Below are 114,249 nucleotides of genomic sequence, written 5' to 3'. Positions count from 1 at the left end.
AATCGAGCTGGAACTCAGCTCGACCTTCACGCCCTGGCTCTGCACCGCCTCGGGCAGCTGAGAAAGAGCGCCTTGCACCCGGTTATTGACGTTGATGGTGTTGATATCGCCATCCGAGCCGATGGCGAAGGAGACATTCAACGACATGGCGCCCTGACTGGAGCTGGTCGAGGTCATGTAGAGCATGTCCTCGACCCCGTTGATGGCCTCGGCCAGCGGCGCCGCCACCGTCTGAGAGACGGTCTCGGCATCGGCGCCCGGATAGCTGGCCTGAACCGACACCGTGGGCGGTACCACACTCGGATACTGCTCGATGGGCAGCACCCGCATGCTCATCAGGCCGACAATGGTCAGGATAATGGCCAGGACAGTGGCAAAGATCGGACGCTTGATGAAGAAGCTGGAGAAACTCATTGCCCACCCTCTTCAGCCGGCGCAGACCCCTGTTCTCCGGATCTCGCCTGGCCCTCGCCAGAGGTGGCGTCAGCTTGAGCCGACTGTCCTTGAGCACCAGCCCGTGACGACTCCGGCTCTTCCATCAGGGCCTCAGCATCGCCATCGAAAGGCTGAGGGTCGATGGACGTGCCGGGCTGCAGGCCGGCCGGGTCACCCACCACCACTCGATCACCCGGCTCGATGCCATCGCGCAGGATTTGCCAGGGTCCGGCGAGCTCGCCCAGCTGAACGGTACGCGACCGCGCCACATTGTCGTCGTCGAGCACGAACACCTGGGGGCCCATGAGGCCCTGGGTCACGGCGATTTCCGGCACCGCCAGAACATCGAAGCGTTTGACCCCCTCCAGGCTGACCCGGGCAAACTGCCCCGGCAGGGCGGTACCGTCAGGGTTGGCGAAGCTGGCCTCAGCCTGAACGGTCCCCGTGTCCTCGCCGACGCGGGTACCGAGAAAGCTCAGGCGACCCTTCAGTGTCTGCTCCGATGTCCCGGTCGGCAGCGACAGCGAAGCCCCAATATCCTTCAGGGACTGGTCGGAGACTTGTTGACGCAGGGCATGGGCATCCGCCTGAGGCATCTGGAAGCGCACTTCCAGCGGGTCCAGCGGAGTAATGGTCGCCAACTCGGTACCGGGACTGACCAGGTTGCCCAGATTGATCTGACTGAGGCCGATCTGGCCACTCACCGGCGCGGTCACATCGGCGTAGTTCAGGTCGAGCTGAGCACTGCTCAGGGCGGCCTCGGCCTGTGCCACACTGGCGCGCGCCACGTTACGGTCAGCCAACGCCTGGTCGTACTGTTGACGGCTCACCGAATTCTGGCTGAGCAACTGCTCATAACGTCGGGCATCGCTCTGGGCGCGAGCCAATTCGGCTCGGGCGCTTTCCAGGTCGGCCCGACGCTGTGCCACCGTGGCCTGGTAAAGGTCCGGCTCGATGGCGTAAAGGCTTTCCCCTTTTTCGACCATCTCGCCGGGCTCGAACCGACGCTCCTCGAGAAAGCCGGTGACCCGGGCCACCAGCGTGACCTCTTCACCACTTCGCAATTTGGAAGGGTAGGATTTATCCAGCGGGAGATCCTGCCGCGCCATCTGCTGGACCGGCATGGGCCTGGGGGGTGCCTCGGCGGCGGCGTTCTGCTGAGATGACTGAGCCGTCTCCTCCCCCTGACCGCAGGCTACCAGCAACAGGCCCGAAGCGAGCCCCAGGAGTCCCGCTCGCGCCCTGTGAATCATCGTTTTCATGCCTAGCTATCCCGTTTAGCCATTCGAAAGTCGACGCCAACTATACACTGGCGAAGGCAAAATATACATTCGTGTTTGTATGTAAAAGCGACCACCTGCTTCAGCCCTGTGGCCGAGGCGCTTCACCGATGTCCAGTGCCTGCTCGTAACGCCCCTCCTCGGGCAGCGTGAAGCTCACACTGCGACTCTCGTCCAGCCAGCCGTTGACCTCTTCGATGGCGCTGACATCGAGCGTTCCCGACTGCTGGCGCAGGTTCAACAGGTTGATGACGTAGTCGTAACGTGCTTCGGCATGGTTGGCGATGGCATCATAGAGGCTCTGTTCGGCATTGAGCACATCGACAATATTGCGGGTGCCGACCTCATAGCCGGCACGCGTAGCTTCCAGGGCGCTGCGGTTGGACACGATGGCCTGCGAACGAGCTTCCACCGTCGCCACATTGTTACTGACCTGGGTAAAGAGCGAGCGCACCTGCTGCACCGTATTCCGACGCTGGGCCTCGAAATTGTACTGGCTGGACTCTAGCTCATAGGTGCTCCGACGAATCGCGGCGCTGGTACGCCCCCCCGTGTAGAGCGGCATGCTGAGATTGACGCCGACCTGCGCAGAGGAGTCCTGGCCATCCAGGGCATCATTGTCGCTGTCCGCCAGCTGATAATTGGCAAAGGCCTCCACGACCGGCAGACGCTGGGCCTGCGAGACATCCACCGTGCTGCGCGCCACCGCCACACCGGCCTCTTGCGCCAGGACGCGCGGATTGTTCTCCAGAGCCCGCTCGACCCAGGCATCCCGCACGGCCGGCTGAGGCGGTGTCACCGACATACTCTCGCCCAGCGACTCGATGCTCTGGTAGCGCTGTCCGGTCAGGCGCTCCAGCGCCTCGAAGGCCACCTGCAGGTCACTTTCGGCGGCAATCCGTTCGGCACGCGACTGATCATAACTGGCCTGCGCCTCCTCGACTTCGGTGATGGCAATCAGGCCGACATCGAACTGCTCTCGCGCTTGTTCGAGCTGGCGGCCGATGGCGCGCTCTTGTGCCCGACGGGCCTCGAGAATCTCGTGGGCTCGCAGAATGTCGAAATAGGCGGAGGCGACATCGATGAGCACCTGTTGCTCGGTCGCCGCCAGCTGATAGGTCTGCTGATCAACCTGCCGCTCAGCCCGTTCCACCTCGGCACTGTTGACGGCGTCAAACAGGGCCTGGGTCGCATCAAGCGACAGACGGGCACTGTTGAAACGGTCGTCTCCGGCCGAGGTGCCACCCGGCTGACCAGCCGTTTGAGAGTCGAACTGTTCGTTGTGGGTCACCTGGCCGGAGGCGTTGACCTGAGGCAGCAGATCCGCCTGCTGCACATCCTGTCCCGCTTCCACCGCCTGGGTGTCGGCGCGTGCCGCGGAGAGGTCAGCATTGTTGTCCAGCGCATCACGAGTGATGGTCAGCAGGTCGGCGGCGTACGCCGGGCCAGCCATCAGGGAGGCGACCACCATGGACAGCAGGGTCCGTCGCGCCGGACGAGCAACACGGCACGCCAGCTTCACGGGACGAGAAGGCATCATCGGCAGGGTCCTTTGGCAATTCATAAAAAGATTTACATACATTGTCGCATGTTTCCGCCGCGACTTCATGACAGGCTAAACAGGCCGAGTGAAGATTTTGCGATTCAGGCGCGGATTTCATCGAATATCCCGGAGGGGCCATGCCCACCCTCCGCCGCTTGACCACAGGACTTCCGGTAAGCGCGTGGTTGTGGATCACGCAGGCGGCAGCTGGACCCACCACTATGATCCGCGCATCGGTGAGCAGTTCATCCATGATACGCCCCGCGACATGTGGCAGGTCTGGGAATCGCTGCGCTGCCCGGTGATGGTGGTGCGCGGCGCGTCATCGACACTGCTCAGCGCTGAGAGTATAGACAAGATGCGCCAGCTTCGCCCCGGCCTGGTCAGCCTCGAAGCCCCGGAAGGCGGCCATGCACACATGCTCGATCGGCCGAGTCACGTGGATCCGGTCCGGGCCTTCCTGACGAAACCCGCCGAGGAAATCGACGCACCGCCCTACCGCTTCCGCAAGCGCCTGTCCTGGTGGAAACGCTGGCTACGCTTCGGCCGGTCATTGCGTTGACAAGCTGCAGACGTCCTGCGGGAAATGTCCGGTACCGAGAACTAGGGTGCTGGCTGCTCCACGCGAACCAGCGCCCGCTCCACGCCGCGGCGATAGGCGCCACCGAACAGCAGCAGATGGTTGAGCAGAGGGTAGAGCTGGAATAGCGCTTCGCGGCGCGGCCAGTCGTCCGGCTCGCGGCCGTCCCAATAGGAGCTGAAGAAGGCCTTTCCGGGGGCGCCGAACAGGGTCAGCATGGCCAGATCGACCTCGGGGTAATGCCGATAGACCGCCGGGTCGATGATCGCCGGGCCACGCGCGGTGAAGAGCACATTGCCCGACCACAGGTCGCCATGCACCAGGCTGGGCGGCGACGGCGGCAACCAGGTGTCCAGATCCCGGGCCACGCCTTCCAGTCGCGCCCTCAGCTTGCCATCCAGCAGTCCCCTATCATGACAGGCCTGCGCCAGCGGCAGCAGGCGTCGCTCACGCTGAAAGGCACGGCCGTCCGTCAGCGGCTGGTTGGGCTGGGGCGTCAAGCCGCAGGCATTGTCGCGATGCCAGCCATGGGCGGCACCGCTCGACGCATGCAGGTCGCGCAGCCCCTCCCCCAGGGCGGCCTCGTCACGCTGCCCGGCACCTGCCTGCTCCAGCGCCTCCATGATCAGCCAGCCCTCGCCTTCACCGAGCACCTCGGGCACCACCAGCCGGGTTGCCGACTCGCGCAGCGCCCGCAGTCCCTCGGCTTCGCCGGACAAACGCTCGGCATCATCGCGCTTGATGATCACCGGCCCCTGGCGGGTATCCAGCCAGGCCACCGAGGCGCTGTCGCCTCCACCCAGCGGGTGCGGCTCGCCTCGCGGCACCAGTGCCAGGGATGCCAGCATCTCGCGTAACGGGGTTTTCATGATCTCACTCCTTGGCGTCTGGTGGGAAAACGGGATGACAGTCGCCACGGCGACATCCGACAATCAGAGCCAGCCATCGAATCCACGACACACGAGAGGTGAAGCTGCCATGTACAAGCTGGCGTTTTTTGTCCCCCGGGAGGATGCCGAAGGGGTCAAGGAAGCGGTATTCGCCACCGGCGCCGGGCGCATCGGCGACTACGAGGCCTGCTGCTTCGAGACACCCGGTAGTGGACAGTTTCGGCCACTGTCCGGCGCCGACCCGCACATCGGCCGGGTCGGCGACCTGGAGACCGTCAGCGAACTCAAGGTCGAACTGGTGTGTGATGATGCCCTGATCCATGATGCCGTGGCGGCGCTGCGTCAGGCTCACCCTTACGAGGAGCCCGCCTTCGATGTGTGGCGCCTGGAAGCGATCTAGGCGCCCGCGCCCCGGTGGTCATGCCGAGCCGAAGTAACGCTCGCGATCCTCGGGAGTGATATCGCTCTGGTGCAGGGGAAACCCCTGGTCCGCGTGGCGATCCATGTAGAAGTGGCGCAGCGTGCGCTCGATCGTCGGGAAGGCCAGTTCATCCCAGGGGATCTCGTGTTCCTCGAACAGCGCAACCTCGAGGCTTTCCGCTCCGGCAGCGAAGCCGCCCGCGAGATCGGCCAGGAAGATCATGTAGACCTGGTTGATGTGCGGCAGGTCAATCAGGGTATAAAGTCCCTGCAGAGACACGTCCGCACAGGCCTCCTCCTGGGTTTCCCGGGCCGCCGCCTGCTGGGTGGTCTCGGCGTTCTCCATGAAGCCCGCCGGCAGGGTCCAGTAGCCCTTGCGGGGCGCGATGGCACGTCGGCACAGGAGGATCTGCGAGCCACGCACCGGCAGGGTGCCAGCAATGATGCGTGGGTTCTGATAATGAATACTGCCACAGGCATCGCACAGATAGCGCGGTCGGTCATCGCCTTCAGGGACCGCTAAGCGGACCGGCTGGCCACAATGGCTACAAAAATTCATGGTACTCCCTGACGAGCCGTTCGCTAGGCGTCGGCCCGAACTTGACGCCGCCTTGGACGGCTGGGTAAAAGGGATCAAACTCGACGGAAAGCCCATGTTAGAGAAACTTCGCGAGCGCCTGCAAGCGCAGCCTCCCCGACGCCTGGGACTCGACCTGCCGCAGGCTGCCGTACTGATACCGCTGGTGACTCGCGCTCAACCGACACTGCTGTTCACGCGCCGCGCCGCCCACCTCGCCACCCACAGCGGCCAGGTCGCCTTCCCCGGCGGCAAGCGTGAACCCGGTGATACCAACCTGCTGGCCACCGCGCTGCGCGAATCCCGCGAGGAGATCGGCCTGGCCAGTGACCGGGTCGAGATTCTGGGCCGGCTCTCAGACGTCATTTCGCTGCATGGCATCCTGGTCACCCCCTATGTGGGAGCCATTCCGCCCGACCTGCCGCTGACTGCGGACCCCGCCGAGCTGGATGCCATCTTCGAAGTGCCGCTGCGGCACTTCCTCGAGGATCGCCGGACCCATACCGATGTCATCCCTGTCGACGGGCGTGATCATTACGTGCCCAGCTACCGCCAGGGCGAGCACACCATCTGGGGGCTGTCCTCGATAATGCTAGTCGACCTGCTGGCCAGGGGCTTCAACATGTCGATCAGCCTCTTCCAGCAACCGGCGGGGCCACTGCAACATCACACGCTGCGCCGAGAACCCATGGCATGACAGGTCCCTGTTCCTCGGGCCAGCCGCCGCTGGCCCATGAGCGCGTGGACGAGCTAATCGACGGTCTGGTCGAGAAAGGCTGGTATGTCGGCCGCGATTTTCTACCGGATGCCCTGTGCCAATCGCTGCTCGCCGAACTCGACGACAAGACCCGGCGTGATGCGCTGGTGGCCGCCGGGATCGGACGCGGCGACCAGCACCATCTGCGCCGCGATGTCCGCGGCGACGCCATCTACTGGCTGGACCGCGAGAGTCAGGCACAGCGGCGCTATCTGGAGACCATGGCAGAGCTGCAGCAAGCCCTGAATCAGGCGCTGTTTCTGGGCCTCTTCGAGTACGAGGCGCATTTCGCACGCTATCCACCGGGCAGCTTCTATCGGCGTCACCTGGACAGCTTTCAGGGGCGCGCCAACCGCATCGTGTCCACCGTCGGCTACCTGACGCCTGACTGGCCGTCGGATGGCGGTGGCGAGATGGTGATCTACTCGCCCAATGATGACCGCGAAGTGGCCCGCGTCCTGCCGGAAGCCGGCACCCTGGTATGCTTCATGGCCGAGACGATTCCCCACGAAGTCCTGCCCACGTACCGGCCACGCGCCAGCATCGCCGGCTGGTTTCGCCGCAACGCCTCCCTGGGTGGCCTGGTGGACCCGGCACGCTGATTCGGGTCAGGGGTCGCGGCGCATCACGGACAGCACATCGCCGACCCGCAGGGCAGCATCCACACCGGCCAGCGGGATGGCATTCTGACCGAAGAAGGCCCCCTTCCAGCCCGGCTGCGTATCCATCTCGGCGAGCGTCTTCAGGGGCTCCTTGGGTGACGGCGCCTCACCGCTACGCTGGTCTTGGGTGATGATCTTGCAGCGCTTGCAGGGCTTGCGCAGGCCCAGTCGAACACCGCTTGCCTGCAGCTGGATATCATCCCACTGGCGTTCGTCGAAGGCCGTGCCGCCGGCGACCACGATGTTGGGACGAAAGCGGCTCATGGGCACGGGCCCTTCGCCCTTCTCGGCCAGCCGGGTATTCAGAGCACTCAGCGAGGCGTCGGACGTGACCAATACGGCATAGCCATCGGCGAAGCCGGTATGGGCCTTTTCTCCGCGCAGATAGTCGGGCTCGATGGCGCGTCTGGCCTCATCCGGGAAACGCACCAGGCGCAGTCCACTGCTGCCGAGCGGACCCAGCACCCGGGTCAGCCAGCGCGCCGCCTCGGGGCCTTCATCGATGGCCTCACACTGATCCTTGAAGATGCGCACCTCGAGTCGCGGCGCCGACGCCTCGGGTTCGAGGGCCACCGACAGCGGCTCCTCGACGGCATCATGCTCCAGTACCAGGGCATCCGGCGTGAGGCGAACCCTCACCTGGGCCATGGCAGCGAGTTCGCGCTGGGTCACGAAGCGGTTGTCATCGTCGACGATCATCCACTGCCGATCGAAGGCCAGGCCTCGCTCGGTCAGGATGGCCTGGTCCAGCGCAATGCCCCGCAGGGACTTGACCGGGTAGATATGGAGTTGCGTGATCTGCACCTTACCTCCTTGCGGTGGCGCATTACGGAAAGTCCACAGAGATACGGGGCAGCGGCGGCCGGACCGCGGCGTCGTGGAATGGCATTACCCTGGCCGACTGAAGGGGGGGGGGAACGAGTGAGCCACGCCCGCAGGATGCAACAGCCGACGACATCAGAACGACGGTTTGCGCTTTTCCACGAAGGCCGTCATGCCTTCGGTCTGCTCTTCACCGGCAAAGCACAGCGCGAACAGGCTGTTTTCGAGCGAAAGGGCTGTGTCCTGATCCTGGTCCATGCCCTCGTGAACGGACTGCTTGGCGCTGCGGACTGCCTGGGGACCATTACCGCCCAACTGGCTGGTCAGCTCCACGGCATAATCCTCGAGCTCACCCTGGGGCATGACGCGATTAACCAGGCCGATGCGCAGGGCTTCCGCAGCATCGATCTTGCGGCCGGTGGTCACCAGATCGAGTGCCATGGCCGGCCCGACCCGCCGCGGCAGCCGCTGAGTACCGCCGAAGCCGGGAATCACACCGAGCTGCACCTCCGGCTGGCCGAACACAGCATTGTCACTGGCCACCGCCCAGTCACAGGCCAGCGCCAGTTCACAGCCACCGCCCAGGCAGAAACCGTTGACCAGCGCGACCACCGGAACCGGCAGCGATTCGAGGCGCTTGATGGTGGCCTGGGCCCCGGCGGCGAACTCACGCGCCTGCTGGGGCGTCTTGTCGCGCATCTCGGTGATGTCCGCGCCGGCCACGAAGGCCTTGTCCCCCGCTCCGGTGATCAGCACCGCGCGCAAATGAGAACGGGACTCGAGGTCCACCAGGACCCGTTCCAGTTCGGCGATCAAGTCACTGTTCAAAGCATTGAGGGCCCGGGGACGGGAGAGAGTCAGGCGCACCACGCCATCATGGTCCTGGACCTCGATAAGGGTATCGCTCATGTTGCTTCCTCAGGTTGTCGGAGGCCGCCGTGAAGGGCCTGTTGGAAAGCCGCCCTACCTACCCTAGCGAAGGCCTGGTCGGACGGCAATCGCCGTGTGCCAGCTGCCGGCCAGGACTCAACGGGCGCTGGAGTCCTGGCTCAGGGCATCCAGCCCGGCGTCGATAACCGCACGCTGAGCCCGCCCCAGGGGTAGCCAATGGCGCAGCGCAAAATCCGCCGCCGCCAGCTTGGCGGTATAGAAGGCATCCTGGCTGCCGTCCTGCAGGGCGGCATCGGCCACCAAAGCGGCCTGCCCCATCTGCCAGCCACACAGCACATGCCCCGATAGCGACAGGAAGGGCGTCGCCAGGGCCTGGATGGCATCCTCGCCGTGGGCGGTATCACGCCCGGCATCCAGCACGGCACGCATCGCCGTCCGCAGGTCCTGGGCACCGGCCGCGAGACTCTCGCCCAGGGCCGAGAGCCGTGCATGAGCCATCAGCGCCGCGGCCGTGGCGTCCACTTCATCGATAAAAGACGCCAGGGTCGCGCCGTCATCACGCGACAGCTTGCGCCCAGCCAGATCCAGCGCCTGAATGCCATTGGTGCCTTCATAAATGGCCGCGATGCGCACATCACGCCATGGCTGGGCCGCCCCGGTCTCCTCGATGTAGCCCATGCCGCCATGCACCTGAATGCCCAGGGAGGCAATATCCACGGCCTGGTCGGTGGAAAAAGCCTTGACCACCGGAATCAAAACATCGACCCGCGCCTGGGCCTGCTGGCGGGTTGCTCCATCCACGCCGTGGCGGGCGTTATCCATTTCCGCGGCACAGACCAACGCCAGGGCACGCAGGGCATCCGTGCGCGAGCGCATCGACATCAGCATGCGCCTGACGTCGTAATGCTCGGCAATCACGCAGTCCTGGCCGCCGCGGCGCCCCTGACGGCGCTCCGAGGCATGTGCCAGCGCTTGCTGACAGGCCCGTTCGGCCACGCCGATGCCCTGGATGCCAACCTTGTGACGTGCCGCATTCATCATGGTGAACATCTGGTTCAGGCCACGCCCCGGCTCGCCCACCAGATAGCCGATGGCACCGCCGTGCTCGCCGAAGCTGAGCGAACAGGTCGGTGAACCATGGATGCCCATCTTGTGCTCCAGCCCGGTGCAGGTGACATCATTGAGCTCGCCGGGGTTGCCCTGCTCGTCGACCAAGCGTCGGGGGACCAGAAAGAGCGAGATGCCCTTGTTGCCCCGGGGCGCGTCGGGCAGACGCGCCAGCACCAGATGCAGAATATTCTCGGCCAGCTCGTGCTCGCCCCAGGTGATGTAGATCTTCTGGCCGATGAGCCGATACTCGCCTGCCACTTCCCCCGGCACGGCGCGAGTACGCACCTGTGACAGATCGGAGCCGGCCTGGGGTTCGGTCAGGTTCATGGTACCGGTCCAGCGGCCCTCGACCAGGGGTGGAAGATAGCGGGCACATAGCGCGTCGTCGCCATGCTGGATCAGCGCCTCAATGGCGCCGGCGGTCAGCATCGGGCACAGCGCCAGAGCCATGTTGGCGCCATGCAACATCTCCTGGACGGCGCTGGCCACCACCTCGGGGAGGCCCTGGCCGTCATGGGCCTGGTCGACACCGATGCCGTTCCAGCCACCCTCGGCATAGGCCTGATACGCCTCGGCGAACCCCTCAGGCACGCTCACCCTGCCATCCGCATCCCGTCGACAGCCTTGGTGGTCGCCCGGGGCATTGAGCGGCGCCCAGACATCGCTTGCCAGGCGCCCGGCTTCCTCGAGCACGGACTCGACTAGGTCGGCGTCGACTTCCTCGAAGCCGGGTAGCGATAACACCTGGTGCTCCAGCACTTCATGCAGAATAAACCGATGGTCACGCAGAGGCGGCGTATAGGGGGTCATGCAGACTCCTTGGCGGATAGATGGTGCCCCGAGCTTAGGGTCACGACAGCCACGCGACCATTAGGCCTAGGTCGCACCGGCCATCGGCGGCTCATCCAAATAGACAATGTGCACCTCATGGCGCGGTGGTGGCCCGACCCGCTGACCGGCGCGCTAACCGACAGACGGTCGATCAACGCTTCTGCATCAGCACCACATCGGCATCGACCAGCTCGACGTTGAGGCCGAAGCGTTGCCCGAGCCACGCGAAAGTGGCATCAGCGAAAAAAGCCACATGGGTCGGGTCGCGGATATAATGCCAGGAGGCAAAGGCCTCTCGGGAGCGCACGCGCTTGGTCATCACCCCCAGCCAGCCACCGGCATCGAGGTGCGCGACCAGACGTTCGATCTCGGCGCCCGGGTGCGCGAGGTGTTCGAAGACTTCGGTGGCCGTGATGACGTCGTACTGACACTGCCAGACCGCGTCGTCCGTGGCGTAGAAGGGGTCATAGAGCGCCATTCGATGCCCCGCTTCCTCGAGCATCAGCGACAGGGTCGGCCCCGGCCCGCAGCCGAAATCCAGCCCCCGAGCCGACGCCGGCAGGCGCTCCCGCAGCGGCGTGCATAGCCGGTCGAGAAAGCGCCGATACCCAGAATCCGCGTCATGATTGTCATGGAGGTCATAGACGGCCTTCTCCTCGGCCGCCGAAAGGTGTTGCCATGCCGGCACGAACACCAGCGAACATTGTCCACAGACCAGATAATCGCGTTGTTTATCACGATGATAGCCGCTGGTATCGGGAGAAGCGCATAGCGGACACGTCTGCATCATCGTATTCTCTGGTCAGGGACAACACTCAAGGAGACTTTCATGCTGTCAGGTCTGGATCATCTGGTCATCACCGTGACCGATATTTCACGAGCCGTGGACTTCTACACGCGCGTCTTGGGACTCGATGTGCGCTACCGGGACCAGGAACGTGTCGACCTGATGCTGGGCAACATGGCACTTCGGCTGCACTGGACTGCCACCGATATCGAGCCGCGGGCGGCCACCCCGACCCCCGGCAGCCTCGACCTCTGCCTGCGCAGCCGCCTGCCGCTGCAGGAAGTCCAGCATCACCTGCATGCCCTGTCGGTGGACATAGAGCTGGGGCCCGTCACGCGCCAGGGCGCCACCGGCGAGATCGAGTCCCTCTACCTGCGCGACCCGGATGGCAACCTGCTAGAAATCTGCCGACCGGCACGCTGAAGGCCCGGGTGACGCGACTGGCATCACTGGAGCTGGCAGGTATCATGGTCAAACATTTTCCCATTCACTCCCCTTCAAGGATGACGCATGAACGACAACAGTGCTCAGGACCCCACGGTCATTGAAGATTCACCCAAGCCCGACACCACTATCACCATGGTGATCTATGCGCTGCTGCTGGCGGGCATCGTCACCGGCGGGCTGACCGCGCTGGTCGGCGTGGTCATGGCCTATGTCTATCGTGGCCAGGGGCCGCAATGGCTCGACGAACATTACCGTTATCAGATCCGCACTTTCTGGATGGGCCTGGTGTATTTCGCCGTTTCGGGCCTGCTGACCTTCATTCTGATCGGCTTTCTGACCTGGCTGCTGGCCGTCATCTGGCTGGTCATTCGTTGCGTCAAGGGCTTCAAAGGACTCCAGGAAGAACGTAAGCCGGACAACGTGGATACCTGGCTGGTGTGATGCATGGCTGATCCCAGACCTTCCCACGACTCGGCCCCCCGTCATGACTGGCAGAGCCGCGCCATCGCCACGCTGTGGCAGGGCCTGTCCGGCTGGCGCCCTGCCTCACTGTGGCGCCTGGCCCGCCTGACCGGGCCCTTGGTGGAGCGCCTGAGCAAGCGCGAACGCCGAGTTACCCGCATCAACCTCGCCCAGGCCTATCCCGACCTGAGTCAGTCAGCGTACCAACGGCTGTCCCGGGACAGCCTGACCCATTCCAGCGCGACCATGCTCGAACTGGGCTTCGCCTGGCGCGGCGCGCCGGAGCGGGTCGCCTCCTCGATTCAGGAGGTACACGGCCGTGAACTGCTGGACGAGGCGCGCCGGCAAGGGCGAGGCGTCATCGTGCTGGCTCCGCACTTCGGCAACTGGGAAATCCTCAATTTCTGGCTGTCCAGCCACTTTCCCTTCACCGCCATGTACGCCCCCCCCAAGCTGGCCGCCCTCGACCCCATCATCCGCCAGGGACGCGAGCGTCAGGGCGCCAGCCTGGTGCCCACCAATCCTCGCGGCGTGGCGGCCCTGCTCAAGGCGCTGAAGCGCAGCGAGGCGGTGGGGATCCTGCCCGACCAGGAACCCAACTGGGGCAGCGGTGTCTTTGCGCCTTTCTTCGGTCGACAGGCCTATACCGCCACCCTGCTGCCCAAGCTGGTGGCGCGTACCGATGCCAGGGTGGTGACCGGGGTAGCGCGACGCCTGCCCGGTCGCGGTTTCGCCATCCACTTCCTGGCCACCGACGAGCGTGTTCAGGACAGCGACGAAAGCCGCTCGGCCGCCGGCGTCAATGCCAGTGTCGAGGCAGCCATTGCGCTGGACCCGGCTCAGTACCAATGGGAATACAAGCGCTATCGCAAGACCCCGGAAGAGGAACAGCAGTTGCCGGAGTGGCGACAGTTCCGCCTGTACCGCTGAAGCCCCCGCCAAGGGGATGCAGTCAGGACGTGGAACCTTTGTGCGATATTGTCGACAAAGGTGACGAGATATTGGATCCTCACGATCATTCCTGCGCAACATAGCCGCTCCTGGCCCGACAGGCGCGCCATGGTCGGCGTGGTGCAGGACCCGACATAGTGTAGAGCCGGGGACATCACAACAACGCTCCGGCATGCTCACCACCTCCTGGACCGGCTTGCGCGGGGAAGTGCCGGCGGGACCCCATGGAGATGCGCAACATGCAGTTGCCCAAGCAGATCCTGGCCATGGCGCTGGGAAGCCTGGTGGCGCTGGACGCCGCCGCCTCATCGCACAGCGAGCTGTTCGACCGCGTTGCCAAGCGAGCAGAGACACTGGCCAGCGAGCCCTATGAAGACGCCGGATCGGAAATTCCGGAAGCGCTGTCCGAGCTGAATTACGATCAGTATCGACAGATACGCTTTCGCCAGGAGCACGCCATCTGGCGCGATCAGGGGCTGTTCGAGGTGCAGTTGTTCCACCCCGGTTTTCTCTATGAGAAACCGGTCGACATTCATCTGGTCGAACCCGACGGCGAGGCGCGACCATTGCCCTTCGATACGTCACGTTTTCGCTATGACGAAGCTGTCGAGCACCTGGCCGAGCGGGACTTCGACGACCTAGGCCATGCCGGCTTTCGGCTTCACTACCCACTGAACAGCGGCGAATACCACGACGAGTTCATGGTCTTCCTGGGCGCCTCCTACTTCCGCATGATCGGCCGCGGCCAGGGCTATGGACTGTCCACGCGCGGCCTGGCCATCGACACCGCGGAACCCCAGGGCGAGGAGTTTCCTGCCTTTCGCGAATTCTGGCTGGTCAAGCCCGAGCCCGACGCCACCCGGATGACCGTCATGGCCCTGCTCGACAGTCCCTCGGTGACCGGCGCCTACCGCTTCGACATCGAGCCCGGCCGTCAGACGATCGTCGACACGCACGCCAGGCTGTTCGCCCGCGAGGATGTCAACAAGCTCGGCATGGCGCCACTGACCAGCATGTTCATGTATGGTGGTCTGGGCGGCTATCCGGCCGACGATTACCGCCTGCGCGTGCATGACTCCAGCGGTCTGGCCTTACACTCCGGCCAGGGCGAGCGCATCTGGCGGCCCTTGAGCAACCCCGAAAAACTGCATATCTCGAGTTTTCAGGATACCTCGCCCCAGGGCTTCGGGCTGGTGCAGCGACCGCGCCACTTCGAGGGCTACCTGGATGCCGAGGCACGCTACGAAAAACGCCCCAGTCAGTGGGTCACACCACTGAGTGACTGGGGCGAGGGCCAGGTCGAGCTGGTCGAGATTCCCTCGGACAGTGAAGCCAACGACAACATCACCGCCTACTGGGTGCCGCAGGAACCGTTCGAAGCCGGCGAATCGCGCAGCTATCGTTATCGGCTGCAAACCTTCGGCGCCACGCTACCCGACCAACAGCTCGGCCACGTCATTCGCAGCCGTCAGGGCTGGGCGGCACTACCGGGACAGGACGACCCGCCGCCGCCCAGCCAGCGGCTCTTCATCGTCGATTTCCGGGGCCCCGCCCTGGAGGGACTCGAGGCCGACCAGCCGGTCGAGTCACAGCTGACCACCTCGAATGGCGAGATCATTCAGCAGTGGGTACAGCAATTGCCCGATGGAAAGACCTGGCGCGCCAGCTTCCGGCTCGCCCCGGAGGAAGGCACGCCGGCCGACATGCGACTGAAGCTGACGCTGCGCGGCCAGCCGCTGACCGAAACCTGGAATTATGTCTGGTATCCCGATGAGCGCCGCTGAGTCCCGGGCCATGGTGGCTCCTGTCCCCTTCCGGCGCACCCGGCGGCTGATTTTCGCGCTGCTGGTGGCCGCCACCACGATGCTTGGCCTGTGGACCATGTTCCGCATTCTCCATGTCGGCGGCCTGACGCCACTCGAACTGGCGGTGATGGCGTTGTTCACGGTGACCTTCGGCTGGATTGCGGTCGCCTTCTGGAGTGGCCTTATCGGTTTTGCGCTGTCGATCATGCACCGCGACCCACTCAGCCTGGCCCGGGCCGGCGAACCCCAACCGCCGGACACGGCCCACTCGGTCACGGCCCTGGTCATGCCGATCCACAACGAGGATGTCGAACGCGTGGCGGCGGGCCTTGAGGCCACCTGCCGTGACCTGCCGCCTCAGACCGCCGCGCGACGCATCGAGGCCTTCGTGCTCAGCGACAGCACCGATGCCGACTGCATCGCCCGCGAGCAGGCAGCCATGGCAGCCTTGCAACAGCGACTGGCCGACCACTGCCGGCTGCATTACCGCCACCGCGACAGCAATGCCGGACGCAAGGCAGGCAACCTCGGGGACTTCTGCGAGCGCTGGGGCGCCCATTACGACTTCATGCTGGTACTCGATGCCGACAGCCTGATGAGCGGCGACACCATTCACCAGATGATAGCGCAGATGGAAGCCAACCCGAACCTAGGCATACTGCAGACCGTGCCCATCCCGGTTCGCCAGGACAGCCTGTTCGGGCGCGCCAACCAGTTCGCCGCCGCCGTCTACTCGCCCATGCTGGCCACCGGTCTAAGTTTCTGGCAATCCGATGCCGCCAACTACTTCGGTCATAACGCCATCCTGCGCGTCGCGGCCTTCACCGCCCATTGCGGCCTGCCCGAATTGCCCGGCCGGCCTCCGCTGGGCGGCGATATCCTAAGCCACGACTTCGTCGAGGCCGCCCTGCTGCGCCGCGCGGGCTGGGAGGTGCGCATGCGCACCGACCTGGGCGGCAGCTTCGAGGAGATGCCGAGCCATATCCTCGACTACGCGAAGCGCGATCGCCGCTGGGTCCAGGGCAACCTGCAGCATCTGCGACTGCTGGGCGGCAGCGGCTTGCACATGGTCAGCCGGGTGCATTTCCTGTGCGGTGCCCTGGCCTACCTGTCATCCCTGGTATGGCTGGCGATACTCGTCGTCAGCACCGCCGATGCGCTGCTGCATGCACTGATCGATCCCAACTTCTTCACCTCCGACGCCCAGCTGTTTCCGGACTGGCCGATCTCTCCGCCCAATCTCATCATGCCCTTGCTGGGCGGCACCCTGGCGATGCTGCTGATGCCCAAGGTGCTCGGCGTGGCCCTGGTCTGGCGACAGTCGGCGGCAGCGTTCGGCGGGCGCGCCCGACTGCTCGCCAGCGCCCTCCTGGAAGCCCTGTTCGCCATCCTGATCGCGCCCCTGATGATGGTCTTTCACAGCCGTTTCGTGGTGGAGGTGCTGTGCGGCCGCACTGTGGCCTGGAATGCCCAGCCCCGCGAGGGGCGCGCCCTGCCCTGGCGGGACGCCATTCGCTACACCTGGCCCGGCACTCTGGTGGGCACCATCTGGGCAGGCGTGACCTGGTGGTACACCCCCGGCTTCTTCTGGTGGTTGACGCCCATCTGGCTGGGCCTGCTGCTCGCCGCACCCCTGGTACGCTTCAGCAGCAGCCTGACCATCGGCCAACGCCTGCGCCGACGCGGCCTTCTGCTGGTGCCCAGCGAGACCTCGATCCCCGCCGTGCTGAGCCACCTGGCCGGTCAGGCTCCGTTGGAGGACGCGGCCGAGCTAACGCCGCCGCCCGCGGAATACCGCCGCGCCATGCCGTTGCAATCCTTTGCCGGCGACTGGTCTCTGGCACCGGGTGAAAAGAAGGAGTCCGCCACTGGCCCCTGACCCCCTGTTCAAGCCTCGACGAGGTGTTAGAGTAGAGGCTCTCGCTTGACGGGGTGCCGGTTACACCGGCTGAGATGACGCTCGCCCTCAGGGGCACAGCGTTGATCCCGTGGAACCTGATCCGGGTGGCGGCGACCCATGGTCGCCCGTAAACCGGCGTAGGGAATCAAGCGCAGCGCCCGGTGCCGCTGATACCGGTCGTCCTGCCCGCTCGTTTCGCTGCGCCCACATGCCGGATCCCGACACCGGAGACATGATGGGTTACCAATTTCACGATCTGACCGACGCCTGCCAGACAGACTGGCGCGCCTACATCGAGCACGACTTCGTGCGTTCGCTGGGCGATGGCAACCTGGCCCCCGAGGCCTTTCGTCACTACCTGCAACAAGACTACCTGTTCCTGGTTCACTTCTCGCGCGCCTATGCCCTGGCGGCCTACAAGAGCCACGACCTGGCCGAACTGCGCCACGCCTTCGAGGGCCTCAAGACCATTCTCGACGTCGAGCTCGATCTGCATGTAGGTTTTTGCCGCGAATGGGGCATCAGCGAGGAGGACCTGGCCAGACTCCCCGAAGCCCGAGCTACCCTGGCCTACACGCGCTATGTGCTGGACACCGGCAGCCGCGGCGACCTGCTCGACCTGCACGTGGCGCTGGCGCCCTGCCTGGTGGGGTACGGCGAGATTGCCAACTGGTTGAACGCGCGACCGAGCACCCTGCGGGGAGACGCCAATCCCTTCGAGGCCTGGATCGCCATGTACGCGAGTGATGACTTCCAAGCCGCCATGCGCGACGAGATCGCCTGGCTCGACGCCCGCCTGGCCGAGGTGACGCCGGCGCGTTTCGCTCGGCTGGCGGAGATCTTCCGCGACGCCACCCGCCTGGAAATCGACTTCTGGCAGATGGGCCTCGACCAGACCACTTGAAGCTTCGGAGGCTAAGGTCACCACTCTCGGACACCAGCGTTGGTGGGAGCCGGATGCCATCCACCCTGTAGGCTGGCATGCTATCTGCATGAGATGTTCCGGTTCCTGACGCGAGAGTGGCGGCCATGATGCCCAGATCACATTCCACACCGATCCGTGCGGCGCATTTTCGGCGCCGCACCCACCAGCATCTGGAGATGCTGTATGGCCCGCGGGCCGATGAAGTCCTGCGCCGCCCGGAAACCCTGCTGACTCACCAGGCCCCGGCCAGATCGACGCCGGACACAGTCCCGGTGCCCCTGTGGAGCCAGCGTGACCAGTAGCTGATCAGCTACGGCGACAGCCTGGTCGCCGATGACATGCCGCCCCTGCAGGTGCTCGAGGACTTCCTGAACCGCCACCTGGGCGACACCCTGAGCGGCGTGCATATCCTGCTCTTCTTCCCCTGGAGCAGCGATGACGGTTTCTGGTCATTCACTATCGCGAGGTGAATGCCGAGCTCGGTGACTGGGATGACATCCAACGCCTGGGCCGGCGCTTCGATCTGGGGGTCGACCTGGTGCTCAATCATGTCTCGCGGGAGTCGCTGTGGTTGACCGACTACCTGGCCGGCAGCCAGCCGGGCCGCGACTACTTCATCGAGATGGACCCGGATACCGACCTCTCGGCGGTCGTGCGCCCGCGCAGCTCGCCATTGCTGGTCAAGGTGCCGACCCGGCGCGGAGTGCGCCACCTGTGGGCGACCTTCTCGGAAGACCAGATCGACCTGAATTTCGCCAACCCGGATGTGCTGCTGGAGTTCATCGGCATCCTGCTGTTCTATCTCGACCAGGGCGCCAGGGTGATTCGCCTGGATGCCATCGCCTATCTTTGGAAACAGGTGGTTACGTCCTGCATTCATTTGCCCCAGACCCACGAGGTGGTGCGCCTGCTGCGCACCATCATCGACCATGTCGCCCCCGATGCCCTGCTGCTGACCGAGACCAATGTGCCCCACGAGGAAAGCATCAGCTATTTCGGCCTCGATCGGCTGGCGGCCCCCGGCGCGGGGATGCATCGTGTCAACACGATCATCGAGTCGATCCGCCTCATCTGGCGGCCACCGGCGCGGGGATGCATCCCCCGACGAGGCGCATCTGGTCTATCAGTTTCCCCTGCCGCCCCTGCTGCTGCACACCCTGACCTGTGGCGAGGCCGGCACCCTGGCGGCCTGGCTACGCCAGCCTGCCCGAAATGCCCCCGGGCTGCAGCTTCCTGAACTTCACGGCAAGCCACGACGGCATCGGCGTTCGCCCCCTGGAAGGCTGGCTGCCACAGCACGACATCGATGCCCTGGTCGAACTGATGCACCGCTTCGGCGGCTACGCCAGCATGCGCACCCGCGACGACGGGGAGGATGCCCCCTACGAGCTCAACATCACCTGGTTCGACGCCATGAAGGGCAACCGTCGCGGGCCGGATGCCTGGCAGACGCCCCGCTTCCTGTGCAGCCAGCAACTGATGCTCGGCCTGCGCGGCATTCCGGCGATCTACCTGCACGTGCTGACGGGGACCCTCAACGACCTGGAAGGCGTGGAACGCAGCGGGCGCCTGCGCTCGATCAATCGCCGCCGCTGGCAGCGAAACGAGCTCGAATGGCTGCTCGAAACGCCTGCCACCCCGACCCGGGAAGTCTTCAAGTCGCTGACCCGGATGCTGGATGCGCGGCGTCAAGAGCCCTGCTTCCACCCCGATGCACCGCAGCGGGTGCTGGACACGCCACCCAGCCTGATCGCCCTGCAACGCGGCCCGACCGCTGAAGGCCGCCGCCTAATCGCCGTGCACAACGTCACCGACCGGCCCCAGCCACTCGAACTCCAGGAACTGGCCCACGGCCAGTGGCACGACCTGCTCGCCCAGGCCCCCTGGAACCACGAAGCAACACTCGCCCCCTACCGGAGTCTGTGGCTGGTCAGCGAAGGGTCAGGGTGAAGCGAATAAGGAAGAAGGAATAAGGAAGAATGCTATCTGCTATGCCCCCGATTTTGTAGACACATCCCTTTACACTACGAGGAGAGGTGTCATGATTCTTCGTACACGTCGGCGTTATACGCCCGAATTCAAGCGGCATGTGGTTCAGTGCTCCTTGGAAACGGCCGACTCACAGGCCGCTATCGCAGCCAAGTTCGACGTACCTGCCAGTGTCCTGGAGCGATGGAGGAGAGAACACGTGTCAACCACCAAGCCAGATAAGAAGCTTGTCTCCAATCAGGGGCCTTCGAAGAGCCAAAAAGACCTGGAGCGAGAGAACCGTAAGCTCCGTAAACAGCTGGAACGCAAGGAGCTGGAGGTCGAGATCCTAAAAAAGGGTTCTTCGTCACATCATGTGGATTTGGTCTGATCGAGCAGGCGCCCCACGGGACTGCCGATCAGATAGATCATCGCGATGAAGTTGACCTCGTTCCGGTAGCCGCGTGCACGTGGCCGGGCTGCTTGGAATAAGCCATTCATACCTTCCAGGCGCGCGTTGGTCAGCCCCGTTATCCAGCGCCTCACGACCTGCTCGGTATGCCGTTCAAGCGTGGTCAGGGCCTTCCCCATGGGCTTCAGCAGTGGCTGATCGGTGATCGCCTCCCGCACACCTTGAGGTAGTTCGTAATACGCCAGCGGGCAGCACGCGGTGTCGAGGCCTGCTGGATCCACCGAAGCTTCTCCTTCATCAACCAGGCATCAGCAGTTGCACCCCGATCGGCCACCAGTTCTTGCAGGGCGGCTAGCCCGGAAATTGCACCAGACATAAAAAAGGCGGCTGAAAATCGGTTAAAATTCAAGAGCCTAACCAAGAATCTACCGAAACAGCCGCCATGACAAAATGTACCACGTCCACCACCTCTTTTCCACGCTGCAAGGGCCGTGAGATCACTGCCAGTTTCGACGGCGGTGAGATCACCTCCGATGGCGGCGCCTTGCTGCTCCGCCAACTGGATCGCGAGATGGGCCTGACTCGCGCCATTGCACGCCGACTGGATGATGCTCGCGCCTCTCGCCGTTGTCAGCACCGGGCCGAGACCATGCTTCGGCAGCGGATTTTCGGCCTGGCGCTGGGCTACGAAGATCTCAACGATCATCATGCCCTGCGCCGTGATATCGCCCTACAGACGGCGGTCGATACCGAGGGTGTGCTGGCCAGCCAATCGACGCTATGTCGTTTCGAACAGCAGGCCAGTCGCCAATGGGCGGTGGCCATTCAGGAGGAGATCGTTGAGCAGTTCATCCGCTCCTTTCGACGGCCGCCGAAGAAGCGCCTGATCCTGGACGTCGACGCCACCGACGCCCCCTGCATGGCGAGCAACTCGGCCGGCATTTCTCCGGCTTCTACGACGGGTACTGCTTTCTTCCTCTCTACGTCTTCTGTGGCCAGCAGCTGCTGGTCAGCTACCTGCGCCCGATCTATCGCGATGCGACCTACCATGCCGGCGCCATCCTCGCCCTGCTGGTCCGGCGCCTGCGTCAGGCCTGGCCCGAGGTGAAGGTCGTCTTCCGTGGCGACAGTGGCTTCTGTCGGCCGATGATCCCCAACTGGTGTGAGCGACATGGCGTCGAGTATATCGTCGGCCTGGCCACCAACAGCCGCCTCGAGAAGCTGTCACTCGATATTCACTATGAATCGGCCATCCGCTGGGAGGCCGAGCGGACCAAGCAGCGCCACTTTGGGCGCATCCACTATGCTGCTCACAGCTGGAAGCGCCCGCGACGCAAGGTGGTGGTCAAGGCCGAGACCAGCCACCGGGGCTTCAACACCCGCTACGTAGTGACCAACCTGCATGGTAGCCCGCAGTACGACCATCGCTACTGCCCGCGCGGCGACATGGAGAACCGCATCAAGGAACAGCAGTGGTTGTTTTCGGATCGCACCAGCTGCCATGACGGGTGGCCCAACCAGTACCGGCTGCTGCTGGCCGGCCTGGCCTATCTGCTGCTGGAACGGCTGCGCCGGGTGTATCTGAAGCGCACCGCCTACGCCACGGCCCAGGTCACCACCCTGCGCCTGAAGTTGCTGAAGATCGGTGGCGTGGTAATCCGCAATACCCGTCTCGTCCGCCTGATGCTGAGCAGTCACTACCCCGATCAGGACCTATTCCGTATGCTCGCTTGCAAGCTGGTGCCGAGATGACCGGTGCGGTGCTGTCCGCGGCACGGTATAAACACTGTGGGTAGGGAGCAGTGCGCCTTGTTGCCGGGACATCGATCAAAAAATGATCAATATTCGCTAAAACTGGCGTGACGAGCTGGCCGGGTCACTCAGCAGACCAACGTCGCAGCGCTGGTGCAATATCCGGGCTAGGGGCAAAACGTGAATATCCCCCGCCTTCTATCAACCTCGAGATGGCGGGGGATCCCATTTTGCTTTCCACGGGTGGCATCAAAGGCTTGCCAAGTCGAAATAGATACAAGCCAGTACCAACAGCAGCAGGAAAAGGGTCTCCGATACCATCAGGATCACCGGCTTCCACCCCACCACGGCCAGCTTCTGAAAGGAGGTCTTGATACCCAGCGCGGCAATGGCCGTCACCAGGCACCAGCGTGACAGATCGGTAAACCCCTCGGTGATAGTCGGTGGAATCCAGCCAAGGCTGTTGATGACCACCAGGCCGACGAAGGCCATCAGGAAGCCTGGCAACATCGGCACCTTGCCACTGTCCTCTTCATGGCGGTGACGTCGAAACAGGAACATGAAGACCATCACCGCCGGGACCAGCATCGCCACCCGTAACAGTTTGACGAAGGTCGAGACATCACCGGTACCCTCGGAGATCATATAGCCCGCACCAACGACCTGAGCCACATCGTGGATGGTGCCACCAAGGAAGATGCCCGCCTCGGTGTCATCCAGACCCAGCAGACCGACGATCAATGGATAGGTCACCATGGCCATGGTGGACAGAGTGGTAACACCCACCACGGTCATTATGGTGTTGCGCTCATGGGTAGCATGACGCGGCATCACCGCCGACAATGCTAACGCTGCCGAAGCCCCGCAGATCGCCACCGAGCCGCCGGTCAACAACCCCATATCCCTGTCGAGGCCCATCAGTCGCGCCAGTATGGCCCCGAGAGCAATGGTCAGCATGACACCACAGACCACGGTCAACACCGGTCCGATGCCAAGCTCGGCAACCTGCTCGATGGTAATACGCACTCCCAGCAGCGCAACTCCGAGACGCAGTACCCGCTTGGCAGCGAATTCTACTCCGGCCAGACAGCGTCCCTCCTCCGAAAGAAAATGCAGGGTCATGCCGAACAGCAAGGCATAAAGCAATGTAGGGCCGCCGTAGTGGTCGGCAATGAACGTGGTTGCCAGAGCAATGGTGATGCAGATCATTAGCCCCGGCATGATGCTCTGCAGGAGCGCCAGGCTCCGGGGCAAGCTCCGCTTGTGCGGGAGGGTCGACATATCGGTTGCGCGATCAGCGTCTCGACGAGTCATATCGCCACCTTACAAGTCACGGGACGCCCTTCCGCACTTTCACTGATACGGAGCGCCCCTTATTGATGAGAAAATGAACGCATGAGAGGGAAATTCGGCGTGACATCAATCCCGGGCAGTACCAGCCGTCACGAGCACCATGCTGCCTGGGTTTCACAAGAGAGATTAGGGCCAGTTTCCGGATAGCCTTGAGGCCAGCCAGCCCCTCTATCAGGAGGCACGCGCATGCGATGAATGAGCTGCCTTGATCATATCGGCGGCTTTCTCGGCAATCATGATGGTGGGGGCATTGGTATTGCCGGACACAATCACCGGCATGATCGATGCATCCACCACACGCAACCCATCAAGCCCGTGCACACGCAACCTGTCATCTACTACCGCCATGGCATCCTGGCCCATCTTGCAGGTGCCTACGGGGTGGTAGATGGTCTGGCTATGCTGACGAGCCGCCTCGAGCAAGGGGTCGTCACTCTGATAATGAGCTCCGGGAACATATTCCTCTGTGATGACCGATACCAAAGGCGCTTGCCCAGCGATACGTCTCGCGACATTGATGTCATCCACGGCGACTCTGCAGTCTTCTTCGGTGCTGAGATAGTTGGCACGAATCGAAGGGTAGACACTGGGATCAGGGCTGGTGATACGGCTGGGAGGCCGAGCGGACCAAGCAGCGCCACTTTGGCCGCATCCACTATGCTGCTCACAGCTGGAAGCGCCCGCGACGCAAGGTGGTGGTCAAGGCCGAGACCAGCCATCGGGGCTTCAACACCCGCTACGTAGTGACCAACCTGCATGGTAGCCCGCAGTACGACCATCGCTACTGCCCGCGCGGCGACATGGAGAACCGCATCAAGGAACAGCAGTGGTTGTTTTCGGATCGCACCAGCTGCCATGACGGGTGGCCCAACCAGTACCGGCTGCTGCTGGCCGGCCTGGCCTATCTGCTGCTGGAACGGCTGCGCCGGGTGTATCTGAAGCGCACCGCCTACGCCACGGCCCAGGTCACCACCCTGCGCCTGAAGTTGCTGAAGATCGGTGGCGCGGTAATCCGCAATACCCGTCTCGTCCGCCTGATGCTGAGCAGTCACTACCCCGATCAGGACCTATTCCGTATGCTCGCTTGCAAGCTGGTGCCGGGATGACCGGTGCGGTGCTGTCCGCAGCACGGTATAAACACTGTGGGTAGGGAGCAGTGCGCCTTGTTGCCGGGACATCGATCAAAAAATGATCAATATTCGCTAAAACTGGCGTGACGAGCTGGCCGGGTCACTCAGCAGACCAACGTCGCAGCGCTGGTGCAATATCCGGGCTACCCTGGTGCCATTGAATACCTTGAACTGGCACTATCCCTCCCGGATCAACCAATTCTAGGGTGTATTTGAAAAATGCTGAAAGCATCCACACAGAAAAATGCAAGAGACGAAGCTTGGGCCACGGCCAACCAACGATAAATAAAAAGAGGAGCAGGTAAAGTGCTTCACACTATCCTCGACAGACTGACTCATAGAGCGGCCGGGGTCATGGGCATCATCGGTTCCATAATGATTCTCTACTGCATGACTTTTGGCGTCACCGATGTCTTTCTGAGATACGCCTTGAACTCCGCCTCACAGTGGATTTCCCCTACCATTCAGGCCGCCATGGTACTTCTTGCCTGTGCGGGAGGAGCTTATTCCCTTAAGCACGGCTCCTTCATCAAGCTAGACCTTTTCTACGCCAATTTCTCTCCCCGAAAAAAGGCGCTTTGCGATATTCTGACATCTATTCTCACCTTCGCCTTCCTTGGTGTCCTCATATGGAAGGGAATAGATGCAGCGATCATGTCTTACAAGTTCAAACAGACTACTCCCACAGCAATTCCGATCCCTATCTACCCGATAAAAGCCATTATTCCACTGTCTGCCATCATCGTGCTTCTGATTGCATCGCAGCAACTTCTGGAGGATTTAAAAACGGTATTCAAAAGTTCCCGAGAACAATAACCCCGCAGGCCTACCGGCCCCGAACAGAAAATCGAGAAAACGAAGAAGGATAGACGACATGACAATGACAAAACGCACCATCTTCACCATGACCATGATCAGTGCCGGAATCATGACAGCCAACCAGGCCCTGGCCCAGTCCGATGGACCACCCGATGAAGTGACGACATGGGTATTGCAGCCTGCTTTCGACTCCTCCGATGCCGGCTGGGACAATGGCCTGATTCCCTGGATCGAAGCCGTCGAGGAAGCCACCGAAGGCACGGTCAAGATCGAGTTGCGGCCGGCCGGCTCTCTGACCAGTGGTGACGAAGCCTTGATGGCCGCCGCTTCCGGCATGACCGATGGCTACGCCGGCTGGGCAACGGTCTATGGTGGTGACCTGCCGGAAGGCATGCTGGCCTTCGGTCTTCCCATGGGAGCCGAAAGTCCCGAGGAAGCCTGGGAAGTCATGTGGGGCGAGGACTATCGCGTTGGTGATCTGGTCCAAGAGGCCGCCCATGAGAGCGGACTCCATTGGGTCGGCTGGACCGACCAGGGCACGAACGCCATGTTCACCAACTTCCGCGTCGAGAAACTCGAGGACCTGAAAGGCAAGAAGATGCGTGCCGGCGGACCTCAGGCCCTGTTCCACGAAGCACTGGGTGGCACGGCCGTCTCGATGGGGGCCGGTGACATCTACACGGCAATTCGCCTGGGAACGATCGACGGAACCTACTGGGATACCGGTGGCATCGATGACATGTCCTTCAACGAGGTCGTCGACTATGCCATTCAGCCGGGATGGAACCCCGCCCAGCACCAGGAGACATTCGTCAATCTCGAAGCCTGGAATGCACTGACCGACTGGCAGCGTGAACAGATCAATAGTGTCTTCAAGGAGACCTACTTCGAGACCAGCAAGATGCATGCTGAGCAGGTCGATATCGCACTGCAGTCCCTGCGGGATGAAGGTGGTGAGGTCATCAACTTCAGCGATGAAGAAATCGATCGTATGCGTGAGTTCTCCATCGAGGAAGTCTGGCCGGAAATCGCCGCGATGTCAGAGCGCAATGCGGAAGGCGTGGAGATCTTCAAGCGTTTCATGAAGGACAAGGGTAAGCTCTGACCGAGCACTCGCCCGGTCAACAGGGCTTATACGCCTGCCCCGTCACTCGCGGGGCAGGCGTACCTGTCACGCTTCCGAACCGCTTCACAAGCCAGGATCTCAGATACTTGACCACCTCACCCACCGAAGGCATGGATTTCCGTTTCTGGACAAGAAGCCATGTCATAGACCTTTTCGTGTCAACGACTGATATGGACTTGGTTGCTCAATAACTTTCACCAGGAAGGTCACTGAATGAGTCTGGAAATCATCACGCTCCTCTACTTCGCGTGCCTCTTTGGCGCCATGTTCCTGGGGCTGCCCGTTGCCTTCGCGCTCGGTGGCACCGCGGTGGTATTCGCTGCCATGGTCGAGCCACGTGCCCTGCTGGCCATACCGAGCGCCTTCTACTCCACCCCCTGGAACCCCGTGCTGGTCACGGTGCCGTTATTCTTGTTCATGGGCAGCCTGATTCGTTACTCGGGCATAGCCGATGCGGCCTATGATGCCGTCTACAAGCTGATCGGCCATATCCCGGGCGGCCTGGCCATCGGCACGGTGAAGGTCAGTACTATCTTCGCCGCTGTCACCGGCATCACCCCACCGGCAACGATCACCATGGGACAGATCGCCTACCCTTCGATGATGAAGTACTCGTATAGTCGAAAGATCGCCATCGGTTCCATCGGTGCCGGCGGCGCATTGGGGGCATTGATTCCCCCCAGCGTGCCCTTCATCTTCTACGGACTCCTGGCCAACGCCTCCATCGGCAAACTGTTTCTGGCCGGTCTATTGCCGGGCTTGATGCTGGCCACTTTCTACGCAATCTACATTGGCGTTCGCTGCAAGCTGCAACCGGAAATGGGCCCGGCACTACCTGCCGACAAGAAGTTTTCCCGACGTGAAAAGGCCCAGTCTCTGTTGGGTATCTGGCCCTTCATACTGCTGATTCTCATCGTGCTGGGTACCATCTGGGGCGGCATCGCCACACCTCCCGAAGCCGCCGCTTTCGGTGCTACCAGTGCCCTGGTGATCAACCTGTTTAATGGCCGCCTGACCAGGCAAGTGTTCAAGGACTCGTTGAGCACGACCGTGAAGCTGACCGGCATGGGGCTCTGGATCCTGATCGGGGCCAATATCTTCCTGAATATCTTCAACACCCTGGGCAGCCAGGAGTTGATTACCAACATGGTCCTGGCGATGCCGGGGGGCACGACCGGCATCCTGCTGCTGATGATGTTTATCATCCTGCTGCTGGGGATGGTGATGGACGACTGGGCCATCATCATGCTGTGCACGCCGCTGTTCCTGCCGATCATCGAGTTGCTGGGCGTCGACAAGATCTGGTTCGGTGTCCTGTTCATCGTCAATATCCAGATTGCCTATCTGACGCCGCCCTTCGGTTTCGTGCTGTTCTGGTTGAAAAGCATCTTGCCCGGTGATGTCGGATGGGGGGATGTCTATGGATCCGTGGGGCCCTTCGTGCTGCTGCAGCTACTCGGCCTGGGCCTGATCTTTGTGTTCCCCGAGATAGCCACCTGGCTGCCACAATTCTTCGACTGACGGCCCTCCGTCCTGGCACAGGGGCGGCGAGTTACGGCATGACTCGCTGCCCTTCATGATGACCGTGGAGGGGCCCGACAAGGACCTCCCGGCATGGCGTCGACACGGCGCATGGAGCTCGAGCACATGTCGCATTATGATCGCCCCGACATCCCGCCGAGAATCTCTCATCGACACCTGTCGCAGGGATTGGCAGTTATTACGCTGGTTCTGGTGCTGACAGTGACTCTGCAGGTAAACGATTTCCTCGGCAAACGACCGGGCCTGCCCTGGCTGCAACTGGTCGCCATGATCGGCAGCCTTCTGTTGATGACACCGTTGCTTTTCAGCCTCACCAAACGCAGCTCGCTGTCGGCCAGCCCACCCTTTTGGTTCGCCGCACACGTCCTGGCCAGTATGGCCGGCTTCGTGTTCGTCAGCCTGCATGTCGCCGCGGGACGTCTCCTCAGCATGCCGGGCATCCTCTATGTGCTGCTGTTGTTCCTGATCTATCAGGGCATCGTGGCTCGGGTCTTCCTGTCTCGGCAATTCTCGCGTCAGTTCGGATCGAGAGAAGCCAGCTTCACGCTCACGACGACGACGACACGACACGAGCTGGCCGGCATCATCGCGGCCAAGACCCATCTTCTGAAGAGTCTGGATCCACAAGCCGATGAAGCCCTGTTCTCGCCGAACCTGAAGCATGCGGCGGCTCACCCATTGCTGACGCTGAATTATGCACGCCTGGCCGCCCGGGAGTCGCGACTCGTGGGCGCACGCCGCCGAGCCGGTCGAGCTCTGTCGCTGTGGCGTCGCCTGCATATTCTCGTCGCTCTGCTGTTCGTCTTCGGCATCGTCGTCCACGTCCTGACAGTTATCTTTTTCGCCGGCTATGTCGCCGGCGACGACGCTATCTACTGGTGGCACCTGGCCACCTGGGGAGGGCATACATGAGCCAGCTCTGCTTGAGCATCGACTTGGAACGCTGCACCGGCTGCAAGAGCTGCGAGGCGGCCTGCAAGCAGGTCAACGGCCTGGGTCCAGACGAATACCGCAACAAGGTCATGTGGCTGGGCGATCCCTCATTGCCCGAGCTGGACTTCCTCACCGTGACTTGCCAGCAATGCGAGCGACCGGCCTGCCTGAGAGCCTGCCCCGTGGTTCCCAAGGCACTGAGCAAGGACCCGGACACCGGGGTGGTCAGCGTCGACGAGTCGCTGTGCACCGGCTGCGGAGAGTGCGTCCTGGCCTGCCCCTATGGCGCCATGGGTTATGATCCGGTGGACAACCATGCCGTGAAATGCGACCTCTGCGCACCGCGCCGGGCCCACGGTGAAATGCCGGCGTGTGCCAGTGTTTGCCCGACGCGTGCCATCACTTTCGGCGAGCGGGAGGAACTGCTGGAACTGGCTCATGAAGCCGACAAACCCGTGCGAGATAACGACCATTTCCTGCAGGGCCCCGCCACCCTCTATCTGGATCGACACAAGAAATCCGAGGAGACAACGCCGAAGGACCCCCTGGCCGACAAGCACCCGCCCGCTGTTCAGGTCACGGCGCCGTCGAATCCATCCCCTACGTCGAAGTGGGTGCAAATCCCTTACCGCAAGCTCGACGATCAGCAGCCCGACAACATCAAGCCGGGAGGCTGCCATATCTGCTTCAACGGCTGCACCCTCAAGTTCGGCATGAAAGACGGCGAGGTCGTGCAAATTCTCGGCAATGACGAGGACCCCGTCTTCCAGGGACGCATCTGTCCGAAATCGCAGATGACGCTTCAACTCTACCGCAACCCGAGCCGCCTGACGCATCCCCTCAAGCGTCGTGGTCCTCCCGGCAACGAGACGTTCGAGCGGGTCAGCTGGGATGAAGCCCTGGATGATATCGCCGAACGCCTCAAGAAAATTCGCGAACGTGATGGCAGCGAATCGCTGGCGATCCATATGGGAACCCGGACCGGTGTGCTCAATATCATGGGCTATGTCCCCATGTTCACCCAGATGTGGGGAACACCTAACTTCCTGACGACCGAACCCTTCTGCGATGCGGGCAAGGTCATGGCTCTGGAACTGACCCTTGGCTCCACCTGCCAGCCCAACATCTATACACCGGAGGATATCGGCAGTGCGGCGCTGCACGTGTATTTCGGCGACAACCAGGCCGAAACTCGCCCGGTCAACTTCGGCATGGTCAATGACTGGCGGCTCCGCCGTGGGGCCGGAATGATCGTCATCGACCCACGCCTGACAGCCACCGCCAGTAAGGCCGATCACTGGCTGGCGATACGCCCCGGCACCGACATGGCCCTGGCGCTGGGGCTCATTCACGAGATATTTCGCCACGACTGGCATGACCTCGCGTTCTGCCGGCAATGGGTACAGGGGTGGGAAACCTGGCGCGACTTCATCCGCCGGCAGGACTACAGCATCGAATGGGTCAGTGATATCACCGGCCTCGACATCGAACGTATCCGCGACCTGGCCCGAAACATCGCCCATGCCGACGGCTGCATGATCTTTGCCAGTCGCGGCATCAACCAGCACAGCAATGGCGTGCAGGCCAATCGAACCCTCATGTTCCTGGCGGCCATAACGGGTAACTGGGGGCGTCGCGGGGGAGGCTTCTTCAATGTGGCATCGGAACCCGACTGGGGGCGCATCCCGGTCCCGGACGAGCACAAGGCTTCCATCGATCGACCCGCGCTGGGCAATAGTCCACGCCAATGGCTGGATGCCATGCTGGAGGACAAGCCCTATGCCGTACGCGGTTTGATCACCGGCAACAACCCCGCCGCCCAGTGGCCGAACCGGCACAAGGTCCAGGAGGCCTTTCAGTCACTGGACTTGCTGGTCCACATAGATCTGTTCTTCAACGAGACCTCGGCACTGGCGGATTATGTCCTGCCCGCCGCTACCGGTGTCGAGAAGGGGGGCATCAGCCGCCTGGCGGAAGATCGGCGAGTTGTCTGGAACGAGCGTCTCATGGACCCACCCGGCGAGGCTCGCTCGGACCACTGGTTCTGGGTCGAGCTCGGCAAGCGACTGGGGTTCCAGTCGGTCCTCCAGGATCGCTACAAGGACCCGGCGGTGTTCTGGGACGAGGTCTTCCGGCAGGCCACCCCGACACTGCGAGGCGTCACCATGCAACGCCTGACGTCGACCCCTTATCGCTGGATTCGCATCCCCGTGGCCGACGAGAATACCCCCGAGCCGGACACCCTCTACCTGGAAGGTACCACCGCCTTCGGCAGCGAACCGGGCAAGCGCTTCCCCACACCCAGCGGCCAGCTGGAATTCTGGAACGCCACCATCGAAGCCAAGTTTCGCTCGCTGGGCCTGTCATCGCTGCCATATTTCTATACCGAGGCAGAAGCCGCCTCGGGGCACCCTCACGTTGCCTCCGATGGCCGGCCCGCCGAGTTGTCCCCCTTCTTTCACGCGCCGACTCTCACCGAGCATGTCACCTTGCAGGCATCACCGAAACATGAGCAAGTCGAGTGGGATACACAACTGGTGACCGGGCGCCCCACCGCCTCGCACTTCCACTCCTGGACCCATTATTTCTGGCAGGCACAGGAGATGTGGCCGGACCTCTACTGCCAGATTCATCCCGACAAGGCTGCCAGCAAGGACATCCGGGAAGGCGAGCCACTGATCATCGAATCGCCCGGCGGGCGCCTGGAGGCCCGGGCCTGGGTAACATCGGGGATTCACCCGGACGTGATCTTCATCCCCATCGGCTGGGATACCCGGCAGCCCTTCGCCCCATGGGGGTCGGTCAATGAACTCACCGACGGTCGTCTCGACCCCATTTCCCATCAAAGTAACCTGAAGCTGCATCGCTGTCGGGTCCGAGCCACCGCCGACACATGAGAGCACTCCGGGGCGCAGACCCCAAGAACCATGCGGGAAGCGCTGGCAGTCCCGCCATGGACTTGGCATGATCGGGGGCCGACATGTAGCGTATCGATTCACCGCGGACCGTCCTGAGCCCTGTATGAGCCAGCTACTCTTCTATCTCGATCCAGACCTTGCGAAAAGCCTGCAACAACAGCTCCGCGAACAGATCGCCCGGGGCATTCTCGATGGCCATATCCCTCGCGACGAGGCCGTGCCCTCCAGCCGCAAACTCGCCAAGGAACTGCACATCGCCCGCAACACGGTGATGCTGGCATATGAACAATTGCTCGATGATGGCTACCTCATCGCCAAGAGCCGAAGCGGTTATTTCGTCAACCCCGAGATCCTGAAAGGCAGTGCCGAGAAGCCCGAACGGCTCAATGACATCGATGCCGACCGCCTCCCCTGGGAGGAACTGTTGACCATGCGCCCGTCGCTGCAACAGACCATCGACAAGCCCAGCGACTGGCACCGGTACGACTATCCATTCATCTATGGACAGATCGACCCCGAACTCTTTCCCACCCAGCACTGGCGAGAATGCAGTCGCGATTCGATGAGCGTGCCGGCGATTCGCAGCTGGTCGACCGATCACCTCAATGACGACGACCCCTTGCTGATAGAGCAGATCCACCAGCGGCTGCTGCCTCGGCGCGGAGTGTGGGCCGACCCCGAGGAGATCCTGGTCACGATCGGCGCCCAGCAAGCGCTCTGGATTGCCAGCATGCTGCTCTTAAAGCAGGGCCGGCGGTTCGGCATGGAAAGTCCTGGCTATGTCGACATGCACAACATCGCCCGCACCTTCACAGACGATCTTCATCTGCTGGGCGTGGATGAAAACGGCATGTGTCTCGATGCAGCGCTACGTGACTGTCAGCTCGTTTATGTCACCCCCAGCCACCAGGCTCCTACTACGGTAACCATGCCGCTGGAGCGTCGCCGCCAACTGCTCGACATGGCCGAGATCGACAACTTCCTGATCATAGAGGATGACTACGAGAGCGAGACCAACTACCTCGACAACCCGACGCCGGCCCTAAAAAGCCTCGACCGGCACAACCGGGTCATCTATGTCGGTAGCCTGTCCAAGACCCTGGCCCCTGGACTGAGGCTCGGCTACATGGTGGGACCACCGGCGCTGATTCGCGAGGCGCGGGCCCTTCGCCGCCTCATGCTCCGCCACCCGCCGACCAACAACCAGCGCGCCGTGGCACTCTTCCTCGATCGCGGCTACCACGATGCCCTGCTGCGACACACCCATCAGGTCTTCCACAGTCGTTGGCAGCGCATGGGCGACGCCCTGGCTCGCCATATGCCACAGTCTTCGGTGCCCTCGACTTACGGGGGGTCCTGTTTCTGGGTCAGGGGGCCGGAGGGCCTGGACTGCCACGAGCTGCAGCGTCTCGCCGCCGAGCAGGGTATCCTCATCGAGTGCGGCGATATCCACTTCTTCGATACCCCTCGCAGCGAATACTTCCGGCTGGGCTTCTCGGCGATTCCCGAATCACGAATCGAACCGGGCATCGAGCGCCTCGCGGCGCTCATCCCCCAGGCGGTACGCTCGTGAGACAACCGACGCTTGTCGCAATGCCTCGAGCAGTGCCGTGGACCCTGGCCCGCGCCGTCCGATACAGACGAGTTGACACCGAGGCGGCACGCGGAACGCAGGCTGCCAGCCGAGCCGCCCGCCACTGAACGGTACGATCTGCACACCGGCACGATCACGGCGCTCCGCGAAGCCCTTGGCACGGACCAGTGCATCAGCGTGCTCGAGGAACACGGCTGCCAACCAGTCGGGATCGACCGGATCGGCCAGCGTCACGGTTGCCGACACCCAGGCTCCGGCATGACGAGCCATTCCGGCCGCCTCGGCAGGTAGCGTGATCGCCTGGCGGGATGATATCCGCGGCGCCGCGTGTTCTTCCCGGCCCGGAGGCGCGGGCATGATCTCGGGCTCAACGCCGGGGGCCAGTCGTGTCAAGCACGCGTACAGGGTCTCGTCTCGATGACACTCCCCCCCAGGCACTCGGTTGAGCAATACTCGAGTGGCAGCGGCAAGCTGTGCCCCCCGGAGATCCCCGATGAGGGGATCCGCAGCGTGAGAGTCGGCCTGGCTTGCATCCACCACGCAGACCACGTCCTCGAGCACCAGGCGTCGAGAAACACGCGCCAGATCGGCGATGCGCGCGGGATCGGCCACGCCGCTGGCCTCGATGAAGACTGCCCCGAGGCATCGCCACCAGCGCAACGCCTCGGCCAGCCGCTCGGCAAGCGTTCCCCCCAGGGTGCAGCAGATACAGCCATTGCTCAGTTCGAGGACCCGATCGGACCGGTAGTCGATCAATTCGGCATCAATATTGATGTCGCCGAAATCGTTGACGATCAACAAGGAATCATCGGGGAGCCCGGTGGCGATCAACCCATTGAGATAGGTCGTCTTGCCGGCACCGAGAAATCCGCCGATCACCGTCACTGGTATGGCAGCGTCATCCCTTGTCATGTACTAGACCTCCCAGCACGGTGGCCTGGATCCCGATATCCTTGAGATGCTCGGGCGCACACGCCAGCGGATCTTCCTCGAGTACTACCATGTCGGCGAACTTGCCGATCTCGAGGCTGCCCACCAGATGATCCAGATGCAGCGTATAAGCGGCTCCCAGGGTAATCATTTCCAGCACGTGCTCCACTGAAACTCGTTCGTGCTCACCCAGCCTTGCACCGGAAGCGGTCTGGCGCATCACCGCGCACCATGCGGTGAACAGCGGCCCCAGCGGCGTCACTGGGGCATCGCTGTGAAGCGCCACGGGAATTTTCATGCGACTCGCCGAGGCCAGAGGCTCCAGCCGTTGACAGCGCTCGTGACCGAGCGTGCGGGTGTAATGGATATCGCCCCAGTAGTAGATGTGATTGGCAAACATGTTCAGACACAGGCCCAGTCGCGCGGCGCGACGCATCTGGGCATGATCGATGATCTGGCAATGCTGCAGGGTGTGGCGATGATCGGCGCGCGGCCATAATGCGAGCGCCTCGTCCAGGGCGTCCAGCATTAGTTCCACCGCTTCGTCGCCATTGGTATGGATATGAACCTGAATGCCGGCCTGTTGGTAGGCCTGCACCATGTCATAGAGCACCTCGGGAGGCGCGTTCCAGATCCCGTTGGGGTGTCCATCATGGTAGTGCGGCCACTTCAACCGCGCCGTATACCCCTGGATGGAGCCATCGGTCATCAACTTCACCGGCCCGAAATACAGCTTGTCGTTGCCCAGGCCGCGACAGGCCTGCAGCCGTTCCACTCCCTCGTCGAGTGACCAGGCCAGTCCACTCATCGCCGGCACCAGGCGAACCGGATAGTCCGGTTCGGCCGTGACCTGCTGCAGGGCCTCGAGCCCGTCATCGGTAAAGGGGTTGTAGAGATCCGTGATCGTGGTCACACCGGCATGACAGGCGACTCGACCATAGCGGCGCAGCGTGTCGGGCGCCGCCACCGCCTCGAACAGATTCATGTCGAGCGCTTCGAAGATGGCATGCATCGCCGCCATCTCCTGCAACTCCCCGGTCGGCACGCCTCGATCATCGAGCATGATGCCCTCGATGCCGGCATGTGCCTCGAGGCCGGCCAGCCGCAGCATGCGCGTGTTGACCGTCATCACATGCAGGCTGGCATGTATCACCACCACCGGCCGATCCGCCACGGCGCCATCCAGCACGCCACGGGCAAGACGATCGCCCTCGAAATAGACCGGATCGAAGCCCCAGGCCACTAGGGGAGTTCCATCCGGCATCTTCTCGGCCTGCTCACGCAGACGTTCCTGTACCGACGCCATGCATCTGACGCCCTCCCATGCACGACCGTCGGGATCATGACGGGGAAAATACCCCAGATACAGGTAGTTCCACATTGCCCCCTCGAGCGCGTGGCTATGTCCCTCGACAAACCCCGGCAGGATCACCCGGTCTGCAAAGCGCTCATCCAGGATGACATCGTCCAGTGACGGCATGGACGACTCGGGCCCCACGGCCAGGAACACGAGCGCCGTGCCGCCAAAGACGGCGATATAGCCCCATGTTCCCAATGTGGGCACCAGCGGAGCAAAAACGAAGAGGATAGGAAAGTTGGTAATGATGATGGCCAGATTGAAAAAGGCCAGCTCCTTGGGCACCGAAGTACTGAAGTCGGCGTCCATCATGCGCAACAGCAACAAACCCGTCCCCGTCGACCCACAGCAGCAGCCAAAGGACGTCAGGGCCCTTTCGTGTCCCAACTGGCCACTCAGTCGACCGATGCACAGGCAGCCGATCAGAGTCACCGCCGTCACGGCGACGGTGACCAGCAGAATCGGCGTCAGCAACGCATAAAGTACCAAGAACTGAATGCTCATCAGCGTGCCGACCACCATGAAATCCACCGATGAGCCGGTAATGCGCTTGAGGCTCTCGTCATCGACATAGGACGACAGCCCCGCCTTGTCGATGATCAGCCGCATCAAGACACAGACACCCAGCCCGTGCAGGAAGAACAGGTTATGACTGAACAGCACGCTCAGATTGATGCCCCAGGGTTCGGCCCCGGCGACCACACCTGCATGAAAAGCAGCCAGCAATGCGTGATCACATAGGCGACAGCCAGCAATCCCAGGTGATAGGCCAACGAGTCGAGGCTTGCCGGATGCGAGATCATCCGTCCCATCTCGGGGCGCTGCTGGTCGTCGAAAAAGCCGTTTCGGAAGTTATCGTCCAGCCGTGAGGCCTTGTTGGCATTGGCCCCTTGCGCGATGAAGCGCTTGGCCAAGGGCACGCCGATGGCAAAGGCAACCAGGAAACCCAGAGAAGCGAAGATCAGTCCCACCTGAGCGGCATGTTCAATGCCATGATCCTCTTCCCAGAGTCCGCCGTAGGTCAGGGCCTGGCCAGGCCCCTGAGTGAAGCCATGCGTCACCAGGGCACCAAGCCATTCGCTGATACCGGCACCGGTCACGGCATCATAGCCGCGAACCATCAGGTAACCGATCACACCCTGCAGGCCGAGGCTGATCGTCCATATCAGGGTCAACCAGATCCCGCCGCGCACAATGCCGCCCCCGCCAAGAGACGGCTGTCGGCTGCTGCCGGTCAAGCACAGCGACATGAAACTCAGAGTGAAGAAATGAAAGGTCAAGGCGGTGAAGTCGTCAGGCGCAAAGCCGGGAATCCAGCTCAGTGACAGCAGCACGAAGCCCAACAGTCCACCGACGATACTCGACGGCACCAACATATTGCGAAGAAGCGCCACACGATTGCGCAGCACACTGCCGAGCAGCAGCATGCCGGCCAGAATCGCGAACGCGATCACACCGGGAAACGTATCTTGCATATCGACCTCTCGCATTATGCTTGTTCTAGGATGCTGAACCTTGGCATGGCCCTCTCGACCACCCCGTCATTTCAAAACTAGGCAAGCTGACGTGACCTGTATAATATCAATTATCAAATATTTGATGCTCTACAGGCATCATTATGCGGATCGAGATGCGCCACCTCCACGCTTTCCAGGCGGTCGCGGAACTGTTGCACTTTCGGAAAGCCGCCGATCGACTCAACATGGCGCAGCCGGCGCTGAGTCGTACCATTCGACAGTTGGAAGACGCCATCGGCGAGCAGTTGCTGGAGCGTGACAACCGGAACGTCACACTGACCGAACCAGGACAGATCTTTCTCGAGGAATGCCGTCGTTGCATCGCTCAGCTCGATGAAGCCGTACTCAAGACGCGTCGTGCAGGGCTCGGCGAGGTAGGGCGGCTACGTATCGGATACACGGACTTTGCCATCACCGGTCGCTTGCCCGAGTTGCTCGAAGTGTTCAAGGCTCAGCACCCCGATATTCACTTCGACCTTTCCTTCGGTTCAACCGAGGAACAACTCCAGGAGTTGCATGATGGGCATATCGATTTTGCCTTCGTCACGGGCCCCAATACCGCATCCGAGATCAGGACCGAGACCATCCAGCACGATGGCTTCATCGCCCTGGTCAGCGACGAGCACAGGCTGGCAACCAGAACGGCCATCGATCTGAGGGAACTGGCCGATGAGCCATTCATCGTCGGTTCCATCGAACGCTGGAAGCATTTCCGCCGACACCTCGATGCCCTCTGCATGTCGGCCGGTTTCCTGCCGAAAGTGGCTCAGGAAACCTTCAACAGCGAGGGGATCTTCGGTTTCGTGGCTGCCAACTTCGGCGTCACCATTCACCTGGAATGTGCCAGAAATTATATTCGCAAGGGCGTGACGCCACTGGCCATTCAGGACACTACCGAGTGCTTGGTGACGGAGGCGGCCTGGCATACAGGCGCCATGACAGCCGCCCAGCAACGCTTTGCCGACTTCATCGAGGCCCATGCCAGTCGACTCGCATAGGCCGCCGGGTAGGCGACTGGTCGATGCCGCCTACCCGGCCTGGCCCGGTGTCATAACACCTCGTCCTTCAGGTGGTACCAGCGATACAGCATTCGCTGACCGAGGCGCCGGAAAGGGGCAAACGCCCGAGACTCGACCATTTCGCGAACATTGGGATACGGCAGTCTCGACGTGAATATCGGCAGATCGAGCTCCTGCCCCTGCCCGGCAATCCACTGGGCCAGCCGACGACCGGCCTGGGCGGAATACATCACCCCGTTACCGCCATAACCCAGCGCATAATAGACCGTCTCACGAGAATCGGGCTGATGGATACGCGGCATCATGTCGTGACTGACGTCGACCCATCCCCACCAGGAATAGTCGATCTGGATTCCCTGGAGGGTCGGGAACTTGCGATGCACGTCATGGATCAGTTGGTCCTCGTACTTCTTCTGTGGCGCTTCACGACCCGTGATCGCACTTCGGCTGCCTATCTGCAGACGCTTGTCCGGCAACAGGCGGTAGTAGTGCCTCAGGATCCGCGTATCGGTGATCACCTGGTGCGTCCACAGGTTGCATGACGCGATCTCATCATCGGTCAGCCGGCGAGTGACGATGGAATTGGAGAGAATCGGCAGCAATCGGTTCTTCAGCGAGGGATGAAGACTCTGGGAGGTGTACCCTCCCGTGGCGATACCCACGGCACGCGCCTTGACCACGCCCCCCGGCGTTTGAAGATAGTGAACACCACCTCGAGTCTCGAAGCCCATCACCGGACTCGACGGATGGATCTTCACGCCCAGCTCACGCGCCTTGCGATGGTAGCCAAAGGCCAGCTTGCCGGCATGGATGCCGATTCCTTCGGGTTCATGCATGGCGCCGGCCGCTTCCTGATCTCCCATCCAGTCACGCTTGACCGTCTCGGCATCCAGAATCCGGGCATCATAGCCAAAAGTATTGCGCAACAGCCTGGCCTCTTTTTCCAGACTCGGCATGACCTTGTCCCGGTGGGCGACGTAGAGGTGCCCACCAGGCTGAGGATCACAATCGATATCGGAGATCAACGCCTTGAAGGTCGCCATGCCGGCCAGGCATTCTTCATGAAGCTTGAGCGCGGCATCCAGACCATAGCGCTGAATCCATTGCGAGCGCTTCAGTCGGCCGGATGCACATTGCGCCTGTCCGCCATTGCGTGTAGAGCACCCCCAGCTGACACGATTGGCTTCGAGCACGGTCGCCTTGATGCCATGCTCGCGAGCCAGGAAGATGGCCGCGCTCAGCCCGGTAAAGCCGGAACCGATGATCACAACATCGGCATCCATGTCACCACTAACCGGACCATCATCCTCCGGCGGCTCACCCGCGGTATCGATCCAGTAGGTGGGCGCATAATCACGCCCCTGTCCCGGTGTCGCACTCTTCAGTGGATCATAAGCTGGATCGTAAGGTCGGGAAGGCGCGGTGCTCCCACTGGCCTTCACCTCTTCTCGCGATACTGTCTCCATGATCAGACTCCTCGCCTTCTGAATGCCATGAATCGCTTGTGCCCCTGTCAGGCATTGACCGGCGGTCGATTTTTGCGGAAAGCATTCTTCACGGCGATCTTGCCGTCACGGAAGGTGAAGACATCCACCATGCGCGCCTCGGAGCGATCCCCCTCGGTAGTCGTGCCGCAGTATGTAGTCTCGGAAACGCCACGATCGCCGACCACGAAATGCTCGCCATCGATCCAGGCAGCATCGGGTGCGGTCTTCCAGGCATTCTCCAGTGCCTGGCGAACCTCTCCCTGCCCCACGAAGCTCTTCCCCATCAGCTCCGGACCGGCGATGGCATGAAACACGCAATCATCGGTCATCAACTCCATCACGGCATCGATATCATGACGGTTCAAGGCATCACTAAAGGCTTCAAGCAGTTCCACGGTGGGCTGGCTCATTGTTGTCTCCTGGGCTGGTATTCCGTTCACGCAAGGCGTGCGAAAAAGGGCCAAAGATTCGGTCCCTTGTCCTTTGATCACCACGAGAGTACTGACTGTGCATGACCGGCATTAGCGCCAGATGCCAACTGAACATTGGGCCAGTCGATTGCCATCAGATGAACTCCCCACCAGGAGAGACAACATCATGACGATGACGCCACAGCCGATGATCAGAAAACCCTTCATGAGCCACCTCCGTGAGAAATCTGCCAAACAATCCAAATTCCATAAAACGGTACCATTTGATTCTTTTTATGAAACCATTATATGCTCGAAACATTCCCGGTCGCCAAGCCCGGCCACCGTGACAAGGACCGGGCCCCATGGAAACGGTCCCGACGGGCCGAGGAGATAGTGATGACAGATCCCATGTATGCCCAGCCCGACACAATGCGCTCGGCACGCGAGCTCTTCGGCATCGACAGTGACCTGCAGGTGCCTGCCTTCAGCGAGCGCGATGAATACGTGCCGGAGATCGATGAGGCCTATCGCTTCAATCCCGACGTGACCCTGGCGATCCTGGCCGGCTTCACCCGCAACCGCCGGGTGATGGTTCAGGGGCTGCATGGCACCGGCAAGTCGACGCATATCGAACAAGTGGCGGCCCGACTCAACTGGCCTTGCCTGCGCGTCAACCTGGACGGCCATATCAGTCGCCTCGATCTCGTGGGCAAGGACGCCATTGTGGTGCGCGACGGCCAGCAGGCCACTGAGTTCCAGGAAGGTATCGTGCCCTGGTCGCTGCAACGACCTGTGGCACTGATCTTCGACGAGTACGACGCCGGTCGGCCGGACGTGATGTTCGTCATCCAGCGCATCCTGGAGCGCGACGGCAACTTCACCCTGCTCGACCAGAATCGAGTGATTCAGCCCCACCCCCACTTCCGTCTTTTCGCCACCGCCAACACCGTGGGGCTCGGCAACCTCACGGGGCTCTACCAGGGCACGCAGGTGCTCAACCACGCCCAGATCGATCGCTGGAACATCGTCGCCAAGCTCGACTACCTGCCCCGTGAAGAAGAGACCGCCATCGTACTGGGACGCGTGCCATCAAAGGATTCCGAGAGAGGACGCGAGTTGATCACCGCCATGGTGGCGGTGGCCAACCTGACGCGGCAAGGCTTTGCCGCCGGCGACTTGTCGACCCTGATGTCGCCACGCACGGTCATCACCTGGGCGGAAAACTGCGAGATTTTCCGCAACCCGGCGATCGCCTTCCGGCTGTCATTCCTCAACAAGTGCGATGAAGCCGAACGCCCCATCGTCGCCGAGTACTACCAGCGCTGTTTCGGTGCGGAACTCGATGAATCCTGGATGCAGGAGGCCGCTTCCTCATGACCGCAAGCGCCCAGCAGCAGGCGCTCCGCCAGCAACGGATCGAGGAATTGTGCGCCGCTAGCCTGCGTGCGTTGACCGGGGATGCCGACCTGCACTATCGCGGACGGCGCCTCTACCGTGGTGAGGTGCGATTGCCGACCCATGCGCCCCACCTGCGTATCGACCCCGGTCAGGACAACTTCGCCGACTGTCGTGCCGTCGCCGACGGCATGGCCCTGCGTCTGCTGCACTCCGATACCTACTTGCACCGCCGTCTACGGCCCGAGGGTTCGGTCGAGCGGCTGATCTTCGAATTGCTCGAACAGTTGAGAACGGAAACCCGGACACCCCGCGATATGCCGGGCATGCGCGACAACCTGCACCGACGCTTTTCGAGCTGGTCCCGCGACTTCTACCGCTCCGGGCTCACCGAGGGCAGCATCGGCATGCTGGTCTATACCGTCGCTCAGATGGGCTGGTCGCGCTTGAACGCATGCCCCGTGCTGGAGGAAACCGAGGACTATATCGAGAGCACTCGGGCATCCCTGGTGAACGAACTGGGCACGGCGCTCGCCGGCTTGCGTCGCCATCGCGATAACCAGGCCGCCTATGCCGAACATGCCCTGGCCATCGCTCGAATCGTCGGTGACCGAGTGCGCGTCGAACGCGCCCAGGCCGACGAAGACGATCCAGGCGATGCGGACGAGACGACCAGGGAGGCGTTCGCCCTGCTGCTCGATCTTGACGATGCCGAGGGCGACGATGATGGCGTTGCCGCCGCGACGACCGGTCACAGCAAGGTCTTCGAGGACACCGCCCAGACCTATCGGGTCTTCACGACCCGGTACGACCGCGAGGTCACGGCCAGCCACCTGGTGCGTCGCGCCCTGCTGCGCGAATACCGTGAACATCTTGATCGAGCGACCGCCGAGCAAGGCATCAACCTGCCTCGCCTGGCGCGGAGGCTCGCTACCGTGCTCTGCGAGCCCCGACCCGATGGCCGGGCCTTCGGCGAGGAAGAGGGCCACATCGACGGACGCCGCCTGGCCCAGCTGGTCAGTTCGCCGACCGAGCGCCGCCTCTTCTATCGAGACCAGCACAAGCTAGGTGCCGATTGCGCGGTCAGCCTGCTCATCGACTGCTCGGGCTCCATGAAGCACCATATCGAACCGGTGACGCTGATGGCCGAGAGCCTGATTCGTGCCCTGGAAATGATCGGTGCGAGTACCGAACTGCTCGGTTTCACCACCGGCGCCTGGAACGGCGGCCGGGCCTACAAGGATTGGATGCGGCAAGGCCGACCGCGCCACCCGGGCCGCCTCAACGAAGTCTGCCACCTGGTGGTCAAGTCGGCCGAACGTAGCTGGCGACGCGCACGTAACGATATCGCCGCCTTGCTCAAGCCAGATCTGTTTCGTGAGGGCATCGACGGCGAGGCGGTGGATTGGGCCTGCGAGCGCCTTCTCGGCCGCCCGGAATCGCGACGCATGCTGATCGTGATCTCAGACGGTTGCCCGGCCGACAGCGCCACCAACCTGACCAACGATACCTACTATCTGGACAACCACCTCAAGGACGTCATCGCCCGGCGTACCCGGGAAGGTCACGTGGAAATCCTCGGCCTGGGAGTGGGCCTGGATCTCAGTCCCTTCTATCGTCGCTGCCTCGCCACCGACATGACCCAGGCACTGGACAGCCACCTGTTCGACGAGATCGTCGCGCTGATCGGTGGTCGTCACCGACGCTGACGATCCAGGAAGCAAGTTTCTCGTCATGATCAAGGAGACCGACATGGCCAAGACACGCCTGGTGCACCAGTTCGGCATGGGCACCTCGATCCGCAGCCACAACTACACCGAGGCCGCAGCGCGGGCGATCCGCGATGCCCTGTGGCACAACTCGCTCAACATCGCCGATGCCCTCGACTTTCCCAAAGAGGCCATGCTGATCGACGTCGAGATCGGTATCCAGCAGCCCGAGGCCGTGGAAGTCGCGACCCTGCTGGGAATCTTCCCGTACGGCCAGCCATCGGTCAGGCTGATCAAGGGCGGACTGGACGTGGAAAAACCCGACGGTAGCGGCACCAGCGTGATCGCCAACGCCGCCGTCATCGTCTCCTTCGACATGGAGCCCGAACATGCCTGAGCGACGCCTCATCCTGGAAATGGGCAGCGGCAACGACCTCTACGGCGAGGACTACACCAAGGCCGCCTGCCGTGCCGTGCAGGACGCCCTGCACCACTCATCCATCGTGCTGTTCAAATCGCTGGGCTACGACCATCGCGAGATGCGGGTCCAGGTGACCATCGGTGTCCAGAAACCCGAACGGGTCGGCGCCGAAGCGGTAGCCGCCGAACTGCCCCGCGGCCGCGCCGAGGTGAGCGTGGTACACGGCGGCCTCGACGTCCACGACCCGGACAACGCCACCACCCACGTCATCGCCACCGCAGCAATCGCCGCCTTCCTGTCGATCAAGGACGGTGAGTGGCGGCTATGCCCCCCGGCGGTTGAGCATTAGCCCCCACCCGAAACATGCAGACCTCACCGGCAGTGAGGTCTGCGCTCCAGCGGTTCCAAGTCCAGGATGATTCTTCAACAGGTAAGCCCCCGTTTCATAGCCTTTTCAGGCTATGTAACAGAGGGGACCTATCGTTGGATCTGAGGTCACATCACCTGCCAGAGAAGACCAATATAGGATAGGTGATCAGATGGAGAGCTCTTCACGATGGAGCCGCACCGTCTCCAAGGCATTCCTGTGGCGCTTCTGATGGACTTTCTGCCGTTCAGCCCCATTGATCGCCTGCCCTTTAACGTCCGCAGAACTGACAACACAATATCCGCGGGCCTCAGCCTGTCCGCGTGCCCGGGCCGTCATGTGCACTCGAGGCTTACTCTTGTTGTTCGCATTCATCACTCTGCTCCTCCGCTTTAGGGGGCTCGTGGAGTTCAGTGTACAGCCTAATGACCCGCCCGTCATGCACGTCGATCTGTAGCCTCAGCCAGCAAAGCCGAAAAAGCAGACTCAAGAAGGGAGTTATCTGATGATAGAACATCGTGGCGCGTTTCCGCTCTCCCATGATGTTGGGTGTCTCCCTGCACAGGGTCAGTATGGCCAGTGGCGTTGGGTCTTCGACGGTAGGGGTCATCCCGCTGATCCGCATCGACAGACAGCTACGCTGAGCAGGGTGGGCCTTAAAATACTCTAAAACCCTCTGTTGTGCACTGTCACCGTACTCAGCGAGTTTTTCCGGTTCAAGAAACGAGTCCTCCACCCAGCAATATTTGGGTTCGTCGAAGGCCAACGGTGGCCCAGGAAGATTCACATGGGCCGAAATCTGTTCAGTATCTTCCCACCCCATGACAACAGCTGGCATACTCTCAGCATCTGGCTGTGCATCAGTGTACGGTGTCGTTGTTAGGTTGACATCGTGCACCATCAAAAGGTCACTGCTCGCTATGAAAGCATCCTGCGTTGCATGGCGTGTCAACGGTGACGCTAGACGCCAGACCTCGGGGTAATCAGGCTCGGGGAGATCCTTCTTTGGTATAATCCACGATATTCCTACAGAATAATTCGGACGATCATGGTCATGCGGAGAGTCAAACTCAATGGCCAAGTTCAAGATAGAATCGAGCACGAGACGTATCGCCTGATCTGTATATGCACGCCAAGACGCCATTTCCTCTTTGTCATACTCTAAAGCCCAGGAAATCCCATAGTGCGCATTTTCGACCTCGGCTTCCGCCTCATTGAAAAGCCTTGCGTACCACTGAAGATACTCCTTTGGCGGCATCGTCAGTGCTATATCAGCCACTTGCGCAATATTCTGGTTTAATTCATCCTGAAGGTCATGGGCTTTCTTATCTCTGGCCATCTCTTTAACCCACGCCAGAAAAGCCACTCCAAAAAACAATCCCCAAAAGGCGATGGCACTCCAAACAATCTCATCAGAGAAACTCGTATCTCCCTCCAAAAGAGGAAATGGAAAAGCCCCGCTTATCTCAGGCTGATAAAAGGCGATCATCAAACCCAGCAGTGCACTACCCCCTACGACGGCACTGCCAACCCAGCTTTTTCCACCTAAATGAAGGAGCCAACCTCCTTTCTTCTCGTCCATGGCATGAGTCATAGAAAAAGCCATTAGATATTTATTACAGAAGCCAGCGACCACTTCTCTCGCAATCTGATCATCCGGGACCCCACACCAAACTCCAATTTGGGATATCTTCTTCGACTCAACGTTTATCGAGAATAAGATACGATCATATCTCAACGCGCTCGTTGGCGAAAGCCATCTCCTCCACAAGCAGCTAGCGAAGACTTTATCTCAATGCGCACTCTTGCTCGCGCAAGACAAGCCGAATGCTCTTCCCCAATGCGACCGGCCGCAGATCTCGGTGGTACACGGCGGCCTCGACGTCCACGACCCGGACAACGCCACCACCCACGTCATCGCCACCGCAGCAATCGCCGCCTTCCTGTCGATCAAGGACGGTGAGTGGCGGCTAAGGAAAACCCCTTAACTCGCTGCCAATGAGACGACACTCTTTATCACAATGGCCACCCCCAGGCCGATCAGGGCCAGCATGGCAACCTGGCGCATGGTGTTCGCCGAACATGGCGGTGGGTAGCGTCGGCCCAGCCAGGTGGCCAGCCCCACGACCGGCGCCGCCCAGAACGCCAGGCGCCACACGTCCATCGTCAAGCCACCCTGGATAGCGACGAACAGGGTACGAACGCCGGACGTGATGGCGAAGCACAGGATCAGCAGCAGCCTGATGGTTTCCAGGGGCAGGGGCTGGCGATAGCAGTGATAGATGACGGGGGGGGCCCGGCACACCGAAGAGCCCGCCGCACAATCCCGTCAAGGCGCCGCTCAGGGTGAAGGTCCAAGCCGCCGAGACCCGTTCGCGGGGATGAGGGCGCAGGCCGATGCTGATCCCGCCGTAGAGCACCATGGTACCAAGCAGCAGGGTGAGCACGCCGGCAAAGGTGGCGTTCAACCACGACAGCGCCCAGACTCCCAGCCCGATGAAGGGAATGCCCCCCACCGCCAGCGCCGCCACCCGACGCTTGTCCAGGCGCCGCCACCCTCCGGGCAACGCCACGGCACTGTTGACCAGAGTCACCAGACTGACCACCGCCGCCAGCACCGGGACCGAGGCGATCCCGAGCCCGCCGGCGGCGCCCATCACGATCATGCCCAGGCCGAACCCCGACACCGTATGCAAGTAGCCGGCCACCGCCATGATCGCCAGCGTGGCCAACAGCACTCCGGGCTCAAGCCCTGCGGTCAAGGGGATCATGCGCCGTTCCTTCGGATGAAGATCACGACGCTCGGCGTAAAGAGGCGTTCTGTGCCTGAACGGCGGTCACGGCAATCACATTGACGATATCGTCGACGCTACAGCCCCGCGACAGATCGTTGGCCGGTCTGGCCAGTCCCTGCAGCAAGGGCCCGATGGCCATAGCGCCACCGATACGCTCGGCCAGTTTATAACCAATGTTGCCGGCCTCGAGATCGGGGAAGACCAGGACATTGGCATGGCCCTTGACCCGGGACTCGGGAAGCTTGCGCTCGGCAATCTCGGCGACGATGGCCGCATCGAGCTGCACGTCTTCATCGATGGCCAGCTCGGGATGCCGCGCCTTGACCTGGCGTGCCGCCTCGACCACCTTGTCGACCGATGCATGCTTGGCACTGCCACTGGTGGAAAATGACAGCATCGCGACCTGCGGCTCCTCGCCCAACAGGACCCGGGCGCTTTCCGCCGCCGCCATGGCAATCTGCGAGAGCTGCTCGGCATCCGGATCGATGACCAGGCCGCAATCGGAGAAGATCAGACCGCCTTTGAGGCTATGGAATGGCTGACACAGCATCATCAGGAAGAAGCTCGACACTAGTTGGCAACCGGGCGCCAGGCCGAGCAGTTGAATGGCCGTGCGTACCACATCGGCAGTCGTGTTCACCGCCCCTGCCACGCTGCCCTCGGCATGGCCCTCTCGCACCAGCATATTGGCGAAACAAAGCGGTTCGCACACCGCCACCTCGGCCTGCTCCCGGATCATCCCCTTCTTCTCGCGCAACGAGAACAGTGCCTCGGCCAGGCTCGCCTTGAGCGGCGAATCGGCCGGGTCGATCAGCTCTACAGCCGCCAGGCTGATGCCCAGTTCCCTCGCCTTTTCGGTCATGGCAGTGGCATTTCCCACCAGGAGAATCCTGGCGACCCCCTCCTCGGTCGCCTTGACGGCAGCCTGCAGGACACGATCGTCCAGCCCCTCGCAGAGCACAATGCGGCGCGGGTCGCGACGCGCTCGGTCGAGAATCCGATTCAAGGCTTTCATGTATGCTCTCCCGTCTCTGCCGCCGGAGCGCCGTTTCTGGTGTCGGCTGGCGACTCAATGAGGATACGACCGGGCTGGCGTACCAGCATCGTCAGCGGCCAAGATCGCTAGGTTCGTTCCCTACGCACCAACGCACTTCCCACATCCCTGTGGGTCGTCGAGCGCAGCAAGCAATCAGCCGTTGCTCAAACGTAGTCCTGATACTTCTCCAGCAGCCGCACCGGCTTCTTGAGTGCGTCTCGGCGGAAGGGGTCGCCCAGTTCGCGGGTACACATGATCTCGATGATGCAGGTCTTGCCTTCGTTCATCTGCATATCGACCGCCTTGGTGAGCGCCGGCCCCACGTCCTCGAGCCGATCTACGGTAATCCCTTCAGCACCCATCGCCCGGCCAATCTCGGCGAAGCTCTGATTGTCCAGCTCACCGGCCACGAAGCGACGATTGTAGAACTCCACCTGGTTCTTCTTCTCCGCCCCCCACTGGCGGTTGTGGAACACCACCGCGGTCACCGGAATGTCATGGCGCACCGCTGTCATCGTCTCCATCAGACTCATGCCCCAGGCACCGTCACCAGTGTAAGCGATCGCCGGACGCTCCGGTGCCGCCACCTTGGCGCCCATGATGGTGGGGAAGGCGTAGCCGCAGTTGCCGAAACTCATCGGCGCGAAGAAGCTGCGCGGCCTCTCGAAACGCAGATAGCTGTGCGCCACGGCATTGATGTTGCCGATATCGGTTGAGACCATCACGTCTTCCGGCATGGCCTTCTCGAGCTCACGCAGGACCTGACGCGGATGCAGGTACTCACCGCCGGAGAACGGGGTCTCGTTCTGAGCTTCGTCGATGGAGTCGAGACTGAATGGATCCTTCTCGTGCGCCCACTCGTCGAGCTCGCGCTCCCAGGCGTCTTTCTCGCTGGCGATCTGCTCGGCACGCTGCGCCTTGGTCGCATCGCAGGCCAGTTCACGGCTGCCCAGCCGTTGGGTGATCGCCACGGCGGCGTCCCTGGCATCGCCGCAGATACCCACGGCAATCTTTTTCACCAGGCCGAGCATCTTGTGGTCGGCGTCGATCTGAATGATCTTGGCGTCCTTCGGCCAATAGTCCAGACCGTGCTGAGGCAGGGTACCGAACGGCCCGAGTCGGGTACCCAGCGCCACCACGACATCGGCCTGGGCGATCAGCTTCATGCCGGCCTTGGAGCCCTGATAACCCAGCGGGCCGCACCATAGCGGATGACTGGCCGGGAAGGAGTCGTTGTGCTGATAGCTGTTGACCACAGGCGCGCCCAGCCGCTCGGCCAGTGCCTGGCAGGCCTCGACACCGTCGGCCATGACCACGCCGCCACCGGAAACGATCACCGGGAATCTGGCACTGGCCAGGAGCTCCGCCGCCTCGTCGAGGGTGCGGGTACCACCCGGGCCCCGATCGAGGCGCGACGGCTCGGGAATCTCGGCCTCGATCTCGCCATAGAAATAGTCGCGCGGAATATTGAGCTGGGTCGGTCCCATCTCCGACATCGCTCGGTCGAAACAACGGCCAGTATACTCGGCCATGCGTGACGGATGGGTCACATGCCCCTGGTACTTGGTGAATTCCTGGAACATGGGCAATTGCTGGCATTCCTGGAAACCACCCAGGCCAATGCCGGTGGTGCCCGCTTCCGGCGTGACGATCACTACCGGGCTATGCGCCCAATAGGCTGCCGCGATACCGGTCACGCAGTTGGAAATGCCAGGTCCATTCTGGCCAATTACCAGGCCATGACGTCCCGAAACTCGCGCATAGCCGTCCGCCATGTGCGCCGCGCCCTGCTCGTGAACCACCGGCACCAGTCGAATACCGGCCGGCGCGAAGATATCCATGGCATCCATGAACGCCGAGCCCATGATGCCGAACATGTCGGTCACCCCATTGGCCACCAGCGTTTCGACGAAGGCCTCCGAAGGCGTCATCTTCTGCTTTCCTTTCACCGCCTGGCGCGTATCTTGTGTGTCGTGGTCGCTCATGAAAGTCCTCCTCGGAAGCATTCTGGATGGTCCAGCCAGCCGAAAACCGGTTAGTGATATGAAAAGTTCCGATATATGAAACTTTTAAACAAAGTAGCGTCGCCGATGAACCTCGTCAACAAATATTCCATAAAACGATACAAATTGATCTCTTTATAGGAACAAGGTACCTTGGTATCAAAGGAGAGCTGACCATGACCACTCATCGAACCGATATGACTCGCCTCGAGGGCGATACGCCGGCACAGCGCTTGCTAGCCCTATTGGAAGTCATCGCGGGGAAAGACCAGTTTTTCACCCTGCAAGGAATGGTCGACGAAACCGGCCTGCCGAAGCCCACTCTGCATCGCATGCTCCAGCAGCTCGAATCTTCAGGCATGCTGCAGCGCGAAGCCGATGGCCGACATTACAGCAAGGGCGGCCGGTTGCGACGCTTGGCCGAGACGCTTCTGCTCAATGACACAATCCAGGGGGCTCGCCATGCCATATTGGCCGAGCTTGTCGAGGAAGTCGGCGAGAGCTGCAATATCACGGCGCTATCCGGTGGCGAAGTGCTGTACCTGGACCGGGTGGAAACCTCGGCGCCGCTGCGCTTCTATCTGCATCCCGGCTCCCGGGTGCCCGTCCACTGCTCCGCCAGTGGCAAATTGTTTCTGGCTCAGCTGGCCCCTGCCCAGCGCCGCCGACTGCTGAATCAGGTGCCCTTGAATGCCTTTACCGCCAATACCCTGACCGACCCCGAAGCACTGGAAGCCGAAATCGATATTGTGCGCCGCGAGGAATATGCCTTCGACGACGAGGAATTTCTTGCCGGCCTGTTATGCATCGCCGTACTGGTACCCAACCGGGATGGGCCCTCGAACACGGGACTGGCCATCCAGGCGCCGGTCATGCGCATGAGCCGCGACAAGGCACTCTCGTGTCTGCCCGCGCTGAGACGCGCCGCCGAGGCCATCGCCAACATCAACCAGGAGGCTTTGTCGGTGACCCCGGAACAGGGGGTGGTGGACGGCAACCCCTCCAGAGTGAACCGCTGAACGGCCGCTCGCGTCGGCTTGGGAAGGCGAACCTCTGGCCCGAAAGAAGAATTCGGCATATCCTCGGAGCCATGCACCAAGCCCTTACCAACCCAGGGAGATTTCAATGGCCAGCCCGTCCCCCACTGACGGCCCGAATGGACTGCTGGACTACTCGGTGGTCCACACGGATCGTGCGCTCAATCCCCTTTCGATCCCGTTCAAGCAAGTGATGAAGGACATTTCCGCCACCCTCAAGCGGGTGTACAGGGCGCAATCCGCCGCGATCGTGCCAGGCAGCGAAATATTCAGCATGGAAGCCGTGGCACGACAGTTCGGCACCGAGCGTCGCTGTCTGGTCGTTCGCACGGGGGATGCTAGCTACCGATGGAGCCAGATGCTGGATCAAGGGCGCATCCCGGCCGAGCGCAATGTTCGCAAGGCAGCGCGTCAGGATGAAAGCGACCCGAAGGGAGCTTTTGTACTGCCCGCGATCGAGGATATCGTCGAGACCATCCGTGACCAGCAGCCGGATATCGTCTTCGCTCCGCATGTCGACAGCTCCTCGGGCCTGATGCTGCCCGACGAGTACATGAGACAGATTGCCGAAGCGATACACCAGGAAAATGGCCTGTTCATTCTGGACAGCACGGCCTCCGGGGCCGCCTGGGTCGACATGCTGGAGATCGGCGTCGATGTACTGATTGCCAGCCCCCAGGGAGGCTGGAGCAGCACGCCCTGCTGCGGCATGGTCATGCTGTCCCGGCTAGCCCGCGAGATCATCGACGAGACCCGCAGCACCAGCTATGCCTGTGACCTGGGCAGGTGGCTGTCGATCATGGAAGGCTTCGAGTCGGATGAGCCCCACAACGAGGCTGCGACACTGCCAACCGACGGCTTGCGACAACTGCGCGATAACATGCGCGAAATCGAGGCCCATGGGGTCGACGAACTTCGCGAGAAGCAGATCGCCCTGGGCACCCAGGCCCATGACATTCTGGCAGAGCATGGGTTCAAGAGTATTGCGGCACGGGAATACCAGGCCCCCACCGTGGTGGTCAGCTACGCGGATCAACCGAGGCTTGTGGACACCTTTGCCGAAGCCGGCCTGCAGGTCAGCGACAGCGTTGCCCTGATGTGTGATGAAGGGGAAAGCTTCCGAAGCGTGCGCCTTGGCCTGTTCGGCCTGGATAAACTGCTGGATACCCAGGCTACACTCTCCTCCCTGCAAACCGCTCTCAGTCGAGTATCCGCCAGCGGTGCCCCGGCACCCGGCGAATGACCCTCGTCCACCCAAAAGCCACGGGCAACCCGAAGGTTGCCCGTTAGGTTTTCCGACCATTAACGGCCGTTACCACCCCCGCCCCGCAGGGGCGCGCCGCGATACCGGCGAATCAGCTCAGCAGCGTCAGGATAATGCGTTCACCGTAGCCCCACAGCAGCACCGTCATGCCGAGCAGCACCTCGAGGATCAGCACGCCGAAGCCCAGGGTCGTACTGGACACGACAAAGGCCTCATCTCGGCTGATGTTCAGAAAGGCCGGTATACCTAGGTAAAGCAGGTAGGCGGTGTAACACAGCCCGATGGTGCCGGCCAGCAGGCACAGCCAAATGAGGGGATATATCGCCACGACACCACTGAGGAACATCGGGGTGGCCACATAACCCGCGAAGACAATGCACTGGCTCTGTTTGGGTGGGTTGTGCGCATAGCGCTTGGCCATGTAACGAATGACCTTGCCGACCGCATAGACCGCCGCCAGCATCACCAGATAGAAGACGACACCGGCGCCCAAGGCGTCAAGATAGCCGAGCTGAATGGTAGTGCCACCGCCCAGACTCCACCCAACCTGGGTCGTGCCGATATAAGAGCAGACGACCGGCACGGCCGCCAGCAGCAGAACATGATGTTCGTAAAGGTGAGTGAGCGTTTCGCGCTCTTCCTTAATCTGCTTCCACTCGCGATTCGGATGAGCCATCAGGCCCCATACATGCGTCAGCATAGCTCTAGCTCCTGCCGGGGACAGGCCCGGGGCGGCCCGTCAATCCACTGCGTGACTGAAACACTCTCATTATAAGCATGAATCCGGCGAAAACGCTCCCCCGGATGCTTTGTTGGCAAGGGAAAAACCGATTCAGGTCAACGCCGTCAAGAGCGGTGGCCCGGAAGGCAGGCTGGCATCCACCGACATCATCAGACTCAATGCCGTGATGGTGATAATCGAAAAGGCAAAGACCCGCTTGGCCCAGCGTTCTTCATCACTGGCCCGATAACCTTGCATGGCCAGGTAGAGCCAGTAGATGCCCATGACCAGGGCCACGACAAAATACCCGGGACCAGCGTAGCCGGCCACGCTCAGCGCCAAAGAGGCCGGCACGAAGGCAAGGATGTAGCCGAGGATATAATGCTTGGCGGTGCGATTTCCCCTGACCACCGGCAGCACGGGAATCCTTGCCGCCAGATAATCCTCACGGCGAAAGATGGCGATGGCATAGGAATGCGGCATCTGCCATAAGCAGAAAATCACCAGCAGGGTCAAGGCCCCGGTATCGAAGTGTCCGGTCACCGCGCAATACCCCACCACGGGCGGCATGGCACCGGAGAGACTGCCCACCAGGGTGCCATACTCGGAATAGCGCTTCATGTAGAGGCTGTAGACCCCCACATAGATGACGAAGCCGAACACGGCCAACCCGAAGGTCACCCAGTTGGTGAAAAGCCCGAGCAGCGCAAAGCCCGCGACCCCGAGCAGGGTCGCGAAGCGAAGCGTTGCCGCTGGCGTGAGACGGCCCTGGACCAGCGGGCGGGACTGAGTGCGCTCCATCAGCGCATCGATATCACGGTCGATAACGTTGTTGAACGCACAGCCCGAGGCGATGACCAGTGCCAGACCAGCCACCGTGGCGATCAACAGCAGCGCATCGATATCACCGCGGGCGGCCAGGAAGAAGCCGCCCAGCACGGCGATCGTATTGCCCCCGATGATGCCGGGTTTGGTGATGGTCAGGTAGTCATTGCGCATAGGGGTCGCCGGCGTCAGCCGATCATCATGTTCTGATGCAGATTGAACATGATCCATACGGAACCTCCAATGACCAGCACCAGGATCGACACAGTGAAAACAAAGGACATGAAGTTCCAGCCCTCGTCGGCCTTGGTGTTCATATGCATGAACAGCACCAGCTGCACCAGCAGCTGAGCCACTGCCGTGGCCACAATGATGATCACCGTGGCACTGGTTCCCATGGCATCGGTCATGACGATGCCGAAGGGAATGATGGTCAGCACCAGTGACAGGATCAGCCCGATCACATAGGACTTGACGCTACCGTGGCTGTGTTCTTCGTGAGAGGCATGTCCGCTCATGTCAAAGGACTCCCATCAGGTAGACGAAGGAGAAAACGCAGATCCAGACGATGTCCAGAAAGTGCCAGAACAGGCTCAGGCACATAATCCGCGGGCGAGTCATGTCGGTCAGCCCCTTCTTCTGCAGCTGGATCAGCATGACGATGATCCAGACCAGGCCGAAGAAGACGTGCAGACCGTGAGTGCCCACCAGGGTGAAGAACGCCGACAGGAAGGCACTGCGATCCGGGCCATAGCCAAGATGAATCAGGTGCTGGAACTCGTAGATCTCGATCCCGATGAAGCCGGCACCCAACAGGAAGGTAATGGCCAGCCATTTCTTGACCTTGTCGACCTGGTCGGCGTTCATCGCCAGGACGGCCATGCCATAGGTGAAACTACTCACCAGCAGCATGAAGGTACTGATCAGGATGAGGTCGAGCTCGAAGATATCGGCACCGGTCGGGCCCCCGGCCGTGCCCCCGAGGAGCACGGCATAGGTGGCAAACAGTGATCCGAAGATCACCAGGTCGCTCATCAGATAGACCCAGAAACCGAAGATCTTGGTGCCCGCGGTATCGTGGTGATCATGCTCGTGGGCATGATCCTGGTGGTTGCTAAGGGTATCGGTAGCCATGATTACGCCTGCATCTCCACACGTTGTTGGTGCTCGCGCTCGATTCGCTCGACTTCAGCCGCCGGGACATAGTAGTCCACATCATCTCTGAAGACGCGCGCCATGAAGACCGCGAAGGTTGCCAGGCCACCGACAATAGCCAGCCACCAGATGTGCCACACCAAGGCGAAGCCGAAGACGGTCGCGAACAGGCCGATCAACGGACCTTCCCAGGTATCCTTGGGCATGTGGATGTCCTGATAGGGTGGCTTGGAACGAGGTGGCTTGCCGCCATTGGCCTGCTTCTTGTTCCAGAAGTCATCGATGTCGTTGACCTCGGGCTCATGAGCGAAGTTGTAGAACGGCGCCGGGGATGACGTGGACCACTCCAGCGTACGGCCGTCCCACGGATCGCCGGTGACGTCCGCGTTCTTCTTACGGTCGCGAATGCTGACCAGGAACTGGATTACCGTGCATGCGATACCGATCAGGATCAGCACGGCGCCGAACCAGGCAATAATCATCAGCGGCTGCCAGTCGCCATTCTCGTAGGACTGCATGCGACGCACAGCACCGAAGAAGCTCAGCACATAAAGCGGCATGAAGGCCACATAGAAGCCGACGATCCAGAACCAGAAGGAACGCTTGCCCCACTTCTCATCCAGCTTGAAGCCGAAGGCCTTGGGGAACCAGTACGTCAGACCCGCCAGCATGCCGAACACCACGCCGCCGATGATGACGTTGTGGAAGTGGGCGATGACGAACAGGCTGTTGTGCAACACAAAGTTGGCCGCCGGGACCGACAGCATCACCCCGGTCATGCCACCCAGGGTAAAGGTGATGATGAAGCCCAGCGTCCACAGCACCGGCGAGGTGAACTGGAGACGCCCGCGGTACATGGTGAACAGCCAGTTGAAGATCTTCACGCCCGTGGGTATGGCGATAATCATGGTCGCAATGCCGAAGAAGGCATTGACATTGGCCCCCGCCCCCATGGTGAAGAAGTGGTGCAGCCAGACGATGAACGACAGGAGGGTGATAGCCGCCGTCGCCCAGACCATGGTGGTATAACCAAACAGCCGCTTGCGCGCAAAGGTCGCAATGACCTCAGAGAAGACACCGAACGCCGGCAGGATGAGAATGTACACCTCAGGATGGCCCCAGGCCCAGATGAGGTTAACATACATCATCATGTTACCGCCGAAATCATTGGTAAAGAAGTGGAAACCAAAGTAACGGTCAAGCGTCAACAGCGCGATGGTCGCGGTCAGGATCGGGAAGGACGCGATGATAAGGATGTTCGCGCACAGCGACGTCCAAGTGAAGATCGGCATGCGGAACAGCTTCATGCCCTTGGTGCGCATCTTCAGGATGGTGACGAAGAAGTTGATACCGGTCAGCGTCGTACCAATACCCGATATCTGCAACGCCCATATCCAGTAATCGACGCCCACCCCTGGACTGTACTCTATGCCCGATAGTGGCGCATATGCCAGCCAACCCGTCTTGGCGAACTCACCCAGCAGCAGGGAGACGTTAACCAGCGCGACACCGGCCACAAACAGCCAGAAGCTGAGGTTGTTGAGGAACGGGAACGCCACATCCCGGGCACCAATCTGCAGCGGCACCACCAGATTCATCAGGCCGATGACCATGGGCATGGCGACAAAGAAGATCATGATAACGCCATGCGCGGTGAAGATCTGATCATAGTGGCTGGGCGGTAGATAACCTTCCGCCCCACCGGCCGCCATGGCCAACTGGGTCCGCATCATGATGGCGTCGGCAAAGCCGCGAACCAGCATGACCAGCGCCACCAGGAAGTACATGATGCCCAGTTTCTTGTGGTCAACGGACGTCAGCCACTCCGTCCACAGCCACTTCCACTTCTTGAAGTAGGTCAATGCGCCCACCACAACGGCACCGCCAATCGCAATGCCCATCGCGACCACCATGATGATGGGGTCGTGGAGCGGTATTGCATCGAATGAGAGTTTACCGAACATAATTTACTCCGCTGCCTCCGCGCTCATGGACTCGCCGTGAGACTCGGAATCATTGTGAGACTCGGAATCGTCGCCATGCCCTTCGCCATGATCGCTACCATGGCCATCGCCATGACCACCGCCATGTCCAAGGGTTTCTCTTACGCTGGCATCCACATAGGTCTCCATGTATTCAGCATGGTTGCCGCCAGCATGGAAGCTCTTAACCACCTGCTCATAGAGCGAGGGCGCCACGTTGGAGAAGTACTGAACATCGTCGTGCACACTGGGTGTGACCAGTTCGTAATACTCTTCGGGATATCCGAGTGAGTCGGGGGAGGTCTTGACGTCCTCCACCCAGGCCTCGAACTCGTCCTGAGTCCCGACATGCGCGTCGAAGGTCATGCCCGAGAAGCCTGCACCACTATAGTTGGTGGAGCGACCCGGATAGGTGCCGGTGTCATCGGCGACCAGGTGGACATCATTGTCCATGCCAGCCATGGCATAAATCTGACTGCCCAGTCGGGGGATGAAGAAGGAGTTCATCACCGAGCCCGATGTCACGCGGAAGCGCACCGGCGTGTCTACCGGGAAAGCCACTTCGTTGACGGTAGCAATCCCCTGCTCGGGGTAGACGAACAGCCACTTCCAATCCAGGGAAATCGCCTGGATTTCCATGGGCTCATGCTGGTCCTCGTCAGGCGCGATGGCCTTGTGAGGGTCAAGACTGTGCGAGGTGTACCAGGTCAGAACGGCCAGGAACAGAATGATGACACAGGGGATAAACCAGACGACCGCCTCAATCTTGTTGGAATGAGACCAGTCAGGCGAATAGGTCGCATCCTTGTTGCTGCGGCGATAACGCCAGGCAAACAGCAACGTCATGACGATCACAGGAATGACAACAATCTGCATGAGACCGAAAGCGGTCAGGATCAGGGTACGTTGCTCCTCCCCGATCTGCCCCTTGGGGTCCATCAGTGCCGAACTGCAGCCCGCCAACAGCACTGGCAGCGAAAGCAGCAGCAGGACACCGAGCATGCGCAGGGTGGGATTTCTTCTCATGTTTCAACCTCATCAGGGCTTGGCGGCGAACGCGTACCCGCTTGAGCTCAGCAGGCAATGCATGCGCCGAAGCGCTCTCCCGCGCGGGTCGCTGGCATGTACATACACATCTGACTCAACCGTCGTGGAGAGCGCTTCGGGCTCAATCACGGCCACTTCCCGGGTCGTCGACTCGCTGCGACATCGACGCACTCGGAAGAGAGTGCCGCTAGGCACATATTCTGATGGTCTGGGCGCGGAATGGGAAGGGGCTTATTGCGTCAGGATGTCGCACCCGTTCGCACCAGGGCATCGGCATCCTCGCTGATGACTTCGTCGATATCACCCAGATCGGCAAAGCGCGCCGGCCTGACAAGCCCATGCTTGCTGGAGTCGACCACCAGGATTCGCCGCTGCGCCGAGGCAATGGCTGCCTGCTTGGGGGCCACCTCGTGAAAATGAAAGCAGCTCAGCCCCCGCTGGGGATGCACCCCGGCCGCAGAGAGAAACGCCTTGTTGATGCCCAGTCGAGCGAGCGTGTCCACCATTTCGTCGCCTTCGAAGGAGCATGACGACGCCTGGTACAGGCCGCCCAGCAGCCAGAGGCGTACGCCGGACCGCTGGCTGACGGCCTCGGCCACGTTTAATGCATAAGTCACCACGGTCAGCGAGAGCTCGGTGGGTAGCTGAGTGGCCAGCGGCATCAGGGTGGTGCCGCAATCGATGAACAGCGTATCGCCCTCCTCAAGCATCGCCAATGCCCTGTCACAGAGCCGCTGCTTGCTCTCGGCATGACGATCATGCTGGACGGCGAGGTCATACGCGGAAGCATGCCGCGGGTCATCAGCGCGCATCAGGAGGCCACCCACCAGAACCAGGCCACTCTCGGCATTGGCCAGGTCGCGTCGCACCGTCATCTCCGAGACACCGCACAGCACGGCCGCCTCGGCCAGGCGCAAACTACCCCCTCGGGACAGCGAGGCTGTCAGGTACGCCAGGCGCGCTTCACTGCGTTCATTCACTCGCTGCTCTCCCGTTGACTGCTGCATAACTGCCCGACATGGACAGGCCCACCGGCCGGCTCGTTCACGCCCCGTTGAGGATCGGGGTTGCGGCCACGAATGTTAATAAAATAACATCCACGCGTTAATTTAATAACAGAGGCGTCAGGCCCCATCAAGTCCGGCGGGCTGCTCGCTATCCACCACGCTGTCCGTGATGAGCGTCCTTCCAACACCAGGCATCACACGACAACAATATTCAAGGTAATTCAATATGCTGCGCTCCACCGCCCTGACACGACTCGCCCCCCTGTCCGGTCTAGCCCTGACGGTCGCCGCTCTGCCGGCGGCTGCCGAGGAAGGCTCGGCAATGACACCGCTCTGGTCGTTCGGCAATGTCTCCGTCAACTATCTCGACTGGTCCAACGGCACCGAGAGCCGCACCTCGACCAATGCGGCCAAGGGTGATTTCTTCTACCTCGAGCTCGAGGGTGGCGTCGGCTTCGACTGGGGCGAATTCTACGGCTTCTACGACTTCGAGAACCCGCAGAATGACCAATCCGAAGAAGATGGACGCGATAACCGTCGCAGCGCGGCCAAGGTCACCTCGCATATTTACCTGGGAGATTCTCCGTTCTCGCTGTATTTCCATGTCTACGATTTTCGTGACTATGGGTTCGAGTCCAAGGAGCAGGATCGCATCGCCGGCTTCGGCTATCGTCATACCTTCGACAATGGCCTGTGGTTCAAGCCCTTCCTAGGCAAGGCCTGGGTGGAAAGCGACGACAACGCCTACAGTGGCCAGAACGGTTACATGCTCGGCTGGGTGCTCGGCTACGACTTCCAGGCCTATGGCCAGAACTTCAGCGTCAGCAACTGGCACGAGCAGACCTTCGACCGCGACGAGGAATATCTGCAGCAGAATTACGTCAACGGCCCGGCCGGCAGCACCGGCACCAACGGTGCAGTCAGCTTGTGGTGGCACCCGGTAGAGGAAATCACCACGGGTATTCAGTACCGTTACGCCAACGACAAGCTGGGCACGGCCGACGACTACCAGAACGCCATGATCTACACGCTGAAGTACAACTTCCTGTAAGCCGCCCGGTTGCACCTCCAGCCAAACGGCCATGAGGGCCCCCGGGCCCTCATGCCAACGACCACAAGGACATTGCCATGACCTTGATCATGAGTTTCGTCGGCATGGCGACGTTGATCGCCATCGCCTTGCTGTTCTCCGTCAACCGCCGTGCCATTCGCCTGCGCACCGTGGTCGGCGCCTTTGCCATCCAGGCCGGGCTGGGCGCCTTCGTGCTCTATGTGCCCTTCGGCCAGGCCGTGCTGGGCACGGTCTCCGATGCCGTCAGTCAGGTCGTGACCTATGCCAACGACGGCATCGACTTCCTGTTCGGCAACCTGGCCAAACCGGATGAAGTCGGCTTCGTCTTTGCCTTCAAGGTGCTGCCGGTCATCATCTTCTTCTCCTCGCTGACCGCGGTTCTCTACCACCTCGGCATCATGCAGTGGATCATCCGCATCCTCGGCGGTGCTCTGCAGAAAGCCCTGGGCACCTCGCGCACCGAGTCGCTGTCGGCCACGGCCAACATCTTTGTCGGTCAGACGGAAGCGCCGCTGGTGGTTCGCCCCTTCATCAATCGCATGACCAAGTCACAGCTGTTCGCCGTGATGTGCGGTGGCCTGGCTTCGGTCGCGGGGTCGGTACTGGCCGGCTATGCCGCCCTGGGTATTCCCATGGAGTACCTGGTGGCCGCCTCCTTCATGGCCGCACCGGGCGGGCTGTTGTTCGCCAAGCTTCTCGTGCCCGAGACCGAGCCCCCCAACGACAGCGTATCCACGGCCGAGGAAGAGCTCGAGGCCGAGGACAAGCCCAGCAATGTGCTTGACGCCGCGGCGTCCGGGGCGTCATCTGGCCTGCGCCTGGCCGCCAATGTGGGCGCCATGCTGCTGGCCTTCATCGGCCTGATCGCTCTCGTCAACGGCATTCTCGGCGGCGTCGGCGGTTGGTTCGGCATGGAAAGCCTGAGCCTCGAGCAGATCCTCGGTTGGCTGTTCGCGCCGCTGGCCTTCCTGCTAGGCATTCCCTGGTCCGAGGCCACCCTGGCCGGCTCCTTCATCGGCCAGAAACTGGTGGTCAACGAGTTCGTCGCCTATATCAACCTGGCGCCCTACATCAGTGGCGAAGAAGTCGTCGCCGCCACCGGCGAGGCCATGAGCACGCACACCAAGGCGGTGCTGTCCTTTGCCCTGTGCGGTTTTGCCAACCTGTCTTCGATTGCCATCCTGCTGGGTGGCCTGGGCAGCATCGCCCCCAGCCGTCGACACGAGATTGCGCAGTTTGGCATCCGGGCCGTACTGGCAGGTACGCTGTCCAACCTGATGTCGGCGACCATCGCCGGCTTCTTCATCGCCCTGGGCGCATGAGCCATGACCAAAGGGGGCCCCGGGCCCCCTTTCGCGTCCCAGGCGCAACCATCCCGCTGCCATTGCATGGAGCCTTTTGGGTTCCGCTCCCACGCTTTCAAGAGAGCACGCCATGAACGACCTAACACGGATTGCCCGTCAGGCGCTGACCCTAATGGATCTGACGAGCTTGAACGACGACGACACTGACGCGCGCATCGAGGCACTGTGTCAACGCGCCAAGACACCGGTCGGCAACCCGGCGGCTGTCTGCGTCTATCCACGCTTCATCGTCCCCGCCCGCCGCGCGCTCACCGCGCATCGTCTGAACGACACCATCAAGATCGCCACGGTCACCAACTTCCCCGAGGGTGGCAGTGACATCATGGCCGCCGCCCGCGAAACACGCGAAGCCGTGGCATCAGGTGCCGATGAAGTCGATGTGGTCTTTCCCTACCGTACCCTGCAGCAGGGCGACGAAGACACCGGCCGCGAGCTGGTCGAGATGTGCAAGGCCGCTGCGGGCGACAAGACGCTCAAGGTCATTCTGGAAACCGGCGAGCTGGCCGATGCGGCCCTGATTCGTCGTGCCTCGGAACTGGCCATCCATGGCGGTGCCGACTTCCTCAAGACCTCCACCGGCAAAGTGTCGGTCAATGCCACCCTGGAAGCCGCCGAAGTCATGCTCGAAGTCATTCGTGACCATGGCGGCGAAGTCGGCTTCAAGGCCGCCGGTGGCGTACGCACCGCCGAGGATGCCCAGGCATACATCCAACTGGCCGAACGCATCATGGGCGCCAACTGGGTCAGCCCGCAGCACTTCCGCTTCGGCGCCTCCGGCCTGCTCGACAACCTGCTCGAAACCATCGGCGTGGTCGGCGGTATCGACATGGAAGGCCTGGATGATGACGAGGAGGTCGATTACTGATGCTGCCCCAGGAAGCCATTCGCGCCAAACGCGATGGCCAGGTCCTGGATGCCGCGACCATCAATGAACTGATCGGCGGCATCCGTGATGGTCGCCTCAGTGATGCCCAGGTCGGCGCACTGGCCATGGCCATCTTCCTGAATGACATGAACGCCACCGAGACCGTTGCGTTAACCGAGGCCGTGCGCGACTCCGGCGACGTGCTGGACTGGTCGGCACTCGGCCTGCCCGGCCCGGTCATCGACAAGCATTCCACCGGCGGCGTGGGCGACGTGGTCTCGCTGATCCTCGGCCCCTGGATCGCCGCCTGCGGTGGCCATGTGCCGATGATTTCCGGCCGCGGCCTCGGCCACACCGGCGGCACCCTGGACAAGCTGGAGTCCATCCCCGGCTATAGCGTCTCGCCGGATACCGCCACCTTCCGGCAACTGGTCAAGGAAGTCGGCGTGGCCATCATCGGCCAGACCGCCGATCTGGCGCCGGCCGACAAGCGCCTCTACGCGGTGCGCGATGTCACCGCCACCGTGGAGTCGCTGCCGCTGATCGTGTCGTCCATCCTGGGCAAGAAACTGGCCTGCGGCCTCGATGGCCTGGTCATGGACGTCAAGGTTGGCAGTGGCGCCTTTATGCCCACCGAGGAAGCGTCCCGGCAGCTCGCCGAGACCATTGCCGAGGTCGCCAGCCGCGCCGGCACCTCGACCACGGCCGTGCTCACCGACATGAGTCAGCCGCTGGCCCCGTGCGCGGGCAATGCCCTGGAAGTGCGCGAAGCCCTGGCCGTGCTCAGCGGCGAGCGCCGCACCGGCCGGCTGCTCGAGGTGACCCGTCACCTGGCCATCGAGATGCTGATGGCTGGCGGCCTGGCCCAGGATCAGGCGAGTGCCGAGCAACAACTCGAGCGGGCCCTGAGCTCCGGCGACGCCGCCGAGCGCTTCGGCCTTATGGTGGCCGGCCTGGGTGGGCCGACGGATTTCGTCAGCGCGCCGGACCAGTACCTGCCGACGGCACCGATAATCCGCCCGGTCCTGGCACCGCACAGCGGCTACCTGCGCGCCATGGATACCCGCGCCCTGGGCATGGCAGTGGTCGAACTGGGCGGCGGACGACGTTCCCCCGACGACGCCATCGACCATGCCGTGGGCCTGGCCGATATCGCCGAGCTGGGCACCCGCCTGGAAGCCGGTCAGCCGCTCGCCACCCTGCATGCCCGTCGCCAGGAGGACGCCGAGCGTGCCGAGCGCCAGCTGCTCGACGCCATCGAACTCGGTGAGGCCACCGCTTCACCGATCCTGATTCACGACACCATTCGCCGGGAGGCCCCATGACACGTGCTATCGTGCTCGTCCTCGATTCCTTCGGCATCGGCGCCGCGCCTGACGCCGAGCAATTCGGCGATGCCGGCGCCGACACCCTGGGCCATATCGCCCGCGAATGCGCCGCCTCGACACACCGAGGTGCACTGCAGCTCCCCAACCTGGCCGGGCTCGGCCTGCTCCACGCCCACCACGAGAGCACCGGCCACTGGGCGCAGGGCATGACGCCACCGACGAGCGTGAGCGGCGCCTACGGCCATGCCCGCGAGGTATCCTCCGGCAAGGATACGCCCTCGGGACACTGGGAAATCGCCGGTGTGCCGGTGCGTTTCGACTGGGGCTACTTCAGCGACCCCGACAACAGCTTCCCCGCCGAACTGCTTGACGCCCTGATCAGTGAGGCCGAGCTGCCCGGCGTGATCGGCAACTGCCATGCCTCGGGCACCGAGATCATCGCCCGACTCGGCGAGGAGCATGTGCGCAGCGGCCAACCGATCGTCTATACCTCGGCCGACTCGGTCTTCCAGATCGCCGCCCATGAGGACAGCTTCGGCCTTGAGCGCCTCTACCGCCTGTGCGAGACCGCCCGTCGCCTGCTCGAGCCCTACAACATCGGCCGCGTCATCGCCCGCCCCTTCAACGGCGAGGATGCCGCCACGTTCGCGCGCACCGCCAATCGCCGCGACTACAGCGTCGAGCCGCCCTCGCCCACCGTGCTGCAGCGACTCTGCCAGGCCGACGGCCGGGTCACCGCCATCGGCAAGATCGCCGATATCTATGCCCACTGCGGCATTTCGCGCAGCATCAAGGCCAGTGGCCACGATGCCCTGTTCGACGCCACCCTCGACGCCATGGCCGAGGATGGCGAGCGCAGCCTGATCATGACCAACTTCGTCGATTTCGACATGGTCTACGGCCACCGTCGCGACGTCGACGGCTATGCCGCCGCCCTCGAGCACTTCGATGCGCGCCTGCCGGAAGTGCTGGCCCGACTCCGCGACGACGACCTGCTGATCCTGACCGCCGATCATGGCTGTGACCCCACCTGGCACGGCAGCGACCATACCCGCGAGCACATCCCGATTCTCGCCCTGGGCGGCGGCCTTTCCGCCGGTTCCCTGGGCGCGCGCACCAGCTTCGCCGATATCGGCCAGAGCCTGGCCGACTACTTCGACCTGGCGCCGATGGACGACGGCGAGACCTTTCTGACGGAGAACTGACTCATGGCTACCCCTCATATCAAGGCCGAGCGCGGCGACTTCGCCGACACCGTGCTGATGCCCGGCGACCCGCTGCGGGCCCGCTATATCGCCGAGAACTTCCTCGAAGCCCCGCGCCTGGTCAACGACGTGCGCAACATGTACGGCTACACCGGCACCTACCAGGGGCGTGAGGTCTCGGTGATGGGCCACGGCATGGGCATCCCCTCGGTGTCCATCTATGCCAAGGAACTGATCACCGAGTTCGGCGTCGAGCGACTGATCCGCGTGGGCTCCTGCGGCGCCGTGCGCGACGACGTCAACGTCCGCGACGTGGTCATCGGCATGGGTGCCAGCACCGACTCCGGGGTCAACCGCACGCGCTTTCTGGGCAACGACCTGGGCGCCATCGCCGACTTCGAGATGACCCGCCACGCCGCCGATGCCGCGCGTGATCACGGCATTCCGGTCAAGGTCGGCAACATCTTCTCCGCCGATCTGTTCTATGACCCGCGTCCCGAGATGGTCGAGATGATGCGTCGCTACGGCATCGTCGGCGTCGAGATGGAAGCCGCCGGCCTGTATGGCGTCGCCGCCGAGTTCGGCGCGCGTGCCACCACCATCTGCACCGTCTCCGATCACATCGTCAAGGGCGACTCCCTGTCCAGCGACGACCGCGCCACCACCTTCGATGACATGATGCGTATCGCCCTGGACAGCGTGCTGCGCGACGACGCCGGGGGTGCGGCATGAGCGAATCAGTGGAGGCAGAGATCGTCAGCGCCCTGGTCGCCGTGCGCGACCGCGCCTATGTGCCCTACTCCCGGCATCCGGTGGGCGCGCTGATCGTCAGCGAGAGCGGCACCCGCTACAGCGGCGCCAATGTCGAAGTGGCGCACTACAAGGGGCTGTGCGCCGAGGCCTCGGCCATCGCCGCCATGGCCAGTGCCGGCGAGCGGCGCCTGCAGGACGTCTATGTCATCGGCCCCGGCGAGCACCTGTGCACGCCCTGCGGCGACTGCCGCCAGCGCATCCGCGAATTCGCCGACGACCGGACACGCATTCACGTGGTCGATGCCGAGGGCCGGCTGCTCAAGCGCTACACCCTGGAACAGTTGCTGCCGGACGCCTTTGGCCCCGATAATCTGCAACTCGACGGATGATCTCATGGCCGGTCGGCCCGGCCGGCCAGCCTGTAACGCAGAAGTGACATCATGCAGAGTCCCGCTCTCGCCATCGCTCGCACGCCCCTGGTAGCCGTCTACGGCACGCTGAAACGTGGCCTGCGCAATCACCACTGGCTGGACGGCGCGACCTTCGTCGGCACGGACCGACTGACCACCGCCACGCTCTATGATCTGGGCCACTGCCCCGGCGCCAAGGCCGAACCATCCCACGGCGTGGAAGTGGAGGTGTATCGCGTCAGCACCCGCATTTTCACCGGCCTCGATCGTCTGGAAGGCTATCGTGTCCGCGCGCCGGCCCATGGCGATTACGACCGGGCCATTCATGCCACCGCCTTCGGCCCGGCCTGGCTGTATCTCTACAACCACGACGTCAGGGGGTGTCCGGTCATTCGCGAAGGCGGCTGGCAGCCCGCAGGCCAGGCCTTGTGAGCGTCATCCGGAATCGCGCCGCTGGGGCGACCGCCAGCGTCTCACTCAGCACCGACCCCATGGAGCCCTCATGTCTCGCGTCATCGATATCCCCGCCGCCGACGGCACCATCGACGCCCATATCGTCACGCCCGCTGACGCCGACGGCCCCCTGCCGGCCGTGATACTCCTCACCGATATCGGCGCCGTGCGCCCCTGCTACCTCGAGAAGGCCCAGCGCATCGCGGACAACGGTTACGCCGTGCTGATGCCCAACATCTACTATCGCGACGCGGCCGGCATCATCGTGCCGGAAGGCAAGTCCTTCCGCGACCCGGATATCCGGCCGAGCCTGGTCGAATACGCCGGCCACCTCACGCCCGAGGCCCAATCCCGCGACTTCACCGCCTGGCTTAACGGCATAGACGCCGCCCCGGAATTCGCCGACGGCGGCATCGCCGTGGTCGGCTACTGCCTGACCGGCGGCTTCACCCTGCGCATGGCGGCCGAACACCCCGAGCGCATCATCGCCGCGGCCGGCTTCCACTCCGCCAACCTGGCGAAAGCCGACGACGACAACAGCCCCGTTCAGGTGGTGGGCAATATCCAGGCACGTGTCTACTTCGGACACGCCGACAAGGACGAACTGCTCCCCGCCGACCAGATCGCCCGCCTGGACGAAGCTCTGGCCAACGCCGGCGTGCACTTCACCACCGAACTCTACAAGGGCGCCCCTCACGGCTACACCGCCAAGGACGCCACCTGCTCCTACCACCCCGAAGCCGATGAACTGCACTACAAACGCCTGGCAACGCTGCTGGAAGAAACGCTGTAAGGCCGCCTACCACCTCCGGCATGGTGCCCATGGGCATAGGACACCATGCCGGACGTAACTCAGTTGGAAAGAAAAGACCGATAGAGACGGTGCCTCCATTTGACGAGTGTCTGCTTACGGCCAATAGCTGACGTTGAGATCATGCTGATGTAACGCCGCAGATAACCGGCAACGGCGCAGCCGTTGTTCGGCGCCGAAGGCGCGCAGTTAATCAGCTTGGTTATGTGACGCGCGCACTGCTTTCACGAGGGAGCGCCTATCAAAGAGTCAATGCCCTCATCTCTGATCGTAGCTTTGGCCTCGTTCAATGCTTCTTGATCGGTAGGGAACTGGTCATCCCATACGGTGGAGTTCCCAAACTCGTCCACGACTTCCAGGTGCCAGTCGCTTCCGCCACCACGATAGACATCGACCTGAACCGTCTTACCGTCGTCGGTTAATTCCTGGCACAGGGAGCTCATCTCTATATCGATTTCATCTTCCATCAAATACTCCAAAACCGTCGATAGTCACATAACGCTCTTGTTAATGGGTAAACTGCGCAGCAGTTTTTCCTTGATTTAACCGATTGTTATTTGCCTTTAGTGCCTCGCTTCTTTTTTGAGCCAACTCGCTTCTCTTTTGCGCCTTCTATTCGATTTTTCGCGGCAAAAATAACACCGGCTGCATTATGAATTTTGGTCTTCCTTTTAGCGGACTTAACCAATACATTTTTGGTTTTTACATTACCAGTTAGTTCTGCCTTCAACCGCCGCTTCGCATCTCTCGCGCCAAAACCGGCTGCAGTGGCTAACACTTCACCATCGGGCGAAATCGCTTTAGTTACATGACCGACGTCATCCAATTCAACAACAATTTCATAGTCATTCATGATATGGAGCCGTGAATTCCCAAATCTTCTCTGAAACCTGAAGTGGCACGATGCCTCTTGTGCAACTAACGCTCGCATTTGCGGCTGGTTTGGAGCGTAGCGGAAAACCAGTCCGACAACATGCGCTTGTTATGTGCTCTTTTGAGTAATCAGCGAGCTAGAAAGCCAGTATCCAACGGCTATTTTACCGACCGCCATGACGCCGTAAGCTGCGCTAAACATGGAGGATGGTCCCACAAAAGCAATAATGATAAGGGCGAAAAAACCGACAATAATTTTTCGATTATTTTCTGTGAAGCTAAGCTCCTTGGTGAAAAACATAACTGAACAAACACCGATAAATACACCAAAAATGATTCTTTCAAGCATAAATTGGCTGCCTAAATAAATTCCTCAATGTTACTCGATTAAACGCCAAGTATTTCACCGCAATAAACTCTTTCATCTAGACTAATGCATCTAACATCGACTCTATTCCATAAGCGGTTTTTTATACTTCTAGTTATCTGTTTTTCCGACATGATTTTCTGCTTTTCATCGAGGATCCCAGGAGCTATCTGCAAACGGTCTATGTATACAAATAGCCTTCCGTCTTTTCGCTCGACTCGGCGCTCTCCCTGGGTATATAGCAACCAACGAATAGAATTTCCCGCGTCGTTTCGTTTGAATACTCTCCCAACATTAGTAATCTCATGTTCAATGTATTTATCAGTTAACACAATCTCGTCAGGAATGGATACAACTATCTGATGCGTTCGAGCTTCTTTATTTTCGCTAATAGCCGTTATGGCGTATTGATTAACCCAATCCATATTAACGCTTTCACTGTGCGGCATACTTTCTTTGAGGTATTCTCTTACGTTAGCCGGGGTATCGAGATTAATGTATCTAGGAGACTCAACGATTAGAATTACGCTCTTGCCATCTTCACTGAAACTGATTTTATTTTCATTGGTGCCGTATAGGGCCATAGAAACTTCTAATGGGTATTCGGTTATCCCTGCTCGTATCTTGCTCCCAACACTCTTCTGAAGCTCATCCTCAGCAGAGGAGAATAGAACCCACCCTACAATGAACAAGATAGGTAGTAGGCCAAAAGGGAAGATCAACATTGTGTTGCCGAACATCTAGAAGTCTCCGAGCGCATTATAATTACGGCAGGTGCGGCCACACGGTGGCCGCACCTGCCGTGCTATCTTTCTGATTTAACTTGTTGCTGCATTAAGCTTTCTCTGCCTGACGCCGCAGGCACTCCGATCAAGACACTCATGGCCTGAAGTTGGTAGCCTAGTCATATCGGCGATGTGAGCGATCTTCCTACATTTCTTACAGCGGGTGTTGCTAATAATTTGAGTCATTTCGACTCCCTATTCAGTAGCTGAATCCTAACTGTACATGTTTTAAAAATCTTTTTCACAAGAATATTTTGTTTTCTCTGAAGCTGAACCGCACTGGCACATAACAGGTATTAGGTGGCACGCGTGCTTCCTCACTTGAACGAGCGGATGCGTTCAACATTCTTATACTGCCACATCAACCCATTGATTTTCGGTGTATTTTCGTCGATGTGGCTATATAACACCAATAAACGAGCATTCAGCCTTTGCCGGCATGTCCGCTTTGGGTCATTAGTGGCCGTGATGCTGCTCCGTTTCCACCCTGCCAAAAATACCAGACACTGATACCCCGATGGCTCGTCTTGTCCATCAAGCCTGCCACTAAATCAATCACGGGGCCAGGCTCGATACGGGCTTCGTTAACCTGGCTTGGGAGCGGGGACATCGGCTGCGTAATTCGCTACGAACCAGACTCCCCTACTCCCCGAACCGGCGACGTAGATAAGCGATGATGGCACTGGATTCGTAGAGCCAGCGCGTTTCTCCATTCTCCTCGATACGCAGACAGGGCACCTGGCCCTTGCCGCCGCCTTCGATCAAGGCGCGGCGATGTTCGGGGTCGAGGCGGGTGTCGCGGATCTCGATGTTCAGGGCCAGGCGGGTGATTTCGCGGCGTACCCGCACGCAGTACGGGCAGCTCCAGAACTGGTAGAGCGTCAGGGCCTCGCAGGCGCGGTCGGCTTCGGCCTGGGCCGCGGGGTCGCGGCTTATTTCAGGGGCCGTGCCCAGTTTTCTGGATAACCAGGTCAATGGCGCCAGTAATGTCTGAACCAGCGATGTCATGCTCCGCTCCTCCTTGGCTGGCGGCGGTGCGCCAACCTCTTTAGCTTGTGCCGCGCACGATCAGCTCGACCGGCATGGCAAGGTGGCGAGGTGATTGCTGCAGGCGTGCTTCCGCCAGCAGCTCCACCGTCTTTTCGGCGATGCGTGGAATGTCCTGGCGGACGGTGGTCAGACCCTCGGCCAGGGCCGGCAGGTCATCGAACCCCGTGACCGCGACTTCATCGGGGACTCGCATGCCCATGTCATCCAGCGCGGCCAGACAGCCGCGCGCCAGCTCGTCGTTCTCGCAGACGATGCCATCGCAGGCTCGAGGGTCGGAACCCAGTCGCTGCATCAGCCATCGATAGGCCGTCAACGCCGGGTCCAGACTGGACGGAATATCGATGAGCCGCTCATCGAGCGCCGCGGCCTGCATGGCCTGCCGAAACCCGCTCAGGCGGTGCTGACTGTGCGGGCTCTGCAAGTCATCGCCCATGTAGGCAATGCGTCGTCGTCCGCCCTCGATCAGGTGTTGGGTCACGTCATGAAAGCCCTGTTGTTCCTCGGGAAACACCGAGAAGCCCTGGCCCGGCAGGCCGATGCGCACAAAGGGCAGGTTATGTTGGCGCATCAGCCGCGGGCGTGGGTCATCACCGAACTCGCCGAGCAGGATGGCGCCCCCGGCCTCTTCGGGCAGGGTCGCCGTGCGGTCGTGGGCGAAGAAGATCGGCACCATGCCCTGGCGATGCAGCGCCACGGTCAGGTGCTGGTAGAGCAGGAAATAGTAGGGTCGCAGCTCAAAATCCCGGCGCCCCAGCGAGATGCCCACCACCGCGGCCTTGCCGCTGATCAACTGACGCGCGGCGGCGCTGGGCTGATAGCCGGTATCCCGGCTGATGTCGAGAATACGCTCGCGCAGCGCCTCACTGATGCCCGGCTTGCCGTTCAAGGCACGACTCACCGAGGCAATCGAGACATTGGCCCGGCGAGCAATTTCCTGAATGTTGGCTGCCTTGCTCGATTTTGCGTTCATGCCTGGCCCCATCCACCATGGCCGCCCGTCTGCGGCCCTGCCGATGAGGATTGTGCCCGATCACTGGCAATGTTGCGATGCGCCCGCCGAGACACTTTGCGCAACCGACGGGCGTCAGGCGCCGTTATCATCGCGCCGGTGCACCGCAGGCATGCCACGCTTCAGTCACAGGCGGGCGCCGGGGCTCGGCAGGATCTCTCGGTAAGGCGCTGCCAGCCCTGGGTATCGGCCGTGAAGCAGGCATCCAGCACCTTCTGCAGTGCCGCTCCACGGGCGAAGTCGGGCTGGTCGTTGATGCCACTGGCGACACTATCGACGAAGCGGCGGTAGATGCTCGGCGTCGGCGGCGCCGTGAGTTCGCTCCAGCGCGCAGGATGCACATCCTCGTCGAAGCACACCTCGACCCGGTCACGGGCCGCATCGAGGTCGACGCGCAGCGCGCCGCGGTCGCCGTGGACCGAGAGCGTCAGCGAGTTGTGATGGCCGGTAGCCCAGCGAGTGGCCTGTACGGTGCCCAGCGCGCCGCCGGCAAACTCGACCTGCATCAGGGCGCTGTCATTGGCGTCGAGGGTGTACTCGCCGATGCGGTTGTCCGGCGCCTTGTCGAAGCACTTGAGCCGACAGGTCACCGCGGCGATGTCGCCCACCGGGAAGCTGGCGAAATCGAGGATATGCACCCCCACGTCGCCCAGCACGCCCTTGCTGCCGTGGGCCTCGGAGAGCCGCCACAGCCACTGGCTGTCCTGGTCCCAGCGCCCCCAGGCGTCGCTCACCAGCCAGCTCTGGCGGTAGCTGGCGTCGACATGCATCACCCGGCCCAGCCACCCTTCCGCCACCAGCTCGCGGGCCAACTGGATCGCCGGGGCGTCGCGATAGCTGAGGTTGACCATGTTGATCACCCCGGCTTCACGGGCCGCCGCCGCCATTTCCTCGGCGTCCGCGGCGTTGGTGGCCAGCGGCTTCTCGCAGAGGACGTGCTTGCCGGCGGCGACGGCAGCCAGTGTCGTCGCCCGGTGGACGCCATCCGGCGTCACGTTGCTCACCGCCTGGATGTCGTCGCGAGCCAGCATGGCCTGAAGGTCGGTATACACCGCCGGAATGCCGTGCTCGTCGGCGAAGGCGTGCGCCTTGTCGCCATCCAGGTCGCAGACCGCCACCAGCTCGACGCCTTCGAGGGCGTGAAACTGCCTGGCATGCTCGCCGGCCATACCGCCGGCGCCGATAATCGCCAGTCGTATCATTTGAAGCCCTCCTCGCCCGGCTTGTGCAGGCTCTCGCCCTTGACCTCGACGGGATCGGGAGCCTGGTCGGGCGGCACATTGGGGCAACTGTCGATCCACCGCGAGCCCTCGGGGCACGCCCATTTCACGGCGTTGCTGAGCACCCGCTGGACCTGGGCGTCATGGTAGATCGGATAGGTTTCGTGGCCGGGGCCGAAATAGAAGATCTTGCCGTTGCCCCGCTTGTAGGTGAGCCCCGAGCGAAACACTTCGCCGCCTTCAAAGGCACTGATGAAGATCACCTCATCGGGGTTGGGCACGGCGAAGGGCTCGCTGTACATCTCGCTGTGCGGCAACTCGATATAGCCGCCCAGTCCCTGGACGATGGGATGACCGGGGTTGACCACCCACAGCCGTTCACGCTCGCCCGCCTCGCGCCACCGCAGCGAGCAGGTGGTGCCCATCAGGCGCTTGAAGATCTTCGAGTAATGCGCGGAGTGCAGTGCCAGCAGGCCCATGCCCTGCAGCACGCGGGCCTGGACACGCTCGACGATGTCGTCACGAACCTCGCCATGGGCGGCATGGCCCCACCACAGCAATACATCGGTGTCGTCGAGCAACGCCTCGGGCAGCCCCTGCTCGGGGTCCTGCAGGGTGACGGCGCGAGCCTCGATCTGCGCATCCTGGTTGAGCGCCTGCGCAATGCAGGTGTGCATGCCATCGGGATAGAGACGCGCGACCACCTCGTTGGTCTGCTCGTGGACATTCTCGCCCCAGACCGTGACCTTGATCGTCATGAATTGGCTCCTCTGGTTCACGCCCTGGCGGGCAGAATTCACCGGATTATCGTCACCACATTCAAATAGTGGCGACATGGCGACAAAGTAAACGTTTACTCTAACAGCGTAAACCTTTACTCAGTGCCACCATGGTCGCATCCGACTGACTCGGGCCCGGTGGCGCAAAACCGCCGGTGTTGAGGGAAACCCCGCAGGAGAACGACCGAGCCCGGCGGTCGCCGGGCTCGGTCGTGGTCAGCAAAAAGTGATCCGCAACGCGGGGGCCTGCCGTCAGGTGCCCGGATCCGGCGACCCGCCACTGGCGCTGGTCTGGCGATGAGGGTCGGCCACGCCGGGCTCGCCGGCATCCCGGCCGGCCGCATCGCGTCCATCGCCGCGTTCGCTGCTGCCATCCAGACGGCCGCCACCGCGTCCTTCCATGTTGACGCTGAGACGCGGCACCCCCAGATCCAGTGCCTGATCCTCCATGCGCTGCTTGAGCAGCAGGTTGAAGGCACGCGCCACATCCCACTGCATTTCCGGGGCGGTGCGAAAGCGCATGCGCAGGATCGGACAGCCATCCTCGAAAGCATGAATGCCCTGCATCTCCAGTGGTGACCAGATGTAATGGCGCATCATGGGGTCCTGGCGCAGCGCCCTGGCCGTTTCGTGCATCAGGGTAATGGCATCGTCGATCTTCATGTCGAAGGGAATGCGGATTTTCATCAGGGCGATACCGAACTGCCGCGACATGTTGTGGATGGAGTCAATGCGGCTGAAGGTAATGATATGCACGATACCGTCCAGGTCGCGCAGCCGCACCGTGCGGAGCGTGAGCCCTTCCACGGTGCCCATGTGGCCATTGATCTGCACGAAGTCGTCCACCGCCAGGGAGTCTTCGATGAGGATGAAGATGCCGGTGATCAGGTCCTGGACCAGGGTCTGGGCTCCGAAGCCGATGGCCAGTCCGATGACACCGGCACCGGCGAGCAGCGGCGTGACGTTGACTCCGAGGTTGGCCAGGCCAACGATGGCCGCGATCACCACGATGGTGGCGAAGATCACATTGCGGATCATCGGCGTGATGGTCTGGGCCCGCGCCTGGTTCACCCGGCGTCCCCGCGACCGCACCGACGATACCAGCGCGCGCTGAATGGCCGTGTCGGCAAAGATCCACGCCAGCCAGGCCAGCAGGAAGGTGAAGCCGATGCCCAGCAGCGCCTGGCCGATGCGCACACTGGCCACGCCCTGAGTGCCGATGCCGATCAAGGAGCCGCCCCAGACCTGAAGGGAAAGCTCGGCAAAGGCCACCCAGGCCAGAACATGGCTCAACGCATAGCCAAAACGCTCCAGCCGTCGACGATACTCACTCTGTCGGCGCTTCTTCGTGCGCTTTTCGGCATGTCGACGCAGCACCCCGGCCACTACCAGGGTCAGCACCAGAAGCGCCGCCGAGATGATCGAACGCGCCAGGGCCGTGCCCACATCACCGCCGGTGGCGAAGATCGCCAGCAGCGAGCCGCCCACCAGCAGCAGCGCCGGCACATGCCAGAGTCCACCCACGACCCTGACCACCTCGGAGGTATTGCTCTTCACCCGCCGCTGCACGTAGGGACGATTGCGAATCAGGTGCTTGATCGGGCGCTTGAAGCGCAGGATGAAGCGTCCGCTCAGCACGGCCGCCAGGATATTGGCCAGCACCGAGAAAAGGCTCGCCAGATCGAGGCCGATGAAACTGGTCAACCGCGATGACTGGAAGGCATCGCCCAGTGCGATCAAGGCGCCGATCATGAACAGCGGGCGCAGGCCATGGAATTGCAGGATGCGCACGGCCATGAAGCGATGACCGCGAGTGAATACGGCGATGACCGTTTCAACCACTACGGACAGGGCGCGGCCGCACAATGCGACATAGGCGATCACCAGCGCCGCGGTGCGACCGGCACTTCCCGGCACCAGCTGGGCGATCCCCAGGGTCATGGCAAAGGCCAACGCCCAGGGCAGCATGCGGCGCAGAAAATGAATCACCATCAGGGAGGCACGCGGCTCACGCGGCAGATCCAGTGGCCAGTCGCGTCGCCTGGCCAGCATGCGTCCCAGGGCAATCAGGATCACCAGCAGGCCAGCCCAGATGGCCACCAGCACCATCAGCTCGATGGCAAAACGGACCAGCTCGGCATTGCCGGTACCGACAATGAGGTCGGTCAGGTCCGTCCAGCCCTCGGTCAGCTTGAGTCGCCAGCCTTCCAGTGGCGAGTCACCGGCCTCAGCCTGCTTCCCCAACTGATTGAAGGTGTCGGCCAGGGCCCCCAGCAGGCCCTGGGGCGAGGTAATGCCCGACTCTTCCGCGGCAGGCTGGTTAACGCTGCGCAACGCCTGCAGGTTTTCCAGCAGCGCCTGCCGCTTGGTGTCATTCTCCAGCGTCGAGATGACTTGATCCAGCGAGGCCTGCAGCTCGGCCGGGTCCAGATTCTCGGCCTGGCGGGCCTCCGCGAGGGCTGAGAGCGGTGCCGGTTGAGCTGCCACACTCCACGAACCCAGCAACGTCAGACAGAACAGCACAACAAGCAAACAAGGGCGCGCAGCGAACAGCATCATGTCTCCAGTCGCGACTGTGAGGCGTAAACGTGGGTATCATGACATAATTACGCCCGGACGGTGTGCTAGGGTTCAATCTCGTCACATAAGGAAGTCAAGATGACGCCGCAATCGCCTGCTTCTCCCCGCAACGCCAATGGCAAGACTCGGTGCGTTGGTGTCGAGATCGAATTCGCCGGCCTGCCACCCAGGGAAACCGCCGAGCTGGTGCAGTCGCTCTTTGGGGGTGACATCAAGGTCCTCAGTGCGCATCGCCTCAAGGTCGTGGAGACGCGCTGGGGAGAGTTCGGAATCGAGCTGGATACCCAGTACGCCCACCCCGATGCAGAGCGTTTCAGCGCGGATGCCCACCCGGACAGCGAGTGGCAGCGCATGCGTCACGACTTCCACACCCGAACGCGGGAGCTGATCGGCGATGTCGTGACGGGCCTGGTGCCCACCGAGATCGTCTGTCCCCCGGTCCCCTGGGACGAACTCGGCGAGCTCGACGCCCTGTTCGAAGCCTTGCGGCAACGCGGCGCCAAGGGCACCGATGCCAGCCTGCTTTACGGTTTCGGCCTGCACTTGAACCCCGAAGCTACCAGCCTCGAGACCCGCGACATCCTCGACTGCCTGCGCGCCTATCTGCTCACGGCCCGCTGGCTGCGTGAGCAGATTCATGTCGACATCACCCGCGAGGTGCTGCCGCACGCCAACCCCTTCACCCGGGCCTATGCACTCAAGGTGCTGGATCCTGACTACCAGCCGGAGCTGCGCACCCTGATCGACGACTATCTGGAATACAACCCGACACGCAATCGCGAGCTGGACCTGCTCCCACTGTTCGCTTTCCTGGACCCGACACATCCACATGAGCTGCTCAGCGACCAGCTCGTCAAACCACGCCCCACTTACCATTACCGGCTACCCAATGCACAGCTGTCGGATCCACAGTGGGGTGCCAGCCTGGAATGGAATCGCTGGCTGGAGGTCGAGGCGCTGGCTGCCGCGCCGGACACGCTGGGCGAGCGCAGTGCGCAGTATCTGGCGCGCCATCGACCCGGCTGGCCAAGGCGCATCTGGAACATACTGCAAAACCGTTGGAGGCGTTGATGTCGGAACGCCCCTTGATCGGTATCACTACCTCCGATCACAAGAGTCGTATTGCCTGGTGGTTCGACTGGTTCGCTGTATGGCGGCATGGCGGCAAGCCACTGCGTTTGTCGCCATCACGAACCATGCCGGCGCATCTCGATGGCCTGATCATCGGCGGAGGAGACGATATACAGGCGCACCTGTATGGCGCCGAGGTCCATCTCGACGTGCGGGTCGACCCACAGCGCGACGACCTCGAGCTGCAGCTTCTGGAACGCTTCATTCCTCGCGGCACCCCGGTGCTCGGGATCTGCCGGGGAGCTCAGTTGATCAACGTCTACCGCGGAGGCACCCTGGACACGGACATCTACACCACGCATGAGGGGCTCAAGCCAAGGCGCACGGTATTGCCGCGCAAAACGGTGGATATCGTCGGGGCCAGCCAGCTGAACCGTATCCTCAAGGTCACCTGGTGCCGCATCAACAGCCTGCACCATCAGGCCGTGCAGCAGACCGGTGAGGGCATCGAGATCGTGGCCCGCGATCGGGACGGCCTGGTACAGGGAATTGAGTCGACACAGCACGACTTTTTGATCGGCGTGCAGTGGCACCCGGAGTGGCTTATCTTCAATCGCCCCCAGCAACGCTTGATTCGCGCCCTGGTTGAGGTCGCGGGCCAGCGCTGACCCTCCAGACACGCCTCAGGCCACCCTGGGGTGGCCTGATAGCGTCCTACTGCCAGAAAGAGGGTTATCCCTCCAGCTTGGCATCCAGGGTGATCTCGGCATTGAACAGCTTGGAAATCGGGCAACCTTCCTTGGCCTTGTTGGCCGCATCCTCGAAGGCCGCCTGATCGGCACCCGGCACGCTGGCCCGTGTCTCCAAGTGAATCTGGCTGATGCTGAATCCGCTTTCATCCTCGACCAGCGACACCTCGGCCTGGGTGGCGATGCGTTCCGGAGTATAACCTGCCTCACCGAGAATCATCGACAATGCCATGGAATAGCAGCTGGCATGTGCCGCACCGATCAGCTCCTCGGGGTTGGAACCGTCCTGACCCTCGAAGCGCGTGGCAAAGCTGTACGCCGTTTCGTCGAGCACACCGCTCTGCGTGGACACCGTGCCCTTGCCGTCTTTCAGGTCACCCTGCCAGACAGCACTACCGTATTTCTTGATGCTCATGTCGACTCCTCGTGTTCCGGGTTCGTCACAATCTTGCCTATTTCAGTAAAGACAATGGGGGTCCTCGCCCTAATACACAAGGGGAATTGCATCACCGGATGCTGAAACACACACTAAATGTCCAGCGCACACGCTTTCCAACAGGAGCTGACATGTCGAATCGCCCCGAAGTCACGCTAGCCGCCACCTCTCGAGCCCCCGCCGTGACCTTGCCCGCGATCGGCCAGGGCACCTGGTACATGGGAGAGGGTCATGACACGCATCAGGAAGAAGTCACTGCCCTCCAGGCTGGCCTGGACCATGGACTCAGCCTGATCGACACCGCCGAGATGTATGCCGAGGGCCAGGCCGAGCGAATCGTCGGGGATGCCCTGAAGAACCGCCGCGACGAAGCCTTCCTGACCTCCAAGGTCTACCCCTGGAACGCCGGCCGCGACTCGGCCATCCAGGCCTGCGAGAACAGCCTTAGGCGTCTCGGCACCGACTACCTAGACCTCTACCTGCTGCACTGGCCCGGCGGCATTGCCCTCGACGAGACCCTTGAAGCCTTCGAGCGACTGCAGCAAGACGGCAAGATTCGCCGCTTTGGTGTCTCGAATTTCGATGTCGAGGAGATGCGTTCCCTGGTCGAGATGCCGGGTGGTAACGACTGCGCCACCAACCAGGTGCTCTACCACCTGGGATCGCGGGGTATCGAATACAGCCTGCTGCCCTGGCACCGCAAGCAGGAGTTACCGGTAATGGCCTACTGCCCGCTGGCTCAGGGCGGCCGCCTGCGGCGCGACCTGCTCGACCATCCCGATATCATGGCCACGGCAGCCGAGCTCGACCTCACGCCGGCGCAACTGCTGCTCGCCTGGTCCATTCGCCCGATCGACGGCCAGCGTCATGTCATGGCCATCCCCAAGGCCGTAGATCCACAGCACATCCAGGAAAATGCGGCCGCTCTGAACGTTGTCCTTGATGACGACACCCTGGCCAACTTGAACAGCATCTTCCCGCCGCCGGTCGCCAGGGAACCCCTAGACACCGCCTGACGCCGCCACCCCGCGTTTTCGTTGCTTCTATCCGGGCCGCAATGCCGCCAGTGACGCCGCCAGCCGCTCGGTGCCCAGCGCCTGCATGCTGGCGGCATTGCGCTCGGGGATGCTCTCCGGGTCGGGATAATGCGCCAGCGCCCCTTCCAGCCCGGCCTCGCGAATCAGGTGCCACATCGGCCAGGGCGCGCGATTGGTGTAGTTGCGCGGCGAGTCGGCGTCCTCGCCCTCGAATTGATAATCCGGGTGAAAGCTCGCCAGCTGGTAGACGCCTTCATAACCCTGCGCCTCCATCAAGCTCTCGGCCAACGCCAGGTGATCCAGATAATCATCGAAGTCATCCAGACAACCCGTCAGCACCAGCAAGGTGGTCTCGTCCTCGGGGTGGCCGTCCAGGTGCCAGCATTCCTCCATCAAGCGCATCAGTGCCGCTCCGGGCTCGGCCGCCTCAATGTTGACGTAACGCACGCTACCCCGCGCCACCTCCCGGCCGGCGAAGGGGCAGACCTCGCGGCCGACGACAAAGGACTCGACCCAGGCACGGGTCGCCTGGAGGGGATCAACGGGATCGGACATGAAGAGCTCGGCAGCGGCGGAAAAGAGACACGCAGTATACCGGCTCCCAGCAAGAACAGGCAGATGAACGCTGAACTTCAAGACGCCTTTCCAGGCAAGCGGCTCCCTGGCTCAGCTTCGCCGTGATGCCAGGCGATCCGCCAGCCGGGTCGGCTCGGGCAGCTTGGTGCGTCCCAGGCAGGCCACTACCCAGTCGAGGGCCGTGGGCAGGCTGATGCGATGCCCGCTGGAAACGAACACCGGCTTGACGCCGGCACGCGAGCGCAGCACCGCGCCGATGGTCTCCTCCTTGTGTACCAGAGGTACCCGGTCGCCCCGCTCGTTGCCCGGCTCGACGTGATGCCCGCACAGCCGTGACTTGGCGATGCCGATGGTCGGCCGATCCAGCCACAGTCCCAGATGGCTCGCCACCCCCAGCCGACGCGGATGTGCCAGCCCCTGGCCATCGACCATGACCAGCTCCGGCGAGCTCGTCAGTCTATCGAAGGCGGCCAGTGCGGCGGGCAGCTCGCGAAACGATAGAAGCCCGGGAATGTAAGGCAGGCGCGTCGGCTCGCGATGCACCACCTGCTCGACCCGCTCGAAGGCCCCATCGGCCCCCGGCGGCCAGGCGAGTACCACCACCGCCGCGCGGGTCACCTCGCCCCCCTGCTCGAAGCCGATATCCACGCCGGCAATGCGCGTCACCTCGGCCAGGCGATCCTGACGCTCGACCCGGGCGGCCAGCTGCTTCTGCAGGGCGATCGCCTCGCCCGGGTCGAGGTTCCAGTCGTGCAGCGCGGTTGGCGACATGCGGCCTCCCTGTCCTGTTGATCCGTCGGTGCGAGGCGCCCGCGACCCATTGCCCGACAATAAGCGCCTGATGCGCCAGCACCAATCGCGTTAGACTGGGCGCCCTTGTCCTGACGACACTGCTTCACGATCCGCCACCGGGGCGCCCATGTTGAGACTGATCCATACCGCTGACTGGCATCTGGGCCAGAGTTTCCACGGCCAGGAACGCCATACCGAACACCGCGCCTTTCTCGACTGGCTGCTGGAGACCCTGGTCGAGCGCGATGCCGATGCCCTGCTGGTGGCCGGCGACATCTTCGATGTGGTCAATCCCTCGCTGCGCGCTCAGGAGCTGCTGTACGACTTCATCGTCAGCGCCCATGAGCGTCTGCCACAACTCGACATTGTATTGATCGCCGGCAATCACGACAGCGGCAATCGCATCGAACTGCCGGCGCCCCTGATGCGCCGCCTGCGTACCCATGCGCTGGGGCGTGTGGCATGGCGCGACGACGGCGAGCTAGATGCCGACCACCTGCTGGTGCCGCTGCATGATAGCAGCGGCGAGACGCAGGCCTGGTGCCTGGCGCTGCCCTTTCTGCGCCCCGCCGAGGTCACCGGCGGCGAGGCACAGGATTATGTCGGCGGTATCTCGCAGGTTCACCAGGCACTGATCGATGCCGCGCGTCAGCGCCGACAGGCCGGCCAGGCGCTGATCGCCATGAGCCATGCCCATCTGCATGGCGCCACGGTCTCGGAAGCCAGCGAGCGCCCCATCGTGATCGGCGGCGAGGAGTCCATCCCGGCGACGCTCTTCCCCGCGGACATCGCCTATGTGGCGCTGGGCCACCTGCATCGCGCCCAGCAGGTGGGCGAGGAGCGCATCCGCTACAGCGGCAGCCCCTTGCCGCTGGACTTCAGCGAGGTCGGCTACCCGCATCAGGTGGTCGAGGTGCAGCTCGAGGGCGAGCAGCTCGAAGGCCTCGAGTCAGTGCCCATCCCCCGTGCGGTGGCCATGCATCGCCTGGGCCCGGCCGCGCTGGACGAGGTACTGGATGAACTGGCGGCCCTGGAGGACGACCCCGACTTGCCGCGCGAACACTGGCCCTGGCTGGAAGTCAGCGTCCGGCTGGAAGCCCCGGTACCCGACCTGCGCGCCCGCCTCGACGCGGCCCTGGAAGGCCGGGCACTGCGTCTGCTGCGCCTCACCCGACACCTGCCCGACACCACCGGCGACGCTGCCCCGCAGCGGGTCGACCTGGAATCCCTGGGGCCGCGCAAGCTCTTCGAACGCACCTGGCAGAACCGCTGGGACATGCCACCGGATGACGACGTCCTGGCCGACTTCGACCGCCTGCATCAGGAAGTGCTCGACGACACGGAGGGCAACGCATGAAGATCCTTGCCCTGCGCCTGGAAAACCTTGCCTCCCTGCCCGGCCCGCTGGAACTCGACTTTACCGCCGAGCCCCTGGCCCATGCCGGCCTGTTCGCCATCACCGGCCCCACCGGGGCGGGCAAGAGCACCCTGCTCGATGCGCTGTGCCTGGCGCTCTACGGCAACACGCCGCGCCTGCGCCAGGCCCCCAATCGCGACAGCCAGGTGGATGACCCGGCCGGCGATCCAGTGACCACCAGCGACCCCCGCACCCTGCTGCGTCGCGGCACCGCCAGCGGCCATGCCGAGGTCGATTTCGTCGGCCGCGATGGCCGTCGCTACCGGGCCCGCTGGGCGGTACGCCGCGCCCGATACAAGGCCGAAGGCCGCCTGCAGAGCGTCGATCAATCGCTGCGCGACCTCGACGATGACCGCCTGCTGACCACCCAGAAACGGGAGTTCGACAAGCAACTGCCCGAACGCCTGGGTCTGACCTTCGAGCAGTTCACCCGGGCCGTGCTGCTGGCCCAGAGCGAGTTCTCCGCCTTTCTCAAGGCCGATGACAACGAGCGCAGCGACCTGCTCGAACGCCTCACCGGGACGGCGGAGTACTCCGCCATCTCGCGCGCCGCCTACCGGCGTGCCAGCGAGGCGAAACGCCACCTGGAGGCCCTGGAAAACCGCCTCGCCGACGACCTGCCAGCCGACCCCGAGACACGGGCGCAACTCGAGCACCATGCCCGGGAGGCTGGCGAGCAGTTGCGGCAACTGGAGCAGCAACGCCAGCAGCAACAAGCCCGCCAGGCCTGGCACGAGACCGATGCGCGTCTTCGCGAGGCGCTGGACCAGGGCCGCCACCAGCAACAACAAGCGGAACATGCCTGGCAGGCCCTGGCCGGGGCGCGCGAGGACCAGGCATGGCGCCGCGTCATCCTGCCGCAACGTCATCTTCTGCAACGCCAGGCCGACCTCCCCGATCTGATCACCCGGCAGCAAGCCGAACACGCCCAGACCCTCGAGGCGCTGGGCGAAGCCGAGGCGACACTGGCGCAGCAACGCAAGGCGCACGAGACCGCCGAGCAGGCCCTGCAGGCTGCCCGGGAAGCTCGCCAACAGGCCGAGCCGGCCCTGCGCGAGGCTCGCCGGCAAGCGACCGACCTGGCCAGCCTGCAACAGCAGGTAAGCGACAAGGAAAGGCTCCAAACCGAGCGCCAGCAGCAAGTCGCCACCCTGGATGCCGAGCACCGCCAGGCCGAGCGCGAACACCAGCAGCGCCGCCAACAGCAGGCAGAGTGGCAGGCCACCCTGTCTCGGCTGATTGGTGATCACGCCAACCTCGAAGCGGCTAGGCAAGCGTCTCGACAAGCCTTCGAGCAGGCCGCTCAACGCCAGCTCGCCCTGGAGGAACTGGCCAGCCGCTGGCAGCAACAGTGTCGCGCCAGCGCTGACAAGCAACGCCTTGTCGAGCGCCTTCAGCAGGAGGAGCCGAGGCTGAAACACTTGCTGGAACAGGGCCAGGAGGCACGCCGCCAACTCGAGCAGGCGCAGTCCCATCAGACCAGCGTCAGTCGCTCAATCGAACGCAGCCGGGCGGTACGCAGCGAAAGCGTGATCGCCCTGCGCGACGCCCTCACCGAGGGTGAGCCCTGCTCCGTCTGCGGCGGTCTGGAGCATCCCTGGCGGCATCAGCCACCGGCCACTCCGGAGGCGCATCAACTCGCCGCCCAGCAACAAGAGGAGGAGCGCCAGCTTCAGGAGGCCCAGGATGTGCTTGAGCAGGCACAGCAGCAACGCGACCGGCTGTTCAGCGAATACAGTGCGCTGGACGCCTCGCTCAAGCAGGCGCGTCAGGAAGTACAAACCGCTGAGCAAACGTCCCGGGAAACGCATCAGGTACTTGAACAGCACTCGCTGTACGCCGAGCTCGCCAGCATCGAGGACGCACAGCGCGACGCCTGGCTGAGCGATCAGGTCGAGCGGAGCCATAATACTCGGCGCCAGCATGAAAGCACCTTGAAAGAGCTGAGTCAGGCTGAGCAGGAAATAGAACCCCTCAAGCAGGCCCTGCAGGAAGACGCCACCCGGCTCGCGCGTTTCGAGACGCGCCGCGAAAGTCTCGACGGCGAGCTCCGCGAACTGGCCGAGCAGTTGCCACCTCTACAGACACAACGGGATGAACTCGCCGAACGCCTGGCCACGCTGCTGGGACAACACGCCTCGGCGGATGCCTGGCAACAGCATCTCGACGAGGCCCAGGCGTCCGCCTATCAGGCGCGGGACAACGCCCTGGCGACATCCCACCAGGCGCACCAGGAAGTACAGCGGCTGACTCAGCAGCGCGATCATCAACAGCGCCAGCTGGATGCGCTCGGCCAGGAAAGCGACAGCCTGGCAAGCCAGCTGACCGAATGGCGACAGGCTCACCCCGATCTGGATGACGCCACCCTGACACGCCTGTTGGCACAATCCGAGGCCGAGGCAGAGCGCCAGGAACAGCAGTTGAACGACGCCGAGCAGGCCCGCCAACAGGCCGCCGCCACTTTGGCCGAACGTTACCAGGCACTGATCGCACAACGCCGCGACCAGGCATTGCTGGCGACGCCGCATGACGAGGCCGCCCTGCTCGGCGACGACGTCACCCAGACCATCGTGGAGCGTTTCGAGGCCCTGGAACAGGAGCGACAAGCGCTGACGCCGCAACTCGAGAGTGCCCAGAAGCAACGCGATGACGCCCAGCACGCCCTGCGTGACGACGAGCGCCGAAGAGAACGCCAGCAACAGGGCCAGGCGCAACTCGAGGCGGCCCGTCAGGAGTATCGCCGCTGGGGGCGCATCAGCGAGTTGATCGGCTCCGCCGACGGCAAGACCTTCCGGCGGATTGCCCAGGCCTACAACCTGGAACAGTTGCTGGAACACGCCAATGCCCACCTGCATGGCCTGAGTCGACGCTATCAGCTGGTACGCGGCGGCAGCGAACTCGGCCTGCTGGTCATCGACCGCGACATGGGCGACGAGCGGCGTTCCGTGCATTCGCTTTCCGGCGGCGAGACCTTCCTGGTGTCACTGGCGCTGGCGCTGGGGCTGGCCTCCATGGCCTCCGGCGAACTGGTGATCGAATCACTGTTCATCGACGAGGGCTTCGGCAGCCTCGACCCCGACTCCCTGGCCCTGGCCATGGACGCCCTCGACGGCCTCCAGGCCCTGGGGCGCCGGGTCGGCGTCATCTCGCATGTGCAGGAGATGCATGAACGCATCCCGGTACAGATTCACGTCTCACCCGAGGGTAACGGCACCAGCCGTGCCACACTGATGAGTCATTGACACGCAAGGAGGTGGCACCATGAAAATTGCGGCCGGTGTGATATTGGTTATCGGGTTGGTGCTGACCTCAGCACTGGTCATGGCACTGATCTTCGGTGGCCCTTCCCAGCCTCCCGCCATGGCCGGCATCAACGAGCCCTTCAAGAACCTGGAATACAGCGGTCTGCCGGCGCTGGATCGCTACCAGGCTCGTGATGGCAGCCAGCTCGCCTACCGGCACTACCCGGCCGAGACCCGCGATGACGCCAGCAACGGCAGCGTGGTGCTGCTGCATGGCTCCTCCGCCGACAGTCGAAGCTTGCACCCTCTCGCCACGGCCTATGCCGAGGCCGGCTTCAGCGCCTATGCGCTGGATGTGCGCGGCCACGGCGACTCGGGGCCGCGGGGCGATATCGCCTACATCGGCCAGCTGGAAGACGACCTCGAGGACTTCGTCGACGCGGTGAATCCCGACACACCGCGCACCCTGACCGGCTTCTCCGCCGGGGGCGGCTTCGCCTTGCGCGTCGCCGGCAGCGAGCGCTCGGACCTCTTCGCTCACTACCTGCTGCTGTCCCCTTTCATCAGTCAGGAGGCACCGACCCACCGCCCCGACACCGGCGGCTGGACACAGGTCGGCATTCCCCGCTACATCAGCATCGCGCTGCTCGATCAACTGGGCATCAGCACCTTCAATCACCTGCCGGTGGTGCGTTTCGCCCTGGCCGAGGATGCCAGGGGACTGCTCACCCCGGCCTATTCCTTCAACCTGGCCCAGAACTACCGCCCCCGGGCCGACTACCGCGCCACCATCCAGGCCGTCGACCACCCCACAAGACTGATCGCCGGTCGTGATGACCAGGTCCTGGACTCGACACACTTCGATACGGTGTTCCAACACGCCAGCCGCGATGTACCGGTCACCCTGCTACCCGACATCGGTCATGTCGGGCTGGTGGTCGAACCCGACGCGCTCCAGGCGATCATCACCGAGACGCGCCACCTGCTCGACACCGGCTCTGCCCAGTAGCCCGGCCACCAGCGAGCGGGCCACCGCCACTACCAGAACCCGAGCTGCGCCGAGACCCAGCGCCCCGGCATCAGGGTGCCGATGAAGGCACCCACCAAACCGAGATAGGCTCCCACCATCCATTGACGATGCTGGCGTGCCCGGCGGCCCAGTATGCTGGCCAGCCCCATGGTGACGGATACCAGCAACCAGGCCGACAACAGATGCACCGGGCCAAAGTGACCGACCAGCGGCAGCAGGCTGCTCCCCAGCCAGAAGGAGCTGAGCGCCGAGAGCATCATGCTGCTCACCCAGATGCTCCCCAGTGTCCTGTGTAGCCATCTTCCCTTGGGCATCAGCAGTACCAGCCCGCCAAGCGCCAATGCCAGAAACGAGGCATAAAGGTGCAACGTGAACGCCATGCGATATCCTCTCGATAACCATGCAACTTATTGCATAAGACTAGTCGAGCACCCCTCTATATGCAACCATGTGCATAATAAAGCGAAAACCAGGATGCCTCATGTCATTGCGCGCCGTTGTCCTCATTACACTGCAGCAGGAACCCGGCACGGGTTACGACATCCTGCAGCGCTTCAGAACAGGGCTGGCCCACGTCTGGCAGGCCAGTCATCAGCAGATCTACCGTGAACTGGACCGCATGCGTCGTGAGGCACTGCTCGAGTGTCGGGCAGTGGCGCAATCCGAACGCCCGGATCGCAAGGTCTATCAGCTCACCGCCGCGGGCCGGCAGACACTGGAAGCCTGGCTGGCCGAGCCTCTCGATGCCGGACCGGTACGCGAGCCGTTATACGCCAAATTCTTTGCCTGGCAGGATTGGCCGAGCGAAGCCCGGCTACGGGAGCTTCAGGCACTGAAAGGACAGCTGGAGCAGCGACTGGCCACCTATGCCGAGATCGAAGAGACATGGTTCAGCGCCCCCGAGACCCTGACGCCTGAACAGCGCGCGCCATGGCACACGCTGCGACTGGGTCAGCAACTGACGCAGACCTGGCTGGTATGGATCGAGGACGTGATGGCGGAGGACGCCTGAGGCGACGCCCCCGCAGGGGCGTTAGGGATACATGGATTGACTGGTGCTTCGCTGAAGTCGAGCAACGCTTTCCGGGCTTCGAAAGCGAGCCCAGAATTAGAAGCCAATGTCCTTGTAGTGCCGCGATACCTTCTCGATGGCCAGGGCATAGGCGGCCATGCGGTAATCATTGATCCTGGAATTTTCCTGACGCAGACGAATGATCGACTGCAGCGCCAGGCGCATTGAGTCGTCCAGACCGGAGCGCACCAGGTCGAACTCGTCGGCGCCGCGTCCAATACGGTCACTCAGGTGCTCGGGCACCTCGACGCCGGTGGCCTGCTCGATGGCCTCGATGATCTGCTCGCCTCGGGCTTCGTGAAAGCGCCGTTCCAGGCGACCGAAGCGCACATGGTTGAGGTTGCGAATCCATTCGAAATAGGAGACCACAACACCGCCGGCGTTGCAGTAGGCATCGGGCAGTATCTCGATGCCGCGTTCCTGCAGGATCTTGTCGGCCAGGAAGGTCACCGGGCCATTGGCCGCCTCGGCGATCAGCTTGGTCTGGATGCGCTCGGCATTGTCTGCCGTGATCACGCCTTCCAGGGCCGCCGGAATCAGGATATCGCACTTTCGCTCAAGCACGGCCATGCCATCCTCGACGAACTCGCCACCGTCAAAGCCCTTGACCCCACCGGTCTCGGCGATGTGCTCACGCACGGCGGCGACGTCCAGGCCCTGATCATTCACTACCGCGCCATCGCGCTCGATAACGGCGGTGATCAGGCTGCCGTCCTCGGTCTGAAGGAAGTGCGCGGCATGATAGCCCACATTGCCCAGCCCCTGGACAATGATGCGCTGGCCCTCGAGGGTGCCGGAGAGGCCACAGCGTTCAAGCTCCTTGGGGTGGCGGAAGAGCTCGCGCAGCGCATACTGCACACCGCGGCCGGTCGCCTCGTTGCGCCCGCGCACCCCGCCATGTTCCACCGGCTTGCCGGTCAGGGCGCCAAGGTAGTTGATGTCGTTGGGAAACATCTGGCGGTAGGTATCCACCATCCAGCCCATCTCGCGCGGGCCGGTGCCCATATCGGGCGCCGGCACGTTCTGTGCCGGGCTGAGATAGCCCTTGTTGATCAGGTCGCGAGCAAAACGCCGGGTAATGGCTTCCATTTGGTGGGGTTCATACTGAAGCGGGTCGATGACCAGGCCACCCTTGGAACCGCCGAAGGGCACATCGACGATGGCGCACTTGTAGGTCATCAGCGCGGCCAGGGCCTCGACTTCATCCTGGTCGACAATCGGCGCAAAACGGATCCCGCCCTTGGAGGGCAGGCGATGGTCGCTATGGGTGGCTCGCCAGCCGGTAAAGATCTCGGCTTTGCCATTGATTTCCACCGGGAAAGATACCTGGATCACGCTCTGACAAACCTTCAATGCATTGCCGATCCCCTCGTCCAGCTCCATGATCTCGATGGCATGGTCCACCATGTGCTCCACACTCTCGCGGAATGACATGCCTTGCTGCGCGTACTTGCTATCGCTCATCCAATGCCTCCATGGTCATTGTTATACTGGCCTTGCGACACGCACAGGCGTGCCTAGGTGCTCCGTCACACTCTAGCAATTTCATGTGCGCTTGAACGTTGAACCTTCGACGCGACGGCGAATTATCTCGAGGCGCTCCCCATGGCAATGACCAACCCGGCCCCCAGCCTGCTGATAACCGGCTGCTCGAGCGGCATCGGACACGCCGCCGCCCATGCCATGCAGGCCCGCGGCTGGCGCGTTCTGGCCACGGCCAGACAGTCGCAGGATGTCGAACGGCTGGAACAGGAAGGCCTGGAGGCCCTGCCACTGGACCTCGACGACAGCGCCTCCATTCAGGCCGCCATGGTGGACGTCCAGGCGCGCACCGGAGGGCAGCTGAGCGCTTTGTTCAACAATGGCGCCTACGGCCAGCCCGGCGCCGTCGAGGATCTGACGCGCGACGTGCTGCGCCGCCAGCTTGAAACCAACCTGCTTGGCACGCATGAGCTAACCGCGCGGGTGCTGCCGATGATGCGCGCCCAAGGCCAAGGCCGCATCGTGCACAACAGCTCGGTACTGGGCTTCGCCGCCCTGCCCTATCGCGGCGCCTATGTGTGCTCCAAGTTTGCGCTGGAGGGGCTGACGGATAGCCTGCGCCAGGAGCTCCAAGGCAGTGGTATTCATGTCAGCCTGATCCAGCCGGGGCCGATCAACAGCCACTTTCGACAGAATGCCCATCGCGCCTTCACGGCCAACATCGATACCGCCCACAGTGCCCATGCCAGCACCTACGAAAAGGTCGAGGCACGACTGGCCGCTCCGGATGGCAAGGCTCCCTTTTCTCTGGAAGCCGATGCCGTCGTCGCCAAGCTGATCCACGCCCTCGAGCACCCACGCCCCAGAGCACGCTATGCCGTGACCCTGCCCACCCACCTGTTCGCCGCTCTCAAGCGGGTGCTGAGTACCCGCGGCATGGACCGAGTACTCATGCGCTCGACCCGGGACGAACGGAAATAGCCCTGCCCAGGGTGCGGCAGGCAGGCTGAGCCACGGGCACTCGCCCCCTACTCACACAACCTGTCTCGCCCACCCTGCTTGGCGCGATACAACGCCTCGTCGGCCCGTTGCAGCAAGGTTTGGGCGGACTCTCCGGGATGGTGCATGGCCACCCCCAGGCTTACGCTGAAAGAGAAAGTATCGCCACCCTTCAACTCGACCACGATCTCACTCAAGCGATGCCGCAACTGATTGCCCAGGGTCTTCGCATCCTCAAGCGACGCCCCGGGGAGCACAAAGAGAAACTCGTCGCCGCCCAGACGGCCACAAAAATCGGTTCGACGCCCCAGCCGCCCCACTAGCCCGGCAAAGGCCATCAGGGCCGCATCCCCCGCCGAATGCCCCCAGCGATCATTGATGGTCTTGAAATGATCCAGATCGAGGGACAGCACCGTGAGATAAAAGCCAGAACGGCTGGCGATATCCAGCGTATCATTCAGGCGTTCACACACCGCACGCCGGTTCGGCAACCCGGTCAACTCATCTGTTTTGGCCTGAGCCAGCACCTCTTCTTCAAACATTTTTTTGTAAAGCAGATAGCTGATCGTGTCGGCCAGCAGCCGCATAAAAATATAGTCGTCCCGGGAAAAAGGCTCGGTGGGTGAATGGCTGGAAAAATTCAGGGTTCCGTAGTTTTCACCATTAAAACAAACCGGGCTCCCTATGTATGACTCAAGCTGCGTATTCAAGTAGCAGGGATGACGCTGCAACTCGCTCTTACCCACATAACAGAATCCCAGCGTCTTGTTGAGTTCCAGCGTCCTTTCGCAATAGGTCCCGGATAATTCGAAGCAGGCCGATGGCTTGATCTCATTCTTGTAATCGACGCAATACTCCACAATATAATCATTCCCTACCACCCGCGACAGGATGGCGATTTCAAAGCCGAAATGCTGCATGCCGATACGCAGCAATGACGCGATTTTCTGCCCATGTGTGAGTATAAAGTCGGAAGTGATCGTATGTACCTTCTGCAGAGTTTCCAGCGATGTATCCGAAGAGCGAGCCGGGCGAATGATACCGATAAACCCCGCCGGACCGCCGTTTCTCGAGCGCATGACCGCACCGGTCGTCAAGCCCAGAAAACGTTGACCTCCCCAGCGACGGTAGGCAACGCGATAGCTTCCCGTGGCAACTTGACTGTCAATATTGAAACACTGGCGGCCCTGTTCCCGGAAATCCTCCTCATCGGCATAGAGGATGCTGGTTTCCCGGCCCAGTAGTTCCTGCTGCGCATAGCCGAATAGAGCTTCCATCGCCTGATTGACGTAGATGATACGCCGGTGAACATCCGCCACGACGACGGCTTCCGTGAAATTATCGAATATTTGGGTCAGTAATGACGGACAGATGGAGTCAATACTCTGGAGCCTTTCGGGTAATACCCAGGACCCACCACCCGGATTTTCTTCCATCGTCATAGACAACCCTTGAATCGATACCTGGTCGTCAGCATGCCCGGCCTTCGGTTTACAGTAGGTAATGGGCACCTAGGGTGGCTCATGCACACCGACTTCACAGCAGAATGAGTATCATTTCGCCATGCGGCCATACCGCCTATTAATCAATGTTAACCTTAAGGAGTGTAGCAACCCGAAAGTCTGGCAGCACTCACTCACCGAGAAGCCGACGCGCTCCGACAGAACGGGAGAAACTGGCTGAGGCCAGCCACCCAAAGGCCCAAGGCGCTCGACCTGCGCCGTCCTTCACAGGGCAAAGGCCTCGTTCAGCCACTTGATGAAATTGCGCTTCTGCTTGAACTCGGCGCGAAGCTCGGCGACCAGCGTCTTGAAGGCCTGTTGATCGGCGGCGGTCTTCAGGCGGCCATGCAGTTCCTGCAACCAAGCGATGGCCTGCCGGTAGGCCTGATTATTGGTTTGTTGCACGCAATGACGCACCAGGCGTTTATAAAGCGGCAGGCCCTGCTCGGGGTCGAGAGCTTGAGCCAATTGATACAGCAACCCCGACGCAACCTTGTGTTCATCACACAAGGCCCTGGCCTCATCCAGGCGCGAGTCGAGCAGGTAGATTTCCAACAGGCAATTCGCCGGCCACGGCGCGTCAAATAAAGTCGGCGGGTTGGTTTGATTCAGCCTTTCCGTCAACCAGTCGTGCACACCTTGACGATAATCAACCGTCAGCTCCTGAGTTTCCGCCAGCTCCAGCAGGTAGCGGTAATCCTCAAGCCGCTTCGTGGCCTGATAACACTGCCATTGCAGTTCGGCCGCCGCCTCCGGCTCCCCGCGATGCAGGCGCAGGCGAATCGCCAACCGCTGCCGCTCGTCCGCCCAGGGTGACCGGGTCGCCGGCACCCGCGCCAACCATTGCTCGAGACGCGCCCAGTCACCATGGGCCAGGCAGGCCTTGGCGGCGTCCAGGCAATCCTTTTCGTCGCTGGCGGTTTTCTCATACAGCGCCAGTATGGCCGGCAGATCGCCGGCCGCCTCGGCGCGCTTGATCAGCGGGTCGCGCAGACGCATGTAGTAGAAACGCTGCGACCAATCGGCATTGGCGGGCAGTGGCGGTAACGCATCCCAGACGCCTTGCAAGCAGGCATGATAGGCCTCGAGCCCTGCCACGCCCAACGCCTCGGTGTAGGCATCGGGAATAGCGGCATAGCACTCATGGGTGTCGCCGAATGCCAGTTCGAACAGATAGGTGGCGCGCTTCTCGGCGGGCCAGTCCTGCTGCCCCACCACCTTGACATGCAGTGTCTGCAGCACCTCTTCACAGTGGAAGCGGAAGCCACCGGAATCATCGATGCTTTGCAGCGCGCGATCCAGACGCGCCAGGGCATAATCGGCCAGCTTGAGGGCCTTGTCCGCCGGGAGCTGCGGTATCTGCTCGGTGAGCTGGTCGACCACCGGCTCGGCAGCGGCGAAATAGGCGCGCACCTGACCATAGCGAAACAGGTTGCGATTGATGGGAAAGGCGGCCGTGATGCGTTTCTTCAGCGCCTTGTGATCCACCCCGCCGAGAACAGCATCGGCACGCATCGACCATTGCTGATACAGGGTCGGGTCGCTTTCGATGAGCGACTGCAGGGACTCGATCAGCGAATCCCGGCTCATCTGCTGCAGATAGGCATGCACGCGATCCGTGGCATCGCCCTCGGCCAGCCGCCACTGCTCGGCCTGCTCGGCGCGATACGCCATGGCCACTGCCACGCAGTGCTTGCAGAAGTCGATGCCTTCCGATGCCGGACAATTACAGCTCCCGTCCAGGCCGCGCTGGCTTACCCGGAGCTGGACCCTGTAGGGCTGACTCCCCTCCACATCGGCGCTGATGGTCGCGCCCTGCCAGCTCCAGCGCGTCACCATGCCCTCGCGGTAATACTCTCGTCCCCGCCCGAAAGCCGCCTCGCCCGCCAGCGTGGTGAGCTGGCGGTCGGTCAGAAGCTCCCTGTCATCCCGCACGGCCATCAGGTTTCTCCCTCGGCGGTATTGGTATTGGTGCTGCGCCGCCGCGACTTTGCCGGCTTGAGCCTGGCCTTCTCGGCCTTGATGCGCTCCAGCAGCACCAGACGGCGCATACCAAGTACCAGCTCGGTGACGTAGCCCGAGTCGTTGATGCCGTCATCACGCCGCACATCACAGCGGTTCCACAGCTTCGGGACGGTGTCGTTGTGGGTTATATCGAGTTCCGATCAAGGCTGGCAGTGCCGGCCTTATTTGAAGTTCAGGCAGAAAATGAAATACGCCGCGCCACAATTTTACTCGGCGACATCATGATGGCGGGTACGCCACAACCTCATTGCTGTCTTCCGTCATGAGGCGCACCAGCTTGGGATGCACGAACAGCTTCTCGCGCCCGGCGCGTACTTCCTCGAGAACGTCGATCTCGCACAGCTGCTGCAAGTAGCTGGAGGCGGTCTGGCGCTTGGCGATGTCACGTTCCACCAGGTTATTGATGCGGCAGTAGGGCTGCTCGAAGATCACCTGCACCAGCTCGTGGCTGTAGACCCTAGGCAACCGCTGCTGAATATGACGGGTTGTATCCTCGAGTAGCGTGCGGGTCGCCGCAATCTTGTCAGCAGTCCAGCGGGCCGTATATTCGACAGCCTTCAGTATGTATAGCAGCCATTCCTGCCACTGCCCCTCACGGGTCACTCCCAGCAGCAAGCGATAGTAATCGGGCTTATGCAGCACGATATATCGACTCAGGTAAAGAATCGGTAGCGACAGGAGTTGCTGCTCGATCAGGTAGAGGATGTTCAACACGCGACCCGTACGCCCGTTGCCGTCGGTAAAGGGGTGGATCGCCTCGAACTGGTAGTGGGCTACGGCCATCTTGATCAAGGGATCGACACCATCTTCTTCATGGAGATAGCGCTCCCAGTTCGCCAGCAACTCTCTCAATGTCTCCTCTCCCATCGGCGGCGTATAGATCACCTCACCGCTGGTCTGATTGGCCAGGGTGGTGCCGGGCACCCGGCGAATCTCCATGTCGACGCCCTTTATAGTGCTGCATATTTCCACCGCCGTGTTGGTGCACAGAGGTCGCATGGCCAGCTCTCGATAGCCTCGGCTCAACGCGGTGCGATAGCGCAGCGCTTCCTTGGTGGCAGGATCGGCGAGGGTGTCTTCCTGAGCGAACTGAAAGAGCCTGTCGGTCGTGGTCACGATGTTCTCGATCTCGGAACTGTCGCGGGCTTCCAGCAGAGGCAGCAGGTTGATGAGGAGTCCCTGGTTGGGCAGCAATTCACCCGCCTGCTTCAGCTCCGCCAGCGCTGCCCGGGCCGGAATACAGGCCTTCAGCACGGCCGGCGACTCGAGTTCTTCGGCGGGGGGCAGCGGCGGCAGGTCGTTGTAAGGATGATCGGGGCGCCAGCTCATGTTCATCTTTTCCTGAAAAATCGACACGTCCTCAGTTTATGTTGATGGTATCGACATGATCCAGAGAACATGTCGAAAAAAATGGATTTCTTAAACATCTTGTCGAGAAATGTCGATACCATCGACATTTTCAAAATACGTGTCGAAAAAACAGCGTTTCGTGAACATGTCACGCTGACATGTCGATGGCGTGGACTTGATGCGGGCGCCTCACGGCGAATATTCAGACGAAGCCTAACGCTTGAACAGCATGGCGAGACGTGCCGCCACGAGCTTGCCGATCAGCTTGAACGGATAGGCCGAGTAGGCGGGTACGTTATCGGGCATGGCGCTGCCCTCGGGCTTGAAGCGGGTTTGAATGCGCACTTGAAGCGGCCAGCTGGCATCGACGAACTGCGCCCTGTGCATGGAGAGCCAGTGGCCTCGCTGGAAGTCGAGGTACATGAAGGTATTGCAGCAACCGGCGACGATCCTGCTGGTGGGCGAGGTGTTCTTGAGCTTGTACTCGACGAGCTTCTCGTCGCCTTGCGGGCAGCGCACGCGGTCCTTGCGATAGAGCAGATAGGGCGTACCGCCTGCCGCGTCCAGAATGGACGGCGCATTGTCCAGCTGCTCGATCTGCCGCGCGCCTGCCTGGCAGTCATCACAATGACAGGCCGCGCCCAGGATAGGGCTGCCGGTCACCTCGAGCTCGACGGCTCCGCAGTGGCAGCGCGATATAGCGGTGGTGTGGCTCATGGTCGACTCCCTCGGGGTAGTGTGCACGACCCGCTGGCTCAGCTTTGAGCCGGTTGGTGAATGCGTTCCGATAGTACCATCCCGAGCCTCAGCGCCAACCATCTGGCCGATACGCCACATCCGCTGTTCTACGCCTGAGGGTTTCAGGATACAAAAAAGCCCGACCAGGCGGCCGGGCAAGCAGTCACAAGGAGTCTCGTGCTGGCTGAAAGGGTCAGGCTATGCGGTCGTGACCGTTATCGAGGAAGGCGTAGTCGGTATAGCCATGTTCGTCGCCGCCGTAGAAGGTGGCATGGTCCGGTTCGTTGAGCGCAGCGCCCAGTCGGAACCGCTCGGGCAGGTCGGGATTGGCGATGAAGGGTCGGCCGAAGGCGATGGCATCCGCCGTGCCCTCCTCGAGGCGCTGCCGTGCACGCTCGCCATCGTAATGGCCGCAATAGATCAGGCTGCCGCTGAAGCGCTTGCGCATCTTCTCGCGGAAACCATCCGGAAAGGTGATTTCCCCGCCGGCCCAGTTGGGCTCGTTGAGGTGGATGTAGGCCAGGCCACGCTGGTCCAGTTGCTCGGCCAAGTAGAGCGCCATGGCCTCGGGCTCGTCGTCCGTCAGTCCGAAGATCTCGATGAACGGCGTCAGACGAATGCCCACGCGGTCGGCGCCGAAGACCTCGATCACGGCGTCGACCACTTCCAGAGGAAAGCGTGCACGGTTCTCCAGGGAGCCCCCGTAACGATCGGCACGCTGGTTGCTGCCGGTGGCGAGAAACTGATTCAACAGGTAGGCGTTGGCGGCGTGCACCTCCACCATGTCGAAGCCGGCGCTCCTGGCGCGCAGGGCCGCCTGACGGTAATCGTCGACGATACCCGGAATCTCTTCGGTCTCCAGAGCACGCGGCGTACTGGTGGGATGTTGCCCAGCCGAGCCATCCGCGAACTCGACAAAGCACTGAGCGCCCTCACCCTTCAGGGCACTCGGCGCCACGGGCGGCTGGCCATCGGGCTGCACCAGCTCGTGCGAGACACGCCCCACATGCCAGAGCTGCAGGGCGATACGACCGCCCTTGGCATGCACGGCCTCGACGACCTGCTGCCAGCCGGCCTGCTGTTCATCAGTCCAGATGCCCGGGGTGTAGACATAACCGCGGGCCGTCGGCGAGATGTTGGTGGCCTCGCTGATGATCAGGCCAGCGCCGGCGCGCTGGGCATAGTATGCATGTTGCAGCTCGCCGGGGACACTGTCGGGCGTCCGGGCACGGGTCAGGGGCGCCATGATGACGCGGTTGGGCAGGTCCAGGCTGCCCAGTTGAAGCGGTGTGAAAAGCGTGGGATGCGACATGGTCGGCTCCTGTGAGCAATGCATCGAACAATCGATAGATGTTGCACACAATAAGCCTGTTAATTATACGACGCCACCTGCCAATGCTCATGGCCTCGATAGTCGGGACCAATGAGAGGAAGGCGAGAGCCGAGCGAATGACCGCGCCCGGGGCAAGCGACGCTGCGGCCGAGCCGATGCCCGTGATAATCTCCCCCTGAAACCCTGCTCTGGAGCCCAAAGTGACCGCTGTCGAGATCCTGGAACGCCTGGTGGGCTTTGCCACCGTATCGCGAGACTCCAATCTGGCCCTGATCGAGTGGATCGAAGCCTGGCTCGATGAGCATGGCGTCGACCACTGGCGCGTCGAGAACGACGATGGCAGCAAGGCCAACCTGCTGGCGCGCATCGGGCCGAACGTGGAAGGCGGTGTGGTGCTCTCCGGACACACCGACGTGGTCCCGGTAGAGGGCCAACCCTGGTCCAGCGATCCCTTCGTGCTGCGCGAGGGCGACGACGACCGGCTATACGGCCGAGGTACCTGCGACATGAAGGGCTTCATTGCCTGCGCCCTGGCCGAAGTACCGCGCTGGACCGAGCTGCGACTGGACAAGCCCATCTGGCTGGCCCTGTCTTACGACGAGGAGGTCGGCTGCGTCGGCGTACCCCGGCTCATCGAGCGTCTCATGGCCGACCACCCGCGCCCGTCGACGGTCATCGTCGGCGAGCCGACCCTGATGCAGCCGGTGGTTGCCCAGAAAGGCGCGACCAATCTGCGCACCACGGTCACCGGCCGTGAGGCGCACTCCAGCCAGGTCTATCAGGGCGTCTCGGCGATCCACGTGGCGGCGCGCCTGGTCACCCGGATCGAGAACGTCATGCGCGAGCTCAAGGCCGAGGGACGTGTCGACGAGGCTTTCAACGTGGTGCACTCCAGCCTGCATGTCGGGCGCATCGAGGGCGGCACGGCGATCAACATCATGGCGCGGCAATGCACCTTCGAGTGGGAGGTGCGCCACCTGCCCAGCGACGACTTCGCGGAGCTGCGCGGCCGAGTGGATGCCTGCGCCGCCGAGCTTGAAGCCGAGATGCAACGCATCGCGCCCGAGACCGGCATCCGAACCCAGGCACTGAATGATACCGTGCCGGCCCTCGCCGACCGCGATAACGAGGAAGTACTGGGGCTATGCCACAGCCTGCTCGGCGAGGCAGCCGATACCTCGGCGGTGGCCTACGCCACCGAGGCCGGCCAGTTCCAGCGCCAGGAGTTGTCCACCCTCATCTGCGGCCCCGGCAGTATCAGTCAGGCCCACCAACCGGATGAGTACATCGACCGGGCACAAATGGCGCAGGGTGAGGCCTTCATGCGCGCCCTGGGCGAGCGGCTGGCGACAGGGGGGAGCTCATGAAACTGTGGATTATCAAGACCGGCGACGCCTTTGCCGATGTCGTCGCCGAATATGGCGACTTCGAACACTTCTTCCTGAATGCCATGAAGCCGGTCACCGAGGCCTGTCCCGCGCTCGAGCTGGCGGTATACGATGCTCGCCATGACGGCACCCCACCGCAACTGGCGCAAGGCGATGGCCTGGTGATCACTGGCTCGCATGCCATGGTCAGCCATGCCGAGGCCTGGAGCGAGGCACTGAAACCCTGGCTGGTCGACGCCTGGCAGCGCAATCTGCCGATGCTCGGCGTCTGCTACGGCCACCAGCTGATGGCGGCCGCCCTGGGCGGCGAGAGTGGCTTCCATCCGGCCGGCCGCAAGTCGGGGACCTACCGGGTCGAGCTGACGCAAGCCGTGGAGGCTGACCCCCTGTTCGGCGCGCTGCCCCGGCAGCTTGCCGTCCAGTTGACTCATGCCCAGTCAGTGCTGCAGCCCCCGGCCTGCGCCGCGATACTCGGTCATAATGGCCACGACCCCTACCAGGCCCTGCGTTATGGCCCCCGCCAGTGGAGTGTACAGTTCCACCCGGAGTTCACGGCCCCGGTAATGCGGTTCTACCTGGGGCATCAACGCCAGGTACTGACTGAACAGGGCCAGGATCCGGAGCACTTGATCGAGGGCGTCACCGAGACCCCGGAAGCCACCAGCCTGCTGTCACGCTTTGCCCGGCTGGTGGCGAGCGGTGAGACCGTGAGCAACTAACCGCGAGGGCGGCCGGCGGCCTCGTGCGCGTCCGACTGCTCGGCGGCCTGCATGGCCTGCTCCTGCAACAGACGCTCATCCAGTGCACCGGCGGCGGCCTTGCGCCGCTGGCGATGCAGGTCGCGCAGGCCGCTGATCAGCATCGCCGAGACGATCATGCCACCGCCCACGAAGGCCAGGGGCGGCGGTACTTCACCCAGCCACCACCAGACCAGCAGCGCCCCGACCAGGGTCTCCAGCATCATCACCAGGCTGGCCTCGGCCCCCGGCAGATAACGTGGCCCGGTCTGAATCAGGAAGTAGGCCGCCGGCAGGAAAAGCGTCATCAGCGCCAGGCGCTGGACGTCATCGGCGGGCGGTAACTGCACCCCGCCCAGCAGCACAGCCGGTACCAGCATGACCAGGCAGCCCAGCGGCAGCACCACCGTGGTATCCACGCCACGCTGGCGCTCGCCTCGCTGGACGCTTGCCACCGTGGTATTGACGGCGATCGAAATGGGCACAAAGAGGGCGATGGCCAGGCCCAGCAGACTGCCCTGCCCGACTTCCCCCGCCGCCATCAGGCAAGCCCCGATGACACAGATCACGATGACGACCCAGGTCTGGCGCCTCAGACGCTGACCGAACACCACCATGCCGATCAGTCCGGCCACCAGCGGCGCCAGATTCATCATGACCAGCACATTGCCGGCTGCAGTCAAGCGAGCGGCCACCACGAAGGCCCAGGCACTGCAGGCAAAGGCCAGCGGGCACCACCAGACAGCCGGGCCACAGTCGCGCAACGCCTGAGGCAGACGCTCACGGTAGCGCAGCACCGCCACTGCCGAAAGCACGATGCCCAGCAGCAGGCCACGCCAGAACATGAAGACCGCCACCTCGGCCTGGGTGTCCTTGATCAACAGGGCATCCGGCGACAGCAGCAGGACACCGGTCATGGCGATCAGGTATCCGCGCAGACGAAACGGCAGTTGTTGCCACATGGCAGGACCTCCTTGTTGCCCGCAAACGACAACAGGCCGAGGGAAGAATCCCTCGGCCTGTCAATGATGCCTTGGCTCGCTGCCCGATCAGACAGGCGCTTCAGGCCGGCCCCGGGGACCGGCTGGCGTTTCAGGCAGAACGACGCGGCGCCCGATCCTCGCTGATTTCAAGGGGGCGTCCACCCACGCGCGCCCGCGACATCTTGCTGAGAATACTGGTGGGCAGGCCACTCGGCAACTCGACCACGGAAAACGCATTGCGGATGTCGATGCGGCCAATCCGGTTGCCCTCGATACCGCCCTCGTTGGCCAGCGCGCCGACCAGTTGGCCCGGCTTGATGCCGTCCTTGTGGCCCACGGAAACGCGATAACGGGTCATGCCCTCGCTGGAGGTACGCTCCTTGCGCGGCGCCTTGTTGTCCCGCGGCGCGCGTTCCTTGTTGTCCTTGCGCGGGGCCTGTAGGCGACCAATGGGCGCTTCGTCGGCACGCGCCAGGGCAGCAAAGGCACAAGCCAGTTCGGCGGCATCGTAGCCTTCACTGATCAGGCGCTCGACCAGTTCGCGCTGGGTATCCGCATCCTTGGTCAGCGAGCCGATCACCCTTTGATAAAAGACGTTGTCACGATGGGCGCGGATCGCCGCCTCATCGGGCAGCTCCATGTCTTCCATCTGACGACCCACAGCCTTTTCGAGCCAGCCGATCTTGCGGCCTTCGCGGTTGCCGGCAAAGGTGATGGCCACCCCGGGACGCCCGGCACGACCGGTACGACCGATGCGGTGCGTGTAGGCCTCGGCATCCTGCGGCAGGTCGTAGTTGATGACGTGGGTGATGCGCGGCACATCCAGACCACGGGCCGCCACGTCAGTGGCGATCAGGACATCGACCTTGCTGCGCTTGAGGCGCGTGATGGTACGCTCACGCAGGCTCTGGTCGAGGTCGCCGGAGAGGCTGGCGGCGTTGACGCCACGAGCGCTCAACTGTTCCATCAGGGTCGTGCAGGCGGCCCGGGTGCGCACGAAGACGATCGCCGCGTCGACCGGTTCGACTTCCAGGATGCGTGACAGGGCTTCCAGCTTGGCGCCACCGTCCACACGCACACGCCGCTGCTCGATATTGTCACCGGTCGATGCCTTGGACTCAATGGCCACCTTGACCGGATCCACCAGGTACTTGTTGACGATGCGCTCGATTTCCGTCGGCAGGGTCGCCGAGAAGAAGACGCGCTGGGCGTCGGTCGGCGTATCGGCGACCACACGCTTGACGTCATCAATAAAGCCCATGCGCAGCATCTCGTCGGCTTCGTCCAGCACCAGCGCCGAGAGGCCACCCAGCTTGAGGCTGCCACGATCCAGGTGATCGATGATACGTCCCGGTGTGCCGACCACCACCTGGGCGCCGCGGCGCAGCGCCTGGAGCTGATCCCGGTATTCCATGCCGCCACACAGGGTGGCCACTTCCAGCCCCTTGAGGTTCTGGCCATACTTGCTGAACGACGCCGCCACCTGCTGGGCGAGTTCGCGGGTCGGTGCCAGCACCAGCACCTGTGGTTCACGACGCCCGAGATCCAGACGCGAAAGAATCGGCAGGGCAAAGGCTGCCGTCTTGCCCGTGCCGGTCTGGGCCTGACCCAGCATATCGCGGCCCTCCAGCAGGGCCGGGATGGTTTGGGCCTGAATCGGCGACGGCGTTTGGTAGCCCTGCGTCTCGATGGCGGAGAGAACGGCAGGCAGAAGAGCCAGATCGCTGAAATTGGCGACAGAAGTCGAGGTCATGAATCACACCTTGGTAGGCCGGGGTAACCGGCAAAAAAACAACAGTCATGGCGTCCCATACGCCTGGCGTACAGTCGGATTCCGCCCGGGGCGGATATCTCTAGCGGAGTCAGGGACGCCGGTCGCACCCAGCATCCGATGCTCATTCGCCCAGCAGGCGAGTGCATCGTCGTGGCGACCGTCTGCGCCGGGTTCACCGAGAGGCGAACAGGGAATGGCGCTCCATCTACACAGTGAAAACGCTTGGGACCAGAGCCCGGCGTTGTCGACCACCACGTTCAGGTTGCTGAACGGGTCGCGTCGTCATGATGGTGGGGTCAGCACATGCGAGGAGGACGCATGCTACCATCGTCTGATCGCGCTGACCAGTCCTTTTCACATGGAGCTTCCCGCATGCCCAGCCTTTGGGTCGACGCCGACGCCTGCCCCCGCATCGCCCGCGATATCATCGTCCGCGCTGCCGAACGCACCACCACCTCCACCACCTTCGTGGCCAACCACCAGGTCCCCCTGCCCCCTTCGAAATGGGTCAAGGGGCTGGCGGTCAGTCATGGCTTCGATGCCGCCGATGACGAGATAGTCGACCGTCTGGCGGATGGCGACCTGGTCATCACCTCCGACCTGCCGCTGGCCATGGCCGCCATCGAGCGCGGCGCCAGCGTGATGACCACCCGCGGCGAGAAACTGGATGAAAGCAACATCCGCGCCCGTGTCCAGATGCGCGACTTCATGGAAACCCTGCGCGCCAGCGGCGAACACACCGGCGGCCCCAAGGGGTACTCCGACATCGACCGCCGCGAATTCGCCAATGCGCTCGATAGATGGCTGGCGAAGAACGGTGGGTAAGAAGGAAGAAGGAAGAAGGAAGAAGGAAGAAGGAAGAAGGAAGAAGGAAGAAGGAAGAAGGAAGAAGGAAGAAGGAAGAAGGAAGAAGGAAGAAGGAAGAAGGAAGAAGGAAGAAGGAAGAAGGAAGGCAGCATGAGCCCCGACGGCATGGAGTCAAGGTTTTTTCTTCCCTCTTCAAGGCGCGCAGCGCCGTTCTTCCCTCTCCAAGCAGCTACGCTGCGTTCTCTCTGATCCCCTTCCCGACCAGCCGTTCGCGGTCGTGTGGACGTTCGAGGTCCAGGACCGGCCCGGCGGGGACGATGCCGGTGGGGTTGATCGTACCGTGGCTGACGTAATAGTGGCGCTTGATGTGGTCGAAGTTGACCGTCTCGGCGATGCCCGGCCATTGGTACAGCTCGCGCAGATAGTTCGACAGGTTCGGGTAGTCTTCCAGGCGCCGCAGGTTGCACTTGAAGTGGCCGTGATAGACGGCATCGAACCGCACCAGGGTGGTGAACAGGCGGACATCGGCCTCGGTCAACCACTCGCCGGCCAGGTATCGCTGACCGGCCAGGCGCGCCTCCAGCCGATCCAGGCAATCGAACAAGGCCGTCACGTGTTTCTCGTAAACACTCTGCTGGGTGGCAAAGCCGCTCTTGTAGACCCCGTTGTTGACGTGCTCGTACACATCAGCGTTGACGGCGTCGATGGTCTCGCGCAGGTCGGCGGGATAGAGGTCCAGGCGATTGCCGGTCAACTCATCGAAGGCCGTATTGAGCATGCGCACCAGCTCGGCGGACTCATTGTTGACGATGCGCGCCTGCTGCTTGTCCCACAGCGCCGGCACGGTCACACGGCCGGTATAAGCAGGATCGGTCATAGTGTAGAGCTGATGATGAAAGGACACCCCGTTGAGCGGGTCACCGCTCGAGCCTTCGTCACGCTGATAACTCCACCCCTGGTCCAGCATCAGCGGGCTGGTGACCGAGACATCGAGCAGGGACGCCAGCCCCTTCAACCGACGCATGATGAGCACGCGATGCGCCCAGGGGCAAGCCAGCGAGACATACAGGTGATAGCGGCCCGCCTCGGCAGACAATCCGGGCTGCCCCTCCGGCCCTGGCAACCCGTCCCGGCTGACCCAGTCGCGCAACTTGGCCGACTCACGAACAAACTCGCCACCATGCCGCTCGGTGTCGTACCACTGGTCGTGCCACTGCCCTTCAATCAACAAACCCATCTCGTCATCCTCGTATCGGCGAACACTCAACAGGATAGGCCGAAGAAATCGACTCACAATCGCAGTTTTTGGCGATGTTCATTCGATTTTGTCGACTCTGCGTTGATCCGGGCAGGCCGCTACCGCGTCGCGCAGATGCTTCGCCATGGCCTGTGTCGCCGGCCCGGCACGGTCCAGATCGCGATGGATCAACTGCATGGGCACTTCACGCAAGGCCCCCACCGCCAGGGGCAGCGGCTTGAGTCGACCGGCTGCCAGCGCTTCCGCCACTAGGGTCTCGGGCACCCAGGCAAACCCCAGCCGGCGTTCCAGCATATCAATGGATGTGCTCAGATGACTGACCGTCCAGCGTTGTTCAGCTTTAAGCCAGCCGGCATCCAGGGGCTCGCGCTGTGCCGAATCACGTACCACCAGCTGGCGATGCTGCTCCAGGTCGCGCAGATCCAGTACCCGCCCCAGTTGGTGAAGGGCATGATCGGGGTGCGCCACGGCAATGAAACGCACGGACACCAGCGGCTCGCCCAGGAACCCCTGGACGGCCAGTCCCGAGATCACCAGATCCGCCGAACCGTCATGCAGCATTTCCACGCCACCATTGAGCACCGATTCATGGAGCTGGACGCGGACATACGGATAATCCCGGGAGAAGGTCTCCATTGCGCATGCCAGCGCATCAGGCGGAAAGATCTGGTCAACACTCAACACGACTTCCGCTTCCACCCCTTCCGCCAGACGCTCGGCCACATCCTCCAGGGCGACGGCGTTGTCCAGTAACTGGCGCGCCCGCCGCAGCAACAGCTCCCCGGCATCGGTCAGGCGAACCTGGCGTCCAACGGGTTCCAGCACCTCGACGCCCAACTGCTCTTCCAGCTTGTGGACCGCATGATTGAGAGTGGAAGGACTCTTGTGAACGACTTCGGCGGCACGGGCAAACCCGCCATGATCGACAACGGCGGCCAGCATTTGCCATTGCGCCAGGGTGACTCGTGACATATTCGATTTCCTCGAAGCAAAAGCGCGAAAATATGCGGTTTATTTTCGAAAGTATCGGATTAATATGCCAGTAAAATCACCAACGGGGAGACATCGCCCATGAACCGTCCCGCTCCGCGCCAGGTCATTCAACGCCGCAGCGCTAATCCAAGCCGCGATGGTGACGGGGTCGCCATTCAGCGCCTGCATGATTTCAGCGGCGCCATCGACCCCTTCCTGATGCTCGACGAGCTGGTGGCCGCCCCAGGCGACAACGCCATTGGCGGTTTCCCCCCGCACCCTCATCGCGGCATTCAAACGCTCACCTACGTGTTGCATGGCGGGTTACGCCATGAAGACCACCTGGGCCATCACAGCAGCATTCGTGCCGGCGCGGCGCAATGGATGCACACCGGCCGAGGCATCATTCATGGGGAGACGCCCTTCACCGACGAGCAGGGACTGCATGCCTTTCAAATCTGGGTGAACCTGGCATCTTCAGACAAGCTGAGCGAGCCGATCTACCGCGACGTACAACCCGACGAAATGCCTCGCCACCGTGACCAGGGCGCCGAACTCACGGCCCTGGGCGGCAACTGGGTGATCGACCCGGAGACCCGGCTCGAGGGGCCTCTGGACGCACTGGCCGGACAAGGCGCGATGGCCGAACTGACCCTTGAGACCGGCAGCAGCCTGACGCTGGCCAACTCGGCGACCACGCTGCTGGCGCTGGTCTTTCAAGGTAGCCTGACCGCCAGTGGCACGCTGTTGCCCAAGGGCGAAATGGCCATTTTCGGCCCGGGAGACAGCCTGGAATTGAGCGGCCAGGACGACGCCCGGGCATTGCTCCTGGCCGGTGAACCGCATGGCGAACCCATTGCCCATTACGGCCCTTTCGTGATGAATCACCAACACGAACTGGAACAGGCCATGCGTGAATATCGTGACGGCATCCTGACATTGCCGCCGGCCTGACCCTCCCCCTCAGGCCGCTCGGGTCAGAGGCTTCGACCCGAGATTGCGCGTGCCCGGCTGCAGCACAGGACAGCCGGGGCCAGGCCGCCCATGCTGCCACGGGCTTCCCCCGCCCCTCTCACGTACCTTTTAAATCAGACAGTTGCGCAAAACTCGCCAGGACTATGCCGAAGCGGCAGTTTATACTGGTTTTCGTGCTAAGGGCTTGTCAGTCCGCACCGGGGCGTGCCACTCTTACCCCTTAGCAAACGCTGTTTGATTTTCCGGAACCTGCATTGCCTTGATCGCCACGGGGCAAGCCCCTTGTGTACTGTAAATATATATAGACTAGGCACTCTGCGCTTGATCGGTTAGAGTTCACCTGCCTTTTTCCAAGTCATTTATGTTTATTCATTACAGTCACAACGGCCAAATTCATGATGCGAATCCTTCATTCGCTGCCCCGCACGCACAAGTTAATGCTGTTGCCGGTTGCCACCATGGTCACCGTGCTGGGCGCTCACCAGATTGTCTCTACGCTTGACAAGGCCCGTTATACGCCTCGCCAAACCGCCGAGACCGAAACCCTGCTAATTCCCCTGGAGGCTGAGACCCGTCCGGGTGTGCCCTCTCTGGCAACCGATCAGACACCGGTCAGCCGGGCCATTCAGGAGGCCTCGCAAGCCGTGGCGACCAGCCAGCCGGCAACGAACGATCGCTCCAGCTCTGCAAACGTTGCGTCCAGCGTATACGGCAGCGCCAGTCGCCAGATCAATCAAGATGCTACCCAGGCGCATGTTCCGCTTTCGGAGCTGACGCCAAGCGAAGTCGTCGACGTTGCCGACACTACATCCGCTCAAGCGCGTCCCGGCAGATCGACTCCGGGCAAGCTGCCCCCCCAAGTGGACTCCAGTGCTGCCCTGGCAGTGGCCCAGGCTGAACCTGCCAAGCCATTGCCGAGCATCGACGCTAATGCCCACAACATCGCTCGCATCCTGGGCACGCTAAATGACCGGTCCTCCTCCTCGAGCCCCAGCATGGTGGTCGACGCCACCTCCTACGAGGATATCAATGAGGACGAGCTCCATCTGTTCGACGACGGCCCGGTCAGTCTCGCGCGACAGCTCGATGTTGATGAGCCCTTCGTTCCACAATGGCAGACCTACACCGTCAGATCGGGCGACACCTTCACCGAACTGGCACGGGCGCATTTTGGCATGGACACCCGCGAGGTCATGAACCTGTTGGAAGAAATTCCGGACAAGCGCCTGCTGACCCGCTGGGATGTCGGCGATCAATTTGAATACCAGCTCAACGAGGCGGGAGAGCTGGCCACGTTGCGCATCATGAGCAACATTCGCGACGGTTATCTGGTCGAGAGGGACGCGTCGGGCACCGAGGTTTCGACCATAGAGCGCGCCGGCGAGCGCACTCAGCGCCTCTACGCCGGCACAGTCAGCGGCAGCTTTGCCCGCTCCGCCCAGGCCACTGGCCTGACCAGCGCCGAGGTCTCCGAACTCTCGCGGGTTCTCGAAAAGAAGCTCGACTTCCGACGCGACACACGCAGAGGCGACAGCTTCGAGGTCTTGGTGGAGTCCGACATCATCGACGGCCACAGCCTCGATCCGCGGATCCTGGCGGTGAATTACGACGGCTCGCGCATGGACCTGACCCTGGTGCGCAACCCCGAGGACAGCCAATTCTATACCCCGGACGGCAAGGGCCTGAACCCTTCCTTCAATCGGTACCCGTTCGAGGGGCAGTATCGAGTCAGCTCTCCCTTTAACCTGCGTCGCCATCACCCGGTCACCGGGCGTATCAGCCCTCACAAGGGCACCGACTTCGCCATGCCCACCGGCACACCGGTGGACGCGCCCGCCAGCGGCCGTGTCGAACTGGTGGGGCACCACCCGGCGGCCGGGCGGTACATCGTGGTGCGTCACGACAACGGCTACAAGACCCGCTACCTGCACCTTTCCAAGCCACTCGTGAAGCGTGGCGACAGGGTCAAGATGGGTGATCGTATCGCGCTGTCCGGCAACACCGGCCGCAGCACCGGGCCACACCTCCACTATGAGGTCCTGGTCAACAACAAGGCGGTCAATGCCATGAATGTCGAGCTCCCGAAAGGCGGCAGCCTGCGTGGCGTAGACCTGGCCGAGTTCAAGCGCCGGGCCGAGCCAGTCCTGGCAGCTCTGGAAAGCGGCCGGACCGGCACGGTGGTGGCAAGCGTCGCGGACCGGGAAGACGACGAGGACGACAGCGAAGGCTGACCCGCGACCCCACACACGCTGAACTGCTCTGCCTCAACCCCTGCCCTCCCCTGGAAGGCAGGGGTTGGTATTTGGGGAAAGGGTTAGGCGTGAGGGGGTGGGGGCGCTAGCGGGTCGGCGGTTTTTCCAGCGCGGCAATCAGTGCAGGGTCACGCTCATAAATATCCGGCCGAAAGGTCAGCTCACCAGCAGGCGCCGGCTGGACTGTCCAGTAATGCAGCACCACCGGCACATGACGCGCCAGCAGTACATTGCGGGTCTGACCGGAGGCCACCAGTCGACTCGCTTCGGCCCGGGTGTCCGTATCCTCGAACAGCAGTTGGGCGAGCTCCATGACGCCTTCCACGCGAATGCAGCCGGAGCTCAGAGCACGCGCCGAACGCCCGAACTGCCAGCGCGACGGCGTATCATGCAGGTAGATCATCTGGTCGTTGGGAAAACGTACGACCAGTTGCCCCAGAGGGTTGCTGCTACCCGCCGGCTGGCGAAGCATCACGCCGCCGGGATTCGACCAATCGACGTCCTCGGGCTCCAGCGTCTCGCCGCCGGGGCTCAGCACCGTCAGGTTCTGACGCTGCAGATAGTCCAGGTCCTGGCGCACCTCGGGCAGCACGTCCTCACGCATGATGGTCGGCGGGATGGTCCAGGTCGGGTTGATGGTCAGATGGGTGATTTCAGAGCGCAGGGTTGGCGTTCGCCGCCCCGGTTGCCCCACCACGGTACGGGTACGCCAGGTTTCCCCATTGGGGCGAAAATAACGCAGGTCATACCCGGCAATATCGACCAGAACGAAGGATTCGGGCAGACCGTGCAACCACCAGCGGGCACGTTCCATATTGGCGCGAATCTGGTCGATGCGCTGTTGGACACTGATGTTAAGTGCTTCGAGCGTGCGCGGCCCGACAACCCCATCCTCGGCCAGCAGATGGCGTCGCTGAAAGCCTTTCACGGCATCCACCAGGGCCTCGTCATAGGCCCGGGGATCCGGTGCCTGAAGCTCGATGGCCGGGTAGTAGCTGGCATCCGCCGCCACGACGCCGGAGTTGCCGATGGCCGCCAGTCGTTGGCGCAGTTGTGCCACACTCTCGCCGCTGTCCCCGGGTCTGAGGGTGTCCTGCGCCGGCTCAAGGGCTGACCAGCCGCCCTGCTCCTCGAGGCGCCGATAGCGCGCCAACCCCTGCCGCAACTGCTCATAGGGCTTGTAGGAGGGACGCGCCTGATCGAACACCGCCTCGACATCTCCCTGATCCAGCGACTGTGATATGGCGGCGAGATCCAGGTCGGCCGGGGCGACTTCCAGGTTGTTGTTGGCATCGAGTCGGCGGGGGTCCACCTTGCCGCGTTGCAGATGCGTCAAGGCAGTCAGCAGCGTGCGACTCGCCAGCATGTCCATGTCCGCTTTTGCGTGGACGGAGGCGGCGTCACCAAGCGCCGCCTGTGCCATCACCTCAAGCCTGTCGGGGCGATAGTCGCCGGGCACCAGACCATCTGCCTTCAGTGCCCGCAGCGCCTCGACCAGCGCCGTGACCCGGGCAGGGTCCTGCCATAGAGGACGCCCCTCGTGCAGTTCGTAGAGGCGTGCGAGACGAGAAGAGGCTGTGTCTAGCTGCCGCTCCAGCAGCTTGCCCACCTCGGCTGATGCCGTCTCTGAAGACACCGCCGCCTCGGTCTCTGCCACGGCCGGCGCGGCCAGGCTCAACCAGGCACCCAGCCACAGCAGGCTGCAGCAATTTCCCGGTCTGGCGAAAGCGGCAATGTGCATGATGAGATCTCCCTCGACCCATTGGCAAAACTGGCCATCGTGTCCAGTATTGCCATATTAATGTGCCAGAAATTGAATGAACACGCGTCAATGTAAAAACTTGTCCAAACCAATCTGGACGACGGAAGATGCACGACGGGAACTGAAAGCATGCCACATTTCACTATAAACCGACGGCTCGGCAGTCTGCTGGCCTGCGCCCTGATACTTCTCGCTCCCAGCCTGCAGGCCGGAGACTTCATGGCCAGGACTTTCTCGCCCGGTCCACTGGATCAGCCTGCCCTGGCTCAGCAATTGAGCCGCCTGGCCCCTCAGGCCAACCCCGGGGTCCTCAACCTCGCCGCACGGGCCCTCGAGTGCGCCGACCCCAGCGCCGAACGCCTGGCAGTCATCGATTTCTCGCTACCCTCCACCGAGCCCCGGCTTTGGGTGTTCGACCTCCAACGCGAACGCCTGATATTCCGCGAGTTGGTGTCGCACGGCCAGGGATCGGGAGACAACATGGCCACTGCCTTTTCCAACATCCCGGAGAGCCATCAATCAAGCATCGGGCTGTTCAGAACCCTCAACAGTTATCAGGGCCGCAATGGTTACTCGCTGCGACTCAAGGGCCTGGAGCCCGGCATCAATGACCGGGCCTATCAACGCGCCATCGTCATGCACGGTGCCGACTATGTCAGTGAAGCCTTCATCGACGAGGTCGGGCGCCTGGGTCGCAGCCATGGATGCCCGGCGGTTCGTCAGGAGGTCGCCAGGCCTTTGATCGACAGCATCAAGAATCAACAATACCTGTTTACGTACTTCCCGGATCAAGAGTGGCTGAGTCAATCACGCTACCTGAGCTGCCCGAACTCGCCCTCCCGACTCGCGATGCAATAGCGTCCTAGCGACCCGGCTGGAACGGGAATGCCACTAATGGCCATCACCGCACCTTACATGACGTCATCCACCAAATGGTGTACCAGGACGCCAGCCTGGCATACAGGATGTCTTCCGGCATGTTAGGTTGAATATCAGATGCGCGGTGAGTGGACCGCCCCGGCTGTATCAGAACCGAGGCCCGCCAGCGTGCAAGACACTCTCGACAGGAGACATCACCCCATGACGCTATCCACCGGTGACCGAATTCCCGACATCACCATCAAGACCAACGGCGCAGATGGCCCACAGGACATATCCACCGGCGAGCTGTTCGCGGGCAAGCGAGTGGTGCTGTTCGCCGTCCCCGGAGCCTTCACTCCCGGCTGTTCCAACACCCACATGCCCGGCTTTGTGGTGAATGCCGACAAGCTGCTCGACAAGGTCGATGTCGTGGCCTGCATGGCCGTCAACGACGCCTTCGTCATGGACGCCTGGCAAAAGGACCAGAACGCCCTGGCGTTCACCATGCTGGCCGACGGCAACGCCGAATTCGCCCGCGCCCTGGGGCTCGACATGGACGTCAGTGCCGGCGGCATGGGCACCCGCAGCAAACGCTTTGCGCTGATTGCCAATGATGGTGTGGTGGAGTATCTGGGCGTCGATGCCAAGGGCGTCGAGCAGAGCAGTGCCGAGACAATTCTCGCGCACCTTTGAGCGGAGGACGCGCTATACTAGAACATGGGTCCGACAGGCTGTCGGGCCCGGGGTTGTCCAGGATCATTGACCCGCGAGACGAACTTGAAGGATACCGAGGCTCGGCAACACCATTCACAAGCCAACCGATCGCGATATCTCCGAAGCCTCCAACCCGGCAGATTACGCACAAGCGCTGAGGTCAGTACGGCCGGCCCGGCGACGGCGTGTGGCATGCAATAGCACCCCGAGACGAATGAACCTCTCGCACCGGCATGACGGAAGAGTGGCTGACCAATCGAGGCTGTGACTTCCTGCAGGGCTATCTCTTCAGCCATCCGGTCTCGCTGGTGCGACTGATCAGCAACCTCCCCGCCGCGCGGGCTAGCCGCCGGCGCAACGGCCGCCAAGGTCGGCCCAGTCGAGTGGGCGCGGCGTTCACTCGGGTGCTATATTGGCGCCTTGCAGAGCCCGAACACCTGCCCCCACTGACCCGCCCGGCGCCCTACAGGAGTTCGTCATGCCGCCTTCACAAGCCACACGAGCGACGGGCGAAGCCCTGCTCGACGCCTTTACCCCACGCATGGGCGATGTCTATGCCCAGGGCCGCAACATCGACCGCGGGCCCGGTGCCCATCGCGATGTCTCGCAGCTCTCGCCCTATCTGCGTCGCCGCCTGGTCCTGGAGCAGGAAGCCGTGTCGCGTGCCATCTCTGAGCATGGTGTCCAGGCGGCTGAACGCTTTGTGCAGGAAGTCTTCTGGCGCGGTTATTTCAAGGGCTGGTTGGAACACCGCCCCGGCGTCTGGGCCCAGTATCGTGATGGCCTGCGCGAGGATCTCGCCGCACTCGACGCGGCCGCGGAGCGTCAGCAGGCTCTGGAGCGTGCCACCCGCGGGAAGACGGGGCTAGAGTGTTTCGACGCCTGGGTCAGCGAGCTACGCGAGACCGGCTACCTGCACAACCATGCGCGGATGTGGTTCGCCTCGATCTGGATCTTCACCCTGCAGCTGCCCTGGCGGCTGGGGGCCGATTTTTTCTATCGTCACCTGCTGGACGGCGACCCGGCCTCGAACACCCTGAGCTGGCGTTGGGTGGCCGGCCTGCACACCCGCGGCAAGCCCTATGCGGCACAGGCCGACAACATCGCCAGGCTGAGCGCTGGACGCTTCCAGCCCGCCGAAACGGACCTGGCCCAGGACATCCAGGGGCTGGAAGACCAGGAGCCACAGGGCCTGCCCGAGCTGCAGCCCCTGCGGGCCGTTTCCCCGCCTGATCCGCAAAGCCCCACCGCCCTGCTGATCACCGAGGAAGATTGCCGGGTCGAGGATTTTGCCCTGAACGAGATGGACATTCGCTGCACGGCGACGCTTGCCGCCAGCCCTCTGCGCTCACCGGGCGAGGTGTCCCGCGATGTGGCCGCCTTCGAGGCCCGGGCGCTGGACGACGCCGCGCGGCGCACCGGGTACACCGCCACGCCGCTGCAGGCGACTCACGTCGCCTCGCTCGTCACCTGGGCCCACCAGTCCGGGGTCCGGCAGATCGTCACCCCCTATATCCCCACGGGCCCGTTGCGCGACTGGTTCGACCAGGCCGAGCCGGCACTGGCCGAGGCAGGGATAGCGCTCAACGAATGGCAGCGTAACTGGGATAGCGCCACTTGGCCGCATGCCACCGCCGGCTACTTCAAGCTCAAAAAGCGGATTCCGCAAATCCTTCAACAAACGGGACTGACATGACGGATACGCTGGTGATCGGTGCCGGCATGGCTGGGCTGGCTTGCGCGCGCACCCTGAAACAGGCAGGCCGGACGGTGTGCGTGCTCGACAAGGGACGCGGTACCGGAGGCCGCATGTCGACACGACGTGCCCATATGGCCGAGATGGAGTTCGGCTACGACCACGGTGCCCAGTTCTTCACCATTCGCGAGCCGGCCTTCGCCAGCCTGCTGGCGGAGCTGGAAGACGCCGCGCGCCCCTGGGCGGATGGCGCCGACCACCAACACCATGTCGGTGTGCCGGGCATGTCGGGGCTACCCCAGGCCATGGCCGCCGGTCTCGACGTACGGCTCGGCACCCGGGTCACCAGCCTGGCCCGCCAGGATGAAGGCTGGCGGGTAGCCACCGACCACGGGGAATTCGTGGCCAGGCGTGTCGTACTGACCGTGCCAGCGCCGCAGGTCGCGCCACTGATTGGTGAGAACCACCCTCTGGTGGCCGAACTCGCGCACGTCCGGCTGGCGCCATGCTGGACACTGATGGCCGCCTTTGCGGCCGACTCGCCCACCCCCTTCGTGAACCACAAGCCCGACCGAGGGCCACTGGATAATATCGCCCGCGACAGCAGCAAGCCCGGCCGCAGCGACCAGGTCACCACCTGGGTGGCACAGGCCGACCCAGAGTGGTCACAACGCCATCTCGAGGAGGAAAAGGCCAGTGTAGTGGCACAACTGCTGCCCCGGCTATGCGAAGCCATTGGCACTGCAACCAGCGACGCCGTGCATGTCGACGCCCATCGCTGGCGATATGCCCGGGTCACCCGGCCGCTCGGTGAGCCATTCCTGCGCGATACCAGCGCGAGCCTCTATCTGGGCGGCGACTGGTGCCTGGCACCTCGGGTCGAGGCCGCTTGGGCAAGCGGCACCGCCATTGCCCGGGAGATTCTCGGCGCCCCGCCATGACAGCAGACCTGAAATGACAGTAGCCCTGGAATGACAGTAGCCCTGGAACGACAGCAGCCCTCGGCCGGGGCCAAGGGCTGCTGAACAGACACTTGCGGGGTCGATTTTCGCGCTAGATGTGATCTCTCGGTAGGTTGTTCATCCGGAGCCTACCCGGAAAACTGGGGGTGCGAACCAAACCAACCTCCAGGAGGCCCGGATGAACACCCATAAGAATGCCCGTCTTACTCCGCATGGTCGAGCCC

General features: G+C 62.4%; 110 protein-coding genes, 1 pseudogene and 1 riboswitch (1 of these 112 only partly in view). Of the genes and pseudogenes, 58 read left to right on the top strand and 53 right to left on the bottom strand.

The features are described 5' to 3' along the window. The 3 genes from QWY74_RS02050 to QWY74_RS02040 form a co-directional block, all read right to left on the bottom strand. Nucleotides 1-414: the 5' end (the start) of an efflux RND transporter permease subunit gene (locus tag QWY74_RS02050; RefSeq protein ID WP_290313668.1), read on the bottom strand. 2,772 nt of this gene lie to the left of the window's left edge; the window shows 414 of its 3,186 coding nt (coding positions 1-414); the start codon lies at nt 412-414; its stop codon lies off the left edge, out of view. Beyond that, nucleotides 411-1,697, bottom strand: coding sequence for an efflux RND transporter periplasmic adaptor subunit (locus QWY74_RS02045; RefSeq protein ID WP_264823750.1), 1,287 nt, complete (start codon nt 1,695-1,697; stop codon nt 411-413). The genes QWY74_RS02050 and QWY74_RS02045 overlap by 4 nt, the downstream gene beginning before the upstream one ends. A 100-nt stretch (nt 1,698-1,797) precedes the next feature. Beyond that, the gene (locus QWY74_RS02040) at nt 1,798-3,255 is read right to left on the bottom strand and encodes a TolC family outer membrane protein (protein ID WP_264823751.1); all 1,458 of its coding nucleotides are present in this window, start codon (nt 3,253-3,255) and stop codon (nt 1,798-1,800) included. 184 nt (nt 3,256-3,439) lie between these two features. Here QWY74_RS02040 and QWY74_RS02035 point away from each other — a divergent pair, with 184 nt between their 5' ends. Then, the gene (locus tag QWY74_RS02035; RefSeq protein WP_264823752.1) at nt 3,440-3,820 is read left to right on the top strand and encodes an alpha/beta fold hydrolase; all 381 of its coding nucleotides are present in this window, start codon (nt 3,440-3,442) and stop codon (nt 3,818-3,820) included. Between the two features lie 41 nt (nt 3,821-3,861). Here QWY74_RS02035 and QWY74_RS02030 read toward each other — a convergent pair whose 3' ends face one another. Then, entirely contained in the window at nt 3,862-4,707 is an 846-nt protein-coding gene (locus QWY74_RS02030) for a fructosamine kinase family protein (protein ID WP_264823753.1), read from the bottom strand. A 109-nt stretch (nt 4,708-4,816) separates the two neighbouring features. Here QWY74_RS02030 and QWY74_RS02025 point away from each other — a divergent pair, with 109 nt between their 5' ends. After that, the gene (locus QWY74_RS02025) at nt 4,817-5,128 is read left to right on the top strand and encodes a YqfO family protein (RefSeq protein WP_141317673.1); all 312 of its coding nucleotides are present in this window, start codon (nt 4,817-4,819) and stop codon (nt 5,126-5,128) included. 18 nt (nt 5,129-5,146) lie between these two features. Here QWY74_RS02025 and QWY74_RS02020 read toward each other — a convergent pair whose 3' ends face one another. Further along, nucleotides 5,147-5,707 carry an NUDIX hydrolase gene (locus QWY74_RS02020; RefSeq protein ID WP_264823754.1) on the bottom strand — a complete coding sequence of 187 codons (561 nt, stop codon included), beginning with the start codon at nt 5,705-5,707 and terminating at the stop codon, nt 5,147-5,149. Between the two features lie 94 nt (nt 5,708-5,801). On the opposite strand from QWY74_RS02020, the gene QWY74_RS02015 reads away from it, so the two are divergent. Both QWY74_RS02015 and QWY74_RS02010 read left to right on the top strand, forming a co-directional pair. After that, the gene (locus tag QWY74_RS02015) at nt 5,802-6,422 is read left to right on the top strand and encodes a CoA pyrophosphatase (protein WP_264823755.1); all 621 of its coding nucleotides are present in this window, start codon (nt 5,802-5,804) and stop codon (nt 6,420-6,422) included. Beyond that, complete coding sequence (locus tag QWY74_RS02010) at nt 6,419-7,084, top strand: 2OG-Fe(II) oxygenase (RefSeq protein ID WP_264823756.1); 666 nt, start codon at nt 6,419-6,421, stop codon at nt 7,082-7,084. The genes QWY74_RS02015 and QWY74_RS02010 overlap by 4 nt, the downstream gene beginning before the upstream one ends. A gap of 6 nt (nt 7,085-7,090) precedes the next feature. Here the strand turns inward: QWY74_RS02010 and QWY74_RS02005 are convergent, their stop codons facing one another. The 4 genes from QWY74_RS02005 to QWY74_RS01990 all read right to left on the bottom strand — a co-directional run bounded on the left by QWY74_RS02005 (nt 7,091) and on the right by QWY74_RS01990 (nt 11,588). After that, a complete protein-coding gene (locus QWY74_RS02005) occupies nt 7,091-7,948 on the bottom strand; it encodes an MOSC domain-containing protein (RefSeq protein WP_264823757.1) in 858 nt (285 codons plus the stop codon). Nucleotides 7,949-8,101: 153 nt separating this feature from the next. Continuing rightward, nucleotides 8,102-8,875, bottom strand: a complete 774-nt coding sequence (locus tag QWY74_RS02000; protein ID WP_264823758.1) for an enoyl-CoA hydratase-related protein — start codon at nt 8,873-8,875, stop codon at nt 8,102-8,104. 117 nt (nt 8,876-8,992) lie between these two features. After that, a complete protein-coding gene (locus tag QWY74_RS01995; protein ID WP_264823759.1) occupies nt 8,993-10,777 on the bottom strand; it encodes an acyl-CoA dehydrogenase in 1,785 nt (594 codons plus the stop codon). A gap of 172 nt (nt 10,778-10,949) precedes the next feature. After that, nucleotides 10,950-11,588 (bottom strand): class I SAM-dependent methyltransferase, encoded by a 639-nt coding sequence (locus QWY74_RS01990; protein WP_264823760.1) that lies wholly within the window; start codon nt 11,586-11,588, stop codon nt 10,950-10,952. Nucleotides 11,589-11,627: 39 nt separating this feature from the next. Here QWY74_RS01990 and QWY74_RS01985 point away from each other — a divergent pair, with 39 nt between their 5' ends. The 11 genes from QWY74_RS01985 to QWY74_RS01950 all read left to right on the top strand — a co-directional run bounded on the left by QWY74_RS01985 (nt 11,628) and on the right by QWY74_RS01950 (nt 20,434). Beyond that, the gene (locus tag QWY74_RS01985) at nt 11,628-12,008 is read left to right on the top strand and encodes a VOC family protein (protein WP_264823761.1); all 381 of its coding nucleotides are present in this window, start codon (nt 11,628-11,630) and stop codon (nt 12,006-12,008) included. An 87-nt stretch (nt 12,009-12,095) separates the two neighbouring features. After that, on the top strand, nt 12,096-12,473 hold the full coding sequence (locus QWY74_RS01980) for a DUF4870 family protein (protein WP_264823762.1): 378 nt from the start codon (nt 12,096-12,098) through the stop codon (nt 12,471-12,473). Between the two features lie 3 nt (nt 12,474-12,476). After that, nucleotides 12,477-13,424, top strand: a complete 948-nt coding sequence (locus QWY74_RS01975) for a lysophospholipid acyltransferase family protein (protein ID WP_290313665.1) — start codon at nt 12,477-12,479, stop codon at nt 13,422-13,424. Between the two features lie 260 nt (nt 13,425-13,684). Next, nucleotides 13,685-15,229: an OpgD/OpgG family glucan biosynthesis protein gene (locus QWY74_RS01970; protein ID WP_264823764.1), complete on the top strand. Its 1,545-nt coding sequence runs from the start codon at nt 13,685-13,687 to the stop codon at nt 15,227-15,229. Beyond that, nucleotides 15,216-17,129 carry a glucans biosynthesis glucosyltransferase MdoH gene (mdoH, locus tag QWY74_RS01965; RefSeq protein WP_264823765.1) on the top strand — a complete coding sequence of 638 codons (1,914 nt, stop codon included), beginning with the start codon at nt 15,216-15,218 and terminating at the stop codon, nt 17,127-17,129. Before QWY74_RS01970 ends, mdoH begins: the two co-directional genes overlap by 14 nt. 39 nt (nt 17,130-17,168) lie before the next feature. After that, nucleotides 17,169-17,312, top strand: a riboswitch (TPP riboswitch). Nucleotides 17,313-17,385: 73 nt separating this feature from the next. Beyond that, entirely contained in the window at nt 17,386-18,054 is a 669-nt protein-coding gene (tenA, locus tag QWY74_RS01960; protein WP_264823766.1) for a thiaminase II, read from the top strand. Between the two features lie 125 nt (nt 18,055-18,179). Beyond that, nucleotides 18,180-18,377 carry a hypothetical protein gene (locus QWY74_RS13090; protein ID WP_435389103.1) on the top strand — a complete coding sequence of 66 codons (198 nt, stop codon included), beginning with the start codon at nt 18,180-18,182 and terminating at the stop codon, nt 18,375-18,377. Between the two features lie 36 nt (nt 18,378-18,413). Next, the gene (locus QWY74_RS13085; RefSeq protein ID WP_435389102.1) at nt 18,414-18,545 is read left to right on the top strand and encodes a hypothetical protein; all 132 of its coding nucleotides are present in this window, start codon (nt 18,414-18,416) and stop codon (nt 18,543-18,545) included. Further along, nucleotides 18,542-19,312, top strand: coding sequence for an alpha-amylase family glycosyl hydrolase (locus QWY74_RS13080; protein WP_435389101.1), 771 nt, complete (start codon nt 18,542-18,544; stop codon nt 19,310-19,312). Before QWY74_RS13085 ends, QWY74_RS13080 begins: the two co-directional genes overlap by 4 nt. Then, nucleotides 19,288-20,025: an alpha-amylase family protein gene (locus QWY74_RS13075; RefSeq protein WP_435389100.1), complete on the top strand. Its 738-nt coding sequence runs from the start codon at nt 19,288-19,290 to the stop codon at nt 20,023-20,025. Before QWY74_RS13080 ends, QWY74_RS13075 begins: the two co-directional genes overlap by 25 nt. 91 nt (nt 20,026-20,116) lie before the next feature. Then, complete coding sequence (locus tag QWY74_RS01950) at nt 20,117-20,434, top strand: transposase (protein ID WP_264823767.1); 318 nt, start codon at nt 20,117-20,119, stop codon at nt 20,432-20,434. Here QWY74_RS01950 and QWY74_RS01945 read toward each other — a convergent pair. After that, nucleotides 20,416-20,736: a transposase gene (locus tag QWY74_RS01945; protein ID WP_264823768.1), complete on the bottom strand. Its 321-nt coding sequence runs from the start codon at nt 20,734-20,736 to the stop codon at nt 20,416-20,418. The two genes, QWY74_RS01950 and QWY74_RS01945, sit on opposite strands and share 19 nt — an antisense overlap. A 161-nt stretch (nt 20,737-20,897) precedes the next feature. Between QWY74_RS01945 and QWY74_RS01940 the strand changes: the two are divergent. Then, nucleotides 20,898-22,207, top strand: a pseudogene (locus QWY74_RS01940) (IS1380 family transposase). A 249-nt stretch (nt 22,208-22,456) separates the two neighbouring features. On the opposite strand, the gene QWY74_RS01935 reads toward QWY74_RS01940, so the two are convergent. Next, on the bottom strand, nt 22,457-23,521 hold the full coding sequence (locus QWY74_RS01935) for a YeiH family protein (RefSeq protein WP_264823769.1): 1,065 nt from the start codon (nt 23,519-23,521) through the stop codon (nt 22,457-22,459). Nucleotides 23,522-23,731: 210 nt separating this feature from the next. Continuing rightward, nucleotides 23,732-24,166 (bottom strand): GMC family oxidoreductase, encoded by a 435-nt coding sequence (locus QWY74_RS01930; RefSeq protein WP_264824389.1) that lies wholly within the window; start codon nt 24,164-24,166, stop codon nt 23,732-23,734. Between the two features lie 44 nt (nt 24,167-24,210). Between QWY74_RS01930 and QWY74_RS01925 the strand changes: the two genes are divergently transcribed. The 7 genes from QWY74_RS01925 to pdxR all read left to right on the top strand — a co-directional run bounded on the left by QWY74_RS01925 (nt 24,211) and on the right by pdxR (nt 33,601). Further along, nucleotides 24,211-24,666: a transposase gene (locus tag QWY74_RS01925; RefSeq protein WP_435389107.1), complete on the top strand. Its 456-nt coding sequence runs from the start codon at nt 24,211-24,213 to the stop codon at nt 24,664-24,666. Between the two features lie 330 nt (nt 24,667-24,996). Continuing rightward, a complete protein-coding gene (locus QWY74_RS01920; protein ID WP_264823770.1) occupies nt 24,997-25,506 on the top strand; it encodes a TRAP transporter small permease subunit in 510 nt (169 codons plus the stop codon). A gap of 58 nt (nt 25,507-25,564) precedes the next feature. Then, nucleotides 25,565-26,614, top strand: coding sequence for a TRAP transporter substrate-binding protein (locus QWY74_RS01915; RefSeq protein ID WP_264823771.1), 1,050 nt, complete (start codon nt 25,565-25,567; stop codon nt 26,612-26,614). Between the two features lie 234 nt (nt 26,615-26,848). Beyond that, a complete protein-coding gene (locus QWY74_RS01910) occupies nt 26,849-28,156 on the top strand; it encodes a TRAP transporter large permease (protein WP_264823772.1) in 1,308 nt (435 codons plus the stop codon). 93 nt (nt 28,157-28,249) lie between these two features. Further along, complete coding sequence (locus tag QWY74_RS01905) at nt 28,250-29,089, top strand: hypothetical protein (RefSeq protein WP_290313664.1); 840 nt, start codon at nt 28,250-28,252, stop codon at nt 29,087-29,089. After that, nucleotides 29,086-32,007: a molybdopterin-dependent oxidoreductase gene (locus QWY74_RS01900; protein ID WP_290313663.1), complete on the top strand. Its 2,922-nt coding sequence runs from the start codon at nt 29,086-29,088 to the stop codon at nt 32,005-32,007. The genes QWY74_RS01905 and QWY74_RS01900 overlap by 4 nt, the downstream gene beginning before the upstream one ends. A 124-nt stretch (nt 32,008-32,131) precedes the next feature. Then, nucleotides 32,132-33,601 (top strand): MocR-like pyridoxine biosynthesis transcription factor PdxR, encoded by a 1,470-nt coding sequence (gene pdxR, locus QWY74_RS01895; RefSeq protein WP_264823775.1) that lies wholly within the window; start codon nt 32,132-32,134, stop codon nt 33,599-33,601. Here the strand turns inward: pdxR and QWY74_RS01890 are convergent. From QWY74_RS01890 to QWY74_RS01880, 3 genes are read right to left on the bottom strand one after another with little or no spacing between them, the layout of a single operon-like run. Continuing rightward, nucleotides 33,539-34,534: a CobW family GTP-binding protein gene (locus QWY74_RS01890; RefSeq protein ID WP_264823776.1), complete on the bottom strand. Its 996-nt coding sequence runs from the start codon at nt 34,532-34,534 to the stop codon at nt 33,539-33,541. The two genes, pdxR and QWY74_RS01890, sit on opposite strands and share 63 nt — an antisense overlap. Further along, nucleotides 34,521-36,635: an amidohydrolase family protein gene (locus QWY74_RS01885; protein ID WP_290313662.1), complete on the bottom strand. Its 2,115-nt coding sequence runs from the start codon at nt 36,633-36,635 to the stop codon at nt 34,521-34,523. The genes QWY74_RS01890 and QWY74_RS01885 overlap by 14 nt, the downstream gene beginning before the upstream one ends. Then, complete coding sequence (locus QWY74_RS01880; protein WP_264823778.1) at nt 36,575-37,384, bottom strand: sodium/glutamate symporter; 810 nt, start codon at nt 37,382-37,384, stop codon at nt 36,575-36,577. The genes QWY74_RS01885 and QWY74_RS01880 overlap by 61 nt, the downstream gene beginning before the upstream one ends. A 143-nt stretch (nt 37,385-37,527) precedes the next feature. Here QWY74_RS01880 and QWY74_RS01875 point away from each other — a divergent pair, with 143 nt between their 5' ends. Next, nucleotides 37,528-38,424 (top strand): LysR family transcriptional regulator, encoded by an 897-nt coding sequence (locus tag QWY74_RS01875; RefSeq protein ID WP_290313661.1) that lies wholly within the window; start codon nt 37,528-37,530, stop codon nt 38,422-38,424. 50 nt (nt 38,425-38,474) lie between these two features. On the opposite strand, the gene QWY74_RS01870 is transcribed toward QWY74_RS01875, so the two are convergent. Both QWY74_RS01870 and QWY74_RS01865 read right to left on the bottom strand, forming a co-directional pair. Beyond that, nucleotides 38,475-39,911, bottom strand: coding sequence for an NAD(P)/FAD-dependent oxidoreductase (locus QWY74_RS01870; RefSeq protein WP_264823780.1), 1,437 nt, complete (start codon nt 39,909-39,911; stop codon nt 38,475-38,477). 47 nt (nt 39,912-39,958) lie between these two features. Further along, the gene (locus QWY74_RS01865; protein WP_264823781.1) at nt 39,959-40,342 is read right to left on the bottom strand and encodes a nuclear transport factor 2 family protein; all 384 of its coding nucleotides are present in this window, start codon (nt 40,340-40,342) and stop codon (nt 39,959-39,961) included. A 399-nt stretch (nt 40,343-40,741) separates the two neighbouring features. On the opposite strand from QWY74_RS01865, the gene QWY74_RS01860 reads away from it, so the two are divergent. Genes QWY74_RS01860 through QWY74_RS01845 form a run of 4 tightly spaced genes read left to right on the top strand, consistent with a single transcriptional unit; the run spans nt 40,742 to nt 44,219 of the window. Beyond that, nucleotides 40,742-41,722 (top strand): AAA family ATPase, encoded by a 981-nt coding sequence (locus tag QWY74_RS01860; protein WP_264823782.1) that lies wholly within the window; start codon nt 40,742-40,744, stop codon nt 41,720-41,722. Further along, nucleotides 41,719-43,449, top strand: a complete 1,731-nt coding sequence (locus tag QWY74_RS01855; RefSeq protein ID WP_264823783.1) for a cobaltochelatase CobT-related protein — start codon at nt 41,719-41,721, stop codon at nt 43,447-43,449. The genes QWY74_RS01860 and QWY74_RS01855 overlap by 4 nt, the downstream gene beginning before the upstream one ends. 43 nt (nt 43,450-43,492) lie before the next feature. Then, nucleotides 43,493-43,846 carry a Lin0512 family protein gene (locus QWY74_RS01850; protein WP_264823784.1) on the top strand — a complete coding sequence of 118 codons (354 nt, stop codon included), beginning with the start codon at nt 43,493-43,495 and terminating at the stop codon, nt 43,844-43,846. Further along, nucleotides 43,839-44,219, top strand: a complete 381-nt coding sequence (locus tag QWY74_RS01845; protein WP_290313660.1) for a Lin0512 family protein — start codon at nt 43,839-43,841, stop codon at nt 44,217-44,219. Before QWY74_RS01850 ends, QWY74_RS01845 begins: the two co-directional genes overlap by 8 nt. Nucleotides 44,220-44,589: 370 nt before the next feature. Here the strand turns inward: QWY74_RS01845 and QWY74_RS01840 are convergent, their stop codons facing one another. Next, on the bottom strand, nt 44,590-45,819 hold the full coding sequence (locus QWY74_RS01840; protein ID WP_290313659.1) for an ABC-2 transporter permease: 1,230 nt from the start codon (nt 45,817-45,819) through the stop codon (nt 44,590-44,592). A gap of 223 nt (nt 45,820-46,042) precedes the next feature. On the opposite strand from QWY74_RS01840, the gene QWY74_RS01835 reads away from it, so the two are divergent. Continuing rightward, nucleotides 46,043-46,225 (top strand): hypothetical protein, encoded by a 183-nt coding sequence (locus tag QWY74_RS01835; RefSeq protein ID WP_290313657.1) that lies wholly within the window; start codon nt 46,043-46,045, stop codon nt 46,223-46,225. On the opposite strand, the gene QWY74_RS01830 is transcribed toward QWY74_RS01835, so the two are convergent. The 3 genes from QWY74_RS01830 to xsc all read right to left on the bottom strand — a co-directional run bounded on the left by QWY74_RS01830 (nt 46,208) and on the right by xsc (nt 50,053). After that, nucleotides 46,208-47,008 (bottom strand): sulfite exporter TauE/SafE family protein, encoded by an 801-nt coding sequence (locus QWY74_RS01830; RefSeq protein WP_264823786.1) that lies wholly within the window; start codon nt 47,006-47,008, stop codon nt 46,208-46,210. The two genes, QWY74_RS01835 and QWY74_RS01830, sit on opposite strands and share 18 nt — an antisense overlap. Before the next feature lie 22 nt (nt 47,009-47,030). Beyond that, complete coding sequence (gene pta, locus QWY74_RS01825; protein WP_264823787.1) at nt 47,031-48,047, bottom strand: phosphate acetyltransferase; 1,017 nt, start codon at nt 48,045-48,047, stop codon at nt 47,031-47,033. A 185-nt stretch (nt 48,048-48,232) separates the two neighbouring features. Next, nucleotides 48,233-50,053: a sulfoacetaldehyde acetyltransferase gene (gene xsc, locus QWY74_RS01820; RefSeq protein ID WP_264823788.1), complete on the bottom strand. Its 1,821-nt coding sequence runs from the start codon at nt 50,051-50,053 to the stop codon at nt 48,233-48,235. A 194-nt stretch (nt 50,054-50,247) separates the two neighbouring features. On the opposite strand from xsc, the gene QWY74_RS01815 reads away from it, so the two are divergent. Together QWY74_RS01815 and QWY74_RS01810 are read left to right on the top strand one after the other, a co-directional pair. Next, complete coding sequence (locus QWY74_RS01815; RefSeq protein ID WP_264823789.1) at nt 50,248-51,090, top strand: IclR family transcriptional regulator; 843 nt, start codon at nt 50,248-50,250, stop codon at nt 51,088-51,090. A gap of 106 nt (nt 51,091-51,196) precedes the next feature. Next, nucleotides 51,197-52,351 (top strand): pyridoxal-phosphate-dependent aminotransferase family protein, encoded by a 1,155-nt coding sequence (locus tag QWY74_RS01810; RefSeq protein ID WP_290313656.1) that lies wholly within the window; start codon nt 51,197-51,199, stop codon nt 52,349-52,351. 112 nt (nt 52,352-52,463) lie between these two features. Here QWY74_RS01810 and QWY74_RS01805 read toward each other — a convergent pair whose 3' ends face one another. The 7 genes from QWY74_RS01805 to QWY74_RS01775 form a co-directional block, all read right to left on the bottom strand. Then, nucleotides 52,464-53,072 (bottom strand): Yip1 family protein, encoded by a 609-nt coding sequence (locus tag QWY74_RS01805; protein WP_264823791.1) that lies wholly within the window; start codon nt 53,070-53,072, stop codon nt 52,464-52,466. A gap of 132 nt (nt 53,073-53,204) precedes the next feature. Beyond that, the gene (gene cyoE, locus QWY74_RS01800; protein ID WP_290313655.1) at nt 53,205-54,149 is read right to left on the bottom strand and encodes a heme o synthase; all 945 of its coding nucleotides are present in this window, start codon (nt 54,147-54,149) and stop codon (nt 53,205-53,207) included. Further along, nucleotides 54,107-54,436, bottom strand: a complete 330-nt coding sequence (gene cyoD / locus QWY74_RS01795) for a cytochrome o ubiquinol oxidase subunit IV (RefSeq protein WP_264823793.1) — start codon at nt 54,434-54,436, stop codon at nt 54,107-54,109. Before cyoD ends, cyoE begins: the two co-directional genes overlap by 43 nt. Nucleotide 54,437: 1 nt before the next feature. Then, entirely contained in the window at nt 54,438-55,052 is a 615-nt protein-coding gene (gene cyoC, locus QWY74_RS01790; protein WP_264823794.1) for a cytochrome o ubiquinol oxidase subunit III, read from the bottom strand. A 2-nt stretch (nt 55,053-55,054) separates the two neighbouring features. Further along, the gene (gene cyoB / locus QWY74_RS01785) at nt 55,055-57,037 is read right to left on the bottom strand and encodes a cytochrome o ubiquinol oxidase subunit I (protein ID WP_264823795.1); all 1,983 of its coding nucleotides are present in this window, start codon (nt 57,035-57,037) and stop codon (nt 55,055-55,057) included. Nucleotides 57,038-57,040: 3 nt separating this feature from the next. Next, on the bottom strand, nt 57,041-58,081 hold the full coding sequence (gene cyoA, locus QWY74_RS01780) for a ubiquinol oxidase subunit II (protein WP_264823796.1): 1,041 nt from the start codon (nt 58,079-58,081) through the stop codon (nt 57,041-57,043). A gap of 260 nt (nt 58,082-58,341) precedes the next feature. Beyond that, nucleotides 58,342-59,082, bottom strand: a complete 741-nt coding sequence (locus QWY74_RS01775; RefSeq protein WP_264823797.1) for a DeoR/GlpR family DNA-binding transcription regulator — start codon at nt 59,080-59,082, stop codon at nt 58,342-58,344. Between the two features lie 253 nt (nt 59,083-59,335). Here QWY74_RS01775 and QWY74_RS01770 point away from each other — a divergent pair, with 253 nt between their 5' ends. From QWY74_RS01770 to QWY74_RS01730, 9 genes are all read left to right on the top strand, one after another. Beyond that, nucleotides 59,336-60,160: an outer membrane protein OmpK gene (locus QWY74_RS01770; protein WP_290313654.1), complete on the top strand. Its 825-nt coding sequence runs from the start codon at nt 59,336-59,338 to the stop codon at nt 60,158-60,160. A gap of 77 nt (nt 60,161-60,237) precedes the next feature. Continuing rightward, nucleotides 60,238-61,503, top strand: coding sequence for a NupC/NupG family nucleoside CNT transporter (locus QWY74_RS01765; RefSeq protein WP_264823799.1), 1,266 nt, complete (start codon nt 60,238-60,240; stop codon nt 61,501-61,503). A 112-nt stretch (nt 61,504-61,615) separates the two neighbouring features. Then, a complete protein-coding gene (gene deoC, locus QWY74_RS01760) occupies nt 61,616-62,410 on the top strand; it encodes a deoxyribose-phosphate aldolase (RefSeq protein WP_290313653.1) in 795 nt (264 codons plus the stop codon). Then, complete coding sequence (gene deoA, locus QWY74_RS01755) at nt 62,410-63,735, top strand: thymidine phosphorylase (RefSeq protein WP_290313652.1); 1,326 nt, start codon at nt 62,410-62,412, stop codon at nt 63,733-63,735. The genes deoC and deoA overlap by 1 nt, the downstream gene beginning before the upstream one ends. Then, on the top strand, nt 63,732-64,943 hold the full coding sequence (locus QWY74_RS01750) for a phosphopentomutase (protein ID WP_290313651.1): 1,212 nt from the start codon (nt 63,732-63,734) through the stop codon (nt 64,941-64,943). Before deoA ends, QWY74_RS01750 begins: the two co-directional genes overlap by 4 nt. 3 nt (nt 64,944-64,946) lie before the next feature. Further along, entirely contained in the window at nt 64,947-65,675 is a 729-nt protein-coding gene (deoD, locus tag QWY74_RS01745) for a purine-nucleoside phosphorylase (protein ID WP_290273015.1), read from the top strand. Continuing rightward, nucleotides 65,672-66,085 (top strand): cytidine deaminase, encoded by a 414-nt coding sequence (gene cdd, locus QWY74_RS01740; RefSeq protein ID WP_290273013.1) that lies wholly within the window; start codon nt 65,672-65,674, stop codon nt 66,083-66,085. Before deoD ends, cdd begins: the two co-directional genes overlap by 4 nt. Nucleotides 66,086-66,136: 51 nt before the next feature. Continuing rightward, on the top strand, nt 66,137-66,538 hold the full coding sequence (locus tag QWY74_RS01735; protein WP_290313650.1) for a gamma-glutamylcyclotransferase family protein: 402 nt from the start codon (nt 66,137-66,139) through the stop codon (nt 66,536-66,538). Between the two features lie 70 nt (nt 66,539-66,608). Beyond that, nucleotides 66,609-67,352: a dienelactone hydrolase family protein gene (locus QWY74_RS01730; protein ID WP_290313649.1), complete on the top strand. Its 744-nt coding sequence runs from the start codon at nt 66,609-66,611 to the stop codon at nt 67,350-67,352. A 242-nt stretch (nt 67,353-67,594) separates the two neighbouring features. Here QWY74_RS01730 and QWY74_RS01725 read toward each other — a convergent pair whose 3' ends face one another. The 9 genes from QWY74_RS01725 to QWY74_RS01685 form a co-directional block, all read right to left on the bottom strand. Then, nucleotides 67,595-67,837, bottom strand: coding sequence for a hypothetical protein (locus QWY74_RS01725; RefSeq protein ID WP_290313648.1), 243 nt, complete (start codon nt 67,835-67,837; stop codon nt 67,595-67,597). A gap of 86 nt (nt 67,838-67,923) precedes the next feature. Further along, the gene (locus QWY74_RS01720; protein WP_290313647.1) at nt 67,924-68,223 is read right to left on the bottom strand and encodes a hypothetical protein; all 300 of its coding nucleotides are present in this window, start codon (nt 68,221-68,223) and stop codon (nt 67,924-67,926) included. A gap of 129 nt (nt 68,224-68,352) precedes the next feature. Then, nucleotides 68,353-68,592, bottom strand: a complete 240-nt coding sequence (locus QWY74_RS01715; protein WP_290313645.1) for a hypothetical protein — start codon at nt 68,590-68,592, stop codon at nt 68,353-68,355. A gap of 38 nt (nt 68,593-68,630) precedes the next feature. Then, entirely contained in the window at nt 68,631-69,350 is a 720-nt protein-coding gene (locus tag QWY74_RS01710; protein ID WP_290313644.1) for a hypothetical protein, read from the bottom strand. Nucleotides 69,351-70,037: 687 nt separating this feature from the next. After that, entirely contained in the window at nt 70,038-70,403 is a 366-nt protein-coding gene (locus QWY74_RS01705; RefSeq protein ID WP_290313643.1) for a glutaredoxin family protein, read from the bottom strand. 40 nt (nt 70,404-70,443) lie between these two features. Next, on the bottom strand, nt 70,444-71,415 hold the full coding sequence (locus QWY74_RS01700) for a LacI family DNA-binding transcriptional regulator (protein WP_290313642.1): 972 nt from the start codon (nt 71,413-71,415) through the stop codon (nt 70,444-70,446). Nucleotides 71,416-71,576: 161 nt separating this feature from the next. Next, a complete protein-coding gene (locus QWY74_RS01695) occupies nt 71,577-72,656 on the bottom strand; it encodes a Gfo/Idh/MocA family protein (protein WP_290313641.1) in 1,080 nt (359 codons plus the stop codon). Beyond that, on the bottom strand, nt 72,653-73,432 hold the full coding sequence (locus QWY74_RS01690; RefSeq protein WP_290313640.1) for a ThuA domain-containing protein: 780 nt from the start codon (nt 73,430-73,432) through the stop codon (nt 72,653-72,655). Before QWY74_RS01690 ends, QWY74_RS01695 begins: the two co-directional genes overlap by 4 nt. Before the next feature lie 273 nt (nt 73,433-73,705). Beyond that, entirely contained in the window at nt 73,706-76,009 is a 2,304-nt protein-coding gene (locus QWY74_RS01685) for a mechanosensitive ion channel domain-containing protein (RefSeq protein ID WP_290313638.1), read from the bottom strand. A gap of 102 nt (nt 76,010-76,111) precedes the next feature. Between QWY74_RS01685 and QWY74_RS01680 the strand changes: the two genes are divergently transcribed. Both QWY74_RS01680 and QWY74_RS01675 read left to right on the top strand, forming a co-directional pair. Continuing rightward, the gene (locus tag QWY74_RS01680) at nt 76,112-77,104 is read left to right on the top strand and encodes an amidoligase family protein (protein ID WP_290313637.1); all 993 of its coding nucleotides are present in this window, start codon (nt 76,112-76,114) and stop codon (nt 77,102-77,104) included. Further along, nucleotides 77,104-77,772: a gamma-glutamyl-gamma-aminobutyrate hydrolase family protein gene (locus tag QWY74_RS01675; protein ID WP_290313636.1), complete on the top strand. Its 669-nt coding sequence runs from the start codon at nt 77,104-77,106 to the stop codon at nt 77,770-77,772. The genes QWY74_RS01680 and QWY74_RS01675 overlap by 1 nt, the downstream gene beginning before the upstream one ends. 64 nt (nt 77,773-77,836) lie before the next feature. Here the strand turns inward: QWY74_RS01675 and QWY74_RS01670 are convergent, their stop codons facing one another. Beyond that, nucleotides 77,837-78,268 (bottom strand): OsmC family protein, encoded by a 432-nt coding sequence (locus QWY74_RS01670; RefSeq protein ID WP_264823817.1) that lies wholly within the window; start codon nt 78,266-78,268, stop codon nt 77,837-77,839. 152 nt (nt 78,269-78,420) lie between these two features. Between QWY74_RS01670 and QWY74_RS01665 the strand changes: the two genes are divergently transcribed. Next, entirely contained in the window at nt 78,421-79,305 is an 885-nt protein-coding gene (locus tag QWY74_RS01665; protein WP_264823818.1) for an aldo/keto reductase, read from the top strand. 27 nt (nt 79,306-79,332) lie between these two features. On the opposite strand, the gene QWY74_RS01660 is transcribed toward QWY74_RS01665, so the two are convergent. Continuing rightward, entirely contained in the window at nt 79,333-79,881 is a 549-nt protein-coding gene (locus QWY74_RS01660; RefSeq protein ID WP_290313635.1) for a DUF1415 domain-containing protein, read from the bottom strand. Nucleotides 79,882-79,992: 111 nt separating this feature from the next. Next, nucleotides 79,993-80,673 carry a deoxyribonuclease V gene (nfi, locus tag QWY74_RS01655; RefSeq protein ID WP_290313633.1) on the bottom strand — a complete coding sequence of 227 codons (681 nt, stop codon included), beginning with the start codon at nt 80,671-80,673 and terminating at the stop codon, nt 79,993-79,995. Nucleotides 80,674-80,821: 148 nt separating this feature from the next. Here nfi and QWY74_RS01650 point away from each other — a divergent pair, with 148 nt between their 5' ends. From QWY74_RS01650 to QWY74_RS01640, 3 genes are read left to right on the top strand one after another with little or no spacing between them, the layout of a single operon-like run. Then, on the top strand, nt 80,822-82,051 hold the full coding sequence (locus QWY74_RS01650; protein WP_264823821.1) for an exonuclease SbcCD subunit D C-terminal domain-containing protein: 1,230 nt from the start codon (nt 80,822-80,824) through the stop codon (nt 82,049-82,051). After that, nucleotides 82,048-85,353 carry an AAA family ATPase gene (locus QWY74_RS01645; RefSeq protein WP_290313632.1) on the top strand — a complete coding sequence of 1,102 codons (3,306 nt, stop codon included), beginning with the start codon at nt 82,048-82,050 and terminating at the stop codon, nt 85,351-85,353. Before QWY74_RS01650 ends, QWY74_RS01645 begins: the two co-directional genes overlap by 4 nt. A gap of 19 nt (nt 85,354-85,372) precedes the next feature. Beyond that, nucleotides 85,373-86,362 carry an alpha/beta hydrolase gene (locus tag QWY74_RS01640; protein ID WP_264823823.1) on the top strand — a complete coding sequence of 330 codons (990 nt, stop codon included), beginning with the start codon at nt 85,373-85,375 and terminating at the stop codon, nt 86,360-86,362. Nucleotides 86,363-86,391: 29 nt separating this feature from the next. Here the strand turns inward: QWY74_RS01640 and QWY74_RS01635 are convergent, their stop codons facing one another. Next, nucleotides 86,392-86,763 carry a DUF2306 domain-containing protein gene (locus QWY74_RS01635; RefSeq protein ID WP_264823824.1) on the bottom strand — a complete coding sequence of 124 codons (372 nt, stop codon included), beginning with the start codon at nt 86,761-86,763 and terminating at the stop codon, nt 86,392-86,394. Nucleotides 86,764-86,864: 101 nt separating this feature from the next. Between QWY74_RS01635 and QWY74_RS01630 the strand changes: the two genes are divergently transcribed. Beyond that, nucleotides 86,865-87,395, top strand: coding sequence for a PadR family transcriptional regulator (locus tag QWY74_RS01630; RefSeq protein WP_290313631.1), 531 nt, complete (start codon nt 86,865-86,867; stop codon nt 87,393-87,395). A 96-nt stretch (nt 87,396-87,491) separates the two neighbouring features. Here QWY74_RS01630 and QWY74_RS01625 read toward each other — a convergent pair whose 3' ends face one another. Next, complete coding sequence (locus tag QWY74_RS01625) at nt 87,492-88,919, bottom strand: Glu/Leu/Phe/Val family dehydrogenase (protein ID WP_264823826.1); 1,428 nt, start codon at nt 88,917-88,919, stop codon at nt 87,492-87,494. Between the two features lie 141 nt (nt 88,920-89,060). Between QWY74_RS01625 and QWY74_RS01620 the strand changes: the two genes are divergently transcribed. Beyond that, nucleotides 89,061-89,918: an SDR family NAD(P)-dependent oxidoreductase gene (locus tag QWY74_RS01620; RefSeq protein WP_435389099.1), complete on the top strand. Its 858-nt coding sequence runs from the start codon at nt 89,061-89,063 to the stop codon at nt 89,916-89,918. A 47-nt stretch (nt 89,919-89,965) separates the two neighbouring features. On the opposite strand, the gene QWY74_RS01615 is transcribed toward QWY74_RS01620, so the two are convergent. The 6 genes from QWY74_RS01615 to QWY74_RS01590 form a co-directional block, all read right to left on the bottom strand. Then, nucleotides 89,966-91,447, bottom strand: coding sequence for a bifunctional diguanylate cyclase/phosphodiesterase (locus QWY74_RS01615; RefSeq protein WP_290313630.1), 1,482 nt, complete (start codon nt 91,445-91,447; stop codon nt 89,966-89,968). A 216-nt stretch (nt 91,448-91,663) separates the two neighbouring features. After that, nucleotides 91,664-93,379 carry an SWIM zinc finger family protein gene (locus QWY74_RS01610; RefSeq protein WP_290313629.1) on the bottom strand — a complete coding sequence of 572 codons (1,716 nt, stop codon included), beginning with the start codon at nt 93,377-93,379 and terminating at the stop codon, nt 91,664-91,666. Beyond that, nucleotides 93,379-93,546, bottom strand: coding sequence for a hypothetical protein (locus tag QWY74_RS01605; RefSeq protein WP_264823829.1), 168 nt, complete (start codon nt 93,544-93,546; stop codon nt 93,379-93,381). Before QWY74_RS01605 ends, QWY74_RS01610 begins: the two co-directional genes overlap by 1 nt. Nucleotides 93,547-93,682: 136 nt before the next feature. Beyond that, entirely contained in the window at nt 93,683-94,792 is a 1,110-nt protein-coding gene (fic, locus tag QWY74_RS01600; RefSeq protein ID WP_264823830.1) for a protein adenylyltransferase Fic, read from the bottom strand. A 234-nt stretch (nt 94,793-95,026) separates the two neighbouring features. Next, nucleotides 95,027-95,530 (bottom strand): GFA family protein, encoded by a 504-nt coding sequence (locus QWY74_RS01595; protein ID WP_264823831.1) that lies wholly within the window; start codon nt 95,528-95,530, stop codon nt 95,027-95,029. A gap of 214 nt (nt 95,531-95,744) precedes the next feature. Continuing rightward, nucleotides 95,745-96,863, bottom strand: coding sequence for an alkene reductase (locus tag QWY74_RS01590; protein ID WP_264823832.1), 1,119 nt, complete (start codon nt 96,861-96,863; stop codon nt 95,745-95,747). A 221-nt stretch (nt 96,864-97,084) separates the two neighbouring features. On the opposite strand from QWY74_RS01590, the gene argE reads away from it, so the two are divergent. After that, on the top strand, nt 97,085-98,251 hold the full coding sequence (argE, locus tag QWY74_RS01585; protein ID WP_290313627.1) for an acetylornithine deacetylase: 1,167 nt from the start codon (nt 97,085-97,087) through the stop codon (nt 98,249-98,251). Beyond that, nucleotides 98,248-98,991 carry a glutamine amidotransferase gene (locus tag QWY74_RS01580; protein ID WP_264823834.1) on the top strand — a complete coding sequence of 248 codons (744 nt, stop codon included), beginning with the start codon at nt 98,248-98,250 and terminating at the stop codon, nt 98,989-98,991. The genes argE and QWY74_RS01580 overlap by 4 nt, the downstream gene beginning before the upstream one ends. On the opposite strand, the gene QWY74_RS01575 is transcribed toward QWY74_RS01580, so the two are convergent. Further along, nucleotides 98,988-99,971, bottom strand: coding sequence for a DMT family transporter (locus QWY74_RS01575; protein ID WP_264823835.1), 984 nt, complete (start codon nt 99,969-99,971; stop codon nt 98,988-98,990). The genes QWY74_RS01580 and QWY74_RS01575 overlap by 4 nt on opposite strands. Before the next feature lie 130 nt (nt 99,972-100,101). Further along, complete coding sequence (locus QWY74_RS01570; RefSeq protein ID WP_264823836.1) at nt 100,102-101,745, bottom strand: DEAD/DEAH box helicase; 1,644 nt, start codon at nt 101,743-101,745, stop codon at nt 100,102-100,104. A 393-nt stretch (nt 101,746-102,138) separates the two neighbouring features. Here QWY74_RS01570 and QWY74_RS01565 point away from each other — a divergent pair, with 393 nt between their 5' ends. Further along, on the top strand, nt 102,139-102,591 hold the full coding sequence (locus tag QWY74_RS01565) for a YaiI/YqxD family protein (protein WP_264823837.1): 453 nt from the start codon (nt 102,139-102,141) through the stop codon (nt 102,589-102,591). Continuing rightward, a complete protein-coding gene (locus tag QWY74_RS01560; RefSeq protein WP_290313626.1) occupies nt 102,584-102,727 on the top strand; it encodes a hypothetical protein in 144 nt (47 codons plus the stop codon). The genes QWY74_RS01565 and QWY74_RS01560 overlap by 8 nt, the downstream gene beginning before the upstream one ends. A 75-nt stretch (nt 102,728-102,802) precedes the next feature. Here the strand turns inward: QWY74_RS01560 and QWY74_RS01555 are convergent, their stop codons facing one another. Next, nucleotides 102,803-103,810 (bottom strand): glutathione S-transferase family protein, encoded by a 1,008-nt coding sequence (locus QWY74_RS01555; RefSeq protein WP_290313625.1) that lies wholly within the window; start codon nt 103,808-103,810, stop codon nt 102,803-102,805. A gap of 78 nt (nt 103,811-103,888) precedes the next feature. Continuing rightward, nucleotides 103,889-104,803: a LysR family transcriptional regulator gene (locus tag QWY74_RS01550; protein WP_290313624.1), complete on the bottom strand. Its 915-nt coding sequence runs from the start codon at nt 104,801-104,803 to the stop codon at nt 103,889-103,891. A 99-nt stretch (nt 104,804-104,902) separates the two neighbouring features. Here QWY74_RS01550 and QWY74_RS01545 point away from each other — a divergent pair, with 99 nt between their 5' ends. Then, nucleotides 104,903-105,757, top strand: coding sequence for a pirin family protein (locus tag QWY74_RS01545; RefSeq protein WP_290313623.1), 855 nt, complete (start codon nt 104,903-104,905; stop codon nt 105,755-105,757). A 416-nt stretch (nt 105,758-106,173) separates the two neighbouring features. Next, on the top strand, nt 106,174-108,009 hold the full coding sequence (locus QWY74_RS01540; RefSeq protein WP_290313622.1) for a peptidoglycan DD-metalloendopeptidase family protein: 1,836 nt from the start codon (nt 106,174-106,176) through the stop codon (nt 108,007-108,009). A 106-nt stretch (nt 108,010-108,115) separates the two neighbouring features. Here QWY74_RS01540 and QWY74_RS01535 read toward each other — a convergent pair whose 3' ends face one another. Beyond that, nucleotides 108,116-109,771: a L,D-transpeptidase family protein gene (locus QWY74_RS01535; protein ID WP_264823843.1), complete on the bottom strand. Its 1,656-nt coding sequence runs from the start codon at nt 109,769-109,771 to the stop codon at nt 108,116-108,118. A 150-nt stretch (nt 109,772-109,921) separates the two neighbouring features. Here QWY74_RS01535 and QWY74_RS01530 point away from each other — a divergent pair, with 150 nt between their 5' ends. The 4 genes from QWY74_RS01530 (at nt 109,922) to QWY74_RS01515 (ending at nt 114,004) form a co-directional block, all read left to right on the top strand. Then, nucleotides 109,922-110,650: a murein L,D-transpeptidase catalytic domain family protein gene (locus tag QWY74_RS01530; RefSeq protein ID WP_264823844.1), complete on the top strand. Its 729-nt coding sequence runs from the start codon at nt 109,922-109,924 to the stop codon at nt 110,648-110,650. Between the two features lie 222 nt (nt 110,651-110,872). After that, a complete protein-coding gene (locus QWY74_RS01525) occupies nt 110,873-111,346 on the top strand; it encodes a peroxiredoxin (protein WP_264823845.1) in 474 nt (157 codons plus the stop codon). Nucleotides 111,347-111,845: 499 nt separating this feature from the next. Further along, on the top strand, nt 111,846-113,063 hold the full coding sequence (locus QWY74_RS01520; RefSeq protein ID WP_290313620.1) for an FAD-binding domain-containing protein: 1,218 nt from the start codon (nt 111,846-111,848) through the stop codon (nt 113,061-113,063). Next, the gene (locus QWY74_RS01515) at nt 113,060-114,004 is read left to right on the top strand and encodes an NAD(P)/FAD-dependent oxidoreductase (protein WP_264823847.1); all 945 of its coding nucleotides are present in this window, start codon (nt 113,060-113,062) and stop codon (nt 114,002-114,004) included. The genes QWY74_RS01520 and QWY74_RS01515 overlap by 4 nt, the downstream gene beginning before the upstream one ends. Nucleotides 114,005-114,249: the final 245 nt, after the last annotated feature.

Source organism: Halomonas almeriensis (assembly GCF_030409235.1).
Classification (GTDB): domain Bacteria; phylum Pseudomonadota; class Gammaproteobacteria; order Pseudomonadales; family Halomonadaceae; genus Halomonas; species Halomonas almeriensis.
The sequence above is the reverse complement of the archived record's forward strand: the minus strand, read 5'-3'. Positions and strand labels throughout refer to the sequence as shown.

Bases quoted from the DNA above. Each gene is read 5' to 3' on its own strand.
- QWY74_RS02045 (WP_264823750.1), bottom strand. From the start codon at position 1,697: ATGAAAACGATGATTCACAGGGCGCGAGCGGGACTCCTGGGGCTCGCT.
- QWY74_RS02040 (WP_264823751.1), bottom strand. From the start codon at position 3,255: ATGATGCCTTCTCGTCCCGTGAAGCTGGCGTGCCGTGTTGCTCGTCCG.
- QWY74_RS02030 (WP_264823753.1), bottom strand. From the start codon at position 4,707: ATGAAAACCCCGTTACGCGAGATGCTGGCATCCCTGGCACTGGTGCCG.
- QWY74_RS02025 (WP_141317673.1), top strand. From the start codon at position 4,817: ATGTACAAGCTGGCGTTTTTTGTCCCCCGGGAGGATGCCGAAGGGGTC.
- QWY74_RS02020 (WP_264823754.1), bottom strand. From the start codon at position 5,707: ATGAATTTTTGTAGCCATTGTGGCCAGCCGGTCCGCTTAGCGGTCCCT.
- QWY74_RS02015 (WP_264823755.1), top strand. From the start codon at position 5,802: ATGTTAGAGAAACTTCGCGAGCGCCTGCAAGCGCAGCCTCCCCGACGC.
- QWY74_RS02010 (WP_264823756.1), top strand. From the start codon at position 6,419: ATGACAGGTCCCTGTTCCTCGGGCCAGCCGCCGCTGGCCCATGAGCGC.
- QWY74_RS02000 (WP_264823758.1), bottom strand. From the start codon at position 8,875: ATGAGCGATACCCTTATCGAGGTCCAGGACCATGATGGCGTGGTGCGC.
- QWY74_RS01995 (WP_264823759.1), bottom strand. From the start codon at position 10,777: ATGACCCCCTATACGCCGCCTCTGCGTGACCATCGGTTTATTCTGCAT.
- QWY74_RS01990 (WP_264823760.1), bottom strand. From the start codon at position 11,588: ATGATGCAGACGTGTCCGCTATGCGCTTCTCCCGATACCAGCGGCTAT.
- QWY74_RS01985 (WP_264823761.1), top strand. From the start codon at position 11,628: ATGCTGTCAGGTCTGGATCATCTGGTCATCACCGTGACCGATATTTCA.
- QWY74_RS01980 (WP_264823762.1), top strand. From the start codon at position 12,096: ATGAACGACAACAGTGCTCAGGACCCCACGGTCATTGAAGATTCACCC.
- QWY74_RS01975 (WP_290313665.1), top strand. From the start codon at position 12,477: ATGGCTGATCCCAGACCTTCCCACGACTCGGCCCCCCGTCATGACTGG.
- QWY74_RS01970 (WP_264823764.1), top strand. From the start codon at position 13,685: ATGCAGTTGCCCAAGCAGATCCTGGCCATGGCGCTGGGAAGCCTGGTG.
- mdoH (WP_264823765.1), top strand. From the start codon at position 15,216: ATGAGCGCCGCTGAGTCCCGGGCCATGGTGGCTCCTGTCCCCTTCCGG.
- tenA (WP_264823766.1), top strand. From the start codon at position 17,386: ATGGGTTACCAATTTCACGATCTGACCGACGCCTGCCAGACAGACTGG.
- QWY74_RS13090 (WP_435389103.1), top strand. From the start codon at position 18,180: ATGATGCCCAGATCACATTCCACACCGATCCGTGCGGCGCATTTTCGG.
- QWY74_RS13085 (WP_435389102.1), top strand. From the start codon at position 18,414: ATGCCGCCCCTGCAGGTGCTCGAGGACTTCCTGAACCGCCACCTGGGC.
- QWY74_RS13075 (WP_435389100.1), top strand. From the start codon at position 19,288: ATGCCCCCGGGCTGCAGCTTCCTGAACTTCACGGCAAGCCACGACGGC.
- QWY74_RS01950 (WP_264823767.1), top strand. From the start codon at position 20,117: ATGATTCTTCGTACACGTCGGCGTTATACGCCCGAATTCAAGCGGCAT.
- QWY74_RS01935 (WP_264823769.1), bottom strand. From the start codon at position 23,521: ATGACTCGTCGAGACGCTGATCGCGCAACCGATATGTCGACCCTCCCG.
- QWY74_RS01915 (WP_264823771.1), top strand. From the start codon at position 25,565: ATGACAATGACAAAACGCACCATCTTCACCATGACCATGATCAGTGCC.
- QWY74_RS01910 (WP_264823772.1), top strand. From the start codon at position 26,849: ATGAGTCTGGAAATCATCACGCTCCTCTACTTCGCGTGCCTCTTTGGC.
- QWY74_RS01905 (WP_290313664.1), top strand. From the start codon at position 28,250: ATGGCGTCGACACGGCGCATGGAGCTCGAGCACATGTCGCATTATGAT.
- QWY74_RS01900 (WP_290313663.1), top strand. From the start codon at position 29,086: ATGAGCCAGCTCTGCTTGAGCATCGACTTGGAACGCTGCACCGGCTGC.
- pdxR (WP_264823775.1), top strand. From the start codon at position 32,132: ATGAGCCAGCTACTCTTCTATCTCGATCCAGACCTTGCGAAAAGCCTG.
- QWY74_RS01890 (WP_264823776.1), bottom strand. From the start codon at position 34,534: ATGACAAGGGATGACGCTGCCATACCAGTGACGGTGATCGGCGGATTT.
- QWY74_RS01880 (WP_264823778.1), bottom strand. From the start codon at position 37,384: ATGCAAGATACGTTTCCCGGTGTGATCGCGTTCGCGATTCTGGCCGGC.
- QWY74_RS01875 (WP_290313661.1), top strand. From the start codon at position 37,528: ATGCGGATCGAGATGCGCCACCTCCACGCTTTCCAGGCGGTCGCGGAA.
- QWY74_RS01870 (WP_264823780.1), bottom strand. From the start codon at position 39,911: ATGGAGACAGTATCGCGAGAAGAGGTGAAGGCCAGTGGGAGCACCGCG.
- QWY74_RS01865 (WP_264823781.1), bottom strand. From the start codon at position 40,342: ATGAGCCAGCCCACCGTGGAACTGCTTGAAGCCTTTAGTGATGCCTTG.
- QWY74_RS01860 (WP_264823782.1), top strand. From the start codon at position 40,742: ATGACAGATCCCATGTATGCCCAGCCCGACACAATGCGCTCGGCACGC.
- QWY74_RS01855 (WP_264823783.1), top strand. From the start codon at position 41,719: ATGACCGCAAGCGCCCAGCAGCAGGCGCTCCGCCAGCAACGGATCGAG.
- QWY74_RS01850 (WP_264823784.1), top strand. From the start codon at position 43,493: ATGGCCAAGACACGCCTGGTGCACCAGTTCGGCATGGGCACCTCGATC.
- QWY74_RS01845 (WP_290313660.1), top strand. From the start codon at position 43,839: ATGCCTGAGCGACGCCTCATCCTGGAAATGGGCAGCGGCAACGACCTC.
- QWY74_RS01840 (WP_290313659.1), bottom strand. From the start codon at position 45,819: ATGGACGAGAAGAAAGGAGGTTGGCTCCTTCATTTAGGTGGAAAAAGC.
- QWY74_RS01830 (WP_264823786.1), bottom strand. From the start codon at position 47,008: ATGATCCCCTTGACCGCAGGGCTTGAGCCCGGAGTGCTGTTGGCCACG.
- pta (WP_264823787.1), bottom strand. From the start codon at position 48,047: ATGAAAGCCTTGAATCGGATTCTCGACCGAGCGCGTCGCGACCCGCGC.
- xsc (WP_264823788.1), bottom strand. From the start codon at position 50,053: ATGAGCGACCACGACACACAAGATACGCGCCAGGCGGTGAAAGGAAAG.
- QWY74_RS01815 (WP_264823789.1), top strand. From the start codon at position 50,248: ATGACCACTCATCGAACCGATATGACTCGCCTCGAGGGCGATACGCCG.
- QWY74_RS01810 (WP_290313656.1), top strand. From the start codon at position 51,197: ATGGCCAGCCCGTCCCCCACTGACGGCCCGAATGGACTGCTGGACTAC.
- QWY74_RS01805 (WP_264823791.1), bottom strand. From the start codon at position 53,072: ATGCTGACGCATGTATGGGGCCTGATGGCTCATCCGAATCGCGAGTGG.
- cyoE (WP_290313655.1), bottom strand. From the start codon at position 54,149: ATGGATCATGTTCAATCTGCATCAGAACATGATGATCGGCTGACGCCG.
- cyoD (WP_264823793.1), bottom strand. From the start codon at position 54,436: ATGAGCGGACATGCCTCTCACGAAGAACACAGCCACGGTAGCGTCAAG.
- cyoC (WP_264823794.1), bottom strand. From the start codon at position 55,052: ATGGCTACCGATACCCTTAGCAACCACCAGGATCATGCCCACGAGCAT.
- cyoB (WP_264823795.1), bottom strand. From the start codon at position 57,037: ATGTTCGGTAAACTCTCATTCGATGCAATACCGCTCCACGACCCCATC.
- cyoA (WP_264823796.1), bottom strand. From the start codon at position 58,081: ATGAGAAGAAATCCCACCCTGCGCATGCTCGGTGTCCTGCTGCTGCTT.
- QWY74_RS01770 (WP_290313654.1), top strand. From the start codon at position 59,336: ATGCTGCGCTCCACCGCCCTGACACGACTCGCCCCCCTGTCCGGTCTA.
- QWY74_RS01765 (WP_264823799.1), top strand. From the start codon at position 60,238: ATGACCTTGATCATGAGTTTCGTCGGCATGGCGACGTTGATCGCCATC.
- deoC (WP_290313653.1), top strand. From the start codon at position 61,616: ATGAACGACCTAACACGGATTGCCCGTCAGGCGCTGACCCTAATGGAT.
- deoA (WP_290313652.1), top strand. From the start codon at position 62,410: ATGCTGCCCCAGGAAGCCATTCGCGCCAAACGCGATGGCCAGGTCCTG.
- QWY74_RS01750 (WP_290313651.1), top strand. From the start codon at position 63,732: ATGACACGTGCTATCGTGCTCGTCCTCGATTCCTTCGGCATCGGCGCC.
- deoD (WP_290273015.1), top strand. From the start codon at position 64,947: ATGGCTACCCCTCATATCAAGGCCGAGCGCGGCGACTTCGCCGACACC.
- cdd (WP_290273013.1), top strand. From the start codon at position 65,672: ATGAGCGAATCAGTGGAGGCAGAGATCGTCAGCGCCCTGGTCGCCGTG.
- QWY74_RS01735 (WP_290313650.1), top strand. From the start codon at position 66,137: ATGCAGAGTCCCGCTCTCGCCATCGCTCGCACGCCCCTGGTAGCCGTC.
- QWY74_RS01730 (WP_290313649.1), top strand. From the start codon at position 66,609: ATGTCTCGCGTCATCGATATCCCCGCCGCCGACGGCACCATCGACGCC.
- QWY74_RS01725 (WP_290313648.1), bottom strand. From the start codon at position 67,837: ATGGAAGATGAAATCGATATAGAGATGAGCTCCCTGTGCCAGGAATTA.
- QWY74_RS01720 (WP_290313647.1), bottom strand. From the start codon at position 68,223: ATGAATGACTATGAAATTGTTGTTGAATTGGATGACGTCGGTCATGTA.
- QWY74_RS01715 (WP_290313645.1), bottom strand. From the start codon at position 68,592: ATGCTTGAAAGAATCATTTTTGGTGTATTTATCGGTGTTTGTTCAGTT.
- QWY74_RS01710 (WP_290313644.1), bottom strand. From the start codon at position 69,350: ATGTTCGGCAACACAATGTTGATCTTCCCTTTTGGCCTACTACCTATC.
- QWY74_RS01705 (WP_290313643.1), bottom strand. From the start codon at position 70,403: ATGACATCGCTGGTTCAGACATTACTGGCGCCATTGACCTGGTTATCC.
- QWY74_RS01700 (WP_290313642.1), bottom strand. From the start codon at position 71,415: ATGAACGCAAAATCGAGCAAGGCAGCCAACATTCAGGAAATTGCTCGC.
- QWY74_RS01695 (WP_290313641.1), bottom strand. From the start codon at position 72,656: ATGATACGACTGGCGATTATCGGCGCCGGCGGTATGGCCGGCGAGCAT.
- QWY74_RS01690 (WP_290313640.1), bottom strand. From the start codon at position 73,432: ATGACGATCAAGGTCACGGTCTGGGGCGAGAATGTCCACGAGCAGACC.
- QWY74_RS01685 (WP_290313638.1), bottom strand. From the start codon at position 76,009: ATGCTGTTCGCTGCGCGCCCTTGTTTGCTTGTTGTGCTGTTCTGTCTG.
- QWY74_RS01680 (WP_290313637.1), top strand. From the start codon at position 76,112: ATGACGCCGCAATCGCCTGCTTCTCCCCGCAACGCCAATGGCAAGACT.
- QWY74_RS01675 (WP_290313636.1), top strand. From the start codon at position 77,104: ATGTCGGAACGCCCCTTGATCGGTATCACTACCTCCGATCACAAGAGT.
- QWY74_RS01670 (WP_264823817.1), bottom strand. From the start codon at position 78,268: ATGAGCATCAAGAAATACGGTAGTGCTGTCTGGCAGGGTGACCTGAAA.
- QWY74_RS01665 (WP_264823818.1), top strand. From the start codon at position 78,421: ATGTCGAATCGCCCCGAAGTCACGCTAGCCGCCACCTCTCGAGCCCCC.
- QWY74_RS01660 (WP_290313635.1), bottom strand. From the start codon at position 79,881: ATGTCCGATCCCGTTGATCCCCTCCAGGCGACCCGTGCCTGGGTCGAG.
- nfi (WP_290313633.1), bottom strand. From the start codon at position 80,673: ATGTCGCCAACCGCGCTGCACGACTGGAACCTCGACCCGGGCGAGGCG.
- QWY74_RS01650 (WP_264823821.1), top strand. From the start codon at position 80,822: ATGTTGAGACTGATCCATACCGCTGACTGGCATCTGGGCCAGAGTTTC.
- QWY74_RS01645 (WP_290313632.1), top strand. From the start codon at position 82,048: ATGAAGATCCTTGCCCTGCGCCTGGAAAACCTTGCCTCCCTGCCCGGC.
- QWY74_RS01640 (WP_264823823.1), top strand. From the start codon at position 85,373: ATGAAAATTGCGGCCGGTGTGATATTGGTTATCGGGTTGGTGCTGACC.
- QWY74_RS01635 (WP_264823824.1), bottom strand. From the start codon at position 86,763: ATGGCGTTCACGTTGCACCTTTATGCCTCGTTTCTGGCATTGGCGCTT.
- QWY74_RS01630 (WP_290313631.1), top strand. From the start codon at position 86,865: ATGTCATTGCGCGCCGTTGTCCTCATTACACTGCAGCAGGAACCCGGC.
- QWY74_RS01625 (WP_264823826.1), bottom strand. From the start codon at position 88,919: ATGAGCGATAGCAAGTACGCGCAGCAAGGCATGTCATTCCGCGAGAGT.
- QWY74_RS01620 (WP_435389099.1), top strand. From the start codon at position 89,061: ATGGCAATGACCAACCCGGCCCCCAGCCTGCTGATAACCGGCTGCTCG.
- QWY74_RS01610 (WP_290313629.1), bottom strand. From the start codon at position 93,379: ATGGCCGTGCGGGATGACAGGGAGCTTCTGACCGACCGCCAGCTCACC.
- fic (WP_264823830.1), bottom strand. From the start codon at position 94,792: ATGAGCTGGCGCCCCGATCATCCTTACAACGACCTGCCGCCGCTGCCC.
- QWY74_RS01595 (WP_264823831.1), bottom strand. From the start codon at position 95,530: ATGAGCCACACCACCGCTATATCGCGCTGCCACTGCGGAGCCGTCGAG.
- QWY74_RS01590 (WP_264823832.1), bottom strand. From the start codon at position 96,863: ATGTCGCATCCCACGCTTTTCACACCGCTTCAACTGGGCAGCCTGGAC.
- QWY74_RS01580 (WP_264823834.1), top strand. From the start codon at position 98,248: ATGAAACTGTGGATTATCAAGACCGGCGACGCCTTTGCCGATGTCGTC.
- QWY74_RS01575 (WP_264823835.1), bottom strand. From the start codon at position 99,971: ATGTGGCAACAACTGCCGTTTCGTCTGCGCGGATACCTGATCGCCATG.
- QWY74_RS01570 (WP_264823836.1), bottom strand. From the start codon at position 101,745: ATGACCTCGACTTCTGTCGCCAATTTCAGCGATCTGGCTCTTCTGCCT.
- QWY74_RS01565 (WP_264823837.1), top strand. From the start codon at position 102,139: ATGCCCAGCCTTTGGGTCGACGCCGACGCCTGCCCCCGCATCGCCCGC.
- QWY74_RS01555 (WP_290313625.1), bottom strand. From the start codon at position 103,810: ATGGGTTTGTTGATTGAAGGGCAGTGGCACGACCAGTGGTACGACACC.
- QWY74_RS01550 (WP_290313624.1), bottom strand. From the start codon at position 104,803: ATGTCACGAGTCACCCTGGCGCAATGGCAAATGCTGGCCGCCGTTGTC.
- QWY74_RS01545 (WP_290313623.1), top strand. From the start codon at position 104,903: ATGAACCGTCCCGCTCCGCGCCAGGTCATTCAACGCCGCAGCGCTAAT.
- QWY74_RS01540 (WP_290313622.1), top strand. From the start codon at position 106,174: ATGATGCGAATCCTTCATTCGCTGCCCCGCACGCACAAGTTAATGCTG.
- QWY74_RS01535 (WP_264823843.1), bottom strand. From the start codon at position 109,771: ATGCACATTGCCGCTTTCGCCAGACCGGGAAATTGCTGCAGCCTGCTG.
- QWY74_RS01530 (WP_264823844.1), top strand. From the start codon at position 109,922: ATGCCACATTTCACTATAAACCGACGGCTCGGCAGTCTGCTGGCCTGC.
- QWY74_RS01525 (WP_264823845.1), top strand. From the start codon at position 110,873: ATGACGCTATCCACCGGTGACCGAATTCCCGACATCACCATCAAGACC.
- QWY74_RS01520 (WP_290313620.1), top strand. From the start codon at position 111,846: ATGCCGCCTTCACAAGCCACACGAGCGACGGGCGAAGCCCTGCTCGAC.
- QWY74_RS01515 (WP_264823847.1), top strand. From the start codon at position 113,060: ATGACGGATACGCTGGTGATCGGTGCCGGCATGGCTGGGCTGGCTTGC.